Origin of the sequence: Yoonia vestfoldensis SKA53, from assembly GCF_000152785.1 — a bacterium.
In the GTDB taxonomy this organism is placed as follows: domain Bacteria; phylum Pseudomonadota; class Alphaproteobacteria; order Rhodobacterales; family Rhodobacteraceae; genus Yoonia; species Yoonia vestfoldensis_A.
The window spans coordinates 2,214,443-2,328,677 of record NZ_CH672414.1; the positions used below are offsets into that span (position 1 = coordinate 2,214,443).

General features: G+C 56.1%; 112 protein-coding genes and 1 tRNA gene (1 of these 113 only partly in view). 46 read left to right on the forward strand and 67 right to left on the reverse strand.

What is annotated here, in order from left to right; genetic code table 11:
- The 7 genes from SKA53_RS15270 to SKA53_RS10760 all read left to right on the forward strand — a co-directional run.
- Positions 1-227, forward strand: a 227-nt coding sequence (locus SKA53_RS15270) for a substrate-binding domain-containing protein (protein WP_007206160.1), incomplete at its 5' end; no start/stop codon positions are given.
- Positions 228-347: 120 nt separating this feature from the next.
- Complete coding sequence (locus SKA53_RS10735) at positions 348-1,637, forward strand: ABC transporter substrate-binding protein (protein WP_007206161.1); 1,290 nt, start codon at positions 348-350, stop codon at positions 1,635-1,637.
- 248 nt (positions 1,638-1,885) lie between these two features.
- Positions 1,886-2,743: a carbohydrate ABC transporter permease gene (locus SKA53_RS10740; protein WP_007206163.1), complete on the forward strand. Its 858-nt coding sequence runs from the start codon at positions 1,886-1,888 to the stop codon at positions 2,741-2,743.
- 11 nt (positions 2,744-2,754) lie between these two features.
- On the forward strand, positions 2,755-3,588 hold the full coding sequence (locus tag SKA53_RS10745) for a carbohydrate ABC transporter permease (protein ID WP_007206164.1): 834 nt from the start codon (positions 2,755-2,757) through the stop codon (positions 3,586-3,588).
- A gap of 8 nt (positions 3,589-3,596) precedes the next feature.
- Positions 3,597-4,601, forward strand: a complete 1,005-nt coding sequence (locus SKA53_RS10750) for an ABC transporter ATP-binding protein (protein WP_007206165.1) — start codon at positions 3,597-3,599, stop codon at positions 4,599-4,601.
- Entirely contained in the window at positions 4,598-5,371 is a 774-nt protein-coding gene (locus SKA53_RS10755; protein ID WP_007206166.1) for an L-iditol 2-dehydrogenase, read from the forward strand. Before SKA53_RS10750 ends, SKA53_RS10755 begins: the two co-directional genes overlap by 4 nt.
- Positions 5,371-6,867, forward strand: coding sequence for a mannitol dehydrogenase family protein (locus tag SKA53_RS10760; protein ID WP_007206167.1), 1,497 nt, complete (start codon positions 5,371-5,373; stop codon positions 6,865-6,867). The genes SKA53_RS10755 and SKA53_RS10760 overlap by 1 nt, the downstream gene beginning before the upstream one ends.
- Positions 6,868-7,775: 908 nt before the next feature.
- Here the strand turns inward: SKA53_RS10760 and clpA are convergent.
- Both clpA and gloB read right to left on the reverse strand, forming a co-directional pair.
- The gene (clpA, locus tag SKA53_RS10765) at positions 7,776-10,094 is read right to left on the reverse strand and encodes an ATP-dependent Clp protease ATP-binding subunit ClpA (RefSeq protein ID WP_007206169.1); all 2,319 of its coding nucleotides are present in this window, start codon (positions 10,092-10,094) and stop codon (positions 7,776-7,778) included.
- Between the two features lie 177 nt (positions 10,095-10,271).
- Entirely contained in the window at positions 10,272-11,048 is a 777-nt protein-coding gene (gloB, locus tag SKA53_RS10770; RefSeq protein ID WP_007206170.1) for a hydroxyacylglutathione hydrolase, read from the reverse strand.
- Positions 11,049-11,109: 61 nt separating this feature from the next.
- Here gloB and SKA53_RS10775 point away from each other — a divergent pair, with 61 nt between their 5' ends.
- Genes SKA53_RS10775 through SKA53_RS10785 form a run of 3 tightly spaced genes read left to right on the forward strand, consistent with a single transcriptional unit; the run spans position 11,110 to position 13,919 of the window.
- Complete coding sequence (locus SKA53_RS10775) at positions 11,110-11,874, forward strand: class I SAM-dependent methyltransferase (RefSeq protein WP_007206171.1); 765 nt, start codon at positions 11,110-11,112, stop codon at positions 11,872-11,874.
- 43 nt (positions 11,875-11,917) lie between these two features.
- Positions 11,918-13,018, forward strand: coding sequence for a THUMP domain-containing class I SAM-dependent RNA methyltransferase (locus tag SKA53_RS10780; RefSeq protein WP_007206172.1), 1,101 nt, complete (start codon positions 11,918-11,920; stop codon positions 13,016-13,018).
- 10 nt (positions 13,019-13,028) lie between these two features.
- The gene (locus SKA53_RS10785) at positions 13,029-13,919 is read left to right on the forward strand and encodes a dihydrodipicolinate synthase family protein (protein WP_007206173.1); all 891 of its coding nucleotides are present in this window, start codon (positions 13,029-13,031) and stop codon (positions 13,917-13,919) included.
- A 7-nt stretch (positions 13,920-13,926) separates the two neighbouring features.
- On the opposite strand, the gene SKA53_RS10790 is transcribed toward SKA53_RS10785, so the two are convergent.
- From SKA53_RS10790 to SKA53_RS15750, 3 genes are all read right to left on the reverse strand, one after another.
- Positions 13,927-15,252: a UDP-glucose dehydrogenase family protein gene (locus SKA53_RS10790; protein ID WP_040482934.1), complete on the reverse strand. Its 1,326-nt coding sequence runs from the start codon at positions 15,250-15,252 to the stop codon at positions 13,927-13,929.
- A 282-nt stretch (positions 15,253-15,534) separates the two neighbouring features.
- A complete protein-coding gene (locus SKA53_RS10795; RefSeq protein ID WP_131494594.1) occupies positions 15,535-15,936 on the reverse strand; it encodes a hypothetical protein in 402 nt (133 codons plus the stop codon).
- Between the two features lie 63 nt (positions 15,937-15,999).
- Positions 16,000-17,778 carry a flagellin gene (locus tag SKA53_RS15750; protein ID WP_007206177.1) on the reverse strand — a complete coding sequence of 593 codons (1,779 nt, stop codon included), beginning with the start codon at positions 17,776-17,778 and terminating at the stop codon, positions 16,000-16,002.
- Positions 17,779-18,057: 279 nt separating this feature from the next.
- Here SKA53_RS15750 and SKA53_RS10805 point away from each other — a divergent pair, with 279 nt between their 5' ends.
- Positions 18,058-18,672 (forward strand): SEL1-like repeat protein, encoded by a 615-nt coding sequence (locus tag SKA53_RS10805; RefSeq protein WP_007206178.1) that lies wholly within the window; start codon positions 18,058-18,060, stop codon positions 18,670-18,672.
- Here SKA53_RS10805 and SKA53_RS10810 read toward each other — a convergent pair.
- From SKA53_RS10810 to SKA53_RS10840, 7 genes are all read right to left on the reverse strand, one after another.
- Entirely contained in the window at positions 18,624-18,950 is a 327-nt protein-coding gene (locus SKA53_RS10810) for a hypothetical protein (protein WP_165474496.1), read from the reverse strand. The genes SKA53_RS10805 and SKA53_RS10810 overlap by 49 nt on opposite strands.
- Before the next feature lie 120 nt (positions 18,951-19,070).
- Complete coding sequence (locus SKA53_RS10815; protein WP_007206180.1) at positions 19,071-19,340, reverse strand: hypothetical protein; 270 nt, start codon at positions 19,338-19,340, stop codon at positions 19,071-19,073.
- The gene (locus tag SKA53_RS10820; protein ID WP_007206181.1) at positions 19,340-19,678 is read right to left on the reverse strand and encodes a flagellar biosynthesis anti-sigma factor FlgM; all 339 of its coding nucleotides are present in this window, start codon (positions 19,676-19,678) and stop codon (positions 19,340-19,342) included. Before SKA53_RS10820 ends, SKA53_RS10815 begins: the two co-directional genes overlap by 1 nt.
- Before the next feature lie 35 nt (positions 19,679-19,713).
- Positions 19,714-20,427, reverse strand: a complete 714-nt coding sequence (flgA, locus tag SKA53_RS10825; protein ID WP_007206182.1) for a flagellar basal body P-ring formation chaperone FlgA — start codon at positions 20,425-20,427, stop codon at positions 19,714-19,716.
- Between the two features lies 1 nt (position 20,428).
- On the reverse strand, positions 20,429-20,779 hold the full coding sequence (locus tag SKA53_RS10830) for a type IV pilus assembly protein FimV (protein WP_207327940.1): 351 nt from the start codon (positions 20,777-20,779) through the stop codon (positions 20,429-20,431).
- A complete protein-coding gene (locus SKA53_RS10835) occupies positions 20,776-21,894 on the reverse strand; it encodes a flagellar assembly protein T N-terminal domain-containing protein (RefSeq protein ID WP_007206184.1) in 1,119 nt (372 codons plus the stop codon). Before SKA53_RS10835 ends, SKA53_RS10830 begins: the two co-directional genes overlap by 4 nt.
- Before the next feature lie 50 nt (positions 21,895-21,944).
- The gene (locus tag SKA53_RS10840; RefSeq protein ID WP_081440156.1) at positions 21,945-22,379 is read right to left on the reverse strand and encodes an LPP20 family lipoprotein; all 435 of its coding nucleotides are present in this window, start codon (positions 22,377-22,379) and stop codon (positions 21,945-21,947) included.
- 243 nt (positions 22,380-22,622) lie between these two features.
- Here SKA53_RS10840 and flhA point away from each other — a divergent pair, with 243 nt between their 5' ends.
- The 6 genes from flhA to SKA53_RS10870 all read left to right on the forward strand — a co-directional run bounded on the left by flhA (position 22,623) and on the right by SKA53_RS10870 (position 27,848).
- Positions 22,623-24,728 carry a flagellar biosynthesis protein FlhA gene (gene flhA / locus SKA53_RS10845; RefSeq protein WP_007206186.1) on the forward strand — a complete coding sequence of 702 codons (2,106 nt, stop codon included), beginning with the start codon at positions 22,623-22,625 and terminating at the stop codon, positions 24,726-24,728.
- 41 nt (positions 24,729-24,769) lie between these two features.
- Positions 24,770-26,191, forward strand: a complete 1,422-nt coding sequence (locus tag SKA53_RS10850) for a hypothetical protein (protein ID WP_007206187.1) — start codon at positions 24,770-24,772, stop codon at positions 26,189-26,191.
- A 39-nt stretch (positions 26,192-26,230) separates the two neighbouring features.
- A complete protein-coding gene (fliS, locus tag SKA53_RS10855; protein WP_242601259.1) occupies positions 26,231-26,626 on the forward strand; it encodes a flagellar export chaperone FliS in 396 nt (131 codons plus the stop codon).
- Positions 26,608-26,922 carry a hypothetical protein gene (locus tag SKA53_RS10860; protein ID WP_007206189.1) on the forward strand — a complete coding sequence of 105 codons (315 nt, stop codon included), beginning with the start codon at positions 26,608-26,610 and terminating at the stop codon, positions 26,920-26,922. The genes fliS and SKA53_RS10860 overlap by 19 nt, the downstream gene beginning before the upstream one ends.
- A gap of 20 nt (positions 26,923-26,942) precedes the next feature.
- Positions 26,943-27,224: a hypothetical protein gene (locus SKA53_RS10865; protein ID WP_131494597.1), complete on the forward strand. Its 282-nt coding sequence runs from the start codon at positions 26,943-26,945 to the stop codon at positions 27,222-27,224.
- 141 nt (positions 27,225-27,365) lie between these two features.
- Positions 27,366-27,848 carry a hypothetical protein gene (locus tag SKA53_RS10870; protein ID WP_040482938.1) on the forward strand — a complete coding sequence of 161 codons (483 nt, stop codon included), beginning with the start codon at positions 27,366-27,368 and terminating at the stop codon, positions 27,846-27,848.
- Positions 27,849-27,857: 9 nt separating this feature from the next.
- Here SKA53_RS10870 and SKA53_RS10875 read toward each other — a convergent pair whose 3' ends face one another.
- A complete protein-coding gene (locus SKA53_RS10875; RefSeq protein ID WP_007206192.1) occupies positions 27,858-28,361 on the reverse strand; it encodes a DUF1566 domain-containing protein in 504 nt (167 codons plus the stop codon).
- 75 nt (positions 28,362-28,436) lie between these two features.
- Here SKA53_RS10875 and SKA53_RS10880 point away from each other — a divergent pair, with 75 nt between their 5' ends.
- From SKA53_RS10880 to istB, 4 genes are read left to right on the forward strand one after another with little or no spacing between them, the layout of a single operon-like run.
- On the forward strand, positions 28,437-29,198 hold the full coding sequence (locus tag SKA53_RS10880; protein WP_040482939.1) for a motility protein A: 762 nt from the start codon (positions 28,437-28,439) through the stop codon (positions 29,196-29,198).
- 27 nt (positions 29,199-29,225) lie between these two features.
- Positions 29,226-30,461, forward strand: coding sequence for a flagellar motor protein MotB (locus tag SKA53_RS10885; RefSeq protein ID WP_007206194.1), 1,236 nt, complete (start codon positions 29,226-29,228; stop codon positions 30,459-30,461).
- A gap of 4 nt (positions 30,462-30,465) precedes the next feature.
- Positions 30,466-31,269, forward strand: coding sequence for an Arm DNA-binding domain-containing protein (locus SKA53_RS10890; protein WP_007206195.1), 804 nt, complete (start codon positions 30,466-30,468; stop codon positions 31,267-31,269).
- A gap of 12 nt (positions 31,270-31,281) precedes the next feature.
- Positions 31,282-32,091, forward strand: a complete 810-nt coding sequence (gene istB, locus SKA53_RS10895) for an IS21-like element helper ATPase IstB (RefSeq protein ID WP_007206196.1) — start codon at positions 31,282-31,284, stop codon at positions 32,089-32,091.
- A gap of 72 nt (positions 32,092-32,163) precedes the next feature.
- On the opposite strand, the gene rpoN is transcribed toward istB, so the two are convergent.
- From rpoN to SKA53_RS11000, 21 genes are all read right to left on the reverse strand, one after another.
- Complete coding sequence (gene rpoN / locus SKA53_RS10900; RefSeq protein ID WP_050752684.1) at positions 32,164-33,510, reverse strand: RNA polymerase factor sigma-54; 1,347 nt, start codon at positions 33,508-33,510, stop codon at positions 32,164-32,166.
- Between the two features lie 253 nt (positions 33,511-33,763).
- Complete coding sequence (locus tag SKA53_RS10905) at positions 33,764-34,063, reverse strand: hypothetical protein (RefSeq protein WP_007206198.1); 300 nt, start codon at positions 34,061-34,063, stop codon at positions 33,764-33,766.
- Positions 34,064-34,825, reverse strand: a complete 762-nt coding sequence (locus SKA53_RS10910; RefSeq protein ID WP_110549029.1) for a hypothetical protein — start codon at positions 34,823-34,825, stop codon at positions 34,064-34,066. It abuts the gene before it with no gap.
- A complete protein-coding gene (locus SKA53_RS10915; protein WP_007206200.1) occupies positions 34,822-35,652 on the reverse strand; it encodes a hypothetical protein in 831 nt (276 codons plus the stop codon). Before SKA53_RS10915 ends, SKA53_RS10910 begins: the two co-directional genes overlap by 4 nt.
- Positions 35,653-35,866: 214 nt before the next feature.
- Positions 35,867-36,094: a hypothetical protein gene (locus SKA53_RS10920; RefSeq protein ID WP_007206201.1), complete on the reverse strand. Its 228-nt coding sequence runs from the start codon at positions 36,092-36,094 to the stop codon at positions 35,867-35,869.
- Positions 36,091-37,242, reverse strand: a complete 1,152-nt coding sequence (locus tag SKA53_RS10925; RefSeq protein WP_007206202.1) for an EscU/YscU/HrcU family type III secretion system export apparatus switch protein — start codon at positions 37,240-37,242, stop codon at positions 36,091-36,093. Before SKA53_RS10925 ends, SKA53_RS10920 begins: the two co-directional genes overlap by 4 nt.
- Positions 37,235-38,062, reverse strand: a complete 828-nt coding sequence (gene fliR / locus SKA53_RS10930; RefSeq protein ID WP_007206203.1) for a flagellar biosynthetic protein FliR — start codon at positions 38,060-38,062, stop codon at positions 37,235-37,237. The genes SKA53_RS10925 and fliR overlap by 8 nt, the downstream gene beginning before the upstream one ends.
- The gene (fliQ, locus tag SKA53_RS10935; protein WP_007206204.1) at positions 38,059-38,325 is read right to left on the reverse strand and encodes a flagellar biosynthesis protein FliQ; all 267 of its coding nucleotides are present in this window, start codon (positions 38,323-38,325) and stop codon (positions 38,059-38,061) included. The genes fliR and fliQ overlap by 4 nt, the downstream gene beginning before the upstream one ends.
- A 3-nt stretch (positions 38,326-38,328) precedes the next feature.
- Positions 38,329-39,087: a flagellar type III secretion system pore protein FliP gene (fliP, locus tag SKA53_RS10940; RefSeq protein ID WP_007206205.1), complete on the reverse strand. Its 759-nt coding sequence runs from the start codon at positions 39,085-39,087 to the stop codon at positions 38,329-38,331.
- Between the two features lie 16 nt (positions 39,088-39,103).
- Entirely contained in the window at positions 39,104-39,385 is a 282-nt protein-coding gene (locus tag SKA53_RS10945) for a hypothetical protein (protein WP_007206206.1), read from the reverse strand.
- 29 nt (positions 39,386-39,414) lie between these two features.
- Positions 39,415-39,723 (reverse strand): flagellar motor switch protein FliN, encoded by a 309-nt coding sequence (fliN, locus tag SKA53_RS10950; RefSeq protein ID WP_007206207.1) that lies wholly within the window; start codon positions 39,721-39,723, stop codon positions 39,415-39,417.
- Between the two features lie 15 nt (positions 39,724-39,738).
- On the reverse strand, positions 39,739-40,701 hold the full coding sequence (fliM, locus tag SKA53_RS10955) for a flagellar motor switch protein FliM (protein WP_007206208.1): 963 nt from the start codon (positions 40,699-40,701) through the stop codon (positions 39,739-39,741).
- Between the two features lie 14 nt (positions 40,702-40,715).
- Positions 40,716-41,303 (reverse strand): flagellar basal body-associated FliL family protein, encoded by a 588-nt coding sequence (locus SKA53_RS10960; protein ID WP_007206209.1) that lies wholly within the window; start codon positions 41,301-41,303, stop codon positions 40,716-40,718.
- A 22-nt stretch (positions 41,304-41,325) separates the two neighbouring features.
- Positions 41,326-43,317: a flagellar hook-length control protein FliK gene (locus SKA53_RS10965; RefSeq protein WP_165474498.1), complete on the reverse strand. Its 1,992-nt coding sequence runs from the start codon at positions 43,315-43,317 to the stop codon at positions 41,326-41,328.
- A 101-nt stretch (positions 43,318-43,418) separates the two neighbouring features.
- Positions 43,419-43,838 carry a hypothetical protein gene (locus SKA53_RS10970; RefSeq protein ID WP_007206211.1) on the reverse strand — a complete coding sequence of 140 codons (420 nt, stop codon included), beginning with the start codon at positions 43,836-43,838 and terminating at the stop codon, positions 43,419-43,421.
- Positions 43,839-43,840: 2 nt separating this feature from the next.
- Positions 43,841-45,175 carry a FliI/YscN family ATPase gene (locus SKA53_RS10975; protein ID WP_007206212.1) on the reverse strand — a complete coding sequence of 445 codons (1,335 nt, stop codon included), beginning with the start codon at positions 45,173-45,175 and terminating at the stop codon, positions 43,841-43,843.
- Positions 45,175-46,038, reverse strand: a complete 864-nt coding sequence (locus SKA53_RS10980) for a FliH/SctL family protein (protein WP_242601261.1) — start codon at positions 46,036-46,038, stop codon at positions 45,175-45,177. Before SKA53_RS10980 ends, SKA53_RS10975 begins: the two co-directional genes overlap by 1 nt.
- Before the next feature lie 20 nt (positions 46,039-46,058).
- On the reverse strand, positions 46,059-47,099 hold the full coding sequence (gene fliG / locus SKA53_RS10985; protein WP_007206214.1) for a flagellar motor switch protein FliG: 1,041 nt from the start codon (positions 47,097-47,099) through the stop codon (positions 46,059-46,061).
- Between the two features lie 15 nt (positions 47,100-47,114).
- A complete protein-coding gene (gene fliF / locus SKA53_RS10990; protein WP_007206215.1) occupies positions 47,115-48,965 on the reverse strand; it encodes a flagellar basal-body MS-ring/collar protein FliF in 1,851 nt (616 codons plus the stop codon).
- Positions 48,966-49,010: 45 nt separating this feature from the next.
- Positions 49,011-49,352, reverse strand: coding sequence for a flagellar hook-basal body complex protein FliE (fliE, locus tag SKA53_RS10995; RefSeq protein ID WP_007206216.1), 342 nt, complete (start codon positions 49,350-49,352; stop codon positions 49,011-49,013).
- 22 nt (positions 49,353-49,374) lie between these two features.
- On the reverse strand, positions 49,375-50,535 hold the full coding sequence (locus SKA53_RS11000) for a sigma 54-interacting transcriptional regulator (RefSeq protein WP_040482941.1): 1,161 nt from the start codon (positions 50,533-50,535) through the stop codon (positions 49,375-49,377).
- A 387-nt stretch (positions 50,536-50,922) separates the two neighbouring features.
- Between SKA53_RS11000 and SKA53_RS11005 the strand changes: the two genes are divergently transcribed.
- Positions 50,923-52,011, forward strand: a complete 1,089-nt coding sequence (locus SKA53_RS11005) for a sigma 54-interacting transcriptional regulator (RefSeq protein ID WP_040482942.1) — start codon at positions 50,923-50,925, stop codon at positions 52,009-52,011.
- 84 nt (positions 52,012-52,095) lie between these two features.
- Here SKA53_RS11005 and SKA53_RS11010 read toward each other — a convergent pair whose 3' ends face one another.
- The 16 genes from SKA53_RS11010 to flgB all read right to left on the reverse strand — a co-directional run bounded on the left by SKA53_RS11010 (position 52,096) and on the right by flgB (position 72,023).
- The gene (locus tag SKA53_RS11010) at positions 52,096-52,497 is read right to left on the reverse strand and encodes a hypothetical protein (RefSeq protein ID WP_007206220.1); all 402 of its coding nucleotides are present in this window, start codon (positions 52,495-52,497) and stop codon (positions 52,096-52,098) included.
- Positions 52,498-52,521: 24 nt separating this feature from the next.
- Complete coding sequence (locus tag SKA53_RS11015) at positions 52,522-53,241, reverse strand: sigma-70 family RNA polymerase sigma factor (protein WP_007206221.1); 720 nt, start codon at positions 53,239-53,241, stop codon at positions 52,522-52,524.
- Positions 53,242-53,254: 13 nt separating this feature from the next.
- Positions 53,255-54,043, reverse strand: a complete 789-nt coding sequence (locus SKA53_RS11020; RefSeq protein ID WP_040482943.1) for an AAA family ATPase — start codon at positions 54,041-54,043, stop codon at positions 53,255-53,257.
- Positions 54,044-54,137: 94 nt separating this feature from the next.
- On the reverse strand, positions 54,138-54,833 hold the full coding sequence (locus SKA53_RS15280) for a YcbK family protein (protein ID WP_081440136.1): 696 nt from the start codon (positions 54,831-54,833) through the stop codon (positions 54,138-54,140).
- 33 nt (positions 54,834-54,866) lie between these two features.
- On the reverse strand, positions 54,867-55,688 hold the full coding sequence (locus SKA53_RS11025) for a flagellar hook-basal body protein (RefSeq protein ID WP_007206224.1): 822 nt from the start codon (positions 55,686-55,688) through the stop codon (positions 54,867-54,869).
- Between the two features lie 56 nt (positions 55,689-55,744).
- Positions 55,745-57,007: a flagellar hook-associated protein FlgL gene (gene flgL / locus SKA53_RS11030; protein WP_081440137.1), complete on the reverse strand. Its 1,263-nt coding sequence runs from the start codon at positions 57,005-57,007 to the stop codon at positions 55,745-55,747.
- A gap of 8 nt (positions 57,008-57,015) precedes the next feature.
- Positions 57,016-61,281, reverse strand: coding sequence for a flagellar hook-associated protein FlgK (gene flgK, locus SKA53_RS11035; RefSeq protein ID WP_007206226.1), 4,266 nt, complete (start codon positions 61,279-61,281; stop codon positions 57,016-57,018).
- On the reverse strand, positions 61,282-61,620 hold the full coding sequence (locus SKA53_RS11040) for a rod-binding protein (RefSeq protein WP_007206227.1): 339 nt from the start codon (positions 61,618-61,620) through the stop codon (positions 61,282-61,284).
- Positions 61,621-61,656: 36 nt separating this feature from the next.
- A complete protein-coding gene (locus SKA53_RS11045; RefSeq protein WP_007206228.1) occupies positions 61,657-62,739 on the reverse strand; it encodes a flagellar basal body P-ring protein FlgI in 1,083 nt (360 codons plus the stop codon).
- 60 nt (positions 62,740-62,799) lie between these two features.
- The gene (locus SKA53_RS11050) at positions 62,800-63,447 is read right to left on the reverse strand and encodes a flagellar basal body L-ring protein FlgH (protein WP_007206229.1); all 648 of its coding nucleotides are present in this window, start codon (positions 63,445-63,447) and stop codon (positions 62,800-62,802) included.
- A gap of 10 nt (positions 63,448-63,457) precedes the next feature.
- Entirely contained in the window at positions 63,458-64,243 is a 786-nt protein-coding gene (flgG, locus tag SKA53_RS11055; protein WP_007206230.1) for a flagellar basal-body rod protein FlgG, read from the reverse strand.
- 69 nt (positions 64,244-64,312) lie between these two features.
- The gene (locus SKA53_RS11060; RefSeq protein WP_007206231.1) at positions 64,313-65,074 is read right to left on the reverse strand and encodes a flagellar hook-basal body complex protein; all 762 of its coding nucleotides are present in this window, start codon (positions 65,072-65,074) and stop codon (positions 64,313-64,315) included.
- Positions 65,075-65,131: 57 nt separating this feature from the next.
- Positions 65,132-70,468 (reverse strand): flagellar hook-basal body complex protein, encoded by a 5,337-nt coding sequence (locus tag SKA53_RS11065; RefSeq protein ID WP_007206232.1) that lies wholly within the window; start codon positions 70,466-70,468, stop codon positions 65,132-65,134.
- Positions 70,469-70,502: 34 nt separating this feature from the next.
- Entirely contained in the window at positions 70,503-71,183 is a 681-nt protein-coding gene (locus tag SKA53_RS11070) for a flagellar hook assembly protein FlgD (protein ID WP_242601262.1), read from the reverse strand.
- Between the two features lie 34 nt (positions 71,184-71,217).
- Entirely contained in the window at positions 71,218-71,637 is a 420-nt protein-coding gene (gene flgC, locus SKA53_RS11075) for a flagellar basal body rod protein FlgC (RefSeq protein WP_007206234.1), read from the reverse strand.
- On the reverse strand, positions 71,637-72,023 hold the full coding sequence (gene flgB, locus SKA53_RS11080; protein WP_040482945.1) for a flagellar basal body rod protein FlgB: 387 nt from the start codon (positions 72,021-72,023) through the stop codon (positions 71,637-71,639). The genes flgC and flgB overlap by 1 nt, the downstream gene beginning before the upstream one ends.
- Here flgB and SKA53_RS11090 point away from each other — a divergent pair.
- The 3 genes from SKA53_RS11090 to fliD all read left to right on the forward strand — a co-directional run bounded on the left by SKA53_RS11090 (position 71,987) and on the right by fliD (position 74,913).
- On the forward strand, positions 71,987-72,796 hold the full coding sequence (locus SKA53_RS11090; protein WP_207327979.1) for a hypothetical protein: 810 nt from the start codon (positions 71,987-71,989) through the stop codon (positions 72,794-72,796). The genes flgB and SKA53_RS11090 overlap by 37 nt on opposite strands.
- 57 nt (positions 72,797-72,853) lie before the next feature.
- Complete coding sequence (locus SKA53_RS11095; protein WP_007206237.1) at positions 72,854-73,198, forward strand: hypothetical protein; 345 nt, start codon at positions 72,854-72,856, stop codon at positions 73,196-73,198.
- A 65-nt stretch (positions 73,199-73,263) separates the two neighbouring features.
- Positions 73,264-74,913, forward strand: a complete 1,650-nt coding sequence (gene fliD, locus SKA53_RS11100; RefSeq protein ID WP_007206238.1) for a flagellar filament capping protein FliD — start codon at positions 73,264-73,266, stop codon at positions 74,911-74,913.
- Positions 74,914-75,008: 95 nt separating this feature from the next.
- Here the strand turns inward: fliD and SKA53_RS11105 are convergent.
- From SKA53_RS11105 to SKA53_RS11120, 4 genes are all read right to left on the reverse strand, one after another.
- A tRNA-Thr gene (locus tag SKA53_RS11105) sits at positions 75,009-75,084 on the reverse strand.
- A 44-nt stretch (positions 75,085-75,128) separates the two neighbouring features.
- Entirely contained in the window at positions 75,129-76,568 is a 1,440-nt protein-coding gene (locus SKA53_RS11110; protein WP_007206239.1) for a heme biosynthesis protein HemY, read from the reverse strand.
- 11 nt (positions 76,569-76,579) lie between these two features.
- Positions 76,580-77,755, reverse strand: a complete 1,176-nt coding sequence (locus SKA53_RS11115; RefSeq protein WP_040482949.1) for a COG4223 family protein — start codon at positions 77,753-77,755, stop codon at positions 76,580-76,582.
- An 85-nt stretch (positions 77,756-77,840) separates the two neighbouring features.
- Positions 77,841-78,557, reverse strand: a complete 717-nt coding sequence (locus SKA53_RS11120) for a uroporphyrinogen-III synthase (protein WP_007206241.1) — start codon at positions 78,555-78,557, stop codon at positions 77,841-77,843.
- A gap of 69 nt (positions 78,558-78,626) precedes the next feature.
- On the opposite strand from SKA53_RS11120, the gene tsaD reads away from it, so the two are divergent.
- Genes tsaD through SKA53_RS11140 form a run of 4 tightly spaced genes read left to right on the forward strand, consistent with a single transcriptional unit; the run spans position 78,627 to position 81,360 of the window.
- Positions 78,627-79,709 (forward strand): tRNA (adenosine(37)-N6)-threonylcarbamoyltransferase complex transferase subunit TsaD, encoded by a 1,083-nt coding sequence (gene tsaD, locus SKA53_RS11125; protein WP_007206242.1) that lies wholly within the window; start codon positions 78,627-78,629, stop codon positions 79,707-79,709.
- Positions 79,706-80,668 carry an NAD(P)H-dependent glycerol-3-phosphate dehydrogenase gene (locus SKA53_RS11130; protein WP_007206243.1) on the forward strand — a complete coding sequence of 321 codons (963 nt, stop codon included), beginning with the start codon at positions 79,706-79,708 and terminating at the stop codon, positions 80,666-80,668. The genes tsaD and SKA53_RS11130 overlap by 4 nt, the downstream gene beginning before the upstream one ends.
- Positions 80,669-80,941 carry a YciI family protein gene (locus SKA53_RS11135; protein WP_007206244.1) on the forward strand — a complete coding sequence of 91 codons (273 nt, stop codon included), beginning with the start codon at positions 80,669-80,671 and terminating at the stop codon, positions 80,939-80,941.
- Positions 80,941-81,360 (forward strand): EVE domain-containing protein, encoded by a 420-nt coding sequence (locus SKA53_RS11140; protein ID WP_007206245.1) that lies wholly within the window; start codon positions 80,941-80,943, stop codon positions 81,358-81,360. Before SKA53_RS11135 ends, SKA53_RS11140 begins: the two co-directional genes overlap by 1 nt.
- A gap of 365 nt (positions 81,361-81,725) precedes the next feature.
- Here the strand turns inward: SKA53_RS11140 and ahcY are convergent, their stop codons facing one another.
- Positions 81,726-83,114, reverse strand: coding sequence for an adenosylhomocysteinase (gene ahcY / locus SKA53_RS11145; protein WP_007206246.1), 1,389 nt, complete (start codon positions 83,112-83,114; stop codon positions 81,726-81,728).
- Between the two features lie 110 nt (positions 83,115-83,224).
- On the opposite strand from ahcY, the gene SKA53_RS11150 reads away from it, so the two are divergent.
- From SKA53_RS11150 to SKA53_RS11190, 9 genes are all read left to right on the forward strand, one after another.
- Positions 83,225-83,821 (forward strand): HD family hydrolase, encoded by a 597-nt coding sequence (locus SKA53_RS11150; protein WP_040482950.1) that lies wholly within the window; start codon positions 83,225-83,227, stop codon positions 83,819-83,821.
- 81 nt (positions 83,822-83,902) lie between these two features.
- Positions 83,903-85,591 carry a putative bifunctional diguanylate cyclase/phosphodiesterase gene (locus tag SKA53_RS11155; protein WP_007206248.1) on the forward strand — a complete coding sequence of 563 codons (1,689 nt, stop codon included), beginning with the start codon at positions 83,903-83,905 and terminating at the stop codon, positions 85,589-85,591.
- A 55-nt stretch (positions 85,592-85,646) separates the two neighbouring features.
- Entirely contained in the window at positions 85,647-86,258 is a 612-nt protein-coding gene (locus SKA53_RS11160; protein ID WP_007206249.1) for a ribonuclease D, read from the forward strand.
- Positions 86,258-87,226: a KpsF/GutQ family sugar-phosphate isomerase gene (locus SKA53_RS11165; RefSeq protein WP_007206250.1), complete on the forward strand. Its 969-nt coding sequence runs from the start codon at positions 86,258-86,260 to the stop codon at positions 87,224-87,226. Before SKA53_RS11160 ends, SKA53_RS11165 begins: the two co-directional genes overlap by 1 nt.
- 2 nt (positions 87,227-87,228) lie before the next feature.
- Entirely contained in the window at positions 87,229-87,828 is a 600-nt protein-coding gene (locus SKA53_RS11170) for a hypothetical protein (RefSeq protein ID WP_007206251.1), read from the forward strand.
- Positions 87,829-87,856: 28 nt separating this feature from the next.
- Entirely contained in the window at positions 87,857-88,345 is a 489-nt protein-coding gene (lptA, locus tag SKA53_RS11175; RefSeq protein ID WP_242601263.1) for a lipopolysaccharide transport periplasmic protein LptA, read from the forward strand.
- Positions 88,342-89,103 (forward strand): LPS export ABC transporter ATP-binding protein, encoded by a 762-nt coding sequence (gene lptB / locus SKA53_RS11180; protein WP_040482951.1) that lies wholly within the window; start codon positions 88,342-88,344, stop codon positions 89,101-89,103. The genes lptA and lptB overlap by 4 nt, the downstream gene beginning before the upstream one ends.
- Before the next feature lie 238 nt (positions 89,104-89,341).
- Positions 89,342-89,917 (forward strand): ribosome hibernation-promoting factor, HPF/YfiA family, encoded by a 576-nt coding sequence (hpf, locus tag SKA53_RS11185; protein WP_007206254.1) that lies wholly within the window; start codon positions 89,342-89,344, stop codon positions 89,915-89,917.
- 27 nt (positions 89,918-89,944) lie between these two features.
- The gene (locus tag SKA53_RS11190; protein ID WP_007206255.1) at positions 89,945-90,409 is read left to right on the forward strand and encodes a PTS sugar transporter subunit IIA; all 465 of its coding nucleotides are present in this window, start codon (positions 89,945-89,947) and stop codon (positions 90,407-90,409) included.
- Here SKA53_RS11190 and SKA53_RS11195 read toward each other — a convergent pair.
- From SKA53_RS11195 to cysQ, 7 genes are all read right to left on the reverse strand, one after another.
- A complete protein-coding gene (locus SKA53_RS11195) occupies positions 90,406-91,830 on the reverse strand; it encodes a hypothetical protein (RefSeq protein WP_007206256.1) in 1,425 nt (474 codons plus the stop codon). The two genes, SKA53_RS11190 and SKA53_RS11195, sit on opposite strands and share 4 nt — an antisense overlap.
- The gene (locus tag SKA53_RS11200; protein WP_007206257.1) at positions 91,827-93,521 is read right to left on the reverse strand and encodes a beta-1,6-N-acetylglucosaminyltransferase; all 1,695 of its coding nucleotides are present in this window, start codon (positions 93,519-93,521) and stop codon (positions 91,827-91,829) included. Before SKA53_RS11200 ends, SKA53_RS11195 begins: the two co-directional genes overlap by 4 nt.
- Positions 93,518-94,468, reverse strand: a complete 951-nt coding sequence (locus tag SKA53_RS11205; RefSeq protein ID WP_007206258.1) for a glycosyltransferase family 2 protein — start codon at positions 94,466-94,468, stop codon at positions 93,518-93,520. Before SKA53_RS11205 ends, SKA53_RS11200 begins: the two co-directional genes overlap by 4 nt.
- A gap of 84 nt (positions 94,469-94,552) precedes the next feature.
- On the reverse strand, positions 94,553-95,587 hold the full coding sequence (locus tag SKA53_RS11210; RefSeq protein WP_007206259.1) for a glycosyltransferase family 2 protein: 1,035 nt from the start codon (positions 95,585-95,587) through the stop codon (positions 94,553-94,555).
- 17 nt (positions 95,588-95,604) lie between these two features.
- Positions 95,605-96,498 (reverse strand): UTP--glucose-1-phosphate uridylyltransferase GalU, encoded by an 894-nt coding sequence (galU, locus tag SKA53_RS11215; protein WP_040482952.1) that lies wholly within the window; start codon positions 96,496-96,498, stop codon positions 95,605-95,607.
- Positions 96,499-96,588: 90 nt separating this feature from the next.
- Positions 96,589-97,389, reverse strand: a complete 801-nt coding sequence (locus SKA53_RS11220) for a 3-deoxy-manno-octulosonate cytidylyltransferase (protein WP_040483274.1) — start codon at positions 97,387-97,389, stop codon at positions 96,589-96,591.
- Complete coding sequence (gene cysQ, locus SKA53_RS11225) at positions 97,389-98,186, reverse strand: 3'(2'),5'-bisphosphate nucleotidase CysQ (RefSeq protein WP_007206262.1); 798 nt, start codon at positions 98,184-98,186, stop codon at positions 97,389-97,391. Before cysQ ends, SKA53_RS11220 begins: the two co-directional genes overlap by 1 nt.
- Before the next feature lie 157 nt (positions 98,187-98,343).
- Between cysQ and SKA53_RS11230 the strand changes: the two genes are divergently transcribed.
- A complete protein-coding gene (locus tag SKA53_RS11230; RefSeq protein ID WP_007206263.1) occupies positions 98,344-99,117 on the forward strand; it encodes an ABC transporter permease in 774 nt (257 codons plus the stop codon).
- A 47-nt stretch (positions 99,118-99,164) separates the two neighbouring features.
- Here SKA53_RS11230 and SKA53_RS11235 read toward each other — a convergent pair whose 3' ends face one another.
- Positions 99,165-100,211, reverse strand: coding sequence for a hypothetical protein (locus SKA53_RS11235; protein ID WP_007206264.1), 1,047 nt, complete (start codon positions 100,209-100,211; stop codon positions 99,165-99,167).
- Positions 100,212-100,242: 31 nt separating this feature from the next.
- On the reverse strand, positions 100,243-101,838 hold the full coding sequence (locus tag SKA53_RS11240; RefSeq protein WP_007206265.1) for a phosphate ABC transporter substrate-binding/OmpA family protein: 1,596 nt from the start codon (positions 101,836-101,838) through the stop codon (positions 100,243-100,245).
- A gap of 16 nt (positions 101,839-101,854) precedes the next feature.
- On the opposite strand from SKA53_RS11240, the gene SKA53_RS15595 reads away from it, so the two are divergent.
- From SKA53_RS15595 to radC, 4 genes are all read left to right on the forward strand, one after another.
- Entirely contained in the window at positions 101,855-102,067 is a 213-nt protein-coding gene (locus SKA53_RS15595) for a hypothetical protein (RefSeq protein WP_007206266.1), read from the forward strand.
- A 121-nt stretch (positions 102,068-102,188) separates the two neighbouring features.
- Entirely contained in the window at positions 102,189-104,093 is a 1,905-nt protein-coding gene (gene dnaK, locus SKA53_RS11245) for a molecular chaperone DnaK (RefSeq protein ID WP_007206267.1), read from the forward strand.
- A gap of 72 nt (positions 104,094-104,165) precedes the next feature.
- The gene (gene dnaJ, locus SKA53_RS11250) at positions 104,166-105,317 is read left to right on the forward strand and encodes a molecular chaperone DnaJ (RefSeq protein ID WP_007206269.1); all 1,152 of its coding nucleotides are present in this window, start codon (positions 104,166-104,168) and stop codon (positions 105,315-105,317) included.
- A 34-nt stretch (positions 105,318-105,351) separates the two neighbouring features.
- Entirely contained in the window at positions 105,352-106,089 is a 738-nt protein-coding gene (gene radC, locus SKA53_RS11255; protein WP_040482954.1) for a RadC family protein, read from the forward strand.
- Between the two features lie 36 nt (positions 106,090-106,125).
- Here the strand turns inward: radC and secA are convergent, their stop codons facing one another.
- A complete protein-coding gene (gene secA, locus SKA53_RS11260) occupies positions 106,126-108,816 on the reverse strand; it encodes a preprotein translocase subunit SecA (protein ID WP_007206271.1) in 2,691 nt (896 codons plus the stop codon).
- A 195-nt stretch (positions 108,817-109,011) separates the two neighbouring features.
- On the opposite strand from secA, the gene SKA53_RS11265 reads away from it, so the two are divergent.
- The 3 genes from SKA53_RS11265 to mutT are packed head-to-tail and all read left to right on the forward strand — an operon-like array spanning position 109,012 to position 111,470.
- Entirely contained in the window at positions 109,012-109,854 is an 843-nt protein-coding gene (locus tag SKA53_RS11265; protein WP_040482955.1) for a peptidylprolyl isomerase, read from the forward strand.
- Positions 109,855-109,860: 6 nt separating this feature from the next.
- Entirely contained in the window at positions 109,861-111,075 is a 1,215-nt protein-coding gene (gene argJ / locus SKA53_RS11270; protein ID WP_007206273.1) for a bifunctional glutamate N-acetyltransferase/amino-acid acetyltransferase ArgJ, read from the forward strand.
- Positions 111,072-111,470: an 8-oxo-dGTP diphosphatase MutT gene (mutT, locus tag SKA53_RS11275; protein ID WP_007206274.1), complete on the forward strand. Its 399-nt coding sequence runs from the start codon at positions 111,072-111,074 to the stop codon at positions 111,468-111,470. Before argJ ends, mutT begins: the two co-directional genes overlap by 4 nt.
- A 76-nt stretch (positions 111,471-111,546) precedes the next feature.
- Here mutT and infB read toward each other — a convergent pair whose 3' ends face one another.
- Positions 111,547-114,039, reverse strand: a complete 2,493-nt coding sequence (infB, locus tag SKA53_RS11280) for a translation initiation factor IF-2 (protein WP_040482956.1) — start codon at positions 114,037-114,039, stop codon at positions 111,547-111,549.
- Positions 114,036-114,235, reverse strand: the final stretch of a protein-coding gene (locus SKA53_RS11285; protein ID WP_007206276.1) for an RNA-binding protein. The gene runs 433 nt beyond the window's last position; only the last 200 of its 633 coding nucleotides appear in the window; its start codon lies off the right edge, out of view; it ends in the stop codon at positions 114,036-114,038. Before SKA53_RS11285 ends, infB begins: the two co-directional genes overlap by 4 nt.

Sequence of the window (114,235 nt, forward strand, 5' to 3'; positions counted from 1 at the left end):
TGCGGGTTGGCCGAGGCGCCGGCAGCGCATTGCGCATTGCCGGTCATGACGATCACCCGTTTTCGAAATTCACCTGCCCAAGCCTCACCACGATTTCCCAAGACTACGATTCGATATCGACACGCAGTGTCGAGACGGTTTTGGCCTTGATCGAACGGGGCGAGCGCGCGCAAAGCCGTGAGGCTGCGCTATTTTCTGGTACGCTTGTCTTGCGAGGCTCCGCTTAAGTTATTGTCGTGATTGTATTAATATAATATTTTACGCGCGTAAAATCTTTATTGACGGCGCGTATGTTTCTCGACTAGCTTCTCTCCATCATCCAACCTTGGGAGGACTTCGGGATGTCTATGAAGAACGCGTTTTACGGCGCGACAGCGCTAACACTTGTGACAGCGGGCGGCGCGTTTGCCGATGCGCATGCAACAGAGCTGACAATCGCAATTGTGAACAACGGCCACATGATCAACATGCAAACCGTTGCAGAAGCTTACACAGAAGCCACCGGCGTCACCCTGAATTGGGTTTCACTGGAAGAAGGCGTTCTGCGCGAGCAGGTCACCTCTGACACAGCAACCGGTGGTGGTCAGTACGACATCATCAACATCGGCATGCAAGAGGCCCCCATCTGGGGCGCAGCAGGCTGGATCGAGCCACTTGAGTTTGGCGCAGATTATGACGTTGACGACATGCTGCCAGCAATGCGCAACGGTCTGTCCGCGGACGGCGTTCTGTATGCTGCACCATTCTATGGTGAATCTTCCATGGTGATGTATCGCAAAGACCTGGCCGATGCCGCTGGCGTTTCCATCGTTGACAATGACAGCTGGGACAACGTGAAAGCAGCAGCCGCTGCAATGCACGACCCAGACAACGGCGTTTACGGTGCATGTCTTCGTGGCAAGCCGGGTTGGGGCGACAACATGGCGTTCGTCACGACTGTTGTGAACTCGTTTGGCGGTGCATGGTTTGATGCAGACATGAAGCCAACCTTGGATACCGACGAGTGGAAAGCTGCGATCGAATTTTACGTTGATATGCTGGGTTCATACGGGCCTCCGGGTTCCGAAGGCAACTCGTTCAACGAGATCCTCGCTTTGTATAACGAAGGCAAATGTGGCATGTGGATTGATGCTACAATCGCGGCTTCTTTCCTCGAAGTCGACGGTGTCGCATATGCACAATCGCCAAACGCTGGGAACCCAGTTGGCGCGAACTGGTTGTGGGCTTGGGCGATGGCTGTGCCAACAGGCACGGACAAGACAGATGAAGCAAAAGCATTCATCGAATGGGCCACATCCAAAGCCTATATAGAAGCTGTCGGCAACCACCCAGACTTTGGTTGGGGTTCCGTTCCAACAGGGACACGTACATCCACATATGCGATCCCCGAGTTCCAAGCTGCGGCAGCATTTGCAGACGCCGAATTGGCAGCGATCAACTCCGCGGCACCAGAAGCAACAGACATCAAGCCATATGTTGGCGTGCAGTTTGCCGCGATCCCTGAGTTTCCCGAAGTGGGTTCAGCAGTTGCACAAGAAATCGCAGCCGCCCTGTCAGGTGCAAAAACTGTAGACGAGGCACTTGCAGCGTCCCAATCTGCGGCTGACGCCATCATGCAAGAAGCTGGGTATTACTAAGCCCTTCCTCCGGTTCAGGCCCGCGTCATTTCGCGGGCCTGATACCCTCGACTTTATCGAGGTAAAATCGCATTGCCTGTGCAATGCTACCCCCGATCACAATCCGTCCAGTCATGCCAAACGATACATAATTTCGCAGCTTCGCGTCATCTAGAGAGAATTGAGCCGTGGCCAACCGCACCATTCCCCGCCTGCTCCAGACCCCAGCCATCGTGTTATTGTTGTTCTGGATGCTTGTTCCGTTGAGCATGACCCTGTTCTTTTCGTTTATCCGCTATGTGCTCGCGAGCACCAATCGTCCTGAGTGGACCTCGCCGTCGATCAGTAACTGGCGTGGATTTGGCAATTACCAATATGTCTGGAACCAAGATTCGTTTTGGCTGGCAATCCAGAATTCCCTACTGATCGTTTGCTCGATCCTGTTTTTGACTGTGATCCTTGGGGTGGCGATTGCAATCTTGATCAACCGCACATTTCCGGGGCGTGGGATTGTCCGTGTCCTGTTGATATCGCCCTTCTTTGTGATGCCTGCGGTAAATGCCGTTTTATGGATCAATATGTTGCTCGACCCTGTTTTGGGGTTGCAGGGGGCTGCCGTTGCGGGTGCAAACGATCTTGTCGCACTCCTGCGCGATGCGCCTGTCGTCGGCAGTTTCTTTTCGCTCTGGCCGCAATTCGAGCCTATTTCATTCCGTGCGACGCAAACCTCTGCCTATGCGGTGATCATGATGGTCACATGGCAATGGACGCCGTTTGCGGTGCTGATTTTGATGACATCCCTACAATCCGAGGACCAGCAACAAAAAGAGGCTGCCATTTTAGATGGGGCCAGCCGTTGGTCACAATTCCGGTTTCTGACCCTGCCGCATTTAGCTCGCCCGATTGCGATTGTGGTGATGATCCAGGCGATTTTCCATCTGTCGCTTTATGCAGAAATCGAGATCGTCAGCCGCGGCAACGGGAACAAAAACCTGCCCTATTACATTGGTGAGTTGGTCAACAACAACATTGGTGCCGCCTCTGCAACGGGCATCTTTGCCGTCATTCTTGCGAATATTGTTGCCATCTTCCTGCTTCGGATGCTTGGCAAGACCTTGATGGAATAAGGACAAAACCAATGGCCATCGTCGCACAACATACAAAGTTTTCCAAAGTCGCCTGGCCTGTTTTGGCTTGGGCTGTGGGGTTGCTGTTTTTCTTCCCGATTTTCTTTATGGTGATGACCAGCTTCAAGACGGATGCGGATGCGGTCAAACCCGAATTCCTGTTCCGCTTTACGCCGACCTTGGAAAACTACACCAATATGACGAATAATTATGACTATTGGCGCTTTGCGACCAATTCAGTCATCACCTCGGTTACGGCGACCTTGTTCACGCTGTTCGTGGCCGTGCCTTGCGCCTATGCAATGGCCTTTAACCCGTCACGCGGCACCAAGGATATCTTGATGTGGATGCTGTCTACCAAGATGCTTCCTGCGGCTGCGGTCCTTTACCCGATGATCTTTATGGCCAAATCGCTGGGCATCTATGACACAAAATTTCTGATCGTCATGGTGCTCAGTCTGATTAACCTGCCCATCGCGGTCTGGATGCTGTTCACATACTTCAAGGACATCCCCAAGGATATCATCGAAGCAGGCCAGATGGACGGGCTGAACACCTGGGGTGAGGTGCGCGAAATACTGATCCCGCTGGCGTGGGGCGGCATCGCATCAACCGCTTTGCTGGTGTTTATCTTTTGCTGGAACGAGGCCTACTGGACCGTGCGCCTGACCACGATTGACGCGGCCACATTGTCTAAGCTCATTGAAGGCAACCGCGCGCCAGAGGGGCTATTTTTCGGCCGCCTGTCCGCTGTCTCCACCGCCGCTGTCGGCCCGATCGTGGTGCTGGGCTGGTTCTGCCAAAAACAACTTGTCCAAGGCTTGACCTTTGGCGCTGTGAAATAGGAAATCCGATGGGACGTATTGTACTTCAAAAAGTCAGCAAGAAATTTGGCGAAATAGAAGTCATTCCGCCGCTAGACCTGACGATTGAAGATGGCGAATTTGCTGTCTTCGTTGGCCCTTCGGGCTGTGGGAAATCCACATTGCTACGCTTGATTGCAGGGCTCGAGGATAACACATCGGGCGACATCATCATTGATGGCAACACCGTCACCCAAGTACCCCCGTCCAAACGGGGGCTGGCGATGGTGTTTCAGTCCTATGCGCTTTACCCGCATATGACCGTACGCAAAAATATCGGCTTTCCGCTGCGGATGGAAAAGATGGATCAGGCCGAAATTGACGCCAAGGTGAATACTGCGGCGACATCGCTGAACCTCACAGATTATCTGGACCGCAAACCCGGGCAGCTTTCGGGGGGACAACGACAGCGTGTCGCGATTGGCCGTGCGATTGTGCGCGAACCTTTGGCATTCCTGTTCGATGAACCGCTGTCGAACCTTGATGCGGCCTTACGTGTGGGCATGCGGATGGAAATCCTTGAACTGCACAACAAACTCAAGACCACCATGATCTATGTGACCCACGATCAGGTTGAAGCCATGACCATGGCCGATAAAATCGTCGTGCTGCAGGCCGGTGTGATCGAACAGGTCGGCTCTCCTCTCGAACTGTACCGCGCGCCGCGTAACCTGTTTGTCGCCGGTTTTATCGGATCGCCCAAAATGAACCTGATCACCGGACCACTCGCCGCCAAATATGGCGCCACGACAATCGGGATCCGTCCCGAACATATCGATGTCGTGGCATCAGGCGGAACATGGGAGGGCACAGTCAGCGTTTCTGAGCATCTGGGGTCTGACACGTTTTTGCACGTGAAGGTCGCAGGGTTTGAACAGGTGCTGACTGTGCGCTCTATCGGGGACATTGCCGTCAAACATGGGGACAAAGTATCGCTGTCACCGCGCCTGGGTGAATTGCACAAATTTGGCGCAGACGGATTGCGGATAGGATGACACGTCTACTGGGAAAAACAGCCCTGATCACAGGGGGCGCACGCGGGATTGGCCGCGCATTTGCACAAGCCTATCTGCAAAACGGTGCTCGTGTCGCAATTGCCGATATTGACCGAGACCTTTGCCAAGCAACGGCGACAGCATTAGGTGATCAGGTCCTCGCTGTGCATATGGACGTGTCCGATCCAGCCAGCATCACACAGGCTGTCGATCAAACCATCGCGGCCTTTGGGCAGATCGATATTTTGATCAACAATGCAGCTGTGTTTTCTGCCGCCCCTATCGTCGAGATCTCTCCCGAGGATTATGCCCGTGTGTTCGACATCAATGTCAAAGGCACGCTGTTCACCCTTCAGGCGGTCGCGCGGCATATGATCGACGCAGGGATCAAGGGCAAAATCATCAATATGGCCTCTCAAGCGGGCCGTCGCGGCGAACCCTTGGTCGCGGTTTATTGTGCATCCAAGGCCGCGGTGATCAGCCTGACGCAAAGTGCCGGATTGAACCTGATCAGACATGGAATAAACGTGAATGCCATCGCACCCGGGGTCGTGGACGGCGCACATTGGGACGGTGTGGATGCGTTTTTCGCAAAATACGAAAACAAACCTGCTGGGCAGAAAAAGGCCGAGGTCGGTGCCGCCGTCCCTTATGGCCGCATGGCGACCCCCACTGATTTGACAGGCATGGCGTTGTTTTTGGCAACCAGTGATGCCGATTACATTGTGGCCCAAACCTATAACGTCGACGGTGGGAATTGGATGAGCTGATGAAAGATCACATGCACAAAAACAGCCCGATGAAACTTAACGCTGCCAATCTCGACGCATTTCCCGAAACGATTTTGCGCCCGCGCTATGACAGGGCCGCCCTGCGTGCGGGGATGGTACATATCGGGGTGGGTAATTTTCATCGCGGGCATCAGGCATGGTATCTGCACCGCCTGATGCAACAAGGGCTGGCGCATGACTGGGCCATTATTGGTGCAGGCGTGCGCGCCACAGATGCGACCATGCGGGATAAATTATTGGCGCAGGATTGCTTGACCACTTTGATCGAACTGTCGACCAATAGTTCAGGCGCAGAGATCATCGGATCGATGATCGATTTCTTGCCCGTCGAAGATGGCAATGCCGCGCTGATCGCGCAATTGGCGCAAGCTGATATCCGGATCGTGTCATTGACCGTGACCGAAGGGGGGTATTTCATCCATCCTGCGACCAAAGGATTTGACGCGGCCCACCCTGATATCGTGCATGATGCCGCCAACCCAACCACGCCGCGCACTGCATTTGGCGCCATTGTCGCGGCCTTGAAGCTGCGCAAAGAAATGGGCCTTGGCGCCTTTACCGCGCTGAGTTGCGACAACCTTGTGAGCAATGGCGATATCCTGCGCCAGACGGTCGTCTCATTGGCCCACCTGTCCGATCCGGCATTGGCAGATTGGATCGACAACACCTGCAGCTTCCCGAATTCGATGGTCGATTGCATCGTGCCTGCTACGGGCCAGAATGAACTGGCCTTGGCCAAAGGTTTTGGTGTTGATGACGCAGCCCCCGTCACCCACGAGGATTTTCGCCAATGGGTGATCGAGGATCATTTTTGCGCAGGCCGCCCCGATTGGGACAAGGTCGGCGCACAATTCACCAATGATGTGCATGCCTTTGAGGCGATGAAAATTCGCATTCTCAACGGTGGCCATCAGGTTATTTCGGTGCCCGCCCAGGTGCTTGGCATCGACACGATTTCGGGCTGCATGGAACACGATCTGCTCGGTCCGCTGTTTTTGAAAATCGCCCACGAGGAAATAGCGCCTCATGTGGATGCGGTGCCCGATATGACACCTTCGGCCTATGTGAAGCTGATCCAGCGCCGCTGTGCGAACCCAATGATTGTAGACACCACGCGGCGTGTCGCCTTTGATGGATCATCACGTCATCCGGGGTTTGTTCTGCCCTCTATCCGTGATGGTTTGGCGGCTGGTACGTCAATTGATGGGCTTGCCTTGATCGAAGCCGCTTGGGCGCGGATGTGCGCCGGAACACGCGGAGATGGAGCTGTTATTGCGCCAAATGATCCTTTCTGGGCTGATCTCAATGTGATCGCTTTGCGCGCAAAAGATGACCCTGCTGCATGGCTGTCGATGACACATATTTATGGTGATTTGGCGGAAAACGCGCGCTTTGTGGCAGCCTTCAAGACCGCATTACGTAGGATTTGGGCCGAGGGCATGTCCGCTGCGATCCAAAACTATTTGAGCCGGTAAATCTGTACCACAGCGGAAAATCCGACCAAGACATTGCAAAATCACCCTCGGCATCTTGGGGTTTCGCGTTGCTTTGCGCAGGCGCAGCGAAAGTCTCCTTCACCCTTTACAGTCATCTGTGCTGTTTGCAGCATCGGTCACCCTGAGTTCATCCGGGTCTCCCGCTGCGCTGTCCGCCAAGGTCTGCTTCGGCTCAAAACTCATGACGTCTGAGTTCGAAAATCGGGACCGCTTTCTGGACCACTTCCGGTCCGAAGGTAGTCGCTAAGCCTCTATAACTGCATGACAATTAGAGATGGACCACATCCTCTCCTGGGCACCAAAAATACCAAACACTATCTGTACAAATTGAACACTTACTCGCGGGGTGGGTCAGGTGTTGTGCATCGGCTTTCACAATTCGGATCGCGATAGAGTTTGTGTTTTCTCGCATTGCCAGCTTTGAAGGTCAGACCTGAACTAACAACTCAGAACGTGGCCCGCAGCCGCCAACTGCCGCATCGTGGCTGTGGTTGTGGCGCACTGGTATCGATCCGGGACATCTGCAGGATTTTCAAGTCTCGAAGGGCGTATGAAGCTGGGCGTAGATCATGGTCTGCCGCGACCCGCGGTCAGGATCGTCAGCCGAGATCGCAGTCATATTCTGAAGACTGGAAACGACAGCCACCGTGCCAAGGCCAGCCTAGAAACAGCAAAACAGAAGCAGAAGGACACGCGGAACATCGCAATCGGGTGAGCAAATTCTGACTGTCAATCAACACGGGGTGTTTTGAACGCAGCAGGATGCTGCTGCGGCGTTTGAGATACGCATATCTGCATGTGTCGCGCTGTAATTGCGTTTGTGCCCACGACGCATGAACATCAAAACCATCTGGCCCCGCAATGATCTGCGGGGCCAGATAGATTTGTCATTCCGCCGTCAGCAGCGGTGGCTTGTTGCTGCCGGTGATGCGGCCTTGCTGTGGGGCCTCAAACGTCAGGTCCAGTTCGCCATTTTTGACTCCAACCTTGACGATGCCGCCTTTGACCAGGGTACCGAACAGCAATTCCTCGGCCAGAGGTTTCTTGATGTGTTCCTGGATCACACGACCCAGCGGTCGCGCGCCCATATTCGCATCATAACCCTTGTCGGCCAGCCATTCGGCGGCGGCTTGCGTCAGTTCGATATGCACGTTGCGGTCGATCAGCTGCGCTTCGAGCTGCAGCACGAATTTTTCCACGACCTGCATGATCACCTCTTTCGGCAAAGCGCCAAAGCTGATGATCGCATCCAGGCGGTTGCGGAATTCCGGCGTGAAAATCCGTTCGATAGCGGCAGTGTCTTCGCCTGTCCGGGCCTCGCGGCCGAAACCAAGCGCGTTCTTGGACATTTCAGCAGCACCGGCATTCGATGTCATGATCAGGATCACATTGCGGAAATCCGTGGTGCGACCGTTATGGTCGGTCAGCTTGCCATGGTCCATCACCTGCAACAGGATGTTATAGACATCCGGATGCGCCTTTTCCATTTCGTCCAACAACAGCACGCAATGCGGGTTCTGGTCGACACCATCGGTCAGCATGCCACCCTGATCAAACCCGACATAGCCCGGAGGCGCACCGATCAGCCGCGAGACCGCATGCTTTTCCATGTACTCGGACATGTCAAAGCGCAGCAATTCTACACCCAGCGTATCGGCCAGTTGCTTTGCCACCTCGGTCTTGCCGACGCCAGTCGGACCCGCGAACAGGTAGTTGCCAATCGGCTTTTCGGGCTCACGCAGACCGGCACGGGCCAGCTTGATCGCCGATGACAAGGCTTCGATCGCCCTGTCCTGCCCAAACACAACCCGTTTGAGGCTTTTTTCTAGGTCTTTCAGCACTTCGGCATCATCTTTGGACACGTTTTTGGCCGGGATTCGGGCGATTTTCGCCACGACAGCCTCGATCTCTTTGGTGCCGATGGTCTTGCGCCGTTTGCTTTCGGCAACCAGATGCTGGGCTGCGCCTGCCTCGTCGATGACGTCAATCGCCTTGTCGGGCAATTTGCGGTCGTTGATATAGCGCGCGGACAGTTCTACGGCGGTCTTGATCGCCTCGGCTGTATATTTGATGTGGTGATGTTCTTCGAAATAGGGTTTCAGCCCCATCAATATCTTGATCGAATCCGGCACCGAAGGTTCGTTCACGTCGATTTTCTGGAACCGACGCGCCAAGGCGCGGTCTTTTTCGAAATGCTGGCGGAATTCCTTATAGGTCGTCGACCCCATGCAGCGCAGTTTACCACCCTGCAAGGCGGGTTTCAGCAGGTTGGAAGCGTCCATCGCACCACCCGATGTGGCACCAGCCCCGATCACAGTGTGGATTTCGTCGATGAACAGGACCGCATCCTTGTGATTTTCCATTTCGGTCATCACAGCCTTGAGCCGTTCTTCGAAATCACCGCGATAGCGCGTACCGGCTAGCAATGCCCCCATATCCAGCGAATATATCGTCGCACCGGCCAGAACATCCGGCACGTCTTTGTTGACGATCTTGTATGCCAGACCTTCGGCAATCGCCGTTTTGCCCACGCCCGGATCACCCACCAGCAGCGGGTTGTTCTTGCGGCGGCGGCAAAGGACCTGAATGCAGCGTTCAACCTCATGCGCACGGCCGATCAGGGGATCAACATCGCCCTTTTTCGACTTGGCGTTCAGATCGACGCAATATTTCGCCAGCGCGCTTTCTTTTTCGGGGTCTGCACCGGTGGTTTGTTCAGTCTCATCGGCAGCACCTGTCACAGGACGGGTTTCGCCAAAAGCGGGGTCTTTGGCGACGCCATGCGCAATGAAATTCACCGCGTCATAGCGGGTCATGTCCTGTTCCTGCAAAAAGTAAGCAGCATTGCTTTCGCGTTCGGCAAAGATCGCGACCAGCACATTGGCGCCTGTCACCTCTGACCGGCCCGACGATTGCACATGGATCGCCGCACGCTGGATCACGCGCTGGAACGCAGCCGTTGGCACGGCTTCGGACCCTTCGACATCGGTGACCAGCGTGGACAGGTCATCGTCGATGAAATCTTCCAGATCCTTGCGCAGGTCGTCGAGATCGACCGAACAAGCGCGCATGACGCGCGCAGCGTCCGGTTCGTCGATCAGGGCCAGCAGCAAATGTTCCAGCGTGGCCAATTCGTGCTTGCGTTCGTTGGCCAGCGCCAGCGCACCGTGGATCGACTGCTCGAGTGTCGTTGAAAATGATGGCACGTCTGTGCTCCTTCACATCGGGGTCGGCCAGCATGCGCTGGTCCCACCTTGGCCTCTACCTCTTAAAGTTTGGTTTTATTTCCCAACCTTCAAGGACTTTTTTTTATTCTGCGCTTCACAAATAATGTGAAGATCGAAACAACGCCCGGTTTTCGTCACGCACCGGTCTGTTCGTGGTTAAAATCTGTCCTTGCTTGCGCGGATCTGCGCAAACACATCTACGTCCGGCTGGTTCTGCATGCCCAGATGCGCCTTGAGACCCGCATCATCGGCGCGCAGAAACGGGTTGGTGCGCCGCTCTTCGTCAAGCCCGGATGGCACTGTCGGCCTGCCTGCCGCACGCGCCGTTTCAATTGTCTTGATACGTAACCTAAGGTCTGCATTGTCGGGGTCAAGGGACACAGCAAAGCGTGCGTTCGATTCTGTGTATTCATGCCCTGAACAGACCATGGTTTGCTGGGGCAGCGCCCGCAATTTCAGCAGGCTTTCCCACATCTGCGCAGGCGTACCTTCGAACAGCCGCCCGCAGCCCAGCGCCATCAGGCTGTCGCCGGTAAAGACCAACCCGGCATCCGGCATGTGAAAGGCGATATGCCCGATTGTATGTCCCGGCACGTCGATCACATGGGTGGCCTGCCCGCAGATATGCAGCAGATCACCTTCTGCAACCGCCAGATCCAGCGGCGGCAGACGGTGCGCATCTGCCCGCGCACCGATCACCCTTGCGTCGCCACGCAGGCTTTGCAGCCCGCCGACATGGTCGTCGTGGTGATGCGTCAGTAGGATATCAGTCAGCTGCCAGCCCCGCTGCGCAAGCACAGCCTTGATCGGCGATGCCTCTGGCGCGTCGATCAGGACGGTTTGCTCGGTCACGGCATTGTGCAGCACAAAGGCATAATTGTCGCGCAGACAGGGCACGGTGACCAGTTCGACAGGGGATGCTGTGTTTGTCATGGCAAACCGTCCTTTCCTTGGTATTGTTTGCAAAGTGTCGTCCAAGGAGGTCTGAACCGCAATGCACCTTGATGTGCTGGACCTGCGAAACTTCTATTATCGCAGCGCGCTGGGACGCGCGGCGCAACAGGTGATCCGTAACGAGCTTGTCACGCTCTGGCCCGAGGCAAAGGGACAGGTCGTGGCGGGGTTCGGTTTTGCCGTGCCGTTGCTTCGCCCCTATCTCAAAGACGCGCGCCGCGTGATCGGGCTGATGCCGGGTCCACAGGGCGTGATGCCTTGGCCGCCCGAAGGCCGCAATGTCAGTATCTTATGCGAAGACACGCTCTGGCCAATCGAGACGGGGCATATCGACAAGCTGGTCGTGATGCATGGCCTGGAAACATCCGAACACCCCACTGCCCTGCTGGATGAAATGTGGCGCGTGCTGGGACCGGGCGGGCGCGCCGTGGTCGTGGTGCCAAACCGCGCGGGCCTATGGTCGCGGACGGACAAGACCCCCTTTGGCTATGGCCGCCCCTATTCGCTGACCCAGCTTGATGCGCAATTGCGCAAGCACCGGTTTGTCACCGAACGGACCCTATCTACCCTGTTTCAGCCACCGTCGCGTAGCCGGTTCTGGCGCAGGTCGGCAGCCATGTTCGAACGGGTTGGTCCCAAAATACCGGTGATCGCGGCAGGGGGTGTGCTGATGGTCGAGGTCACCAAACAATCCGCCGCCCCGACGCGGCCCGGGTTGAAAGAGGCAGTGCGCCGCCCCCTTAAGGCGCTGGAAGGGATCACCGCACCGCAGCCCAAACCGGAATCTGCGCGCACGTCAGACTAGTTTGATATTTGCCTGTCCGCGCCAAAGGCCCTAAGCGGACAGCATGACACAAACATTCGAGATTTTTCTGACCGCAACACCCGGATTCGAACCCGCTCTGCTGGCCGAGGCGCAGGCAGCGGGCTTTGTCGGTGAGCGGACCCAAGGCGGCGTCACCATGACCGGCGGCTGGCCCGATGTCTGGCGCGCCAATCTAGTCCTGCGGGGGGCGACCCGCGTGCTGGTGCGGATCGGCAGTTTCATGGCGTTCCATCTGGCACAGCTGGACAAACGCGCGCATAAATTCCCGTGGGTGGATGTGCTGCGCACCGATATCCCTCTGCGGGTCGAGGTCACGACCAACCGCAAGTCCAAGATCTATCACGCCGGTGCCGCCACCCAGCGGATCGAGACCGCGCTGAAAGCCAATGGCTATCAGATCAGCGCCGAGGCGGAACTGGTCCTGAAACTGCGGATCGATGATAACCGCGTGACGATCAGCGTCGATACATCCGGCGAAAGCCTGCATAAACGCGGCCACAAGCAAGGCGTGGGCAAAGCGCCCATGCGCGAAACACTGGCGTCGCTGTTTCTGCGCGACTGTGGTTATCACGGGACCGAACCAGTGCTGGACCCAATGTGCGGGTCTGGCACTTTCGTGATCGAGGCCGCGGAGATCGCAGCAGGGCTATACCCAGGGCGCAGCCGCAGCTTTACGTTTGAACAGCTTGCCAGTTTCGATCCCGTCGCATGGGACGCGATGCGCCAGCACAGCCCGACACCGACCGACCTGCGCTTTTACGGTAGCGACCGTGACGCGGGAGCGATCCGCATGAGCCGTGAGAACGCCGACCGCGCGGGTGTGATGGGCCTGACCACATTCGACACGCTGCCCGTCGATGCGCTGACGCGGCCTGACGGGCCACCCGGTCTGGTGATCTGCAACCCGCCTTATGGCGACAGGATTGGTAATCCAAAACTGCTGTTTGGGCTTTATGCATCGCTTGGGCAGACGCTCAAGGCGCAGTTTTCAGGTTGGCGCGTGGGCATCGTGACCAGTGATGCAGCCCTCGCCAATGCGACCGGCCTGCCGTTCAAACCCAAAGGCGCGCCCGTGCCGCATGGCGGGCTGAAGGTATGGCTGTTCCAGACCGGGAAACTGTGAGGATCGCACCATGACCCTGTTCGCTGGCCTGTCCGCCTTTCCGATCACACCCGCGACGCCGGACGGGCAGATCATCGCAGATGACCTTGCGCGCATGTTGCTGCGGCTGAAGGCCGCGCGCGTGGATTCCGTGGGTCTATTGGGCAGCACCGGCACCTACGCCTATCTGGACCGCGCAGCGCGGCAAGAGGCGGTCAGCATTGCTGCTGAAACACTCGCGGGCGATGTGCCGCTGATCGTCAGTGTGGGTGCCTTGCGCACCGATGCCGCCGTGGCACTTGCGCAGGATGCGGCCAAGGGTGGCGCGGATGGCCTGCTGATGGCGCCTGTGTCCTACACGGCGCTGACGCAGGAAGAAGCCTATCAGCATTACCTTGCTGTCGCGGGAGCGACTGGCCTGCCGCTGAGCATCTACAACAACCCCGGCACGACACATTTCACATTCAGCATCGACCTGCTGGTCCGGCTTGCCGCGATCCCGACGATCACGGCGGTCAAGATGCCTCTGCCTGCGCAAGGTACGCTGGCGGATGATCTTGCCGCGCTGAGGAACTATCTGCCTGCGGATTTCGTCATCGGCTACAGCGGTGACTGGGGCTGCGCCGAGGCGCTGCTATCCGGCGCGCAGACGTGGTACAGCGTGGTGGCGGGCATCCTGCCGGAACCGGCCTTGCGGTTGACGCAAGCGGCACTGGCGGGGGACGCAGCGCGCACGGCAGAGCTGAACGCCACATTCACCCCGCTTTGGGCGCTGTTTCGGGCGCATGGCGGGCTGCGCGTGGCCTATGGCATCGCGCATCTGCTGGGGCTGACGAAAGCCCTGCCGCCACGGCCGATCCTGCCGATGCCAGACAGCGCGATGCCGGACCTGCGCGCCGCGCTGGACATCGCGCTGGCCTGACCGTGGATCAGACCGGCGGCATGACGCTTTTGCGGCCGATGCCGGTGTAATAGCTGAACCCTGCGGCCACGGCATCATCGCAATGATAGACATTGCGCAGATCGGCCATGCGCGGTTCGGCCATACTGCCTGCCAGGCGGGCAAGGTCGAGCGTGCGAAAGTCGTCCCACTCGGTCAGGATCACCACCAGATCAGCGCCTTGCACGGCGGTATAGGCATCGTCATGCCAAGTGACACCGGGCAATAAGTCTTCGGCCTCGCGGAACGCCTGCGGGTCTACGACGCGCACATCGGCCCCCTGCCCGACAAGCGCTGGCACGATTGTCAGCGAAGGTGCATCGCGCATGTCATCGGTGCCGGGCTTGAAGGTCAGACCCAGCACCGCAATCGACTTTTTGCGAACATGGCCGTCGCAAAGGTCGATGATCTTGTCGATCATGACGCGCTTGACCTCTTCATTAACCTTGATGACGGTTTCGACAATTTGCAGCGGGGCTGCATGGTCCTGCCCGATCCGCGCCAAGGCGCGGGTATCCTTGGGAAAACACGACCCGCCATAGCCGGGGCCGGCCTGCAGGAATTTGGGGCCGATCCGCTGGTCAAACCCCATGCCATTGGCGACCGCTTTGACATCGGCGCCGGTTCTTTCGCACAAAAGCGCCATTTCGTTGATGAAGGTCACCTTGGTCGCCAGAAACGCATTGGCCGCGTATTTGACCATTTCGGCGGTTTCCAGATCGGCGACCAGCATCGGAAAGCCACGGTCGGTCAGTGGACGATAGATCGCCTGCATGACAGCGGCGGCGCGGTCGGTCTGCACCCCGACGACAACACGGTCTGGATGCATGAAATCATCAATCGCCGCACCTTCGCGCAGGAATTCGGGGTTCGATACCACGTCGAAATCCTGCGCGGGATTGGTAGCGCGCATGAGCTCTGCCACCTTGCGGCTGGTGCCGACCGGCACGGTCGATTTGGTCACGATTACCACATGGTCGGTCAGCACCTCCGCCAGTTCCTGCACGGCAGAAAACACATAGCTGAGATCGGCATGACCATCACCGCGCCGGCTGGGCGTGCCTACGGCGATGAACACCACCTGCACCCCGTCGATCGCAGCGCGCAGGTCGCTGGTAAATGACAGCCGTCCTGCGGCCATGTTACGGGCAAGCAGGGCGTCCAGACCCGGCTCAAAGATCGGGGTCTTGCCGTCGCGCAGCAAGGCAAGCTTGGCCTCGTCCTTGTCGATGCAGACGATCTCGTGGCCGAAATCCGCAAGGCAGACCCCAGACACCAGCCCGACATATCCGGTACCGATCATGGCTATCTTCATCGCAATCGCGCCTTTCGTGACGATGTCGCAGCAGTATCTGATCTTTTCTTATTGCGGTGTGGGGCGCAGGTCCAGTGACCAATACCCGCAATAGTTGTTTTCTGCAGCCGCAGAAATTGGCCTTGCAAGCGCCCTGCGCTGGCTGGCCCGTGCCAATGTATGAAAAGCTGCCAAAAAGTGTCCCAGCGGGACCACCGCGATATCCAGATGGACCTGGTGGTGGGTCAGCCAGCAGATGCCGACAGCGGCGTTAGGTCGACAAGATGCGCAGATGACAACGGCTCAATTACCGAATTTATCGCCGATCCCGTCCATCACGCCGCGCATCCGCTCGCCACTGGTGCAATCGGCTGTCATGGTCATTTGCGGTTTGATGCGTTGTTTTTCGCCGCTGAAGGTCACGTCGTCAAAACGACTGGCCAGCACGATCTGCAGGTAGGTGCCTTGTGCACCCTCGATCTGTGCCCTGCCGTTGGAAAATGGAATGCTGCGGCCCGTATCCGTATTGCGCACAGCAAAGCTGCTGTTGGCAAGCGGGCATTGGTTGATCAATCGCACCTCGGCGCGGATCACAGCGCCATCGCCGGTGTGCAGCGCATCTTGGACGATGGGAAGCACAAGCTTGACCAGCCCAAGGGCCACCACGGCGGCAAGGATCATCAAGACAATGGAACGTCGGGTCATGGCTGTGGTCCAATCACAACAGGCCCGGAGTAACCCGGGCCTGTGTTTCGCATTGTGGTGCGCTTAGCCTTGCAGCAGGCTCAGCACGCTTTGCTTGGAGGCATTGGCCTGCGCCAGCATCGCGGTAGAGGCTTGCTGCAGGATCTGCGACTTCGCAAGGCTGGTCGATTCTGCCGCAAAGTCAGCGTCTTCGATACGGCCACGGCCACCTTCGAGGTTGATCACAACGTTGGTCAGGTTGCTGACGGTGTTATCAAGGCGATTGGAGACTGCACCAAGGTTTGCACGTTGTGTGTTAACTCTTGTCAACGCTGTATCGATATTCGCAATAGCTGTCGCGGCATCGCTTGCTGATGCGATTGAAACTGAGCCGTCCCGCGAAAGCGTGAACTTGTCAGCATTCACTCCGGTCCCGACAGACACTGTAAGCCCCTTAATTCCTTGATCTTTTATCGCTTGGGCAATTTGTGCTGCGACGCCAATGTTTGTATCACCGAACCCGTCACCAGATGCAACAGTTCCGGTAACAGTTGTGCCATCAATATCAATCGAAAACGTTGAACCGACACCAGCACCAGCAACTGTGAACGTACCTGCGTTTTCGGTAATGCTTGCCGCGCCTATTGTTGAAGCAGCGGCAACCCCAGTGAACGCAGCGGCCGCACGTGTAATTGTTACGACACCTGCAGCGGAGGTAGCTGTCAGCCCGGGTACGCCGTCTGCGTTAATTTGCGCGACTAGATTGGAAGCAAAGCCATCATCGTCGAGTGTGAACCCGGCAGCATCAGTAACAGTGTAGGTCTTTCCATCAACATCAACTGTAAAACTATCCCCAGTAGCAACCAAACCACTAAACGTAAGCTCACCAGCGCCAGTTTTTGTTAAAGTGCCAGTAGATCCACCAGCTTTAGTATCGAGGACGTTCGATACCGAAGGACCCGCTTGAGCAATTGTCAAAGTGCCGCTGCCATTATCAGCTACCGTTATACCATAGAGAGCACGTTGCGCTGCCGTTGCACCAGTTGTCACTGTCGTAAGCGCAGCTTCGATCTCGTCTTTCAGTTGTGTAGCGATACCGTTTTTATCGTCTGCATATTGGTCTGTCGAGTCAGCATCAACGGACAGCGCGACACCGTTGATTGTCACAGAATAAGTATCAGTAGCCTGAAATCCACCGCCAACAACCAAGGTCCCGCCAGTGCCACTTGCAGTGGGGGTCAGGGTACCTGCAGCAGTTGAACCAGTCAATGTTGCACTGACGGTTGGGGTGGATGAAGTGCCTCCCACTCCAAGTGCTGCCGCTGAAATTGCTTTGATATTTACCGCGATTGTATCACCAGCCCCAGTACCACTTCCGATGTGCAAGCTAAGCACCTTTGCATCAGTGTGAGTGGTAGATAGGCTAGCAGGATTGGGTGTTGCACCATCCAACAAGTTTTGACCAGCCCAAGCAGTGGCGCCGGCAATTCGATTGATTTCCGATGTCAGCGCAGTCATTTCAGCTTGTAGGTTTGTACGATCGGTTGCGTCATTGGTGTCGTTTGACGACTGAACAGCTAGTTCGCGCATACGCTGCAGGATGTTTACAACTTCTTTGTGCGCACCTTCGGCCGTATTGATCAGTGCCTGACCGTCCTGAGCGTTGCGGATCGCCTGGTTGGTGCCGCGGATTTCCGATGTCAGCCGCGATGCAATGGCCACGCCAGCTGCGTCATCTTTGGCAGAGTTGATGCGCTTGCCGGTCGACAAACGCTCCATCGAGGTTTCCATGTCCTTGTTGACGCTGGTCGCGGAAGCCGCGGCCATCAAGGCGCCGGTATTTGTTGCAATTGCGAGTGCCATCACATCTCTCCTATTATGTCATTAAGAGAACACAGTCTAAATCCGCGTTCTCAACCAACTGAAGCATGCTGTCGCTATCAACCGGCCTATGAGTGGTAACGGCTTGGATGCCGCAAGCTTTAGCCCCGCAAGGCAACATTCTTTGCCAAGGCCGATTGCTGTAAAGCGGTGAGCCTATTAGGGTTGGACGTGAACCGCTGAAAGGTGCGCATTGCCATGACATTCCTATCCCGACTGCCTATTTGCTTTTGTCGGATCGCGACTGCCAGCTTTTGCGCGATGCTATTGGTCGCCGGAACGGGCCTGGCCGCCCAAGGGTCAGATGCCAGCCCCGATCCTTTTGACGCTGCCGTTGACGCCGTGAAAGCCGAAGATTTCGGTCTTGCAAATGATCTGTTCCTTGCCTTGGCCGAACAGGACGATCACGACGCGCAATTCAATCTGGCGATTTTGCTGGAGGCCGGAAAAGGCACGCCGCAGAATTACACCCTTGCGCTGGAATGGGCATGGCTGGCCCAGCTTGGCGGTGTCGAGCGCGCAAAGGAATTGGCTGACCGGCTGGCTGAAAAACTGCTGCCCGCCACGAAAGATGCAATCGCGGAACGCATCAAAAGCCACCTGCAAGACCGACTGTCGCGGGGTAATTCCGCAGCCATCATGCAATTTGTCGCGTTCAACCAAACGATATTGACGCGACCCGATCTGGAAACCGCCTATATCTGGACGCTGATCGGTGCGGCGTTGAATATCGAGCAAGCCGTCCAAACCCGCAATGATATCGAGGCCACGTTAGAGACGCGCGTTGTACTGGCGGCTCAGGAAACGGCACGCGGGATGTTTGTGGATCAGGACATGGCGTCGTTGTTCGCCGGTGACGGCGTTGCATCACGATAGCTGACCGATATGGCGAATGCCTCGTCCTCGGTCAGGTCATATTGCTGCGCGGCCTCTTCGAGACTGCGGCCCGCTTGGCGCGCTGCGATGAACGCCACGATATTGGATGCCGATTTTGCCTGCGGTCCGTGGTTTGCTGCCACCCGCTGCGTCAGTTGCGCAACATCAGGTGTATCGACCTGCGTTACGGTGACTTCTGGGCTATTTGTAGGCGGCACCGACTGAACGATCTGTTTCAGCGATGATTTGATATCCGACAAATCGCGTTGATCCCGCATCACACGGATCAAAAGCCAACCGACCAAAAGTAAATTCAGGGCCAGCAACCAGTTTGTAATGCTTTGGCCAGAGACCAAGCTTGCGTAATCCTGAAGTGTCAAAAAAGTTTTCCTGAATAGTCAATATTTTGACGTTTGCGAACCCGTATTGCCAGCATGGCCCAGTCCGCGCAATTCAGCACATTTTTCGGCGTAAAGAAACTCTTGAGTCAATTTCTGATACAAGTTTGCCAAATCATCGGATGTATTCGGCCCAAGGGGTCCCAATTTCGACATTTCGGCCAGCACATTTTCAGATGCTGCAATATAGTCTTTGTCCGACGCGCGGCACGCTTTCAGTCGGTCAAGCGCCGCATCCAGCTGTTGTGTCGCGACGCCGGTCTCTGACATTAGGTCATGGATTCGAATGAATCAGCCAGACCCTGCGCGATCTTGTCGTAATCGACAGGATATTCATTCGCTTGGATCGACGCCCGGATACGTTCCACAGCTTCGATATCAACCGGTACCGGCATGCTCTGCATCGACGCCAAAACCTCTGCAGCGGCGGAATTGATCTCGACCGCGGGTCGGGACGACGCCGATACCGGATTAACCGGCGCAGCGACACCAAGTCCTGCCGTATCGCCACTGCTTGCGGGCGAAATGTTGACTCTTGGAACCGCGTTCACCTCTGGCATTTTCGCGGAAGTGACCGTGCCAGTCAGATTTTGTGTTGCATCAACCATTTTGCATTCTCCTGTCGAAGATAGGTAACGACTGTTCAGGGCGCCATTTTAGAGATGACCTGAACTTTTCTTTCCTGAGAGATCCGTCCGATCACTTCGCTGCCGCTGCTCAGGTTTCTTAGTCGTATGTTATCTCCAATTTGGCCCGGTTCCAAGGCGATGCCGGGACTTTCTATTTCTATACCGCCGTTCACGATCTGCAAAGTGACAATATCGTCAGCATTTATAGCCCAATCGCGCTGCAGATGGCGCGGACTGACCGGCACGCGAGGCGTCAAAGATTGCGACAAAACCCTGCCGACAACATCCTCGATCGTAATGTAGACATTATTGACTGACAACGGATCGATTGGTCGGATTTCCAGATCGTCCAATTGTATCCGGTCACCGCTGCGCAGCGGCCGGCGCAGAAAAACTGCTTGTGTCACCTGTCCCTCGGTGACTTTCGGGACTTGAGGAAGTGCGCCTTGGACCTGCGCACGCAATGCAATGCTCCATTCCACTGGCGACGGGCAGCGCACAGTCACACTGCGCCAGCCATTGAAGGCTTGCTCCACCTCCAACGGCGCATCACAGGCATAGAATTGTTTTTCGGCCATGACATTCGGTGCTGCGATTTCGCCAACGCTGGCCAGCCGTTCAATGATTGCCTGCTGGACTTCTTGACCCGTGACAATCCGTGTTGCCGCCTGATCCTGCGCGAAAAGCGCGAAAGGCCAGAACAGCATGATGGAAAGCCAGCGCATCATACTAGAATACATAAATATCGTCGGGGACAGTTGGGAAGCCAGAGGCCTCAGGCAAGATCAGGGTTTGTCCCGCCACCATCCTGTCGGGATCGCCCCGCAGAAAAGCGCGCGGATTATCCTGAACGATTTTCTCAATCACCGTTTGCAGACCCGTCGACCCATAGCGATACTGGCGCAGGATCCCCAATAGATTTTCACCCGGCGCAATGATATGGCGTTGGCCTGACGCAGCGGTGTCAGAGCAGTCAGCCATGCACAGCAAAACCCAAGGCTCTTGCGCTTTTGCAACGTGCGGCAGCATGAATACGGCAAGAAGTGGTAAGATCACTTGGCCCAATCGCATGACGTTCAACCTCCTATTTCAAAGCGCACTTTGGCGCCGGCCAAATGCGCGCCGGCACGCCTTGCGTTCATCGGGCTCAGGATAGCTTGGCTTGGGCTTAGCTCCACGATGCGGAACACTGTCCAAGGCTGGCCATGGCCCTCGGCAAAGGCAAGGCTTTGACGGGTCAGGCCGTCACGGCTGCCCAGGTCAATCCGAAAACGTCCGGTGCCAGCGTCCGTAAGAAAGCCCTGCAATGGCGCGCAGGCATAAGACCCCAGCCAAGTCGCAAGCTCTGCTGACACGCTGTCGGCGAGGCTTTTTGCGACCTCATGCGCATCCTTTCGCGCCAACACATTGACCGTGCGCCAAGGCGTATTGGCCGAGACAGCGACCACATGACTGGTGGTCATCTGCTGTGCCCGTCCAGGCGCAGCAGGATCAAGTACCTGCGCCTGCAAGGTGACCGTTAATGTCGTCGCTTGAAGCCCGGGGGCCGTTGCGTGCCATGACAAATGCAGGCCCCGCGCAGTATCAGGTATCAGGTTTGACCGCGATGCCTCTACTCTGGGCTGGCCGCCCATAAGAGTGTCGTAATCAAAACCAGCAGGAACTTTGCTCCCGCCCTGTCCCACCGTCGCAAGCGAGATATCGCGCGCTGAAACATTGATCTGAGGCGTCGCCCCAAGACCCATGATAGTCGCGTCATGCGCCAGCTCCAAAGCCTCTGTCGCCCAAAGAGGTGCGGTATACCCAACATTTATCTGTGGATTCCCCGATATCAGATTGATCGCTGGCCGCACGGCGCAGCCAAGCGCAGGTGCAGTGCCGACATAGGCATCAATGACAACTTCATAATGATGGCCAGACGGCCCTTGGCTGACGACAGAATAATCCAGAATGCGGGAATTGGGCCGCAGCAGAATGCTTTCGCCTGTCAGCGCACCGTTATCCGCCATGGAAAAGCCTGACACGTCAGCCCCCCCCTCTAACGCGGCAAGGTATAGCGCATCTTCCAAAGCAAAACGTTGCGCACGGTCGGTGTCGTTATTGGTCACGGCCGCCCGGCCCGTGACGCGCACGATATCCGCAAAACCCGGCCCACAAGTCAGAACAAGCAACAGCACAGGCGCAAGCAGCCTCATCTGACGACGAAATATTCCTGTCAGCATCCCTGGCCTTACCTCCCGGCGGCTTATCGCACTGCCATCATGATGCGTGCGATCATGTCGCGGTCCAGTTCCAGCACGACCTCATAGGTGTCGCGGCCAACCGGATTGATACGCACCGTGCGCGCACCCCGGATTGTACCATCGACCGATGCGCGTGTTGTGTCGTTTTGCAAAACGGCATCGACCACGGTTGTCTGCGCACTTAGCCGCAAGCCATGCACCTGCTCGGTGAGGTCGCGCATGGCGTCCAGACGGGCGACACGGATCGCCATCAAGCGCTTTTGATTGATGTTATGCGCCGGCTGCGCGGAAATCGTCGCATATCCTGTCCCGATAATCGGTGGGACAGTTTGCTGTATAACAGCGGCATCAGTGCCCCTTAGCGCGGTCTCGATTTCAAGCACTTCTTTTGCGGCGGGTGATATGCCCGCAGCGTTGTATGGTGCGTGGGCATTCATGTTGCAGGCGCCCAGCGCCAGAGCAATCGTGAAAGCCGCACAAGTCTTGATCAAATCGGTTAAGGCAAAGTTACGCACAAAAATATCCTCCGCAAGTCGCGTTTTGCCTCTGGTCTTGCATATGTCGTGCCAGTGCTAAGAACAGCGCAAATACGGCGTATTTTTTTACTGGCACAGGAATTGCTTCTTACTTGCCGAAGTGGCGTCTTCCGAGATGCGCCGCCAGATGGAGCAGCAGGTGACATGAGCGCGTCCGAAACAGCAATACCACGGCACCTGCTGGGGCGGAGCCTGACCAGCATCACGCTGCCGCTTGGCATTTTGATGCTGGTGGCGATGATGGTATTGCCGCTGCCAGCCTTCTTGCTGGACATCTTTTTCACGCTCAACATCTTCATGTCGCTGTTGATATTGATGGTGGCACTGCACACTTACCGACCGCTGGATTTTTCATCTTTTCCCAGCCTCATTCTGGTTGCAACGGTGTTGCGACTGGCGCTGAACGTGGCCTCAACAAGGATCATCCTGAGCGAAGGACATTTGGGAACCAGCGCCGCCGGTGCCGTGATCGAAGCATTCGGTGCCTTCGTCATTGCAGGCAATTATGTCGTCGGGATTTTTGTCTTTGTCATTTTGGTGATCATCAACCTTGTCGTGATCACCAAAGGTGCAGGCCGTGTCTCAGAAGTTTCTGCCCGCTTTACCCTTGATGCCATGCCCGGCAAACAGATGGCCATTGACGCGGACCTGAATGCGGGAGTGCTCACCGCCGAAGAAGCGACCGTGCGCCGCGAGGACGTATCGCGCGAGGCAGATTTTCATGGCGCAATGGATGGTGCATCCAAGTTTGTCAAAGGCGACGCCGTTGCCGGTATTCTGATTCTGGCCATCAACGTCATCGGCGGGTTGACGATCGGGATGCTGCAGCATGGGCTGTCGATCGGCGAAGCCTCCGAACTTTATATTCTGCTGTCGATCGGTGATGGTCTTGTCGCGCAAATCCCGTCTTTGCTGTTGTCGATTGCGACGGCCATCATCGTGACGCGTGTATCGTCGAGCCAGGATATGGCCGAGCATATCAAAGGCGAAGTCAGCATGTCGCGTGCGTGGTTTCCCGTAGCAGGGGTGCTGCTTTTGATCGGCCTTGTGCCGGGCATGCCCACCATCTTGTTTGGCGGCATGGGGCTAGCTGCCGGTGTCGCTGCGTATTTCTTTCGCAAGCAAGAACAGACCGACGCCACGCAAGACAAGAGTGACGCAAAGACGCCTGTCGAAGACAGCAATCCCAATAGCTTGAACATCACCGACGTCGCTGATCTGTCTGCGGTGACGCTGCTACTGAGCTATCCGCTTTTGTCCATGGTGGACAAAGACGACGGCGGACCTTTGGCGCGACGCATTGTCACCGTGCGCAAAGAAGTGTCGCAAGCTTTGGGTTTTGTCTTGCCCAGTGTCCGCATCCGTGACGATCTTGGGCTGACAGCAAACGAATACAGGATCAAGATCGGCCAAACGGTCGTTGCCGAAGACAAGATCTATCCTGATCAGAAACTTGCCCTGCCCAGCGGCACATCGCGCGTCAAGATTGAGGGCATAGATGTGAAAGAGCCGTCTTTCCGCATCGACGCGACCTGGATCCAGTCGGACCGCGAATTCGAAGCAGAAGCAAATGGCTATATCATCATCGAGCCTGAAACGGTGCTGGCGACACATCTGAGCCAGATCTTGTACAAATATGCGTCAGAACTGATCGGACAGGATGATGTTCAGGAACTGCTCGACAATCTGTCGAAAGTTGTGCCGCAACTGGTCCAGTCCGTTGTCCCCAAACTGATGCCATTGCATAATCTGACGGCGGTGCTGCGGCAGATTTTGCGTGAACGGATACCGATCAGCGACCTGCGACGCATCTTGGAATTGATCTCCGAGATGGCAAGCAAGAACATGAGCGTGACAGAGACCGCAGAGGCGCTGCGGCCCCAACTTGTTGGCCTGCTTATTCAACAGACAACGCCGCTGAACACCCCGCTTCCGGTTGTGACACTGGACAGCGCATTCGAGCATCTGTTGATCAATTCCGCCAAGCGGTCAGAGGGCGATCAGTTGCTGCTGGATGGATCACTGGCAGAGCAGATGGTCAAATCGCTTGTGCGTGTCAACGAGGAACAAACTGAAGCCGGCAAGAAACCATTCTTGGTCGTTTCTCCGCAAATCCGGCGCAAATTATCCAGCTTTCTGCGTCAACATATCGCTGACTTTCCCGTCCTTTCATTCACGGAATTGCCTGACGGGCGACGGGTGGAGGTTGTGGCGACGGTGTCTGGCGACGAGCAAATGGCCACAGAATGAAACATGGTCAATTTTTTGATCCCCGATGAGGCGCCCTGGTCATGACTGAATATATCTTCAGAGCATCCGATCCCGATACCGCAATGGAAAAGGCGGTACGCGAACTTGGCGACGATGCCATGATCCTATCCGTCAGAAAGATGGGAGATGTCACAGAGGTCCGCGCGACACGCGAATCTGACATGGCCGATCAGCTGCAATGGGACGATCGCAAGCCGCAATCCTGGCCAAGCGACGCCATGGATCTGGGGGCGGCGATGCGGACTGCCCGCGCGCGGCGCAACGGGTCTGATCCAGCCCCGACCCCGCGACGGGCTGCCGATACCAATGCTGCGCCTACCCGTGAAAAAAGCACAGATATGGGCGTAACTGCAGCACCGGTGGCGCGGCCGGCTGAAGAACCAGAGACGATATTGGATGCAACACAATTCGAAGAATTGTTCCGCCAGCGCCTTGCACAAGCTCCTGACGACCAGCCTGAAATCGTGTCAAATGCGGCAGAACCCGTCAGTCGTCAGCAAGATCCGGTCGAGCGAGAGACTGCAACCGCACCCAACAGCTCTGCAGCACAGACCGTGCCATGGACTCCTGACCAACCGGACAGCGCGGACACGTGGAACGAGGATCGCGCACCTGCTGCACAAGTTCCGGCAGCCGAACGACCTTCTGCTACAATCCTGAACGAAGGCGCAGTCGCCCAGCACCGCATATCTATTTTTGACTACGGCTTCCCCGAGGATATTGCCCAGTCCTGCGCGGTTGCACCGGATCTGCATACTCTGCAAGCACAGCAAGACCATGCCTGTCACTTGCTGGCAGCACGGATCACCGACGATGCCGAAATCTCTTTGGTTCATGAGAATAAAGCGCTGTTTCTTTTCGGCCCGCCCGGTGCGGGAAAGACAACCGTCGCGGCCCAGCTTGCCTTTGAACGCTTGCGCACCACGGCGTTCCAGCCCCGTCTGGTTCAGGTGCCGCAGAAAGGTTTTGTCAGCTGCGGCCGTTTGCAACAATATGCAACGCTGCTGAACTCCGAGTTTCGCACATTGTCTTTCGAAGATAACGAAGACATCGCGCGCAATGATATCATTGATTGTGATCTGACAGAGCCTGATGCCATTGCGGAAGCATTGGAATGGGTCACCGAACGAAGCAGTGGTAGTGACGTTAGCCCATTGCTGATCATCCCCAGCACATGGTCGATCGCAGCAATCAAGCAATATACCATGATGTTCGAGGCGATCTGTCCAGCGACTGTTCTGACACATATGGATATCGGGGGGATAGATATCGCAGGTCTGTCGGCAATGGCCGATGCAAATATAAAGCTGATCGCTGCCAATGAGACGAGAAAGATCACCGAGGGCCTGACGCTGGTGGATCGCGACTCAGTGGAACGCTTCTTGCAGGTGACACTTGCGACTTCGGTGGCAGATGACCAGCAATCTTCGACGCGCCACTAAACAAGTCGTGCAGTCAGTCGTTTCTATAAGGAACTTATAATGCCGACGGAGTCCTATTCGATGTCAATGTTAAGCCCGGCCGCCGTGTACAAGCGTCAACAACAAAACCCGGGCTTCAATCCCGAAGACAGCCATCAATTGATCAAGGCAACGCTGGAGTATCTTGTACGCAGCCTTGGTATCCTGATGCAGGAACCAGCGCGCGACAGCGAGATATTCCAGACCCATATCGCCCGCGTCTTGACGTCGATCTATGTTTTGCAATCAAGTCTCGACTTTGAACGCGGCGGAGACATATCGGTCAATCTGTTCCAATTGTACGAATATTCACGTCAACAGACCCTGAAGCTGATGCGGAATGACGATACGGCGCAGATCGACAGAGCCTATTATTCAATTTCCGAAATCTTTGATGCATGGCAGAAAATCAAGTGAATCCGCGTCTGCACGACGCGCATCTTATCGCTTTGGAAAAGGCGCAGGATGCGTTGGAGGACGCTTTGAGAGACACAGATTTTGATGCAGCAGAGCGCATCAATATGGAAATGCGCGAACGCTTTGCAGGGCTGGCGCATGTTCATGCTGATCAAATACGCCAAGATCTCCCACGTTTGTCGGCGATTATCGGGCGGCATACGCAAGCGCGCAATGACCTTGTAGAACAGGTTGCTTGCTTACAGCGCAATCAAAGGCGGACCCAGGCAGTAATTGCTGCCTATGCTAAACACTAGCGGCATCAGGGATGGCAGCCATGGTCGCAGATGTCTTTGTCGAAAAAGCAGATGCTGACTGCAAGACCGCTTTTACCAGAATGATCAAGCATGGCTTTCTCAATATTCGGGTTGTCTCTGGTGAGAGAAACTCTATTGCATGTTCTGAAATTATGAAAACCACCGATGCGTTGCTTGCGAAGATGACTGAATTACAACGCAGGCTGACGCGCCCTGCGTCGAATATGACGAAGGATGAAAATCAGGTGGGCGCTACTGATACGGCCGATACCATTTGCCGCTTTTTTAGTACAAGCCAATAGAAAACGGTCATAGTAAGAGATGGTGGCAAGCACATCAGTTACAACATGACAGAAGAATTGCAGAGGGCGCGATATCGCACAAAGGACGCGGCGACCCTTTTTAAATTATGGTAACATGACCAACAGAATAAAGGTTCTCAAATGTCTTACGCCCCAGATTGGATCTTGAACGTTGTATGTGCCAAAGTAGCTGAACGCTATGTTCTTGGAGCATTGCCGATAGAAGCTTATGCAAACCGCATGTCGCGAGATCTGTTGCTGACCTATGCGGATTGCACACCCGAAAAACTGTACAGCGTTGCAGAGAATATGCTCTTTTTCCTGGCCGAAATCGAGGACGATAATGCCCTCGAACATTGTCACTCTTTCTCCTATCGCTCGGTTCATTTCGACAAGGCTGATCGCCCACGGCGATTGAAGGGTCTGTTTCTAGATCCTTTGGCAGCCGTGAAACAGCAAACCAGCAGCGACACCGTGTTCAAAAGCTTTCGTGCTTTTGTTTTCAGATCCCGGGTCGAAGGCAACTTGGTCGCGCCCATCGAATGGAAAGTGCGCAATCACAAAGAACTCATTTCATTGGCCGACATTCTGGACGTGGAAGTGTCTTTTTCAGACGCGATGTAGGCGGGGAGATCAGCGCGGCCTTACAAGCCGCACAGCCACGGTCCGGGTCTTATCCGCACGGCCATAGGCATAGCTGGTAAAGAAATTTATGCTCCAAGGCGCATTCGACATCAACCAATTGGTGTCACCGGTCCAGTAAAGACCAGGATAGGTGTTTGGAAAAACATTCTGGTCAATCATCGGTGGTTCTGGGTTGATGACAATCAATCGTTCCAATTCTTCGCGGCTGGGCAGACGCCAACCGGGGCCGATGTTACGCTCGGCGCGCTCTATCAGAGAAGCAACCGAGGCAAAGGGGACAAGCAGGGCTGAACCCACACAGGTATCATTTTCCCATACCTGCCCGATGCTGCAACGCATCCAGTCCAGACCGCCCAGGACATCAATCACGATTGGCCCTTTTGCAACAAAGGTTGTTTCTTGGGCATGGACGGGTCGCGGATCGACGGTCAAAATACCGACGCTCACAAAGAAACACAAAAATGCGTTCTTGATATTTGCGGCATCCAGCATCTCGTTCCTTTCAAATTCCTACTTGGCATCTTCTTTGCATTAAATGTGCCGAACCGCTTTATTGGGAGACATACTATGGATATCGCATCCCTACTTGGACTAATTGGTTGCTTTGCAATGATCATCGGAGCGATGATCGTCGGTGGCGGCGTTGCCCCGTTCGTCGATGTCCCCTCTATCCTGATCGTGATTGGTGGAACGTTCTTTGCCGCTATGTATACGACGCCACTTGCGACCTTTCTAGGCAGCTTTGGCGCGATGTCCAAGGCATTCCTGCCTCCCGTAAAAAAGCAAAATGTCTTGGTCGAGCGTATGGTCGAACTTGCCGGGATCGCGCGGAAAGATGGCATGATGGCGCTTGAGGGGCAGGCTGTACCAGACAAATTCTTTGAAAAAGGAATGCAGCTTTTGGTTGACGGCGCGGATGAGACCAAATTGGTCAAGCAATTAACTGCAGAGATCAAATCCATGAAAAGCCGGCATGAAGCAAATCAACTTGTCGTAAAGGCATGGATCGATCTAGCCCCCGCGATGGGCATGATCGGAACGTTGATCGGTCTGGTCTTGATGCTCGGCAACATGTCCGACCCAAAGGCGATTGGTCCCGCCATGGCGGTTGCATTGCTCACAACCATGTACGGGGCAATCGTTGCCAACGTGCTGTTCGGTCCGCTTCTGACGAAATTGGAAGGCTACACCGCCTATGAAGTCATTTACCGAGAGATGGTCGTTCTAGGATTACGCAATATCGCAAGAGGCGAGTCCCCGCGCAACATTCAGGATCAAATGGCCTCGAACCTTCCTCCGAAGATGCAGGCAAAGATCGACGCGGCATAATTTAGCCCCTACAGGAAAGTTTGCCGGATGTCTGAAGCAGTCGAAGCAGAAGAAGAACAGGACGAAGAATGTCCAAAGTGCCCTCCGGTTGGTGCGCCAGCATGGATGGCAACTTTTGCCGATCTCGCCACATTGCTCATGGCATTTTTTGTGCTGCTTTTGTCATTCGCTGAAATGAACGTCCCGAAATTCAAGCAGATTTCCGGGTCGCTCAAGGATTCTTTCGGCGTGCAGAAAATCATTCCAGTTGTTGAGCAACCTAAGGGAACGACCGTTCTTGAATTGAACTTTAGCCCTTCGCCATCACCTTCTGTGACGGAAGAAGCGACCCAGGAGACGACCGAGATCAAGGAACCAGAGCTGAAAATTCCCACCGACAACCGTGATATGGACGGCGAGGACAAGCAGCTCGAGGGTGAGACGGATGCCGATGGGCTTGGCGGGGAAACAGCGGAGAATATCGCCGATAACGAAAATATGTCGGACGCGGAAAAACTGGCCGCAGCGTTGGAGCAGATCGGTACTGCGGTCAACATCGAAGCCGAAATCGTTGATGGCAAGGTTGCCATCGACATGAATGCCGAGGATGCCTCGCCGCAGGAACTGATCGAGAAATTCCAACGCGTGGGGCAGGCGATAGAAATTGCAGGTCTTGCGACAGGAAAGGCTGAACAAGAGATTCTATTCGGCGGGCTGGACGAGACGCTGAATGATCTGATCTCGATGGTTTCAGAAATCCAGCGCCAGCAACAAGAATCCGGTGGTGCCACATTGGACGAAGCGTTGAGCCAGATGGCGCGCGCGACTGAAAAGGCGCTGGAGGCCGAAGCCCAATTGCGCGCCAATTTGCAGGATGAAATCGACCAAGGGCTGGTGACAGTCGAACAGCGTGACGGCAAGGTTTTTGTCAACCTTGGCGCAGGTGGCGCATTTCCATCAGGTTCGGCCGATCTGACGCTGCAAGCACGCGGCATTATTGACGAGCTTGCAGCGGTCACAGTGGACCCCACGAGCAAGGTCGTTGTCTCTGGTCACACGGATAATGTGCCTATTTCGTTTGGTGCCCTGTATCGGGATAATTGGGACTTGGCGGCAGCACGCGCAGCAAGCGTCGTGCAAGAAATCGAAGCAAGTATTCCAGCACCGGGACGTGAAATGTCTGCGATTAGCTTTGGCGAAACGAAACCTGTCGCAGATAATGCTACAGCCGAAGGCCGCGAACGCAATCGTCGAATAGAACTTGAAATCGAATTTGAACAATAGTGCTATGGGGCAGAGCGAAACAGCGCCATTTATCGAGGGTAGACAAAGCGCCATGTTGAACAAGCTGAAACTTGCCGGGCTTGGTGGCGTCCCATCTGCGCAGCATGCGCGATTCACAAAACGAAAGTCGGACCAGCAAGGCTGGACCGCTGGCGTATTCTTGAAGTCTCGTGCCAACGGTGACAGGGTCTGGCTGCAGCGGATCATGATCGACGGGAAACGGCGCGAGATCGAACTGGGCTCTTTTCTGACGCTGTCACTGGCTGAGGCCCGCGAAGCGGCGCAAGAAAACAGAAAGACCATTGCAGAAGGCGGTGACATCTTTGCAGAACTACGGAAACAACACAGGCAGGATATCCGGGACCGGATCCGGAGACTATCAGCCAAGCTGAGTGAACCAGCGTCGTTGCGGACACCACAACCGGTTTTGCAAGACGAGGTGCTCACGCCACTGCCGCTTGACGTTGAACCGCCGACTGCACCCATCACACAAACCGCATCAGAGGAATCGGATGTGGCAAAGGTGCGCGCGCTAGGGCCGCATATCGACGCGGCACTCTCGGTCATATTAGACGCTGTGCCGGCGGATATCGACTCTGGGTATGTGTCACAGGATATGCTCGCACTCTCAACGGCTTGTGGTGTAGAGATGCTAGAGCGCGCTTGCAGGATCACGCTTGAAATGGGGGACTGCACGCTTTTGTCGATCGTCGCAATTCTGGACCAAGACGCAGCAACCACAGACGAAGCAGATAACGCCAATATCATTGCTCACAGCAATATACGCGGCGCTGAACACTTTCACTAAAAGGATATCCAGATGTCGACAAACGCAACCTATGAGGCGCTACGCGCGCTGAAACTTGACGGCATGGCCGATGTTTTTGCCGAATTGGCAGCACAGACCGCCAGGTCACCACAGGACCCGGCGCAATGGGTTGCCCATATGGTGGCGCGGGAAAAATCAATCCGTGATGCAAAGCGTCTGCAAAGTCGTTTGCGGGCCGCCAGGTTGCGCGAACCCGAAGCCACCATGGACAAAGTCGATTTTACGGCTGAGCGAACCCTTGACCGCGGAGCCTTCGAGGCTTTGCGTGGTACAGATTGGATAGAGACACACCGCACTGTTCTGATGTCCGGCCCCTGCGGCGTTGGAAAGTCCTTTCTGGCATGTGCTTTGGGACATGAGGCGTGCAAGCTGGACAAAAGCGTCATGTATTTCCGTATGCCGCAGCTGTTTGCAGAACTCGCAAGTGCGAAACAGGGCGGCACCTACGATCGGCTTTTCAGCAAGATCAAGCGTACGGACGTGCTGATCTTGGACGACTGGGGCCCAGACCTGATGACACCCGCACAACGACGCGATCTGATGGAAATCGTTGACGCGCGGTACGAGCGTAAGTCAACCGTGATCACCAGTCAGCTTCCCATCGAAAAATGGTATGACATCATCGCTGACCCCACCTTGGCCGATGCTATTCTGGACCGGCTTGTTCACCAAGCCTATCGTTTCGACCTTGCCGGTGTATCAATGCGCAAAGCACCAGCCGAAGTGAAGAATGATGCGCCCAGCGCAAAGCCAAGCTTTGGTCGCCTGCTTAGCAGGCCTGCACATCCGGCAAATAGATAACGCATTTAAGTCAATCGCCATAAAGGCAGGCGGCTGCTCGCTACGACGCAATGGGCAGCCGCATCTTTTTGGTCAGACCGCAGGTCGAAGACGATAGGCGCGGCGCCGCTGTGACGAAGACGGAATCTTGTCGAGCTTGCGGTACTTGGCGATCGTCCGCCGTGCGATACTCAGACCTTCACATTGCAAACTCTGTGCGATAAATTCATCGCTCAACGGCCCTGAGGGATTTTCAGCGCCAATCAGGTTACGGATCTTTTCACGCACCATCCGAGCCGATACGCCCTCATCCGTGCCATCAAGATCAATGGCCGTGCTGAAAAACGTCTTGAGAGGAAACGACCCTTGCGGCGTCTGCATCATCAACGACGACGTGACCCTGCTGATGGTGCTTTCGTGCAGTCCAACGGCATCTGCGACGGTCTTGAGTTTCAGCGGCCGCATATGTTGCATACCATGTTCAAGGAACGCTTTTTGAAAGCGTACGATCTCTGCCGCAACCTTGATGCTTGTCTCATTTCTTTGTGCAATTGCCCGCTTTAACCACCGCGCATTCCCTAAAGTGTCGCGCACATAAGCCTGATCGCTGTCATGCTTGACAAGCTTGCGAACGCGCCGGCCTTCCACCTCGTCCACTTTCAAAATGGGCAAGGTCGCACCGTTCAGTTCCACATACCATTCGCCATCTTGGCCGCGCGCAGCAAGAATGTCCGGAGCACGTGCCGACATCATCACATCGTCCGACAGCGCAAGGCCTGGCTTTGGATTGAACTCTCGCAAGCGGCGCAAAAGCCGCTTTACCTCTTCGGCCGAGCATCCGGTTTTCCGGCGCAATTCAGGTATGGCACCGCGTTCAACCAGCACGAGATTTTGCATGATAATCAACAAAGCCGAACGATCGGGGTCGTCAGCCACGATCTGCAAGACCAGACATTCTGCCAAGTTCCTTGCAAACAAACCGGCTGGCTCTGCCGATTGAAGCTTGCGCAGAACAGTGCAAACGCACGCATCGTCCACACCAAGATTGTCGGCGAGCAAAGGTGTTGGGATCGACAACCAGCCGGAAGGGTCCACATGGCTAGCGATCGCATAGCCGATGGCGCGTTCCGATTGTTCCGTCAGGATATCATCGACCTGCGCAAAAAGTTGCGCCGCAAAGCCTTGAGTTGACCTATCGGCCAAAAGGCTGATCGGGTCAAAAGAGGGGTCCCTTTGCGACGAAGCCATTACGCGCGGCGCTGGAACGCGCATTTCCGGCAGCTCGACCTCCACAAAGGGGTTCTCTTCTGCAATTTTCTCTACGTAGTTCGACAGCTCCAAATTATTGAAAAGCAGCAGTTTGATCGCTTGCTGAAGCTGCGGCGTAAAAACCAGAGACTGCTTTTGCGCAAGATGCGCATTAGGAGTCATGTGTAGCATGAGGATAATCCTCTCGTTTCGTTAATACTTTATTAACGAAAAACGGTTAAGGACGGTCGCTATCTTTCAGAACGAATCAACCTCTTTAGGTCAGTTCTATTCAGTTGGCGCAGAATTTGCTTTTAATCATCGTACGTTATGACTGCGCTCAGCGGCTGGCTTGGGGCCAATGGTATTTTCCGAAGCCCGAAAGATAGCGCAAAGATATTTGCACAACCCGAAAGGGCAGTCAAAAATATGATCTCGTATTTTATCATTGGCTTTCAGAATCATCAGGCCGAGTGGCCAAATGTTCTGCAACGCTTTTTACGACAGCAATGATACCGAAACCCCCTACAAACAGAATTGACAGGGTAAGCGGGCCTAACCCCTGCAATATCGCAAACGTACTGGGCGCAATGATCTGCAGGATTCCGATACATGCAGCAGAAATAAGAAACAAACGGATGACCATGCAGCGCTGACAGCTTTTCTTGGCTGACCGCCGACGCACTTTTGGCGCCACCTGTGACTGGTCCGCATTATCCAAAGAATCCATCGGTGTGATCGTCATTCACACAATCTCCACATCAATCGCCAGGCCATTCGCTTTCTCTTGGCTTGTGAATTTAAACTTAAATTTCTCGTTGAACCGCAAGGCGATCAACTGCGCCTCTTGTTCGTCACGGGCGGCAACGACCATACGCCGCCTCATGCCTTCCCTTTGCATGGACAAAAGCCCAAGCGGTACCTGTCGCATTCCAACGTAGACACACATGAAAAAATAGATCAGCAGTCCCAATGACTGATGGATAACAAACGCCGTCATAATCGCACATGTGAAAGCCGCCAATGGCTCCCACAGCCGGCGACCAATGAGCCATAACGGCGGAAATATCATAGCAAGAAGCGATTTGCGCATTTCAAAAACATCAGCGGCATTCTGACCGTCGGCCACAATTGCATAATTGCTGAGTGTTCTTATACGCTCGATGGACATCGACGGCTTGAATTCATTGAAATCTTGCGCCTCATCACCATCCAGCACAGGTGAACCTTTGGGAAAAGGTTTGGACAAAAAGACGGAAAACATTTTCTTCTCTCGGACCACAGTCGCAAGTATCGGTCGTCCGGTCATCTCTATCGCAGTCCTGACCGTACCTTCGATAGACCCGATTTGAGACCAATGTTTCCCATTCACAGCGACGATCACATCGTCCGCCTGAAGAAAAAATTCCCGCTGCAAGGCAGACCCTTTTATCTTGACGAGCTTGAGCGGACCGGGCGGCGTGACTTCTACAACACTCTCTTCCGGCACGTTACCATTAACCATCATGGAAACTTTATGATATCGGGGTCTTGTCTAGATTGAGCCTGACTGCCGGGCGCTGCAGAGGATCCCGCCTGTAGCCTGTTAATCCTCTGCGCGATCTCTTGCAGCCGCGTTTCCATCTGTTCTTTGATTTTGACAAATTCCTCTGCGTTGTCACCGTTGCCGGTCGCATCGGCAGCCTGCGACATACTTGTGATCATTTCCGCAAAAGCATCTGATTGTGCCGCAAATGTATCCCGCATGACGGTGGACACATTCATAGCCAACTCTCCGTTCAGAGTAGCGATCCTGTCACCAATCTCCTGCTGTATCGCATCAGACCGCATTTGCGCATTTTCCAATGTATCGAGCGCCGAGAGCTTTTCCGTCATGGCGGTCAAATCCGCCTTAAATGCCGATGTGTCGTCCAAGGCCTGCGCCACGACAGACATTCTTTCGTTCAACGATGTAAGCTCGCCACGCAGCTGCGCCATTTGCGAATCTATTGCACCAATAGGAGCTAATTTCTCATCCATCGTAGAAACATTCTCTGCCAGGATGCTCAGCAGCTCGGTATTCGTTGCACTCAGTCTTTCCAAACCATAAGACGATCGTTGCCAGATCATTGCCATAAGCAATACTGCGAACACCGCGACACCGCCGCCAACCATCAGCGCAATGCGGGCCATTTTTTCCAAACGCTGGGCCGCACTCACAGTCTGCTCAAACTGCGCAGAAATGCGTTCGAATTCGGCAGTCACATCCATAGAGGCTTCGGCAGCATCAAGAGCGATCTGAATGCTTTGATCCAGATCCGGGCTATCTGCAAACTTTGGTGAACGAGCGACCATACTTTGGTATCCTGCTAATTGGACTTGCGCACAATTGGTGCTTTAGGGGTGTAGAATGCACATTCTGTGCCAGTTGTTTGAAGAACGACGCGCGCAGGTAATTCTCTGGACTTGAACCCAAAGCGGTCACATTTCCAAGGATTATGCCGCTGATACGTGACGCCCAAATGCTTGCAATCACCACAGATCATGCGAGGCGCCTTTTTCTCTGCAATCATTTTCGAAACTGCCCAAACCAGCGCCACAGATTATGCAGGTGAAATCGCAGAGCACCCGCAAGTGACAAGATGCCACACAAACCAAGAATAAGTGCATGACCTGTCGCGCCTTCGTCTTGATAGAGGCGCGCCTCACCAACAAAAAACATCCCCGAAACCGCGAGCGCGAAAGTGCTGATCATCTCACCGCGCGTCTCATGCTTTCGACGTTTTATTTTCGTCATGATAGCGACTTTCCATTTGCGTCAAAGAGCATGTCATCGGGTAGGTCGACATCTGGCTCGTCGACCTGCTCGCCCTTGTTGAGCTGGTAAATAAAGGCGAGCACGGCCGCAACGGCCGTATAAAGTGGGGGCGGAATCTCGTCTCCGATCCTGCCGGCAAAGAACAAGGCACGCGCCAGCAATTCGTTCGAGAAGACGGTTACGCCCGCTTCCTTTCCAAGCCGGATAATCTCTTGCGCTTGATGGCCGCGTCCCATTGCCAATATTGTCGGCGCACCTCTCGTCCCGATTTCGTATTTCAGGGCGACGGCAAAGTGTATGGGGTTGGTAATAATCGCGGTTGCGCTTGGCACCTGCTCCATAGCTTCGCGTCGCTGTTTCGCACGCGAACCGGCTGTCATCTGCAGCCGGCGAATCTTCGCTTTGACCTCAGGCGAACCTTCTGTTTGCTTGCTTTCATCTTTTAGTTCTTGAAGCGTCATCTTGAGTTTCTTGTTGTTGTCATATTGTTGATAAACAACGTCGAACATCGCGATGACGGCCAGCACAAGAAGAAACACAATCATCAAAAAAATAAAGACATCGCCCAAGCGCGAGAGTCCGCCGAAAAGATGCGTCGCCTGAGACGTCAGCAATTTGTCAACTTCGCTGCTGAACACAAAGATCGCAGCACCTATAAGAGACGCGACCTTTCCGACGGCTTTCAGCATTTCAACCAGTGCTTTGACGGAAAACATCCTTTTAAGCCCATTAACGGGGTTTATACGACTGCCTTTGAAGGCAAGTGCAGAAGCCGACCAGTTAATGCTGCCAGACATCGCCATTTGCGTCAGCACGATAATGACCAGCAATGGCAATGCGAAAATGACTGATTTCCAGAATATGAATGCAAAAGAAGTACTACTATTGCGGATAATTTCGTCGTGCAGGCCCGCTTCACCGGAGAAACGCAGCAGCGCCGACCACTCCAACAAAAGCCCCGACAAGAACGGCAATAATCCAAAATACAGCAAGAAGCCGACCGAAAGCGTACTGAGAACAAACAGCTCTTTCGAGCTAGCAACTTGCCCATCTTCCTTGGCTTTCTCGAGCCGTTTCTGGGTTGGTTCCTCGGTCTTTTCCTGACCGTCGCTTGCCTCATCAGCCAACGCCTGCCTCCCCGATGGTATCCTCTATGAATTCGAGAATAAATTCGATCATCTCTGCTATTCCGCTCGCGAACGGGGCGGTCGAAACGTAGAGCGCGACGAAACATGTCAGGATTGTCAGCGGGAAACCAAAAGAAAACAGATTCAGCTGCGGGGCAGAACGGGTCACAACACCCACAGTGATGTTTGCTAAAAGCAAAATTGACACGACAGGAAGCATCAGTTGCGAGGCAATCGTAAACATATGTCCAGCTGCAGCCAGTCCACCTGTGATAAAGGCGCTAAATTTAAAAGGCTGGCCAAGCGGGAGCACTTCGTAACTCATCCTGATCAATCCAATCATATGCAGATGCCCATCCAACGAAAGAAAAGCAGCAATAGCAAAAAGATTGAGAAATTGACTGATCACCGGCGTTTGACCGCCAGAGTTGGGATCCATCTGCGCGGCAAACCCAAGTCCAGCAGACGCTGCGATTTTCTCGCCAGTCAAGGCGACGGCCGAAAATGCAATTGTGAATGCCAAACCTAACGAAAGTCCAATCACTACCTCGATCAAGGCAACTTCGATCATGCTCAGAAACGGCAGATTTTGCGGATCGGGCACGTCGATCAATCCATAAAATCCGAACGCGATCGCAACACTGACAATCACCCTGACTTGGACAGGAATCGCCGCGGCACCAAAAAACGGCGCAGACAGGAAAAAAGCGCTCAGGCGCAGTGTATGCAGAAAGAACACCAGCATGAAGTCGATCAATGACTGGAGCTCAAGCCCGCCCAGACCCAGAACATCGTCAAGAGTCGGGACCTGCGAAATCATTTCAGCAGGCGGATCTGTTCGAAAATAGACGCAAAGTAATCCGTCATTTCTTGCATCATGAACGATGACAAAGCCGCCATAGCCGCGAGGACAATGACAAGTTTCGGTACAAAGCTGAGAGTCATTTCATTGATACTGGTAGCCGCTTGCAGAATGCCGATGATAAGCCCGACAGTCAGGGCAACACCAAGAATAGGGCCAGACGCGATAATGATCTGCCAGAAAGCCGCCCTCAAACTTTCGATGTTGCTATCAAATTCCATGTCTCAATTCACATATGTTGATGCTATCGAACCGATTGTCATGGCCCAGCCATCAACCAGCACAAAAAGCAACAATTTGAACGGAAGCGCCACCAACATTGGGCTGAGCATCATCATCCCCAACGACATGAGGATCGACGCGATGACGAGGTCTATCACAAGGAAGGGTAGAAAAAGCAAAAAACCGATCTGGAAGGCCGTCTTGAGTTCAGAAGTAATAAACGCCGGTAAAAGAACAGCATAAGGCACATCTTCGTTCGATGCGTATGGTGCATCCCCCGCCATTTCGGCAAACATGGCCAATTCTGCCTCTCTTGTATTGAGTATCAGAAAACCTCGCATGATATTTGCCGAGCCCTCGATTGCAGCAACCGCTGATAACTCTCCGGCCAAGTAGGGGGAAATAGTTGTCGAATATATTTCTTCGAAAGTTGGTGCCATGACATAAAATGTCAGGAATAATGCAATCGAGATCAGGACCTGGTTGGGGGGCGTCTGCTGGGTGCCCATTGCTTGGCGCAGAATCGACAGAATGATGATGATCCGCGTAAATGCAGTTATACCCAACAGAAAGGATGGTAGGATCGTCAACACTGTCATCAGCGCGAGGATTTGCAATGACAGTGAATAGGTTGTCCCACCGTCGTTGCCAACCAAGACATTCAAAGCGGGAAGACCACCACCAACTTGTGCAAAAGCACCTCCCAAGGGGATGCTACAAAGGAAGATAATTCCAAAGAGGCGCACGATGACCGAGGTCATAGGTATTTTTTGCACCCTATTCACCTGAGGGCCCATTAGGTTGCAGCAATACCATGGTGGCTGCCTTTCCCGGCCCGTGAACAATGGCGACAGATTGCCCATCGAGTTGAAATAGGGACAGTTGCGTCGTGCGGTCAATCCGCTGTGTTTCGCGCAGCTTGATAGAGGAATCTGCAGGCAATATCCGTTGACGCAAATCGCCAGCCTTGGACACAATAATCTGGCGTGCAATCAGCAAGACAGCCAGAAACACGATAACAATCACTATGCTTGAAGTGTCAAATATTGCGTTGTCCATTACACATTTGCTCCACGCAGATAGACAGATCAGATACTGCCAACGCGGTTCTCTGGGTCAACGATATCCGAGAACCGGATGCCGAAACGCTCTCCGACCATCACGATTTCGCCCTTTGCGATCAATGTGCCGTTCACAAGAATATCGAGCGGTTCACCAGCCAAACGGTCTAATTCCACAACAGACCCTTCGTTGAGGCGCAGCAACTCACTGATCGAAATCTCTGTCCGCCCAACTTCGACGGACATTTCGACTTCGATATTCTCAAGCGCGCGCAATTTATCGGTCTCGGGGCCTTTGGGGTCTTTGTCCTGATTTTCCATCTTCTGTTCTTTCATCTTGTTAAGCCGCGCTTAGTCCAGCTTTTGTGTGATCGTAATTGCGCTTGTCCCGGCAACTTCACCGATGTCGGCAAAGAACATTTTCTGGCCCTGAACCATGACGCTCAGCCCTTCTCGTAGTTGGATCGGATAGACATCGCCTTTGGTGATACTGATCAATTGCCGCAACGAGACGCGTGGCTTGCTCAGTTGCACATTGATCGGCAGGCGAACTTCCGATACCGCGCGTTCCAGGCGTTCGCGCCAGGTCATGTCGTCGTCAATTACCTCGGATTGCATCCGAGAGCGGAGTTGCGCCGCAATTGGTTTCAGCGTCTGCAGCGGATAAAGTATGTCAATCCGTGCGTCATCGGCCTTTGGCAATTGCACCGAGAAACTACAAATAATCACCGTTTCGCTGCCTTCGACAAAGGACGCGAATTGTAGATTTTCCTCGCGCGATTCATCGCTGAAGGTCAATTGCATCAAGTCTTGCCAGGCCGCAAGCAGAGTCCTGTTCAGCCCCTCGGTGATGATTTCGATGACACGCGTTTCGGTCGCAGTGAATTCCGCCCTTGGCTGATATCGCAGGCCAAGATCCCCGCCATAATAGGCATTGGTCAATGCAGAAATGAAACCAGGCTGGATCACCATCATCTTGCTACCGCGCAGTTCGTCGATGCGCGACGTTGTCAGGCTCATCAGAACGGGAGCATTCTCACAATACTGGTCGAAAGTCTTTACCTCTGGCATGAGCGCCGTGATCCGTGGCTGCACGCGCAACATCGGTTGGAATACGGTGCGTGCCAATCGCGCAAAGCGTTCATTTATCACGCGCAGGGCATAGTAATCCCCAAGCAGAGACAAATCGTCTGACCCAAATACGAAATCACGAATACCCTTCGAGTCTGAAACATCGGCTTTCGCCTTGGCACTGGTGTCGACGCTGCTCATCAGCGCATCGACCTCATCCTGTGTGAGTTTCTTGGAGGACATCTATGTTTCCGCGCCTATTGCATCACGAAAGAGGTCAGCAAAACGCCTTCTACACCACCGAAACCCTCTAGCTCTTCCAGAGTCGCGTTGATGGTCGCTTTCAGGTCGTCCGACAATGCGGTGCGTGCCTCACGCCCAACAACATCCTCCTCGCCATAATCACTTAGCGTGGCAAGAATAGCCGCTCTGATCGCAGGCAGGTTCGATTCAACATTCTCAAGAATAGCCTCGTCGTATTGCGTCGATAGCCCTACACCGATTTGCAAAAACCGGCGCGAATCTTTCAAGTTTGTCGTCAGGGACCCAGGCAGTTCGTAGTAGAGCGTTTCGAATACTTCGCTCTTTAGGCTGTCTTTCGAAACTTTCTCCGGCGGGCCGCCATCGGCTGCCTCCTCGGTTTCCACCTCGGCGACTTCAGGAACAGCCCCCCTGTTCTTTTCGATAATCTGTGCGGCAATTTGTTCAGGCGTGTTTGTTGCTGTGCCGAACAGGAAATAGCCCACACCCAGACCGGCACCCATCATCACCAAGCCAACCACAGCAAAAATTAGTATCTTACCAACGCCAGATTTTTTCTTCTTTGGCTCTTCTTCTTCAGACATCTGTGCGTCTCCGTCCGGTCAGTTATAATAAGATGTTGATGCGAGACAGATTGTCTGCGCCCGCCACGTCATCAGCGCTTTGCGCTGTATCATTCGTCAATTCCGACGGCGTCACCTCGTCAGTGTAACCGTCTTTCTGGGAACCTTCTCCGCCGTTATTTCCGGTACTTGCGGAATATGTGCCCAAAGTCAGGCCAGCATTTTCAAAGGCAGAGGACAATTGATCCTGCACGTCCCTTAGCATTGAGGCCGTTGCAGGTACATCTGCAATTATGCGCAAATCTGTGCCACGTTTACCCTCGCTCAATTTAAGCGTGATTTGCCCAAGATGCGCTGGAAGAATCTTGATGGTCAGCGATCCACCCGCCTGCGCAGCATTGATCGCGCGATTGACCAGAGTTTTGGTCCAGCCTTGCTGGCGGACATCTAACGCCGCCTCGAGCTGACCTTGCAGCGAAGCGGCGCCCTGCCCTGCGACGCCAGAACCAGTCTGCCCGCTTCCACCTTGCGACGCGGAACCGGACCCACCACTGGCGAAATCAATCTGAGTCGCGGCCGCGAGCACCGGATCTGGGCCAAGCGTCGGCGGCAATGGCTGACGCGGCACTGTCACTTGCTGTACGGCATCTGTTGCTGCGCCGAGCGCCAGTTGAGCTGTCTTTGACATTTGAATGGCTGATGTCACTTGATCAGGCGCGATCACAGGCGCCCTGTCTGTCTGCGCAACGCCAGGTCCGTCGTTTTTGCCGGTTGCATGCATGGATGCAGCGCCATTTGCAGGGGTCGCTGGCACTGCGCGCGCAGCCTGCTGTTGCGGGATCGCGTTGTCATGCAAATCGCCGGCGGCATCCCCCGCGGGTGCAGTTTGCGACGGCATGCCATTGGTGTCCACAGGCGGCTTGGTTGCCGAAACCTGAGCCTGTACAGGTGCCGGTGCAGGCACAACCTGCGGATCAGCATCAGTCACGACAGCTGTCAGCACAGTGGCAACGCCAGTGGGTCCTGAAGCCACTTTCACCACCGGGTTCAGTACATCGCCCTGCACCACCAAAGGACGCAGCGGCGTAACATTTGTGCCTTCGTCAGCAGTCACGACAGGATATGACAGCGTATCCCGCCCCATGCCCGCACCCACGCCGACAACCTGATACGTTACATCGTGGGGCATCTGTTCACCTGTCAGATTCCCGGCATCAGGTGTCACTATTTTGACGATTTCAAAGATAGACCTGTCCGTCATACTGGTGAATGGCACATCGACAGTCCCATCAAGAACCGAGAGCTTGCCATTCACAACAGGCACGACGTTGGCACCAAGGCCGCCATCGACGGCCGCCAGCAATGCTAAATCGCTCTCTGGCAACATGGCAGTCAAAGCAGTGACCGGCAAAGCAAGCGCGCCCAGCGGCAGGGCAACCGCGCCCAGCGGCAGGGCAACCGCGCCCAGCGGCAGGGCAAGTTGCTGCGAGTCTAGGTTTGGCCCAACCGTGACAACAGGTAGAAATGTAATCTCTTGATTATTTGTCAGGCTTGGATCAACGGGTTCCACTTGGACTTGGTCGATCTGCGCAACGCCCCACAAATCACTGGGCGGGGCCACAAGGGCCAAAGCTGCATCCAAATCTAAAGCCAGCGTAACAGGCAGTTCATCGACAGCGACATCGCCATTTGTCGCCAATACGGTGGTTATTCCGGCTGCCGGCTCGACAATCGGAGGACCAAGCACCGCCTTGCCGGACCCAAGAGAGGCGACCATCGCCAACAGAAACTGCGCACTATCCTCGTCAGTAACAGCCAAATCCAAAGCACCAATGTCCTGAGGCGTTGGTTGCTGTTCCAACCCCTGGCTGGCCATATCCATTTGGAGAGGAATGGGCGCAGTGCCATTCTCCAAGCTCGTCATGATTTGCACGAACGAAGGCTCAACCGTGCTCACGCCAGTCTTGTTTGAATCAAGGCCTGTTTTGGCCAGCCAATCTGTTGCACCAGCAACACCAATGTCGTTGGTGATCAACGAAGCTATCATCTAACCAACCCATCCCAGAACCTGCAGACCCTCTTTGCAAGAGCGATGCCAAGCCGGTTAAAGCTTGACGCAAAACGATGATTTCGCTTTTAGACCTGTCTTGTCGTGCGGGTAAAATCGTGGGCGGCATCTTGTTGCGCTTCACGATCTTCGCTGACCTGCCGCTCTACCTCATCTGCCTTGTTGGAAACGACCCGCTTCTTATGGCTCATCCGATTGATTGCCATGGTCAGATCACGCAGTTCGACTTGCAGAAACTCCAGCTTGTTCTGCAAAAGCTCTCTTTCATCAACCAGTTGCAGTTCATACCAATGATCACTTTGCAGCTGACGCGGATCAAGGTCGCCTTGTCGCCGGCCTTGCGTCTGCAGATCGGCTATCCGCGCAACAAGATCAGTAAGTTGGCTGATTTCATCTTGTAGGACATGCTGTCGTTTGATCAGAACAGGCATGCGCGCATGTTCCTTGAGCGCGATATTGCGAAGCATCTTCGCCTTGCGTTCAACCATGCCTATTGACCAACGATCGAGATCAGCTGGCTGGAACTTTTGCTCAACTCGGCTTGGTCATCAGGGCTCTGGCTGATGTAATCCACAAGCTTCGGCCAAAGAGCCACCGCTTGATCCAGATCCGCGTCCTGGCCTGATACATAGCCGCCCATCAGCATCAGATCCCTGTTTTCATTGTACAAAGACACCAGTCTCTTGAATTTCCGCGCCGCTTTTTGTTGCGATAGTGGGACAATGTCGTTCATCACCCGGCTGATCGAGGCGGGGATATCGATGGCCGGGTAGACGCCCATCTGCGCGATCGACCGGCTGAGGACGATGTGCCCGTCGAGGATGGCGCGGGCCGTATCGACCACAGGGTCATTGCTGTCATCACCATCAGCCAAAACGGTGTAAATTCCAGTGATGGACCCCGCATTCGGGCCAACGCCCATTCCCGCGCGTTCAATCAAATTCGGGATCATCGAGATAACCGAGGCGGGATAGCCTTTCGATGTCGGCGCCTCGCCCAGCGCAAGACCGATTTCGCGCTGCGCATGGGCAACACGGGTCAGCGAATCCATGATCAGCAGGACATTTTTTCCTTGGTCTCTGAAATGCTCGGCCAAGGCAGTCGCACGCCGCGCACCCCTGATCCGCAACAACGGGGACCGGTCGGCAGGCACCGCGATAATGCTGACCTTGCCGCGGGTGGCGGGCTGCATGATGGCGCGCACCATCTCGCCGACTTCGCGGGCGCGTTCGCCAATCAGGCCAATGACCACCACATCGGCAGATGTATACCGTGCCATCATCCCCAAAAGCACCGATTTGCCAACCCCAGACCCTGCGATGATGCCAATCCGCTGCCCACAGCCAATCGTCAAAAGCCCGTTCACAGCGCGCACACCCACGTCAAGCGGACCGGGAATTTGGCGCCGCGCCAGCGGATTGACCAGCGTGCCGTTCAGCGGAGCTTGTGCAGAAACTTGTGGTGCGGGCGCGTCATCCAAAGGCCAGCCAAGTCCATCCACGGTGCGCCCAAGATAGCTGTCACCAACATCAACCATCGTGCCTTCGTCAATCAAGGCAACGCGCGCGCCTGCCTGGACGGCAGCACCGGACTGGTAAAGAACCAGCTTGTTGCGCCCTTCATTAAATCCGATCACCTCGCCCAGTACCGCATGGCCGTCTGTTGTCTGCACAGAGCAAACCGAACCGACACAGACAGGAAAGCCGTCGCATTCAAGCAGCAGCCCATCGTACCGAGACACGCGTCCGCTGAGGATCGGCCCCTGCGTCGCGGCCCTGCGATCCTGCCTGAGTGGCCCTGTGATCTGGTCCGTAAAGTTCAGCATCACACCAGGTCTGCCCCAGTTTTGCGCAATAGCGATGTTGCCCGGTCGCGCAACAGGTCCGACACCTCGGCACCGCCAACACGCAGCCTTGCATCACCGCGCTGCATTGTCGGGTCGCCACGCAGGTAAATCAGTGGCGGGTTCGGATGGGTATCGAGGCATTTTTGCAAAAGCGGGACATCTTCGGGACAGACAAACACCTCGCGCGTGCCCAAAAGATGCGCCAGATTGTCCAATAACGTATCCAAGCGCAACAAGAGCGGCTCTGGCATATCCGTCAGCGCCACACCGATCCGTTCGGATGCCAAGGTCAAAACAGCGTCCTCGATACTGCGCGCCACGACATCCATATCAAAAACCTGCTCAGACCCCAAAGACACCGTCAATTCCTGCAGCTGGGTGAATTGCGCCGCCAACTCGGCCTCGCGTTCGCTTTGTGTAATTGCTTTGCCGGTGGACAAACCTTCAGCATAGGCATCGTCTCGAATGCGCTGAAGCATCTTTTCATCCACAGGAGGCGCTGCCGGATGGCGAGGCTCTGGCGCCTGCTCTATTGGATGCGCAGGCGCTTCGGCCTGCGGGGGCGGCGCCTCTTCAGGCAGATCATCACCAGACAAAAGCGGTTCTTCGGGCAGGTCTGTACCCATGGCCGAAGCTGCGATCGGCGCTAGGCTGTCTTCGTCAGCTAACGCCGTTTCCACCGGGATCTTGATCGCAATCTGTGCCCAAGACAGCGGCCTGAACGTCTGATCAGATTGCCGCGAGGCGCTCGCTACCAAAGCAAAAGCAGGATCCTTGTGCTTTGACAAAAGCTCCGCGAGGTTCAGCTGATCTGGATCGCGCGCTGGATCGGTCGCTTTCATGGGTAAAAACCGGTCTTTCATCAGACCATTTCATCCCCGCCACGACCAGCCAGAACGATGGTGCCTTCATCGGACATTTTGCGTGCCACTTCGATGATCTGCTTCTGTGCGGTTTGCACCTCGGTCAAGCGAACGGGGCCAAGTACTTCCATTTCATCTTTGATATTAGAGGCAGCGCGCGTGGACATGCAGCCAAACAGTTTCTCTTGCAATTCCACGGTGGCACCTTTGAGGGCCATGATCAAATCTTCGGGTTCAACCATCCGCAACAAGGTCTGCAAAGAACGATCATCGGACATGCCAAGGTTATCGAAGGTGAACATATTGTCCTGAATGGCCTGCATGAGATCCTTGTCATTGCGCCGGATGGCACCAAGGATGCGCTTCTCCATATTCGCTTTGGTGAAGTTCATGATCTTGGCTGCCGCTTTCACGCCGCCCACTTTGGTGGACCGTAGGCTGGTGTTGGCCTTGAACTTCATTTGCATCACCAGCTCCAGTTCGCGCAGGGCCTCTGGATCAACCGTTTCAAGAGTAGCGATGCGCTGGACGATTTCTGGCTGAAGATCCTCTGGCAGCAGGTTCAACACGTCTGACGCCTGGCTGTAGTCAAGATAAGATATAATCAGCGCGATGATCTGCGGATGTTCATCTTGCAACAATTCCGCAATCGACCGGCCATCCATCCAGTCAAGGATTTCGATCGGTCGTTCGCTGCTTGCAGGGGTAATACGGCTCAGGACAGATTGTGCCTTGTCTTCACCCAAAGCACGGTTGAGCACATTGCGGATGTAGTTGCCCGCGCCCAACCCTAGGCTCGTCTGCTTTTTGATAATTGCAAGAAATTCGTCAAGCACGGCATTGACAGTTTCTTGGTCGGTATTGCGCACAGAATACATCGCGCCACCAAGGTGCTGGACTTCTTTTGGCGACAGGTTCTTGAGGATTTCAGCCGCCTCCTCCTCGCCCAAAAGCATCATGAGGATCGCCGACTTTTGCGTTCCGGACAGGCGCTCTGTGATTTCTGTCGCGGTCAATTCCACTGACTTGGCTCCATCCATAATACGTCCTCCGGGTTATCCCACTTGATCCAAGTCGTCTTCCATCAAGGCCTTGAACACGTTGGAAACGCGTCCGGCCTCGTCAGCCACAATCATGCGGATCAGGGCAACTTTGTCGTCATAGCTGTTCGCAGTATCAAGCATCTCAGCCGAAATCGTGCTCTTCTTGGGCTTCAGCTTGGCCTTGATCTCTTCAAGCGTCTGTCCCTCTTCCATCTCGATCACATCCATATCGATGATTTCGCCGTCTTCGGTGGTGATCACATTTCCATAGCCGCCGGATTCACCGCTCGAAGCAAGAAACTGGGTCAGCAAAGGCTTGATCAACCCCAAAGTCACCACAGCCAAGACGATAACCATCAAGGCATTTCGCATCATTTCGCGGATCCATGGGTCTTCATGCCACACCAATTCGGTGCTGCCGCTCAGAGACGAGATAACCGCCTCGGGTGAAATGAAAGGCAGACTTGACACGATCAGCGTGTCACCTCTGCTTTCGTCGATCCCAACAGTGCGGGACACGAGGGATTTGACTTCGTCGAGCCTGCTTGGGTCAAGCCCGATGGCGGGTGCCGCCACGGCGTCGCCATCTTCCGTTGGTGCCACAGGCAGTGTTTCGCGCAGCAATACGGCAACATGAACACCGTTTATGCGTGTCATCGGGCTGTTTTCCGACGTCACTGTCCGGCTCACCTCGTAATTGCGCATGGTGCTGTCTGATGATCGCAGGCGCGGCTGCCCCGGCCCAGTGTTCCTGTCGACTGGTGCGTATATTTCGGCAACGGTGTTCGCGCCAGCTTCGGCGGTTGCGCCCGCTTCGGCAGGCGCCTGCCCGTCTGCTGCGCCTGCTGGCTGTTCCAGTTCCGGTCGTGGTGGAGGAGTATTGCCAACAGTGCCCGGAATACCCTGCGACGCTTCTGCGACCTCCTCTTCCACCGCTACCTGCTCACTCAAAAGGGCCGATTGATCGGGGATCACCATGTCTTCGGTGCGCTCGGTGCGGGTAAAGTCGATATCAAGCGAAACCTGTGCGGAAACATTCCCCGGCCCCACAATTGGTGTCAGCAAGCTTTCGATACGCGTGCGGTAAATGTTTTCCAGACGCAGCTGATATTCAAGCTGCCGATCAGCCAGATCGGTCGCGGGGTCATTGACGGTGTCAGACAAAAGCTGCCCGTTTTGGTTAACGACTGTCACGCTGGTCTTTGGCAGGTTTGCAACAGAGGACGACACAAGATTCACGATCGCCATCACTTGCTGCTCGCTCAAGCTGCGACCGGGCATGACCTGCACGAAAACCGAGGCTGTCGGATTTTGGGCATTCCGCGCAAAGGCGGAACGCTCTGGTATTGCCAGATGCACGCGAGACGCTGACACAACATCAATCTCGTTGATGGACCGTGCGAGTTCGACCTCCTGGCTTTGCTTCAGGCGCATACTCTCGACTGAACGGCTGGTTCCCATCGGCATATCGGTCAATACGCTGTAGCCATCTGGCATTGATTGGGGCAAACCCTGCGCGGCCAATGACATGCGCGAGTTATAGAATTCGCCGGTCGGCACAGTGATATCGCCTGTGACCGGATCAATTTGCACATCGGTGCCGTTATTGCGCAGCGCGTCCATCACTGCTGCTTTCTCAGCCTCGGGGAGCGCCGCGAAAAGCGTCGTGCGCTGCGGTGCCTGCAAGATGAGATATAAAATGAGGCCAAGAACAACAAGCAAAGCCGCAGCAATAACAGGAAAAGCGCGCTGCACGGCCGGCTGCATGTAAAACGTCCGCAGCTCCCCCATAGCATAGGAGGTCCGTTGCATCACCCCGGTACGCGAGGATGCCGTGCTCAAATTGGTCGAGCTATCGGTCATGTCGTGATCTCATTAAGCACTGAATTTCCTATACCAGACAACACCTTATACAGGCATGTTCATAATGTCCTTGTAGGCGCTAAGCGCTTTGTTTCTGACGTTCAACGCCATCTGGAAGCTAAGAGAAGACACCTGTTGGGCCACCATCACCTTGGTCAGATCGGTTTCCTTGCCGGTTTCGTAATCTTTGACCAGCTGAGCAGCGTCGTTTTGCGATCGCGCCACGTTATCAAGGCTGTCACTCATAAGATCAGCAAAGCTCGAGCCATCATTCGACCGGCCCACCATGCCACCGCCGGCAGCCCTTTCTGCCATATCTGCGGCCCGACTTAGGGCTGCATTGACGGTTGTCGATGAAACATTACTGATCTGTTCCAAGGCTTTCATTTCACACTCCTTTGGCGCGCGGTCAATTTACTGCCTGCGCCGTTGCTGTCTGAGATTGAATATCCATGATCGAAGACTGGTCGATCATGATGGCATCGGCCGTGATCACTGGACCGTCTTTTAGAACCAACGCGCGCTGGATCACATTTTCCAGCTCGCGGACATTGCCGGGCCAATGATGCGCAGTGAGCAGATCAAGCGCATCGGGTGACAGCAATGGTGCTTGTGTCACATCTTTGACATGTCGCATGACCAATTCATACGCTATCGCGCCAATATCTTCGGGTCGCTCGCGCAAGGATTGCGTCTGGATGGGGAACACATTGAGGCGGTAGAATAGATCCTCGCGGAACCGGCCCATACGACATTCATCGCTCATGTTCCTGTTTGTCGTCGCAAAGATCCGCACGTCAACTTTGATCGCCTTCGTGCCGCCAACCGGCGTGACGGTCAGTTCCTGGATCGCCCGCAAAAGCTTGGCCTGAAGCTGCAGCGACATTTCCGAAATCTCGTCCAGCAAAAGCGTGCCGCCATCCGCCGCCCTGATCACACCGACATTCGATGTCGAAGCGCCGGTGAAAGCACCCTTTTCATGACCAAACATCATCGCTTCCAGCATGTTATCAGGGATTGCTGCACAGTTGATCGCGATAAATTCTTTATCTTTACGCGCAGATTGGAGGTGCATGAAGCGTGCCATCACCTCTTTGCCGCTGCCACTGGGGCCATTGATAAAGACGCTGACATCAGATTTTGCAACGCGTCTGGCCAGGTCATACAGCCGCCGAGACCCATCAGACCGCACCAAGGCGCGCCCCGTGCCATGCAGCAGCGTGACAATGAACTGCCTCGCATCATCCCGCGCCATATCTTTTGGCAGTGACAGGTTCACGATCCGACCACCCAAGGATGTCGTAATACCATAGGCCGCGGCGCGGGTGTCTGCGATCAGGACAGACTTGGCGCCGACAGATTTTGCAAGCTCGATAACCCCCGACTGGCCACCCAGTTCGGCGGCTCTTTGCGCCGACAAGATCAAAAAGTCGGTGCTGCATTTACCTTCATGATCACAGCCCATGACCGACACAGCATCAATCTCATGCAAAATGAGATACTCCAATATCTCGGAGCCCAGGTCGAAAGCGACCTGATCAATAACTACCCTGTGTACGATCTTCATCATGAAATGAGAAAGGCAAGCGCCATGCCAATCCTGGCCCGCCGCTGAAATTCGACATGATATTATTTATAATTTACCGCCAGCTGTTGCGCGGCCATCATTATCTCATGTTTGCGCTTACAGTTTAGCCGCCACATGCCCGTGCAGATCACCCCACAACCGGAGTTCAGGCGGCAAAACCTGTAAATCGTCTGATAAGACCCAATTTGCAAAGCCGTCGAAAGTGACAAAACTTAGGCACCGAATATTTCGGTTGCTGGATTAAAGCTTGAGGCAGCGTCAACATGGTTGTGCATGCACTCGGTTTCTTGCTAGTACAGAAGTCAACAAATATTACCAGTAAAAGAACGTGACAAGAAACGTATCGGCATAAACAGGCGGTAACAGGACATGATGATATCTGGATCATCTGAACCGATTAAAACACTCTTGGCTGATATAAAAAATGCTGCGCCGTACAATGTAAATGTGCTTGTGGTTGGCCCAACCGGTTGCGGTAAAGAGCTTGTCGTACAAACGCTTCACAAATTGTCAGGCCGCAAGGGAAAACTTGTCAGTGTAAACTGCGCCGCCATTCCCCGCGACTTGTTAGAAGCCGAGCTGTTCGGTCATGAAAAAGGTTCATTCACCGGTGCAGCAACGCGAAGGGTCGGAAGATTCGAGGAAGCCGCTGGTGGCACGCTATTTCTGGACGAGATCGGTGACCTGCCGCTTGAGCTTCAGGGCAAGCTTTTGCGGGCAATCGAAGCCCGTGCCGTGAGCCGCATCGGTTCGAATACCGAACAGCCCATCGACTTCCGTTTGGTATGCGCCACGCATCAGAACATCGGAGATAAGGTCGACAAAGGTGAGTTTCGCCAGGACTTGATGTATCGGATCTCGGTGGTCATGCTGCAAGTCCCCTCATTGCAAGACCGCATAAGTGACCTTCCTGAATTGGTGCGCTCAATTTCGGACGGGCTTGAAACTGACGGCTCTGGACTCGTCCCGCCCAAAGTCAGCAGTGATGGTCTGGAAGAGATGATGGCCTATGCTTGGCCCGGCAATATTCGTGAATTGCGAAATTTTTTTCAACGCGCTGCGGTTTTATCAACAGGTGTTCCTATTGATAGAAACGTAGTGCGGAAACTTCTGCACCTTCCTCTGGATCGATTAGCAGAACAAAAAGCTCTTTGGACGGCAATCGACCAAATGCCAGATGATGATGAATTAATAATTGCAGATCCTGTCGCGGCTCCTTTGGAAAGTGCAGATCAGTCGATGATCAGCATGCTAAACGGTGATGATCAATTCAATCTGCAGGGTCACCTAAGTGCACAGGAAGCAAAGTTCATCGAATTAGCGATGGAGCTTTGTAACTATAATACAGCAAAAGCCGCTAAACGACTTTCGCTCAAACGTACGACGCTTATTGCGAAAATGCGGAAATATGGAATTTCATCTGACCTGCCCTCGGAAAATTCCTATAACCTGAACTAAGATATGCAGCATTCGTGCAGCCGCTGCCGAGATTGGCAAAAATCGGTTTGTCATTTTTCTGACAACGACACGCGCCTTGCAGCTTCATAGGATCGGAATGCTCCATGAAAGATCGGATATGAATTTGCGATCTTGCCCGTTAGCATCCAGATAACCATCAGAGGTCAGAGTCAGGCTGTCCTGCAAAGCTAGGATAAGCGTCACCGGTCGCGGCGGGATGTGTTGCAAGCAATTCAATACCAGATTGAATTGTGCAACAGATACAGAAGCCCGTGCCAGCATCACAGGTCGGTTCTTTTCGATCTCGACAACGCCGATGGCGCCAACCTTGTCTACGTCGGTGGGCTTCAATGTCAGGACCATATTGCCCCGCGCGATGTTCATAAGACTGCAGTTGGCTACAAGAGCAGGAATAGCGTCATGCCCGACCAGAGTAACCTCGGCGGATTGAACGGAAACCTGGATGACGTTGATCGTCTCTTTCATGCAATGATAACCGTTCCACGCATATCACGCGCCCCCCATCCCTTCGGCAAAGTCCCGAAGCAGGGGTTGCATTTTCTTGAATGCCATTGATTTAAGTTGCGAAACGCGGCCTGGCGTTACTTCAAGTATGGCCGCTATTTCGTAGATATTCAGCTCTTCTACATAATAGAGCTGGAGGACCAAAGCTTCTCGTTGAGGCAAAGATTTAAGTGCAATCAACAACGCATCTTTCAACCTGCCACGGTCCAAAAGCTGTTCTGCTGGCGGCTCCTCTGCGGAAAACCACATCGAATATTCGTCATATTCATCCTGAAGCGAGTTCTGGTAACTGCTGTTCAGGCTTTGCTCCCAGGCATTTAACTCGCCGATAGTCATTGATACGGCCTCGGCCAATTCCACACGCGTCGGTGCCCGACCGAGTTTCTGAGACAGCTCGGCTTGTGCAAATTTGACGACCTTGGTTGTCGCAATTGTTTTGCGCCCAAGATTGGAATTCTTTCGAAGATAATCGTATATCGCGCCTCGCACGCGCAACACAGCATAGTTTTCGAAAGACACGCCCTCGCGCCGAGTATAGCGCTGCGCTGCTTCAATTAAGCCAATCAAACCAACCTGCAAAAGGTCGTCGAACTCGACAATAGAACGTACCCGGGAATGAATATGGTGCGACACGCGTCGGACCAAAGCCTCATGCTCTCTGACAAGTTTCTCGACATTCAACTTGGCCGATGGGTACTCCTGCATGCGCCACTGTTACCTACGGAACGGGGCTATGAAACGTAACAGCATCCGGTCCGGTATAGCCTGCGCCCCCTGCGAACAGCGCGGCCAGAATAGAGTCAATCTTTGGATAAATACGTGCCTTCATCACATCGCGGTCAATCGACCTGCCATGGACCGAGCTTGCATTGATTTCGCTCATCTTTGGCATGTAGCCAGCATAGACCAATTTTACGGGCAAAAAGCTCGATACAGTCCGCTCAAAGTTATCGAAGATCATTTTTGCTTGTTCGGCTGATTTAGCCATGTTCACGACAGCCGAAAAGGACGTTACATTCTTTTCGAAATATGCGTTCTTGATCAAAGCATATGCATCAACAAAACTTGTCGCTTGGCCTAACAGGACCACCATGGTGTGGTCGGCAACTGACACAGTGTTCATGACACCTGTTCCCGACCCAGCCGGTACATCGACGATTATATATGCAAAATCATGCGCGGTGGTTTTGAGCGTGTTCAGCAAATCTTTCAGCCGCTCGGCATCGCTTTCTACTAAGACGTTCGCCGCGGTACGACCTGGCAGCAATGACAAGCCATTTGGCAATTTTTGGACAGCATCGCGCCAATCGCACCGACCCTCGAGGACATCAATCAAATCGACCGTCGGCCGTGTGTTCAGCAAAACATGAGAGTTAGCCATCAACAGATCAGAATCGACAAGAAGCGTAGGCCCGTAACCATCCTGCAGCCGCGTAGACATATTAACGGCCAACGATGATTTACCGACGCCGCCTTTTCCACTCGCAACAGAAATGATCGTAGGCATTACACCAGACTCCCTTTGGAACACATATGCACAAATAAGGCCAAGTTAACAATCTGTCATTAAACACACAGAAGCAATAAAAAGCGGCTAGGGATCAGGCGCTCCAATGTCGATTTCTACCGCTATCGATGTGGATAAAAGTACTATAAGTACCAACGCCTCCACGACATATAGCATTTGCGGTGGCCCCAAGTTGCCGCTGTGAAACTTTTGGCAAGGCAAAATCAATAGCCCTGCCTTCCATGTGAAGCGAGTTGATGGCAACATTTCGACTTCTTTGCCGCAGCAACTCGTTTGTCCTTTGGGACCGGTATCCTGAATTCACTTTTACATCGGTCGGATTGCCGGGTGTCGCAAAGGCCCTGCATATTTCCAGAAAATCCTGAACAACCGAAGGATCCATCACTTTGACCTGGTCTTGACGCCAATCACGCATGAAATGGTTCAATCGGCGGCGCTGAATCCACCCCAAATCTAATGAAGCGGGAACATCCAGAAAAAGCCGTTCACCAGTATTTGCATTGTGCAGACGCGCCACGAAAGGCAAGGACGGGCGGCCAGTAACGATACGCGGGCCTGGTTTTTCACTCTCGACCAGACCAGCCGACGCTTGTTGCGTATAAAGCTGCATCATCGAGCTCTCGGAACCCAGTTCAGCAGATACCGGATTGTGAGAAAATAAACCGCCGCCTTTCTCAAGATCGACGAGCGGTGCAGCGCTTGCACCGACGGGTATACATAGAAGACCGGAAACAACACTTCTACGAGAAAGCGTAACCGCGCTGTGCATCAAAGAAGCCCCACGAGTGACATGAAATATTGCCTAGCGGGTGAGTTTCTCGATCATGTCGGAATAGGTTTGCAGAATACGCGACGATCCCGAAAACTGCTGCTGCGCGCGGATCATATCCGTCAGTTCAATTGTCAGATCGACGTTCGACGTCTCTAGGGTTCCTGATTGGATCATGCCAAATCCATCTTGGCCACCGACACCAATCTTCGGCGTCCCAGCACCATCCGTTGCTAGAAAGCGATTCATCCCAATCTGTCGAAGTGCTATTTCATTTGGAAAAGAGGCAATCGCGATCGTCCCTAACAGTTCTGCGGGTGCGGAACCATATGTGGCCATAAGCTTGCCGTCGGTACCGATCTCTAGAGCTGTAAGCTGGGCACCACCATCACCGTCCTTTTTTACGGGGACCTTTAAATTCACAAGTGGGGTGGCTTCGGCGGGCGTAACACCAGGACCGTACCCCATCACAAAGTCATTAGTAGACGTCCGCAACTGGCCGTCTTTGTCTAGGGAAAACTCCCCATCACGAGTGTAACTTATCGTTCCTATCGCCCCCGCAGTCGCACTCGGGGCAGCAGACACGAACATGCCTTTTCCGATCAAAGCCAGATTCAGAACACCGTCACGGGTCAACAAGCCGCCCTGCTCTGTGCTTTGCTTTGTCCCATCGACGATGCTGCCGACGCCTTTGGACAGGCGGGCAACCGAGTCAGCCGATCCGCCGCTGTACAGATCCGAAAAGCTTGTGTTGCTCTTTCGAAAAGCTGTGGTGCCGGAGTTTGCAACATTGTTTGAAACCACAGCGATTTCAAACATTGAAGTGGCCATGCCAGATTTGATCGTACCGAACATTCACATCTCCTTAGCGTTCACTAGTGTACCTTTGCAGAAAGCGTGCCAAGATAGTGCTACTTGAGAAAGTCGAACAAGCTGCTTTGGCCGATACGCGAATAGGCCTGCATAGCCGCATCGCGCGATACCAGCAGTGCCTGAAGCTCGGTCACGACCTTGCCCAGATCAGCAGAGCCAAGCTCGTTCACGTCAGTTTCCAAGGCCAAGGCGCGCGATTGCAACGCAGCCTCTTGATCCTCGGCACGCTTTAACCGCGCGCCAATCTTGGTGCGCGAAACGGCGATGTCCTGTCCTGCCTGCACAAGCTTCTCCAACTGCGCATCAAGCGTTTGCGCCGTCGGCACCATCGTTTGTGGTGGCTCACCATCAGCCATGATCGTAAAGCGCGGTTCGCGCGACGCAAGTTCAACGCCTTCGATCTTGAGCGCAGACAAAGCGATCGTCCCGGTAGCGGCCGACAGCACCAGGTGGCCACCAACGACCGTCGCTATGACGCCGGTCTCATCCGATTTCTTGTTGATCGCGCTTTTCAGCTGATCATGCGACCCGCCGACAACATCGGTTGCCGTGATCGACGTGCTCCCTGATGGACCTTGTAGATCGAACGACACATCACGCGGGACACGATCCCCGTTAAAGCTTAGCGAAAGTTCATCACCTGCATCGGCCGAAAGCGTGCTGGCATAGCTGCCATCGGTCAACAAAGCTGCCTCGAAACTATCAACAATATCAAAAATGCTTGCGACACCATCGGACGTGTCAACCTGCATGAAAACCTCGGCCCCATTCACCGATGTGGGCAGTCGCGTCGTTTCAGAAGCCGCCAAGGTATGCTGACCGCCATCACCGCGATACTGGATGCGGCCATTCGTATCTGGCGTGAATGGTTGAATATCAGTGGCATATCCGCCGAACAGTGCCTGATCGTCCGACGTGCGGCTGTTTGCAAGATCAATCAATGCCTCACGGCTTTGTGCGACATCAACCCGAATTGCCGCCAGGTCCGATGCACTGACAGTGTCTGTATTTGCAGAAATCGCCCGCTCGCGCAGCTGCGCCATGATACCGTCAACGCTTGCCAGTACCGTATCACCCAATGACAGACGCTGCTGCGCGGTCGTTGTGTTTCGTTGAAACCCCTTCAACTGTGTCAAGCTTTGTTCCAAAGCGGACAACTTGACAGCCTCGATAGGCTTTTCAGAGGCTTCAGTGATTTCACGCCCAGTCGAGATTTTTGTCTGGCGCAGTTCGATTTCTTTGTTGACCTGCGAGAACCGCGTCAACATCTGATCAGAAAATAGCTTGGTTGATATAGACATATTTTACCTCATGCGATCCGGATCAGTGTGTCGAACAATTCTCGTGCGGTTTGCAGGATGCGTGCCGCCGCTTGGTAGGCTTGTTGCTGAGCCATCAACTTTGCTGCTTCTTCATCAAGGTTCACCCCACTCAATTCACTTTCTGACGCAACCGCAGCATCGCGGACCGCCTCATTTGATGCGCGCGTCAGCCGCCCAGCTTCGAGGCTGGAACCCACGCCTGCGGCGATGGAGCGAAAGTTATCTTGAAAGGTTCGCCGACCGCTGCCTTGCTCACCAAGCTTGATCAGCTCGTCCAGGTTGCGTGAATCGCCCGAAGATCGTTGCCCCGTAGCAAATTGAAAGCTGTCACCTGTATCGGCAAAGCCCGCTAGTTCCAGTGTTTGACCCGTCACATTGAACCGGGCCAATCCGCTCGACATGCGGGTTGCGATCGATGCCCCCGATACCATATCAAAAAGTTCGACCCGGCCTGATGCGTCATCCATCATCTCGATCCGAAACTGCTCTGGTCCACGGGTTTTGGCCGTCAGCGGCTCGCCAATTTTGAATTCCGCGCTCAGGCGTCTTGCGCCATCTGAACCCATCACGACGATCAGCTCTTCGTCGGGAAGATCGTCCAAATGCAGGTAAATCCCGGCGGCACTGGTGCCACGAGCCTTGATGTCGACCACAGTTTCGTCGGTGCTGCGCGCCAAAAGCCTGCCGTTTTCGACACTCAGTTCGGCATTGGCAAGCTTGAAGCCAAGAGCGGCTGCGTCAACGGATGGCGTGACAGCCAAACCCAGCGCAGACGTCAGCGTGATGCTGGTCGGTTCATCATCGCCCCCGGTGATGTCAACCGACAGCTCATCGGGCTTGGGGTCGGATTGGGTTAGTTTACCGTCTTTAGCTTGAAGTATCACCGTTTTCGCGACGCCGCCGACGGTGACATTAATCTGATAGGTGCCATCGGTCGCATCAAAGCTGCGGCCTTGCAGGCTTTGCGTCAACTGAGTGTCCGACAACCCAAAAGCCTCTGCGCCTGAATCGGTCACTGGTCGTGGTCCCGCACCAGCAAGTTGGCCGTCCGCCACAATCAGAGAGAGTGAAAAACCTTCGTTGGTTTTAATAACTCGAGGCAGAATGCGCCCGGCTTCCGGCCCGGTCATTTCAAAATCCAAGGCCGTCAGTCGGTTGTCTACGCGAGTCAAAGTATATTCAGCACCCGCCAGCACGAATCTTGCAGAGGCACCAATCGGAGGATTCGATGTCGATATTAACGCATCGCCTTCCAGCGACGGAATTGGGGCTTGGGCGCGCAGCTTTTGTGCGGTCAGCTGGGCCACACTCTCACCCGTCATGATACCAGCGCTTAGTTCGTTCGCTGACACATCCGCCGTGAACTCCATGAGCAGCGTGCCGTATGCCGCTGTCAAAACAGTTTCAAATCGCGCCGAAGGCGCATGAATGCGCGTGCCATCGACATTTTGCGACAGCCCGTCGATACGGCTGTCCACAGCATAGCTGAGTGCAGCAAGCGTGCCGCCATTTGAATGCTCTTGCGAGGCCAAACCACCCTTCATGGGATCAGCGACAGACACCAACGGCTTCCCGCCACTTGTTTTCAGTGCAAAGCCTGACCCGCTTGTGAACGCGATAGTTCCGCTAAACCGCAGATCAGCTGTGAAGTCCTCGGACGCGAGTGGATTGTACATTTGGTCAAGCGAGCTGGCGCGCAAAGCCACACCAGACGAGATGTTCGTCGTAACAACGTCAAAGCCATCCCGCTGTACCAAGGTGACGGCATTGCCCGACACAGAAAGCTCGGCTGTGACGCCGGTTTCATCGGATCTACGATTAACCGCCTGCACCAGCTCTGATAAATCGCCATCGTTGATCTGTGCCGTAATCTTCAATGCGGTGTCGTTTACACCTTTCAGGTCGAATTGTGTTGTCCCGCTTCCCACACCATCCAGCGACAAACGTATCGCCGTACGCGCCACCGCACTCACCCCGACCGGGGCGAATGCCTTGTTTGCCTCTTGCGCAACATAAGCAGCATCAACGCCTGCGGGAATGCTGAGCGTGCCAGTTGTCCCCGTGTACATCTCAAGGGTGATGGTTTGGGCTGTCGTGCTATTCGCCGCGGGGTTGGATGAAATAGTACCACCCGCAGGGCCGCTGAGACCCGTCAAGGAAACCATCTTGGATTGCAGACCGCTTGCCAGTGGGTCGGCTCCGGAACTGCGCTGCACCACCGACATTCCACGATAACTTGATGAACCACTGACCGCATTATAATCGGACCGGTATTCAGCAGATGCATTAAATCCGTTCTCAGTCGTCAGCAGCTGCGCCACTTCAGCCGCAGCAAGCGGCGTCCCAGAAACCTGCCGCCCCTCGCGGGTAAAAATCCGGATATCACTGGCTGGTTTGCCGCTTGTGATACCGGTCAGCAACGCGTTGCCCCCAGCGGAAACGGCGCTGATTGCTTCCAGCTCACGCGCACCATCCGAGGCAAAGGTAAACCCTGTTGCCGATCCTGTCACAGAAAGGCCAAGTTCTGAAATCGTCACTTTGGCCGAATTCTCGGAGGAAACTCCTCGGAGAACACCCGCAGACAAATACTTGGCGAATTCTTCGCCCGACGCCCACGCACCACTTGGATCTGTATCGGAGTCCGGCGAAAAACTGTATTCTATGACGCTACCGCTATCGCGATCCCGCAAGGTGAGTATCAGACCCCCGATATCCGCATCATTCTGCGCTGAAACTGTCGCCGTTGTTTGTGTAGCCAGGCTTGCCAGCGTGATCGACTCGGTACCTCGCGGGATACTTCCGACGACACCGCCGCGCAGAAAATCTTTTGCCGCGACAGGCGAAAGGTTGTTTGTCAGAACCGACGACAGCGCTGGCACACCCGACCCAGGCAAGGCTTCCTGTGTCGAGGTCAGGACCGCCGAACCCTTGTTTGTTGTGGTAGGATAGATCGCAATCGTCGAAGCTGCGGCAATTTCCTCGCCCCGCGTCAACAAAAACGAGATTCGCGACGCCTCGCCCGACATCGGTGTAATGCTAAATGTATCGCCGTCTTTGGGCGTTCCCTCAACAAGAATGACCGCGCCGTCTATTTCGAGGCTCGCGCGCCCAGCACCCAGCCTTGCACCAGTATCATCTGTCAGTTGCCATTGCCCACGACGCCCATCAAACGTCATTTGCAACGCACCCAGCCGGTCTGCCAGGCCAGGAACCAGACGGATCGTTGCTTGCGCATCCCCTTGGTTGGACGCACCGGCGGTAACGGAAAAATCGACCACGGCAAAAAGCTCTCGTCCAAGCTGCCCGTCCAGATCGATCCCCTGCGCATGCTGGTCGTTCAGTTTTTGACTAAAGTCGCGCGCCAGCGCGTCAAGCTCACTCAACGCGCGCCGATTCGTACCATGCGCATCAACCAACCCGCGCAATCCGCCCGTTTCCAGCTGAGATACGATCTGACCAGAGCCGACACGGAACATGATGCTTCCGGACTCGCCCTCGACCACAGACAGCTTTTTGGCATCTTCACCCGTCAGAATAAGCGGTCCCGAGTCGGATGCCCCTAATCGCAACTCGGCGTCCAGCCGCTCTCCAATTTTGATGTTTACGGGAATTTTCTCGGCAAGCGAATCCAGCAGGCGATCGCGTTCATCCAAAAGATTGTGTGGCGGCGCACTTCCGATGTTCGACGATCGCAACTGCCCATTGATGATGCCAAGTGATTGAAGCGTACGGTTCACGTCAACCAATTCGACACCAATCTCTTCGGCAGTACCATTCATCAAACTCGTCAGCATGCCCGCTGTCGTATTAAAGGCATTTGCGACGGTTTCCCCCATTTCCAATGCGGCTTCGCGGGGCGCAGGATCGCCGGGGCTGGCAGCAACCTGGGTCAGGTTGTCGAAAAACGCGGTCATCACGACACCCAGATCGCCATCATTGGGCAGGATCAGGTTTTCCAGCTGTTCCAGCTTGCCAACGAAGGCATCAGAGGCTTCGAACCGCGCTGTGGCGCTGCGTTTGCTTTCAGTCAGGAATCCATCATAAGCCCTGCGGATCTCGCCCAGCTTAACACCCAGCCCCGTTTGCGATGACAGGCCAGTGAGCTCACTTTGAATACCGTATACTTCGGTGAGCGTCGCGTCTCTGCGACGATAGCCCTCGGTATTGGCATTGACGATATTCTGGCCGGTGACATTCAGTGCCTCGCGTTGCGCCTGGACCGCACTGCGGCCGATGTCTAGCAAACTGGCCATTTAAACTGCATCTCCATTCCGGACTCTGTTTTGAAACTGCCGCACGATGGCATCTGCTATGCCTAGAGATTCTCGCTGCGCCAGTGCGCCGGCGTATTCAGCATCTAACATTTGAGTAAACGTCTTTTGTCCTTCACTATTTAGCAAAGGATCAGACAATTCCGCCGACCGCGCAGAAGATAAAATAGCTTTGACGAATATTGCCTCAAACTGTTCGGCAACCGCCGCAAGCTGTTCAGGCGTCTCCAACCTTGAATCACGATTCAAGGACATGGACTGCTCGCTTTGAAACGCAGCATCCGTAGCCAGATTGAACGCAGAAGGACTGATGGGATTCATAGCATAGCCTCGTTTTCCTGCGCCAAAGATCTTGGATCAGATGATGATAAGCTGCGCGCGCAAAGCGCCTGACACCCGCAGCGCCTCTAGGATCGCCACCAGATCGGACGGCGTGGCACCGATCGCGTTAATAGAGTCAACGACGTCGCTGAGGCTGACACCCGGGTCAAAAAGGAAAGCGCGCGCGCCCTGTTCGTCTACGGTAATCGCGCTGTCTGGGGTTACAACGGGCGCTGCCGGTGTATTGATCACAACACCATCGGCGACGATTGTTTCGCTTTGCGGCACGGCCTGCGGGTCTTCGCGGATGCGGACGGTCAGGCTACCATGGGTGATGACGGCAGGCGTGACATTGACATTGCCCCCGATCACAACAGTGCCCGTGCGTGAATTGACGATGACTTGCGCGGGCGGTGCTCCTGGCTGGACCTCGACCTGTTCGATCAGGCTGGCAAAGGACACCTTTTGCTCGGGGTCAGAGGGCGCTTGCACACGGATCGAAGACGCATCAATCGGCACGGCGGTGCCACCGCCAAAGACCACGTTGATGGCCTCGGCAACATTGCTTGCTGTTGAAAAATCGGGGCGGTGCAGGTTGAGAACCATATATTCATTTGTGATGAACTCATTCTCGACCAAACGTTCGACCGTCGCACCCTGCGGCACACGCCCGACGGTTGGAACATTCACTGTCAGGGAGGAACCGTCTTCGCCTGAGACGCCCAAGCCGCCCACGACCAGATTTCCCTGGGCAAGCGCGTAAGTCTCGCCATCAACGCCCAGCAAGGGCGTCAGCAAAAGAGTACCGCCACGCAACGATTCCGAAGGGCCCAAGGTCGATACGGTCACATCCAGCGTCTGTCCGGGCTTGATAAAGGCTGGTAGGTCCGCCGTGACGATCACCGCGGCTGCGTTGGTTCCGTCAAGACCTTCCAGCTCTGTCACCATACCGAACCGCGACACCATTGATTGCAAGGACTGCAGCGTAATCCCTAGGTCACCGTCACCGGTACCGGACAAACCGACAACCAAACCGTAGCCAACCAACTGGTTCGAGCGTACGCCCGCCAGGGCTGCGATATCCTTGACCCTGTCCGCCTGCGCGATGCTGGACAACATGCTGATCGTGACAGCCAAAAGACCGATCCAGAGTAATCGTATGCAACGCATCACGGCCCCCTAGATCAAGTTCAAACTGGACACAGCCCGCGAAAACAACCCGCGTTTGGCCGTGTCGGCGATATCACCCGCGCCGGTGTACGTGATCTCTGCATTGGCAAGTCGATTAGAGCTAACAATATTCGCAGGGCTGATGTCACTGCGCCGGACGATCCCACTAACGCGCACGTATTCATCCCCACTGTTCAACGTCAGCTTTTTCTGTCCGAGAATCTGAAGATTGCCATTGGGAAAAACCCGCACCACGCTCACCGTGACCAGGCCGGTGAAAGTGTTCGATTGTTCGGCAGCACCAGACCCTGCAAAAGACTGGGTCATACCAAATTCCGGATCATTGGGGCTAATAAACCTAGGAAGATTCGCAGTGGTCGTATCCGATTTATCAGCAGTGGCAGTTTGCGACTTTGTCGCCTGAAACGACTCGTTCAATGCGACTGTTAGAACATCTCCAACTTTTGATGCGCGTTGCTCAACGGCAAAAAGCCCAGACACGCCGGGGTGATAAATACTGCCGTTGGACGGGCCGCTATTATAAGTACTATCCGGCAGTACAGGCTGAAACTGCGCACTCGCCTCATCTTCCACATAGGTTGAACAGCCTGCAAGGATCGACAGCGCAAAAGGGGTCAAGACGCGGAATATGAACATTATCTTATCTCTACAGATTATTGGAAATGTAGCGCATCATTTCATCCGAAGAGCTGATCGCCTTTGAACTGACTTCATAAGCTCTTTGCGTCTCGATCATTTCGACAAGCTGCTGGACGACGTTTACGTTTGAACCTTCCAGCGCACCCTGCATAAGCTTTCCCAGTCCCTGCGCCTGTGGCGCCGCGACAGTCGGGGCACCGCTGGCCAGCGTTTGCGTCACAAAGCTCTCTCCAATGGGCTGCAATCCACGCGGGTTGGCAAAGGACGCGATGGTCAGCTGACCAACCTCTTGCGCTTCCTCCTCACCGGCTTGACGCACAGACACCAAACCATCTTGCGAGATATTGACCTCGGTTGCATCGGCGGGAATCCGAATTTCCGGCTGGACCACATAGCCACTTGCCGTGGTCATCGTACCATCAGCGCTCCGCGAGAAAGACCCGTTGCGGGTATAGCCGACGCGGCCATCAGGCATCAGAACCTGGAAAAACCCTTGTCCTTCGATCGCCAGATCAAAGGAATTGTCCGTGTTCACCATACCGCCCTGCGTATAGAGCTTTTGGGTGTTTACCGCTCGTACCCCGGTACCCAATGCGAGCGCAGACGTCAGTGCTGTGCCTTCGGATGTTTGGTCGCCACCAGAACGTTTGACCTGATAGAGCAGGCTTTCGAAATTCACCCGGTCGCTTTTGAAACCAACTGTGTTCAAGTTTGCCAAGTTGTTGGCAATGACCTGCATGCGCGTTTGCTGCGCGTTTAACCCGGTCTTTGCGACATGCATTGCGTTGGTCATGGTCGGCTCCTGAATAATCGTTATCAGGATGTTTGCAATCAATGTGCCAACCCAGAAACCTGGGCCGAATTAGCCAGGCAGGCGCATGATCCGCGTGCCGCCTTCGTCGATTTCTTGTGCAAGCGCGATGAACTTGACGCTCATTTCAAACTGCCGCTGGCTCTCGATGTTCTGGATCAAAGATCCGATGGTATCCACATTGCTGTTTTCCAAGAAACCTTGGGTCAACCGCGCCCGTTGATCAGGTTCAGGCAGGTCGGCTTGGCCAACCGGACGGATATGCCCATCGGGTGACTTTGAAAGAACAACGTCGTCAGCCTGCGATGTTGCGATGATCGGACCGGCAACAAACGTGCCCTCTGGTGCGTCGAGAAGCTCCATCTGGATCTGGCCGGTCTCTTCCACCACGATCCGCCGCGTCGGAGGAAGCTGGATCGGGTTCAATGCGACATCAAGCAGTTTGTTACCCGCACCATCGACCACAAATCGGTCGAGGTCGAACGACAGGTCGCCGCGCCGCGACAAGGCTGTGTCGCCTCCGCTGCTGGGGGCTATATAGAAATATCCCTGACCCTGAATGGCAAGATCCATTTCCGCTTCGGTGTTCTGCAGCCCGCCCTCATCGGTAGAGAACAGCGACTGAGAGGCTTCCTGACTGTAGACGCGCGAACGGAACTGATCGAACGGCGTTAGAAAACTTGCCTCGCGCGTGACACTCAGATCAGCGCGAAAGCCGGGCACATTCGCATTTGCCATATTCTGTGCATTCACACGCAACTCGGACGAGATGTTGCGCAGGTTATTCAGTGCAATATGAATGTTGCGATCCATGCAGATTTCCTTGAATGCGAGGGTCAGTCTATGGAAATAGACCGACCCTCAGGGCCCTTAGGTACGGATGTTGATGATCGTCTGTGTCAGCTGGGTCGATGTTTCGATAGCCTTCGACGCCGCTTGGAAGTTACGCTGCGCGGTGATCAGGTTCACCAACTCTTCGGTGATATCCACGTTCGACCGTTCCAGCGCACCGGATTGGATCGACCCGAAACCTTCGGTCCCGGCTTCCCCAATGATAGGATCCCCAGACTCCGCCGTCTGCACAAATGTTGCATTGCCAACCTGTTTCAAGCCGTTCTGGTTGTTGAAGTTTGCCATCACGATCTTGCCCAAAGGCTTGTTCTGACCGTTGGTGTAGTTGGCACGCAGTAGGCCCGTGGCATCAATGCTCAACCCATCCAGACGACCGGATGTAAAGCCGTTTTGTTCAAGGTTGTTGACCACGAATGGCGTCGCCAGCTGCGACGAAGCACTGTAGTCGATATCGAGCGAGATCGAGAATGTCTCGGTCTGGGCCTCGTAGCGGGTCAAGCCCTGCGGACTGATCAACCGGCCCGTCTTGTCAAACGTCAGTTCACCTTCATTCAGATACAGCGGGTAATATCCCTCGACCAGGTTGTTTGGTTCTGAGTCTACGATCTCTCCGTTTTCATTGACGAACAGCGGCACGCCATTTTCATTGGTGGCCTGAACGAGGTTGGCGATCGTCGGCACCGAGCCGATACCAAGCGGAACATCATCAAGCCCCAGCTTCGCCGGCCCACGCACCCTGATGGTCGACTCAGTCCCCGTTGTCCCCGTTGTAAATACAAAGTTGTTGTCGTCAGGCTGATACCGCACGGTGACACCGCCGATGGTCCTGCCGGTGACGGGATCTTGCATCTGGTTGATCCGTTCCTGAAGCCGCTCGGCCAAGGTCGAACCGATGTAATTGCCGCCCGGAATGTCGATCACCGCGTTGATGCCATTGACCGATATGTTGAATGTCGTCTCTCTGTTCGCTGGGTTTAGGAAAACAGGGTTAGAATTCAATGGGTCGGTCGCCGCCCCACCTATCGCACGAGCCGGCAACGATTTCAGTCCTTTCCCTTCCTCAAAAACGACGGCGCTTTTAGCGCCAACACCCATCAGGTCGTTTGTCCCCAGCGCCAGCCCACGCGACGCAAGATTGATAGCCCCTGGCTGGATGCGAGCGGACTTCGTCACCTTATCGATTTCATACCGACCAACCTGGATATTCGAGGCTGACTGCTTAGTCGGAACACCCAGTGCCTTGTCCTCGTCAATTGCCTCGCCCGTCGTCCCACTTTTGAATGAGAAGGCACGGGACTCACGGTCATAACTGACCTTGGCTCCGAACCGGGCCGGGCCGACCCCGTCATCTGCTCCGTCAAAGACAAACGACTGGCCGTTGACGCTGGTTGCGCTGGTAATCTCGATCCGTGGAGAAGAACTACCAGCCAAACCAAAAGAGTTCACACCAGCGTTGCCGGACGTGATCTGTATCTCGGACAAATTGCTGATTGCGCCGCCGGGGCCCAATGCCGTGTGATCCACCTTGAAGACAATGCTTTGGGTCGCAGAATCATACGCGACCTTAATGGGCGCATTCAACTCATCCACCCAAGCCATGGCCGTATTGGTCAAAATTGGCAAATCTAAACCTAGTTTCTCAGCTGTTGCATTCGAACCTATCACGTTCCCGGTAAAGTCACCAAAAATGCCGACATCAAAGGCTGCATTAATTTGATCATTGGTATAACCGTGGCGAGCACTATCCGTTTCGCGCATAAGTATTTTCTGGTTGTTGAAACTCTTAGCTGATCCCTCTACCTCAAGGGCTGCACCCTCGAAATAGGCCTCAACATCAGTGGATCGCTCTGCCAATATATAGTATGGAGAAGGGTTTTCTTCCACTCCAGGAATCTCGATAGGATTTTCAGATAATCCTAAACCAGCTGTCACAATTTCAATCACATCCCCTTCGATTGCAGCAATACGAAAGCTGCGGCCGTTCAGCGCCTCCGCATCAGAATTGGCGCCCATGAGCAAGATTGTCTCCTCCTCTTTGAATCGCAGCCCATCACCTTCACCCAACTTGATCTTCAAGCTATTGTTTTGCGGGTCCAATTTTATACTGCCAGGGGATGTTGATACGGCAATCTTCTCATCATATACATTCACAGATGGTCTGTTTTCGACGTTCGAATAAGCCAAGTGTCGTTCTTTTATGACCGCAAAGTCTCTGAAGACAGTGTTCAATTGTGCAACCAAACCATCAAAGTCTGAAGCGACATCTTCAGCGGTGGTCAACGTTGCTACCAAAGCAGCGAAGTCTGATGCAGCACTTTCAGCAGCGGTCAATGCTGTCCCAAGATCAACGAAGGTTGATAAGTCGGCTTCAGCAGCGGCCAATGTTGATTCCAAAGCAAGGAAGCTGGATAAGTCGGCTTCAGCATCGGACCATGTTGTTGCCAAATCAGTGAAATCTGCTAGCAGAATTTGACTATTAGACAATGTTGTTACTAAATTAGCGAAGTTATCTTGCGCAACTTCGGATTGTGACAAATCTTCATTTAGTTGTGCAAACTCATCTGCAGCAAGACTAGCATTCTTGAATGCAGTCACCGCAAGGTTGAAACTATCTGTGGGATCTCCGGCTTCAGTTTTAGCATTCAACTCAGCGGTGATCTGGTCATTTGTCGGTTCACCTGAAGGCGTTTCTGTATAATTGAACAGACCTTTAAGATCCGATGCGGCTTCAGCTCTTGCTGTGGTCAAAGCAGCAGCCTTAGCGACAACCTCCTCGGGGGTTGGAGAAGTTGGATCTGCAGCTTCAGTACTACTAAATTCAGCGTTTCTAGCTAATAGAGCAACACTCACTGCTTCTGCCAAAGCAGCAGCCTTAGCGACAACCTCGTCGGGGGTTGGAGAAGTTGGATCTTCAGCGTCAGTACTACTAAATTCAGCGTTTCTAGCTAATAGAGCAACACTCACTGCTTCTGTCAAAGCAGCAGTCTCATCGTCAACGTCTCTCGGAGTCGGATCAGGAATAGTACTCCTAGTACCATCCGCATTAATGATCTCAGTAATAGTGTACTCAGTAATACTAAAAGAATTTGCAAGCGCATTTTTACGACCACTAAGTAGATTGGTCAAAGCTTCAGTCTTAGCGACAACCTCCTCGGGGGTTGGAGAAGTTGGATCTGCAGCTTCAGTACTACTAAATTCAGCGTTTCTGGCTAATAGAGCATCATTAATTGCGTCTGCCAAAGCAGCAGCCTTAGCGACAACCTCGTCGGGGGTTGGAGAAGTGGGATTAACAGCGTCAGTACTACTAAATTCAGCGTTTCTAGCTAATAGAGCATCATTAATTGCTAGGGTCAAAGCATCAGTCTGCAATGCAGTTTGTTCAGTTGTCGGAACACCGTCAACTAGCGCTCCGACTACGCTAGTTATCATCCTCTCACCAACGGCAACTGCAGCGTCTCTGACGTTACCTGCAAACACGCTTTGCTGATTGTCAATCTGCTGAGTTGTTGGAGCGTCGCTTGCTTCAGGTAGATTCATGGCGGAAAGAACAGCGGCGAGAGTTGTTTCACTAGTATATGTACGGTTCACTTTAAGTTTATCTGAGAAATAAGACGCACCGCCAAGTTTCAGTTCAATTGCATCCAGTACCGCAGTTTGAGAAGTAAACCCATCAATAGTAACCGTTAAAGGGTTTAGTGACGCATCACTAAAAGTAATGGTAACTGTGCCAGCCTCTTTAGCCGCATCAACACTCTCATTTTTATCCGAAACCTCAAACTTCCCACTGTTGTACAGGACTTCCCATTTGGCGGACAAACTCGTCACTGTGGCGATACCAAGATCACGCGTGGTGTAGTCAAAACTAAAAGCTTCTGGATCCGTTGGTGGCACAGCTATCGTACTACCCGTAAACTGTGCGAATTGTTTTTCTGACGCTCCAGGCACAAATTCTGGAGAACCATTCAAGGTTTCGTTCAGGCGGACTTGGGCATGCGCAAGAAAGACATCAAGACTAAAATTCGGCGACGTACTCACCGTCAAATCCATTTTGTTTTGAAGGGATATATAGGAGGGCTCCAGCAGGTTAATATCAAGCGGCAAAGCCCGAACAGGGACTGCACCAGATGCACCAGGTTGGAAAAGCTGGATAGAAATCTTGTCGTCTGCACCTTTCTGAATCTCAATCTTGCGGCCGTCGTCATGAGCTTGGTTGATTGCGCGCTCGACCTCTGCAGCCAATTGCTCTGCATTATATCGACCGGCACGGACATCAATGCTCACAGGACGTGTGCCATCATCGATATTGACCAACAGAAAATCACGGCCCCAATATACACCCTGATTGGAATTTGGGTTTGCTTCGTAGGTGGCACCGAACTGCAGTGGATCGGTGACAATCTCGATTTCGCCGGTTCCCTCATCCCCAAAGTTAAAGCCGCTTGCTTGCCCCGTCAGGATTGCGGGCTGCGAAGGGGCGCGATCATTTTGCTCGTCGAGCTTGTAAAGCGGCGAACTTTTTTGCTCCAACGTGTAGCTCGCGTCCGGCACGGATGTCGTCTGATTACCAAATCGGTCGATGAAGATTTGTTCGTTTGATCTCGTGACAGCTGGAACTAGGTCAGGCGGGACGACCTGGTTATTGATGACAAGGCGGGTTTCAAACTTGTTGGTCGGATCTTCGGCCGTCGCGCGCTGGGTCTTGATGAAATAGACGGTCGCGATCGTCGGGTTGCCCAGATCGTCGAAGATCGTGAAGGATGTCGAGTTGGTGAAACTTTCCGAATCATTGGGATCAAAGGTATAGCCGTCTGTAAACTTCTCTTTTTCCGTCACCACATCGGCGCTGGCCGGCACGTTGACCGCAAGATCAACCAAGGACGTCGCCTTTGGATCGCCCGATGTCACCGGCAACCGCAGCGGCGCAGCGCTGTCGATATCCTTGGCGGTGACCGATCCGTCTTCGTTTACCGGATAGGCCAGCAGGAACTGCCCCGAGCTGTCTACGACGTTTCGGTTATTGTCGACGTTAAACGACCCATTGCGCGTATAGACGACTTGGGTCGATGTCTGGCTGGGCTTCAGCGCGAAAAATCCCTGCCCCGAAATCGCCATATCGAGCGCGTTCAACGACGAGGCAATGTTACCCTGTGTGAACTGCTGCTTCACGCCCTTCAGAATTGCGCCGGAGCCGATAGATGACGAGGAGTTCTGCAACGGTGAAGTTGCGAAAATATCGCCGAATTCCGCGCGCGACCGTTTGAAACCGGTCGTACCCACGTTGGCGATGTTGTTCGATGTTGCCGAAATATCGGATTGTGCGCCGTTAAGTCCGGTCAAGGCTGTATAAAAAGACATGCGTAGTTTCCTTGATTGAGGTTAGCGACCCGCCTTAAAGGCGGAACCGCAGGACTTCTGCGGCGCTGACATCGCCGTAGTCTTCGGTTTCAAGCATGCCGTCACCATTGGTGGCAGCGTTGGCCGTGCCTATGACCTGTGCATAGACGTTGGGCGTCAGGCTTTGAACGCCTTCGCCATCACCGTAATTGACAAGAACATCCAAGCGAACGCGACGCGACCCGTCGCGATATTGTTCTGGTACATCGGTCCAGGCAAATCCGGACAAGCCACTTGCCTGCCCGCCCATGTCCATAGTGTGCAGGCTCTCGCCAGTCATGGCATCGAGAAATTCAATCCGCGTATCAACGGATGCACGTTCCAATTCGATCGCGCCGTGGATTTCACCGTTGTCATCTGCTCTGGCCAGGTTTCCAGGGATCATCACCGAATGGCCAAGATAATTGACCGATGACGCAACCCGAAACTGCCCCATCTGGTCGGCAATACCCGACATTGTCTCGGACATCTTACTGATCCCAGCAACCGACGAAAACTGCGCCATCTGAGCAATGAAATCCCCGTTGTCCATCGGCGCAAACGGGTCCTGGTTTTGCAACTGGGCCGTCATAAGCTTCAGGAAATCGGTCTGCCCCAATTCCTCTTTTGGTACGGCATTCTTGTCCTGGGTCGTGCTTATTCCAAGTTTGGACAGCAACGCGTTCTGCGCGGCCAAACTTTTGTTATCAACATCCATCTATTCCGCTCCCTTAAGACTTGCCCATGTCCACTGTGCGCAGCATCAGCGTACGCATCGTGGTCAGCACTTCGAGATTGTTTTGATACTGGCGGCTCGCCTCCAGCATATCGACCAGCTCTTCGTTCATGTCGACGGGGGGCATGTAAACGAAGCCCTCCTCATCGGCGAGCGGGTGGCCCGGCTCGTGCACGCGCTGTGCTTCCCGGTCCAGCGCGACAATCTCTTTGACATCCACTGTCGCGCGCTCGGCGTTCCTGATACCGCCCTCAAACGCCGTCTGGAAAACAGGTCGCAAAGGGCGGAACGTTTGCTCTGCGCTACCCGACCGCGTGTTGGCGTTTGCGATATTCGACGCCACTGTGTTCAGCCGCACCATCTGCGCGGCCATCGAACGGCCGGCAATGTCAAAGACGTTCTTGATATCAGCCATTATTCACCTTTAATCGCGGTCATCAGGCCGGAAATCCGGCGGTTGAGAAACGACAGCGTCGTCATGTAGCGCAGCGAATTCTCTGAGAACTCCATTTGCTCGACTGACAGCTCGACAGTATTTCCATCCAAGGATGGGTTCAGCGGCACGCGATACTGCACGTCAACGCCCGATGTGCCGGCAAGATTATCTATATGGCGGCCATCATTTTTGCGAATGGGGCTATCCCCGGCCTGGCGCGCAAGCTCTCGGTCAAAATCGATGTCTCGCGCCTTGTAGCCCGGCGTGCCGGCATTCGCGATGTTGGAGGCAAGCATATCGTTCCGCTTCTCTCGAAGCGAAAGCGCCGATGCCTGAAAAGCAATATGGTCTTTTATTGCGTTCACCTTATTCGTCCTCGCAGTCTGTGTTCTGGTCCAAGATTTGCAAGTTAAGTGCCAAACCAATGGCGGAGACGAAAATGGTTGAAAAATCTTCAAAGCCCCGGCGTGCGGCACCTAAACCTGGCAGCGCAAGCGTATCGGAGGAATCGGGCAAACCGCTTTCAGCGAAAGCCCCAACAGCGCGCAAACCGGAAAACCGGCGCAAGCGTCTCACGATACAAGAACGCATCATGGAACACCTTGCAGAGGTTCCTGCGCTTCTGGCTGTATCTACCCTGTCCCAGATGCTGCGTGACACGGCGCATCTCCCGACACGGTTGGCGATCCAAAGAGCCCGGATCGATGTGCTGCGCGCGCGGACAATCGCCTGCCGCCTTGGCAAGCCGGCAGACAGCGCGATTACGCTCGCCGCCTTGCTGAACCGTAACGCCAAGGTCGAGGTTGCCCCCGTGGAAGCGCCGGTTCCACCCAAGGAAGAAGAGCAGGCGGCACAAACCGCAGCACCAGAGCCAATTTTGTCGCCAGATGCGCAACAGGACATGCGTATCGAACTGACAGAAGCGCATATTCACCAAGGTATTCAATTGCCCAAGGGCGCCATACTTGTGGTGAATGGCGCTATCGGCTTAAGCCTGATCGAGATGGAAGTGGCCAAGCCAGCCATCGAAGACGCGCCCGAAGAAGACGTTTCTGGAGTGGTCGCAGATGGTGCTGAAACCGACCAGAACGAAGACAAAACCGAAGACCTAGATGAACAAAACAAGGCGGAGTCCTAACCGGCCGCCTGAACCCGCGCCCGCAGCTTTCACTTTCCACTTGTTCGGAGTTTCAAAATGCCGCTGTCCATGACGTTTCCCCTAACGGCCTCATTACTGCTTTTTGCGGGGTTGGCTGATTGTCAGGCGCTCACCAGGTTCACGCAGGAAAGCTATGACTGCACAATGACCGCTGCGCCGCTGGGCCGGATCGTCTTTACCAAGATGTCAAAGGGCGCAGCCGGCGTGATCGAGGGCGCAAGCCCAGACAAAATCATAATTACTGCGATATCGGATACCCAGATCGACGGTGAATGGGGCGGCGAACTGGTCCAGATTCAACGTGAAAGCGGTCGGGTGCGATTCACGCGCGATGCAATCGTATCATCATATGCCTGCAAAGCGGCTCGGTTTCGCATGTAATCGCGGCGTGGCATTAAACCTTGTGAAGAGATTGTCGTTTCTCTGGTTAATACAGGAGCATAGCTATGGCTGAAATCAAGCCCGACATTCTTTCAGCCGTCAGCCGTGGCGGCAGCGGGATTGAGATCAAGCAACTTGTCACCAGCCTTGTCGCAGCTGAAACAAGCGGCGAACGGTCGCTGAACCAGCGGCGGCTTGACAGCACCAGCACCACTATTTCCGCGATGGGCCAGCTGTCGCAGCAAGTCGGCACATTCAAGGATGGGATGGCCGCCGTTGCACAGGCAGCGTCGCGTCAGGCGTCATCCTCGACCAGTGCGGTGACTTTCGAGGTATCCAATGCGGCATTGGCCAGTGACGTATCCGCATCCGTGAGTGTCCAGCGCCTTGCGACCGAACAGATACTGAGCTTCAGCTTTGATGCGTCAGTGACCCCCACCAGCGCGGTCAACCAAGGCACCGTGTCTTTGAACACAGCGGCAGGGGACAGTGCTAGCAGTTTCACGATCGACTCCAGCAACAATACACTCAGCGATCTGACTGAACAGCTGAACGCGATTGATGGCGTCACTGCGTCGTTGCTGGATACGGGAACAGGCTATGCCTTGATCGTGAAATCAAAGGTGGGCGAAAACAACGCCCTTGATGCTGACTCGATCACTGCGATCAAAACAGCACTGAAGATGACGAGTGATGCGGATGAGGGCGTCACCGATGCCACCAACAACCCGCTTGGTGCGGGCAGCACTCTGGTAGCCGCGCAAGATGCGCTTTTGCTGGTCGATGGTGTCACCGTCACGCGCAGCGAAAATTCCTTTGATGATCTTTTTGTTGGCCACAAGGTCACGTTGAACGCTGTCGGAACATCAACACTTGCCTCGGCTGACTCCAGCACATCCGTGCAAGAGCGGATCAACAGCTTTCTGACCATCGCAAACGAACTTAAATCCTATTTGACACAGGCAACACAGCGCGGGCTTAACGGCGCTGAACCTGGCCCTTTGGCGGGGGATGTCGCCGCGCAATCCGTTCTGTCGCGAATGCGCAATATTGCCACCCAGCCCATCACCGGCTTTGGCGACGAGCCGATCTATCTCGCCCAGATCGGTATCCAGACGGAACGGGACGGAACGCTGACCTTGAACGCCGAACGGTTCGAACGCGCAATCGCGGAAAACCCCGACATCGTGGATGCGCTCTTCTCCACAAAATACAGCAGTGAAGATCCAAATTTGGAAGTCACCGGCCTCAGCTTTGCGCCTCCAAAGGTTGGGTCCTATGCACTGGTCTATGACCCATCGACATCGCCTGCGACAGCCACGCTCGACGGACAGGCGCTCAGCGTCGGGACCAATGATGACGGAGATGTCGTGTTGCGTGCAACTGACGGCGATGCCTATGGCCTACAGCTGACCCTTGGGTCCAACGAAAGCCTGACGACAACAGTGCGCTATGGCCAAAGCATGGCGGATCAGCTGGAAAGCTATGGCGAAACCCTTCTTGGCGCGACAGGCCTCATCGCGCGGCGCGAAACAGAGCTTTCGGATAATTTGGCAGGCTTTGAAACCAATCTGGAAGATATCGAAACAAAGGCCGCAGCATTGACCGAACGCTACAACATCCGCTTTGGCCGGATGGAGGCCGTGATCACCAGCATGAACAAAACCGGCGAATATATGCAAAGCCTGATGGACGCGTGGAACGCGGATAGATAACCGGGTTGCGGCTACGCATTCGGGTCTATGACCAGACAAACAGGCCCTATCGGAACCTGATCATCATGGCGTTTTCCATGATTATGTTGGAAATCTGGTGCCGCTGAAGGGATTCGAACCCCCGACCCCATCATTACGAATGATGTGCTCTACCAGCTGAGCTACAGCGGCGTACCGGTACGGGTGATAGCACCCTGATCAGATGGCGAAAAGCGCTATTTTGCGTCGTCCTTCGCCACTGTCTCGGCATCATCTGGCAAGGTTTCGTCCGGCACCGGCTGTGACCCGACGATCAGCGGCAGCATCTCTGTGCCGGCGGGCATCGACACTTCGCCAGCGGGTGGCCGTTTCCATGACAGCGTGTCGAACGCGGCACAATTGCCGCAGACAGGCCCCCATTGCGGATGGATATGCTGGCATTTGTCGCAAATCCATTGCGGGCCACGCGGCGCGGTCAGGGCGCGGGTCAACCAGCCGCGCACCACGGCATCATCCGCACCGACACCCCGTTCGACAGCGGCCATCAGCGCAAGGCTGCGCGCAGTCGGATCGGTTTCGACCAGATCGGCGATATCGCGGCGCGCCGCTGGAAAATCCTCGGCAGCGACATGCAGTTCGGCCATCAGCATTTTTGCTTCGGGGTGGTCGGGTGTCGCCTTTGTCAGTGTGGCAAACCGTTTAAGCCGCGCCTGCGGCGTTTCATCCGGTACGATTTCGGCGAAAGCGGTCGCAATATCGGGATGCGGCTGCGCGGTCCAAGTCTTGACCAGCACACGCGACGCATAGCGCGCATTGCCTTGCGCGATATAACCGCGCGCGGCCATGACAGCGGCAGGGATCAGGTCGGGCGACAGGCGGTTCGCCGCGATCGCGGCTTCTCGGGCTTCAATCGGGTTGCCCTCGTCGAGAATGTCGCGCGCCTCTGACAGCGCCAGCACGGCGTCGCGGCGCTTGTGAACATCACGCGGCAGGGTGCCGGATTTCAGTTTCGCACCCAGCGTCTGGCGCGCACCTTTCCAATCGGCCTTGTCCGCCTGCAATTGCAGCAAAACATCCTGCGTTTCGGCATGTTTCGGCTTCAGTGCAAACGCCTTTTGCGCCAGCTTTAGCGCAAGGTCCGTGTCGCCTTCTGCCAGTTTTTGTTTCATGATCCCGCGCACCCCGACAAAACGGGTGCGATCATCGGCCAGCAGTTTCTTATAGGTTTCTTCGGCCTTGCGCCGGTCACCGGTCATTTCGGCGGCCTGCGCGGTCAACAGGTTCGTCAATTGCGGCTGGTGCAGGTACTTTTCCGCGCGGGCGGCCTTGGTCATGGCCAGATGTCCTTCGCCAGAAGCAAGCGCCATCATGCCTTCGGCCAGCGCCTCGTATCCTTTGCGTTCACGGTTGCGGTCGAAATAGCGTGAAATCGCGGTCTCGTCGCCGTTCAGGAAATGATAGCTCGCAGCCAGAAGCGCCAGCAAACGCAGGCCAAGCCAAACCAGCACAACCAGCGCGACAAGCGCGACCACCATGTCCAGCGTGCGAAGCGTGAATTCGATCCCCATGACGGCAATCGTCGCACCACCATCGACATCATAAAGCATCGCAGCGCCATAGGTCAGCGCGGTGACCGTCAGAATGAAAGCGGTGATTTTTATCAATGACCAGATCATCTGTCTCGCTTTCAATTCTCACTTAGGGATTTGGCCAGCATGTCAATCGCCGCGACCGCATCGGCGCGGGCCTCAGCAAGGGCCAGCCAGTCTGACAATTCCGCACGCGCCACTGCGGGCAGTTGCACGATTTCGGCCAGCGTGTCGTGCAACAGGCCACCCCGCAATGCGGCCTGCGCCCGCGACAACATCGCATCGACATCATCGCCATCACGCGGGTTGACCGACCGGACCTGAAACTGGTTGCGCAAGAAGGCCCCAACGCCCGATGTATCCTCGCCTGCGACACCTTCGGCGCGCGCGGTCGTCAGGGCGGCGCGGGCATAATCGGGAAAACTGTCCTGCAAGGCGACAAGGGTCGGCACGCCGTCTTGCACGGCCAGCAAGGCGTCGGGAGCAGAGGCGCCCAGCACGTCCTCCAGATCAGCAAGCGCAACACCGAGGGGCGCGCCGCTTTCGACCCCTACCTGCAACCGTGCAAGCGCAGCACGCCCCGCGGCAGCACGGGCAGCAGCGGCGGCGTTTTGCTCGATTGCGGCGGCCTCGGCACGGGCAGTGTCAAGTTGGGTTCGTGCCATATCGGTCAATTGCGACAGCTCTGCCCGCAGTGCGGCGACATCCGCTTCGAATTCCGAGGTGTCACCAGCGGCGCCGTCGCCGGTGGATTCCCCGGCTGGCCTGTTCTCAAGCGCGGTAATCCGGTCTTTGAGTATGGCGACTGTCGCAGTCAGATCATCTTGCAGGCCCATAATCTGGACGGCCAGTTCGGCCTGACCGTCGACAAGAGGGGCCAGATCAACGCTTTGCTGTCCATTCAGCTGTTGCTGGATCGCCGCGATGTGGGCGTCTTGCGCGGTCAGCTGGGCCTGCAAATCCATCTGCGCCGTAGAGGTTGTCAGGCTGGCCACGGCAAACCCGACAGCACCAGCGATCAGCCCGCCCACAAACATTGCCAGCACACCGCCACGCGCCTTTGGTGCAGGCGGCACGACAGCGGATTCTGGTGCAAGCTGGGGCTGTTCCATTTCTGACGGCGCGTCAGGCGTGATTGAGGCATGATATTCCGGCGGAACCTGATCCGCGCCAGACGACACGGCCTGCGCCGATTCGACCGGTGCAGCTTCGCCAGCAGAGGCTTTTCGCGGTTTGACAGCGGCACGCGGCCTTTTGGCAGGCTGTTTTACCATTTTCGCCTTTTCCCATCCAATCATGTGCCTAACGCAGTTACAGCTACACTAAACAACCTACCACCTCTCCTCAAGCGAGGGCAGGTCAAAGACCCTGTTCGGCCATCACACGCAACCGTTTCAACGTTGCGGCAATCATCGCGCCCGCATCCGGCGTCGCGGCTACGCTGAGACTGCGCAGGTTGATCGCGGCAGCGGCGTTCTGGACGGCCGTGCTCATCACGACCACATGCACCGGTGCCGCGAACGGTGCCTGCCCTGCAAGGATGGTCGCGGTGCGCGGGGAAAACAAGGGCAAGATCACCGGCGCGCCACCCTGCAGCGCCTCGAACGCCGCATCGCTGAGAGGTTGGGCGACCTGATCGTAGCCGATCACGTCGATGCAACCGATGCCCGCAGCGGCGAGCCTTTCAGAAACGCCACCGCGCGTGTGAACACCATGCAGATGCACCAGCGGCCCATCCGGGCGCCGGCTGATGATCTTGTCGGCAAGGCGCGTAGCATCACCCGGCCCGGCGATGACATCAAAACCAGCCTCGCTGGCCAATTGTGCCGTCTTTTCGCCGACGCACCACGCAGGCAGGCCGCGCGGCAAGGTGGCAGCGCGCGATGCCGCAACACCATGAGCCGAGGTCAGGATCACCCCTTTAACCTGCGTCAAATCAACCGTGATCGGCACCGGCACGATCTGCAAAAGCGGTGACAGGATGGTGCGCAATGGCCCGACCCAACGCGCGGTGATCTCTGCGGCAAAGGCCTCGGCCTGTGGGGCCGGGCGGGTCAGGATCAGCGCTGGAGTCATCGGGATCCCATTGTTTGCAGGCTGGTGCAGTGTTACCTGCGATTAACGAACACGCAACAGGATCAATGCATGGCGCGCGCGCTGACTGTCCTTGGCATCGAAAGCAGCTGTGACGATACCGCTTCAGCGGTCGTGCGCGGCCATGACGTGCTCGCTTCGGTTGTTTATGGCCAGACCGCGCTCCACGCCGATTTCGGCGGGGTCGTACCAGAGGTCGCGGCCCGCGCACATGCCGAAAAGCTGGATCATTGCGTCGAAGACGCTTTGAGCGCAGCGGGCTTGCACCTTGCGGATCTGGACGCCATCGCCGTGACGGCAGGCCCCGGCCTGATTGGCGGGGTGCTGTCCGGTGTGATGTGCGCCAAGGGGCTGGCGGCGGCGACGGGGCTGCCGCTGATCGGCGTGAACCATCTGGCGGGGCATGCCCTGACGCCGCGGCTGACAGATCAGGTGGCCTATCCCTATCTGATGTTGCTGGTGTCGGGAGGGCATTGCCAATTTCTGATCGTCGCAGGACCGGATAAGTACCGCCGCCTTGGCGGCACCATCGACGACGCTCCAGGAGAAGCTTTCGACAAGACCGCCCGCATCCTTGGTCTGTCACAGCCCGGGGGGCCTGCGGTTGAAACCTCAGGAATAGGTGGCGATCCGCGGGCGTTCGATCTGCCGCGACCCTTGCTGAACCAGCCCGGCTGCGACATGTCGTTTTCGGGCCTAAAAACTGCGATGCTGCGGGCGCGCGATGCGGTCGTCGCGGCCAAGGGCGGGCTGACGCGGCTGGATCAGGCGGATCTAAGCGCGTCTTTCCAAGCGGCCATCGCCGATGTGCTGGTCGAGAAAACACGCCGTGCGCTGGCGATCTATCTGGCGATAAAACCCGTAACACCCTGCTTTGCCATCGCGGGCGGGGTCGCGGCGAACCAGGTGATCAGAGGCCGCTTGATGCAGCTTTGCGCTAGTTTAGACACTGATTTCGTCGCACCACCCCTGGCGCTTTGCACAGATAACGCGGCGATGATCGCCTATGCGGGAGCAGAACTTCTGGCCTTTGGCCAGCGCGACGATCTGACCTTGTCAGCCCGCCCGCGCTGGCCCTTGGACAAAACCGCCGCCCCGATGCTGGGATCGGGCAAGAAAGGGGCCAAGGCATGACAATCGGGATCGCAGGCGGCGGGGCCTTTGGGACAGCACTTGGCGTCGCACTGGCACGCGATGGGCGCGATGTGCAGGTTTGGGCGCGGGACGTTGCGGCAGTGGCACAGATGCAGGCTAACCGCGCAAACGCCCGCCTGCCGGGCGTGACATTGCCGGATGAAATCACGATTTCTGCCGTATTAGACCCACTTTTCGCCTGCGATACCCTGTTGTTGGCTATCCCTGCACAGGCGCTGGTACCGTTTTTGCAGGACCATAGTGCGCGGTTGGCAGGCAAGGTGCTGGTCGCCTGCTGCAAGGGGATCGACCTGCAGCGCATGACCGGCCCCGCCAGCACGATCCGTGATCTGGTGCCGGATGCACAGGCCGCGGTTCTGACCGGCCCCAGCTTTGCTGCTGATATTGCGCGGGGCTTGCCCACGGCGCTGACCATCGCTTGCGCGGATGACGCGACGGGTATGATGTTGCAACAGATGTTGTCCACGCCGACCCTGCGGTTGTACCGCACGACCGACATCATCGGCGCGGAACTGGGCGGCGCGTTGAAGAATGTCATGGCGATTGCCGCAGGTGTGACGATCGGGGCCGGCCTTGGCGACAGTGCGCGCGCGGCGCTAATCACACGTGGTTTCGCAGAAATGCAGCGGCTGGTCGGGCAGCTTGGCGGGCAGGCCGACACGCTGCGCGGCTTGTCGGGGCTGGGCGATCTGGTGCTAACCTGCACATCCGAGCAATCGCGCAACTATCGTTTCGGGGTCGCGCTGGGGGCGGGACAAGCCTTTGACGCGACGACCACCGTCGAAGGCGCCGCAACCGCCCGCGCCCTGCAGCAACTGGCGCTTGATCTGGGCATCGACCTGCCGATATGCACGGTTGTCGCTGACCTGACCATGGGTCGAACCGATGTGAAAACCGCGCTGCACGCCTTACTGTCGCGCCCTTTGAAAGAAGAATAGATGCGTTTCGCCCTGCTTGCCAAAGACAAACCCGGTGCTCTGCAAACCCGGCTTGATAACCGCGACGCCCATCTGGCCTATGTCGCCGAGACTGGCGTCGTGGAAATCGCAGGGCCGCTTTTGGATGCCGAGGGGCAGATGTGCGGGTCGCTAATCATCCTAGAGGTGGCCGACCTTGCCACGGCAGAGGCTTGGGCCGCCGCAGACCCCTATGCCAAGGCCGGTCTGTTCGGCGATGTCACGTTGACTGGGTGGAAAAAGGTCATCGGCTGATGGCCTATTGGCTGTTCAAATCCGAACCGGATGTCTGGGGCTGGGATCAACAGACAGCCAAGGGTGCCGTAGGCGAAGAATGGGGCGGCGTACGCAACTATCAGGCGCGCAACAACATGCGCGCAATGAAAACTGGCGATCTGGGGTTCTTTTACCATTCCCGCACCGGTCTGGAGATTGTCGGCATCGTCGAGGTCTGCACCGAAAGCCACCCTGACAGCACCACGGATGATCCCCGTTGGGATTGCGTTGATGTCAGGGCGGTACGGCCCTTCGTGAAACCCGTCAGCCTTGCACAGATCAAGGCTGATCTGCGGCTCAAAGACATGGTTTTGGTCAATAATGCACGGCTGTCCGTGCAGCCGGTCACCGATACCGAATGGAAGACCATTTGCGCCTTGGGTGGCATAGAACCCTGACCTTGCAAAAGTCTGACCACGCAAAAGAGGGCCCGGCAGACGCCGAACCCTCTTTCACCCCGCGTGCTCCCAAGCCACCACACGCAATCAGTTATAAGGTCCGGCCATACTGGCCTTAACGAACTCTACCACAGGTGGAACAGCGCACCAAACGCGATAAGCGCATCATTTGATGTGTATTTTAGCCATAGATGGCTGAATGGCCGGAATATTGTGGAAATATGTCAAGGACGCAGGCGGGACACCTTTGCACCTTCACCGGTCACCCCCGACACCACACAGCCAGAACGCGAAACGCCGCCGCCCCGTGTGAACCGGGACGGCGGCGTCGTGAACATGCACAGCCTGACCTCAGGCGTGCCGTATCAATAGCGGTAATGTTCCGGCTTGAACGGGCCATCGACCGTGACGCCGATGTAATCCGCCTGTTCCTTGCGTAGTTCGGTCAGTTTCACGCCGATCCGTTTCAGGTGCAGGCGCGCGACCTTTTCATCCAGCGCCTTGGGCAGGATAAAGACGCCAGGCTGATAGTCTTCGCCCTTGGTCCAGAGTTCAATCTGCGCCAGCACCTGGTTGGTGAACGATGCCGACATCACGAACGACGGGTGGCCGGTCGCGTTGCCAAGGTTCAACAAACGCCCCTCGGACAACAGGATCAGGCGGTTGCCGGACGGCATCTCGATCATGTCGACCTGTTCTTTGATGTTCGTCCACTTGTGATTTTTCAACGCAGCGACCTGAATTTCGTTATCGAAATGGCCGATATTGCCGACAATCGCCATATCCTTCATCTCGCGCATATGCTCGATCCGGATCACGTCGCGGTTGCCTGTGGTGGTGATGAAAATGTCGGCGCTGTCCAGAACATCCTCAAGCAGAACAACCTCAAACCCGTCCATCGCGGCTTGCAGCGCGCAGATCGGATCAACCTCTGTCACCTTAACACGGGCGCCGGCGCCTTGCAGCGACGCGGCAGAGCCTTTGCCCACATCGCCATACCCGCAAACGACAGCAACCTTGCCGGCCATCATTGTGTCGGTGGCGCGGCGGATCCCATCGACCAGCGATTCCTTGCAGCCGTATTTGTTATCAAATTTCGACTTGGTCACAGAATCGTTCACGTTGATCGCAGGGAAGGGCAGCTGGCCTTTCTTGTGCAGGTCATACAGGCGATGCACGCCAGTCGTCGTTTCCTCGGACACGCCTTTGATGGCATCACGGGTTTTAGTGAACCAGCCGGGGCTTTGCGCCATGCGTTTCTTGATCTGCGCCTTGATGACGACTTCTTCTTCAGACTCGGGGACGGGGATGATTTCCTCGCCCGCCTCGGCGCGTGCACCCAGCAGAACGTAAAGCGTCGCATCGCCGCCATCATCAAGGATCATGTTGGCACCTTCGGGAAACTGAAAGGATTTATCCAGATAATCCCAATGCTCTTCCAGCGTCTGGCCCTTGATCGCAAACACCGGCGTGCCACCGGCGGCAATCGCCGCAGCAGCGTGATCCTGCGTGGAAAATATGTTGCAAGACGCCCAGCGCACATCAGCACCCAGCGCGTTCAGCGTTTCGATCAGCACGGCGGTCTGGATTGTCATGTGCAGCGATCCGACGATCCGCGCACCTGCAAGCGGCTTGGCCGCGCCATATTCTTCGCGCAGCGCCATCAGCCCCGGCATTTCGGTTTCTGCGATGTCCAGTTCCTTGCGGCCATAGGCGGCCAGTGCGATATCCTTGACGATGTAATCCTGTGACATGCGGTTTCTCTTTCAGCAAAATTGGGTTGACGGTCCATAGCATCGCGACTGGGTTGCCACAATCCAAAGTCGCGTATTATGCAGAACGCTCAATTTTCAATTAAGGCGCAATGACGATGAAGCAACCAAGAGCTTGGCAAAGGATGCTGTCGGGTCGCAGGCTGGACCTGCTTGACCCAACGCCAATGGATATCGAGATTGGCGACATCGCGCATGGCCTTGCCTTTGTTGCGCGCTGGAACGGGCAGACCAAGGGTGATTTCGCCTATACGGTGGCTGAACATTCGCTGTTGGTGACGGATATATTCATCAACCAAAACCCAAAAGCGCCGGTGCGCTGGCATCTGGCGGCATTGCTGCATGACGCGCCCGAATATGTGATCGGCGACATGATCAGCCCGGTCAAAGCAGCAGTCGGGCCAGGTTACGGCGCGCTGGACGATCGGTTGACCGCCGCAATCCACCAAAGGTTCGGTTTGCCTGCGCAATTGCCAGTGCAGATCAAGCGACAGATCAAGAAGGCCGATAAACTGTCCGCCTGGCTGGAAGCCGTGCAAATTGCCGGTTTCTCGCGCCCCGAGGCGGACAGGTTCTTTGGCAAGCAAGACGCGGCATTGTTGGATCGTTTCGCGATCCGCCTGCGGCCGCCCATGGCTGTGCGCGACGAGTACACCCGCCGCTGCCATGATCTGATAAAGGCGATGTGACCAAAAGAGCAGGCAGGCGCGCAACGCTCCCTTAATCAATCTGGATCAAGGTAATTCGACCAACCCTGCGGGATTCGTCGGATGATCATGATCAAACACCTATCGGACCGTCTGAACGCACAGCTTTTGCGGATCAGCCCCGAACAGCTTTGGGTGCGCTACATCTTTGCCGTGACGATAACGCTTGCCCTGCTGGTGACAATGCACAGCGTCAACCAGCAGATCATTGCGCACAGCGCCCCGATCTATGCGGCGGCCGAACTGGAACAATTGCAAAGAAACCAGCGGACGGTCCTCGGGGCGGCCTTGCTTGTGCTGCTTGCAGAGGCGGTGATCATCTTTTATCCCGCATATCTGGCCGTGCAGACCCAGATCCGCGCGCTGCGCGACCAGTCAATGCGCCTGCTCAGCTCCAAGGTGGCATTACAACAGACAAACGTGCGGCTGCTGTACTTGGCCAATCACGACACGCTGACGGGATTGCCGAACCGCGCCAATCTGATCGCCATACTGACAGAACGCATGACCCGCGGCGAAGCGGAAGAGCAGACATTCCTGTTTGTTGGACTGGACGGATTCAAATCCATCAACGATTCCGCTGGCCACGAAAGCGGCGATGACCTGCTGATCGCGGTCGGCCAGGCGCTGCGCACCTGCGTTGACGGCGACCAGATCGTTGCCCGCATCGGTGGCGACGAATTCGCAATAATGACCGATGAAGCCGCCGGACCAATGTTGCGCCGCGTTATGGCGGCGCTCTCTGATCCGTTCGATGTGAAGGGGCGGCGGTTGAAGGTCCAGGCAAGCATCGGTTTTTTAGTTCTTGACCATCACCGGACAGACCCGATGGCTGTACTTGCCGATGCAACCATGGCGCTTCAGGTCGCCAAGAACGAAGGTGGAAATCGGGCACAAGAATTCACCCCTGCGCTGCGCGAGGCCGCAAGACATGCGCAGCAGCTCCAGATGGAAATACCTGACGCGATCCGCAACGGTGAACTCGAACCCTGGTTTCAGCCACAGATCAGGCTGACTGACGGCGCGTTGCACGGTGTCGAAGTACTTGCCAGATGGCGACATCCAATACGTGGCTTGATTACGCCGGACAGGTTTCTGCCGGCAGTTGAACGGGCTGGCATGACCGTCGAAATGGATCTTGCCATCTGGCAGGCCGCAATGGTGCAGGCGATGAAATGGCAGACGATGAATATCTGGGATCCAGTGCTATCGTTGAATGCCGCACCTGCAACCATCGCTGACCCCTACCTGATCGAACGCTTTCTTCTTGTTTTGCGCAATTCAGGACTGCGCCCCGAACAAGTGATCGTCGAGGTGCTGGAAACCACGCTGATCGACGGCACAAGCGGCATGGCAGCAATGAACATCGACAGCCTGTCGGAATGCGGCATTGCGCTTGAACTGGACGATTTCGGCACCGGCTATGCGTCGCTTTGCCGTCTGACGCAATTGCCGCTTTCGGGGATCAAGCTGGACAAATCACTTGTCGCCCCGCTGCCGGATCACGGGGCAGACAGCGTCGTGCGCGCCATTCTTGCGCTGTCGGCGGAACTCGGCCTGCATGTCGTGGCCGAAGGGATTGAGGAAATTCACCAGGCACAGCACCTGCAGGATCGGGGATGCACAATTGGCCAAGGCTATGGTTTCGCCCGCCCTATGCCTGCGCTGGACTTTGAAATGTGGCTGACCCTGCATGCAAGTCAGCCTGTCACGATCTCTGACGACCGGTTGGTTCTGATCAACGAAGCTTGAGCATTCCAGACTTCCTGCGTATCTGGGACGGCGAAACCAGCGGATTGGAACGAAGATGGCGAATTTTCTTTATCACAACGATCTGCCTGATGGGCTGAACCTTGGGCCGGTTGTCGCGATCGATTGCGAAACGATGGGACTGAACCCGCACCGTGACCGGCTGTGCCTGATCCAGATGTCGGGCGGTGACGGCGATTGCCACCTTGTGCAGGTCAGCAAGGGCCAGGCCGGCGCGCCGAACCTTTGCGCGATGCTGACCGACCCCGCCGTGCTGAAGCTGTTTCATTTCGGCCGGTTCGACATTGCCGCGCTGCTGAATGCCTTTGGCGTCGTGACCGCCCCCGTCTATTGCACCAAGATCGCGTCCAAGCTGGTGCGCACCTATACCGATCGGCACGGGCTGAAGGTTCTGTTGCAGGATATGCTGGGGATCGACATTTCTAAGCACCAACAGCAAAGCGATTGGGGCGCACCCAAGCTGACACCCGCGCAACTGGATTACGCCGCGTCCGATGTGTTGTATCTGCACCAGCTAAAGGCGGCTTTCGATGTTCTGCTGCAACGCGAGGATCGGACCGCGGTCGCAAAGGCCTGTTTCGATTTCCTGCCAACACGCGCGGCGCTGGACCTGCACGGCTGGCCCGAAACCGATATATTCACGCATTGATGACCGATCCTGTCCCCTTTCTGGCGACCGCCCGCCGCGTGATCCTGCAAGAGGCGGATGCGCTAACGGCCCTGTCCGCCACCCTTGATGCAAACTTTGCGGATGCCGTCACGCTTTTGCTGAACGCCAAAGGCAGGGTCATCGTGTCTGGCATGGGCAAATCCGGCCATATCGCGCGCAAGATCGCCGCAACCTTTGCCAGCACCGGCACGCCCGCGCATTTCGTCCACCCCGCCGAAGCGAGCCATGGCGATCTGGGCATGATGACGCGGGGCGATGTCGTGTTGGTGCTGTCAAATTCGGGTGAAACACCCGAGCTGGCCGATCTGGTCGCCTATACCCGCCGCTTTGGCATTCCAATGATCGGCGTAGCCAGCCGCGCCGAAAGCACACTGATCCAGCAGGCCGATGTTGGGATCACCCTGCCGCAACTGGGCGAGGCGTGTGGCCGCGGGATCGTGCCAACGATATCCACCACGATGACGCTGGCACTGGGCGATGCGCTGGCCATCGCGCTGATGGAACACCGCGCCTTCACCCCCGAAAACTTCCGCGACTTTCACCCCGGCGGCAAGCTGGGCGCGCAATTGTCCAAGGTCGCCGACCTGATGCACCGCGATGACGCAATCCCGCTGGTGCGCGTGGACACGCCAATGTCAGATGTCCTACTGGTGATCACCCAGAAAGGATTCGGCGTCGCGGCCGTGCTGGGCGAAGATGACAGGCTGGTCGGTATCGTTACCGACGGCGACCTGCGGCGTCACATGCAGGGCCTGCTGGATCACACCGCGGGCGAGGTGATGACCGCAAACCCCACCACCGTTTCGCCCCATGCCCTTGCCGAAGAGGCCGTCAACATCATGAACAGCCGCAAGATCACCTGCCTGTTTGCGCTGGATCCCGCCAACCCCGGCAAGGTCACAGGCATTTTGCATATCCATGACTGCCTGCGGGCTGGTATTGTCTGACCATGGTTGGCGGCGACAATCTGTATTCGCAATGGGTCGGCTGGGCCAAGATCCTGCTACCGCTTTGCGGGCTGGCTTTGCTGTCGATGCTGTTTTTGTTTGCACGCGGGCCGAACGACGGCACCAAGATCCCGCTGGCGCAGGTCATCGACCTCGCTCGTGACGAAAAATTGTCCGCACCCGAATTTTCCGGCCTCACAGATACCGGCGCGGTCGTGGTGATTTCTGCACGCAGTGCACGGCCGCTGCCGGACCGACCTGACACCGCCACGATCGATACTCTGAGGATGCAGATGGACAACCCCGGGGGCAGCACGCTGTATGTGACAGGTGTGACCGGTGAAATTGACGGGCGCGCGCGCATAGCGCGGTTTTCGGGTCTTGTGCGGCTGCAAACCTCGACCGGCTATACGATGGAAACCGGTGGCCTGACTGTAACGCTGGACACAGGGACAGCCATATCGGACGGATCACTGGAAATCCGCGCACCAATGGGAAATCTGACCGCAGGGCAGGTGACATTCCAGTTCGATACCAGCAATACTGGTCACCAGATGCTATTCACCGACGGGGTCCGGCTGATATACACCCCGCAGGGATAGGCTGCCCGCAGCAAAGGATATTTGTATCGTGTTTCGATTTCTCGCCTTTTGCTTGATGCTGCTGGCGTTGGCATTCAGCACTGCCAGCGCACAAACGCAGATCAATCTGGGCGCTTTGGTTGTGGACCCCAGCGCCGCGATCGAGGTGACATCAGACGCTTTGTCAGTTGATCAAGACACAGGTATTGCCGTGTTCGAAGGTGACGTCTTGGTCATCCAGGGCGACCTGCGCCTGTCGGCACAAAGAGTTGAAGTCGTCTATGGGAACGACACCGCTGAAATCGCGCGCCTGATCGCATCTGGCGGCGCACTGCTGGCAAACACGCAGGACGCTGCCGAGGCTGACACTGCGGATTACGACATCACGACCGGCCTGCTGACGCTGACGGGTGATGTGTTGGTGACCCAAGGCGGCAACGTCATCTCTGCGCAAAGTATGATTGTGAACGTGACTGATGGCACCGCGACAATGCAGGGCCGCGTGCGCACCATGCTGCAACAGAGCACGAACGAATGACTCCACCCCCCAACTTGACCGTTAAGACAGGCGATGTCGGCTTGCAGGTGATCAGCCTGCGCAAAAGCTATCGTAAACGCCCAGTGATCCGCGACGTATCTATCACGCTGGGCCGGGGCGAGGTTGTGGCGCTGCTGGGGCCAAACGGGTCGGGCAAAACTACCTGTTTTTACGCCATCGCAGGGCTAGTCGCACCCGAAGGCGGGAAGGTCATCATCGACGGGCGCGATGTAACGACCTTGCCGATGTACCGGCGCGCGCAGCTTGGCATCGGTTATCTACCACAGGAAATGTCTATTTTTCGCGGGATGTCGGTCGAAGACAATATCATGTCCATCCTCGAAATTGCGGTCAAGGACAGGCACCAGCGGCGTGAACGGCTTGAGACGCTGCTGTCGGAATTTTCGATCGAACATCTGCGTCGCGCATCCGCCATGGCGCTGTCGGGGGGTGAACGGCGGCGTGTGGAAATTGCGCGTTGCCTGGCGGCAGGCCCGAAATATGTGCTGCTTGACGAACCTTTTGCAGGGGTCGATCCGATCGCCGTGGCCGAGATCCGGCATCTTGTCGCTGATCTGAAAAACAGAGGGATCGGCGTGCTGATCACCGATCACAATGTGCAAGAAACACTGCAGATCGTGGACCGCGCCTATATCTTGCATGATGGCAAGGTGTTGATGAGCGGGACAACCCAAGACGTGGTGCAAGATGAAAACGTGCGCCGCGTCTATCTGGGCAACAACTTTCGGGTGAACTGATTCTTTTGGTCACCCGGCGACAGGATCATTGACAAGACGTTCGGTTTTGCCGCCAAATATAGGGGATGACAGGCCATTGTTCATGCCCCGCAGACATGCTGACACAGCGGTCAGCCTGCTGGAAACAATTGTTTTTACACAATAGCTTAACATCAATCACTGACATTGCGCGAAGCGGTCAATGCACCCGTGGCAACACCACGGGCCGGCACCTGACCCCCAGACCCTAGGAGAAAAGATGCGGTATCAAATCAGCGGAAAACAAATCGATATTGGTGAAGCCCTGCAAACGCATGTCCGCACGGAAATGGACGCCATCCTGAGCAAATACGCCGGACGGCCCACCGAAGCCTATGTCGTCTTTTCCAAGTCTGGCCATGAATATGTCTGCGAAGCGGTCGTGCATCTGTCAACCGGACTGACCGCGCAAGCAACCGGAAAGGCGAATGAAATCTACGCCGCCTTCGACAGTAACGCCGAGAAAATGGACAAGCAATTGCGCCGCTACAAGCGCCGCCTGAAGGACCACCATGCCGGCCGTTCAACGCCGGTTGAACTTTCCGATGCCGGGTCCTATATCCTCGCTCCAAGTGACGAGTCCGAAGAAGCCGGCAACGATACCGTCAACGCGATGATCATCGCCGAAATGGAAACCAAGATTCCGTCGCTGTCCGTGGGCGAGGCCGTGATGCAGATGGAAATCGCGAATGCGCCAGTCCTGGTTTTCAGGAACGAAAAACATAGCGGCGTGAATGTCGTTTATCGAAGAGACGATGGCAACATCGGATGGATCGACCCGCGCGCTGCCGGTTGATCCAAGGCAGAACAAGAAAGACGCATCATGCAACTGAGCAAGATATTGCTATCGAACGCCGTCAAATCGATTGCATCCTGCACCAGCAAGAAGCGGCTTTTTCACGATATCGGCGAGATGGCGGAAACCTGTTACGGGTTGAAACCATCCGCCGTGATCGATGCATTGATCGAACGTGAAAACCTTGGTCCTACGGGTGTCGGCCATGGCGTGGCCCTGCCGCATGCGCGGCTTGCAGGCGTGGACGATGTCAAAGGTATTTTTCTGCGCCTTGAAAAGCCTCTGTACTTTGACGCTGTAGATCGCCAGCCTGTCGATCTGGTCTTTGCGCTGATCGCACCGGAAAATGCGGGCGTTGACCATCTCAAGGCGCTAGCGCTGGTGTCGCGCACCTTTCGCGACGCATCAATCTGCGCCAAGCTGCGCGCCAACAGTGATCCGGTGACTTTGTTCACTATCCTGACATCGGTCGGGTCCAGCCAGGCCGCCTAGCGCCAATTGGTAAACCCGAAAGTTTCGTAATCGCGCGCATAGGCGGTGCGGGCGGTTGCCTCGATGACCGGATCATAGACTGCCTCCAGCCAATGCACATGCCGGTGCGCCACCAGCCGTGGCAAAGGCGCGTCCAGCCTACCGACCTGCGCTGCCAGCAGCGGCAGGGCGCGTGGTATATCATCCTCGTGCAAGATCACATCTGGCAGCGCGACCTGCGCCATCCCCTGCAATAGGGTCAACTGGCTGGCCCAAGCCGCATCGACCCTGACGCTGGTCTGACCCGCGAGATTGCTGCACAGGAATTCCAGAAACGCCAGAAAACCGGCCCGGTGCGCCGCCGGATCATAATCACTCGGATGGTCAAGATCGGGCCCACCTTCGGGAATCGGCAGCTTGTGGACCTTGCGCAAGGTGGCGCGCAGATGTGGATAATGCCCGTCACCGGTGGTCAGGATATGATCGCAGAACGCTACATGGGCGCGTGCAACCGGATGGCGCAGCACGGTGAATCGCCGAAACAGGGCATGTTCATTCTGCCATTGGCGCAGTGATTTTTGCGAAAAATCCGTGATAGGCGGCGCATCGTCCAGCGCAACAAACCAGTCGGCAACCGTATCCTGCGGCCCTGATCGCAACGGCATATAGATCAGACCGGTCCGCGCCGCCGCCATATAGGTCGGGATCGCAGGCCCCTTGCGCGGTTCAAAATTCGGCGTCCGGCTCAGGTCAAACGGGTCGATGGCGCGCAGCGCGCTTTCCATTTCGGCCAAGTTGCTGACCTTATCGGCAAAGGGCGCTGGGTTTTGTTTCTTGAGCTTGCGATCAAGGTTGGTCAAACGCGCGGGCAGGCCCAAAAATGCGGCAAGCCCGTTCAAAACTGCGATATCCTGCAAATCATCGTAACCGATAAAAAACGCGGTCTGCCCCGTAGTCTGAAGCCGGTGCAGCAGGATCGTCTGGAAATCCTGTATCGCGCGCAGATGGCCCGTGAATTCATCAGCGTCAAATCTGATCCGCTGGGTTTTTGCGTGGGTCGCATTGGTCAGTTTCCACTGGCCCGTCGCCTGCGCGATCTTGAGGCTGACATAGGTATCCAGCGGATTGCGCGTCAGAACAATCTTGGCGCAGCGCGGATCGGCAAGGCAAATGTCCAGCACGCGGGGGTCGTGGTTGTGAAAGAACCGAAAACCGCACAGCCCATCCGCTGCCTTGATCGCATCCAGCAACCCCTGCGGATCGGCTTCGCGCTGGTCCAGCGAGATGCCGAACAACGCCTCTTGCATCGGATAACCGATGAAACTGGGATTAAACGCCTCGCCCAGACAGGACAGGCCATCAACGGCGTTAAGGTTCGATTCAAGGAAATTCGACCCGGTTCGCATATCCGCCAGAATGATAAAATAATCGAAATGTGTCATTTCTTGCCCATCACATAGGCTTTGCGCGGCTGTGATTGCAGGGATTTCACCTTGCCAACAGGGGCGAAATCGCCGGCAAGATATGGATGCATCCCCTGGTTCTTGAGGTCCTGCAGAAACACGGCGAAACCATCCAGATTGACCATCACCGGCGCTTGCGCAAGCGCCGTGGCGCGGTGTCCCGCCATGTCGTCGACGATGGCCTGCAGCACATCGACAGGCGATCCAAGGAATTCCGCCAGCGTCATGATATGCCGCCGCGACCGCGCATCGGGCGACTGCAGGGCGCTGATAAAGCGGCTTTCGACCTGTTGCAGGCGCGCGGCCTCTGACCGCACGGCGCTTGCGGGCTTGCCTGAACAGAACAGCGACACCGCCCAACCACCGGTGACGACCCAGACGCTGGCGTGGGCATCCCGCGCCAGCATCCATTTGATCGCTTGGTTATCGGCAGGTCCAAACTGAAAGCATTGATGCCGGTCGCGGCCATTCCAGACCAGGTTCGTCAGAAACATCTTTGGGTTATAATCGCGCAGATGGGCATTGTCAGACAGACCACCGCGATAGACCGCAGCGCCACCCGCGAAATGCGCCTTGTCGGTGGCGAACAGATGGCCATGTGCGACAACCCCCGTTTGCGCCGTCACCCAACTGGTCAGGTCGGGAATAATGGCATCAAAGCCCTGCAAGACCGTGTACGGCGCAGCAGTGAACCCGTTTTCACGCTCCATGAATGGAAACCGGCTTTGCATGTAAAGCCCGCGCCGCCCGCTGGTGCGCCGGTCAACGGCCTGCGCGAAAATGCGGTCGATCGTCCCCGTGTGCGGTTCAAGATCAGCCTGCGACCCTGACGGAAACCTGTGAAACAGCGCGTCGGCCTGCGGCCAGATCTTGCGCGCGACAAAACAACCCGACCGCGCCAAAAGTTCGGCATGATCGTCGTAAAATATATGCGGCTTGCCCTGAAAATCGAACTTGGCCAAGGTCAGCGACCGGCTTTCGAGGCGGCGCGTATGCAGGCGGGCAAGAGTTTGGTAATAGCATTCGTCCGGAATCCAGACCTGCCGAAAATAGGTATCAAATGCGGCGCGGCGCGGATCATTCAGGATCGCGGTCAGCGTCTGGCGCGTCAGGCACCACCATTGCGACCCCAGATGCGGCGTGATCCCAGGCGGAATCCGTCGCCGCACACGCAGCAGCCGCTGCAATCGCACATAGCCGTCGAACAGGCGGCGCTGACGTTTCCATGAAAACGGAAACCGCAGGGTGAACCTTTCACGGTCCAACCCCCCCACTGTCCATTGTACATCACCGGTCGTGACGCTTTCGATAAAATCGGTGTCCGGCCTTGCAGCAAGATATGTTTTCAATTCGTTCACCGGACGCAGCGGCAGGCAGGCCCCCGAGGCCAGATAGACATGCTGGATCTGCGGATATCGGTCCAGCAACTGCCGCGATGCGGCCTGCGATGCGGCGATCAGCCCCCACATCCCCCATTCGCCGCGGTACCGGCGGCTAAAGCTGACATCGGCCAGATCGGCGACAGCAGTGACAAAGGCATCATGGGTTTCCTGCGCCACGTGCCTGTCCACATGCACCACCACCGGACAGCCGGCATCCGCCCAATGCCGGATCATCTGTTCGGCGCGGTCAAAGGCGGTGTGCACCAGCATGACAATACCCAGCGTCATGCCCAGTTCCCCTTGGACATCAGCCCCAGACCTTCCAGCTGGCGCCAGTTGATGTAACGCTCGCTCCATTCGCACCAGAAATCGGGGTCGGCACCCTGACGCGAGTCATAGGATTTGTATTCGCGCCCGCTGGCATAATGTTCGGCGCGCACGGCCTCTTCGACGGCGCGAGTGCTGAATGTGTCGATGAATTTCGCATGCAGCAGGACACCCGACGTCTTTTCACCGCCATGCTGGTCATAGACAAGGTTCAGCCCGCGCGGCAGCATCATATGGGTCGAGCTGACATAGGCATAGGGGCGCTGCCATTTTACAAAGGGGATCTTGTTCAGCGCAGGGGCCTGTCGCGGTTTATCCGCGAAAAACATGCGTGCGCGCGGGCCACCCTGTATCCACAGGTTGCGCAGCATGGTGTTGCGGGACATGACGTAATTGCCGGCATCGAACCAACAGGCAATCTTGAACGGGTCGTCGCCGCGCCGGTAAGGTTCGGCGCTGACCGGACCCTTGGGGTACATATCCAGCAACAGCGCCCCGAATGACCGGACCTCTGACGCATCGAGCCAGTCGGCCAGCGCGCGGATCGGGCGGCTGTCGCAGAACGGATAGACGAAAAATTCGTCCACATCGACCGTCAGCGCCCAATGATCAGACGCATATTTCCCCTGCAGATAGGTGAGCCAGTCGATCCCGTGGCGCGACGCGCCATAGCCCGCCTTGGCCTGCCACAGTGAAACATCAGGCTGGTCGGCCAAAAAATCGCGGCCACCATCATCACTGTCATTATCAACCATCAGGAAATGGTCGATGCCCAGATCGCGGTAATATTGCACGAAATAGGGCAGCCGCTGGTCTTCGTTACGGAAGGTGCAGAACAGCAGCACGTCGTCGGGCCTGATCGTGCCGGTACGATCCTGCACGGCCGTCAGGTCGCGCGCCTTGAGCATGGCCCGCAGCCTCCAGTGCTGGCGGTACCAGCGCAGCCGGTATGATGTCAGAAACCCCAAGCGGATACGGCCTTTGTTTGCTGTTCAAATGGCGTCATCTTGGTCCCAGTCACCTTGCGACATCAGGCCCAGCGCCGCCAGCTGCGCCCATCCGGTATAGCGCTGCGATTGCAGGCACCACAGGTCGGGTCCCTGGGCAAGCTGCTGATGATAGTCAGCATAAAGGCTGCTATTCTCAAAATGCTGACGGCGGGTCAGTTCCTCTTGCGATTTGGACATGATGTCGGGCAGGAACTTGGTGTGCAGCAAGACGCCCGTGACCCGTCGGTCATCCGCGCGGTCGAACACATGGTTCAACCGGCGCGGCAGCATCTGATGGGTCGAACTGACATAGACATGCCGCCAATGCCACCGCACCAGCGGCACCTTGCTCAGCGTGGGGGCGCGTTCCGGCCTTGCCGTGAAAAACACGCGGTCACGCACGCCGCCCTGTATCCACAGGTTCTGATAAACGGGGTGAATTTTTTCGCGGTAGTTGGCGGCATCAAACCATGCCAGCGCGTCCAAAGGGTCCTTCGTCGGGTCATGCCGCACCTCGGCGATGGGGCCTTTGGGATACATGTCCAACATGATCGCACCAAAGGACATGATCCCGCGCGCATCCAGATGGCGGGTCAGATCGCCCAGATCGCGGCTGTCTGCGTAAGGAAAGGTTAGCAATTCATCGGCATCAACCGTCAGGCACCAATGCCGGTGGCCGTGTTGCCATTGCAGCCAGCCCAGCCAGTCCATCCCGAACCGCGCAAGCCGGTAACTGTGCTGCGTCGACCAGAGCGATACATCTTTTTGTGCCGCAAGATAGGCGGCAGTGCCATCATCGCTGCCGTTATCGACGATCAGGAAATGACTGATACCCAGCTTTCGGTAGTGTTGCAGAAAGTGCGGCAAACGCGCCATTTCATTGCGCAGGGTCACAAAACACAAGATCATATCCGGCTTGATCAGAACCGTTCGGTCTTGCACCGGCGTGATCTGGCGCCGCTTACGCCAGATACGAAACAGAAAGCGGCGCCGTTTCCAGCGCATCCGATAGGCCATCCACAGGTCGCCAGCCGGCATTCAGGAAAACCTGCGGCCTATTGCGCAGCGTTGCGGGTGAACGGTATCTCTGCCAAAAAGGCAGCCAGCTCATCCCGAAGGTCATCGCGCGCCAGCGCAAACGCGACCGTGGCCTGCAAGAAACCTGCCTTGGACCCGCAATCAAAGCGTTGCCCGTCAAACCGATAACCAAACACATCGCGACCCGCGCTGATTTCCTGCGCGATCGCATCTGTCAGCTGGATTTCTCCACCAGCGCCGCGATCCACCTGTTCGAGGCTTTGCATCACCTCGGGGGCCAGAATATAGCGCCCGATCACCGCAAGGTTGGACGGCGCATCCCCCGCCGCGGGCTTTTCTACCAGACCCTTGACCTGCACGATCTGGCCGGACTGACCGGCGATATCGAGCATACCGTAAGATGATGTTTTTGCCGCCGATACCTCCATCGTGGCGACCATCGACCCGCCTGTTTCCTGATAAGCCTCGACCATCTGTTGCAGGCAGGGCTTTTCGGCGGCGATCACGTCATCGGGCAAGATCACGGCGAAAGGTTCATTCCCGATCAGCTTGCTGGCGCAAGACACGGCATGGCCCAGCCCCAGCGGTTTGTGCTGGCGGATGTAAGCGATAGCGCCACTGTCCATGTAGGTGTTGCGCAAGATCCGCAAAAGCTCGGTCTTGCCACCATCACGCAAGGAGTTTTCAAGATCAGGGGCGTGATCGAAATAATCCTCTAGCGCGGATTTCCCGCGTGACGTGACAAAAATGAAATCCTCGATCCCCGCAGCGCGCGCTTCGTCAATGGCATATTGGATCAGGGGTCGATCCACCAAAGTCATGATTTCCTTGGGAACAGATTTAGTAGCAGGCAAGAAACGTGTACCTAGCCCCGCAACAGGGAAAATGGCCTTGGTGATCTTACGTTTCATCTGAATGCCTTTGCTGATCCAATAGCGGACCCTGTCGCCCGATATCAGGGCTATAATATGTCAGAAATGCAACAATAGCGTGCCTGACGGCTAGGGCTGGCCCATTTGCTGCAACATTGTTTCTATTTTCAGAACATCCTCAGGGTTATTAAGTTCCCAGAATTCGCGCCCTTTGGCCGCGACTTCAACACAAAGCATCGGCACCCCGCGTTCCAGAAAACGCAGTTGTTCCAGCCCTTCGAGCTGTTCCAGCGGCCCTTGTTGCCAGCGGGCATAGGCGCGCAGTGCCGCCGGGCGATAGGCATAGACGCCTACATGGTGAAACACCGGCGTCGGGTCAGCTGGCCCATAGCTGCGACCGGTAAACGGGATCACCTCTTTCGAGAAATAAAGCGCGTTATGATCGGCCCCAAACACGGCTGTCGTGCCGCCTACCCGCCCTTCGCGGCGGTCCTGCAACAGCGCGTTCAGCATTTGCCCTTCGGTGCGCAGAACGGGTGTGGCCACATCAGCCTGCGGATGCGCGCGCAGCCCGGCGACCAGATCGCTGATGAACCATGCGGGTGTCAGCGGCGCGTCGCCTTGCAGATTGACGACGATGTCATAATCACCGCCAAGGGAATCCACCGCCTCGGCACAACGTTCGGTGCCATTGGCGCAGGTGGTGGAGGTCATCACGACCTTTGCCCCGAACCCGCGCGCGGCATCGGCGATCCGCCCGTCATCGGTGGCTACAACAACGTCATCCACGCCATCGACGGCCATAGCAGCATCCCATGACCGACGGATCAAGCTTTTTGCGACACCCGTGGCACCCGTCAACGAAACCAGCGGTTTGCCCGGATAACGGGTCGACGCATAGCGCGCGGGAATGACGATCAGGACAGGCATCATGCGGATTCCAAAACCACGCCAGGGGCAGCGGCGATAAAGAAGGGATTATCAAACCCTGGTTTCCCATAGGTTAACGGCTGATGGTCGTCAAAGCGCACCACCAGACCGCCCGCCCCTGCCAACACCGCATGGCCTGCGGCGGTGTCCCATTCCATCGTCCGGCCAAGGCGGGGGTACAGATCAGCCTCGCCAGTCGCAACAAGGCAGAATTTCAAAGACGATCCCGCGCTGGTCATGTCGCGGACCCGATATTTCGCGATATAATCATCCGTCGCCTGGTCGCGGTGCGATTTCGACGCGACGACCATCAGCGCCGCATTATCCGGTTCAGACACCAATATGGCGCGCAGGTTCCCCACCGCGTCTTTTGCAAAGGGTGCTGTTTCCTCGACCGACTGGCCGGTGGCATCGGTATAGAACAACCGGTCGCGCGCCGGAGCATAGACGATGCCGCGCATGGGCATGCCATCCACGACATACGCAATGTTGACGGTGAAATCGCCACGGCGCTGCACGAATTCCTTGGTGCCGTCCAACGGGTCCACGATAAAGAATGTGGTCGCCTGCACCATGTGGGATGCGGCCTGTTCCTCGGTTACCAAGGCGACATCGGGAAAGGCCGCGCGCAAGGCAGCGCTGATCACCGCATCGGCGGCCAGATCGGCGGCGGTGACGGGGCTGTCATCGCTTTTGGCGCGCACGTCAAAATCGGCGGCGGCATAGACCTGCATGATCGCATCGCCCGCTTCGAGCGCCGCGCGGCGCATCACGCTGGTCAGGAGTTCATAATCCATGGCTTGGCCTTGTGTTGAAGTGGCATTATCACTGTCTTATGGTTTGCGCTTAAGCAATCAGCAAGCTTGTCATGGGACAAGCATTCGATGGTTTCGGTAAAGGTTTCGCATGTTTCGCGCCCCCACGATAAAAACGCGTACCCGCACTATTTTTTCTATGGCAGTGGTGACGTATCATTCGACCGTCCGCAACCTGCGGTCCGGTCACCGCAGCGCTGTGATTGGTCTGGCGCTAACCACGCTGCAAAGCCTTGTGATGGTAGGGGTCTTCTTGCTGATGTTCACGCTTCTGGGGGTGCGCACCGCACAGATCCGGGGCGATTTCTTGTTGTTCCTCATGTCCGGAATTTTTCTTTACATGACACATACCAAGACCGTGGCGGCCGTTGCAGGCGGGGGCAATCCGCTGGGTGCGATGATGCTGCACGCCCCGATGAACACTGTGATTTCGATTGTCGCAGCGGCGGTATCTACCCTGTATCAGCAGGTTTTTGCGATCACGGTCATTTTGTCATTCTATCATATCGTAATTACGCCGATCACGATCCATGATCCGGTCGGTGCGTTGGGCATGCTGCTACTGGCGTGGTTTTTCGGGATCGCAGTTGGCATGGTGTTTCTGGCGCTCAATCCGTGGATTCCCGATTTTGCGGGACTGGTGCGTGCGCTTTACATCCGGATGAACATGATCGCCTCTGGCAAGATGTTCGTGGTCAACACGCTGCCGGCAATGACGGTGGCGCTGTTCGACTGGAACCCGCTGTTTCATATCATCGACCAGTCGCGCGGCCATGTTTTCCTGCATTATACGCCGCGTGTCACATCAGTCAGCTATCCGATCTATGTGTCATTGGCGCTGATCATGATCGGGTTGATGGGTGAATTCTACACACGCAGGAACGTGTCGGTCAGCTGGTACGCCGCACGCTAGAATGTGGACCGACATGCGCCGACACCGGCGTATGTCGTTTACCATGCTTACTGATCAGCCACGATCAACGATTGCAGGCAGCTTGACCGCACCCGTGTCAGATCGGCGGGGGCGCGCCCACGGACCAGATTGGTCAATGATGTCACGGCGCGATCCGACGCAAGATAAACGTCCGCAGGCACGGCAGCTTCGGCCGGGCTTCTGACAGCCAACAGCGTTTCATAACCGCCGATAATCTCGAAGGTTTCGATCCGACATTGGTAATCGGCGACCGTATCGGGACAGATATCGCACAGCCGGTTGACGACACCGACACGCGGATCGACCTCACCCAGCCGTGTCAGGCTTGCCTCCAGCGTTACAAGGTCGGCAGTCACGGGCAATCTGTTGCCGCGCCCGCGGATCACCTCGATCAATTCGTTCAAACCGACGGAAAAGTTGCCGCTCAGCCCCAGCACGCGTTCCAGCCGTTTCAGCGCCAAAAGCCCCGGCACCTTTGCTGGCCTTTCGTCGTCAAGAAAGCGGTTCATACTGATCGTGCGGTTTTCGCTGGCAAAGTAGTCGGTCAGCCATGTCATGAAACCGACCTGCGCCAGTTCCGGATTTTCCGCCGGAAGCGACTGGATCCGGTCGAAATAGCCGTTGTTCAAGGTCCGCCACAGGACCCATTCCGCCGTGGACTTTTCATCCACCGCCTGCAAATTGGCAGCGGAATCGATCGGGTCAAGGTTCGCTTCGTACCAGAACAACGCATCGCCCAAAGCTGCGTTGTCGGTGCCTTGCAGCGTCAACAGCCAGTTTACAGTCGCGCCATCATCGTCGGCAAACCGCAACAGCGCGGCCCTTTCTTCACGGGTCAGACCAAGCAGAAAATCGGAATATCCAGCGGGGATCGTGTCACGGTCCACCTGGCCAAGAATCAACTGGGCCGTTGTGTCACCGTTGCGGGCATCAACGGCAAGAGCAGGCAAACCATTCGTGTCGTCACCGGACAGCCACACATTCACAGCATCCGAAAAGGCGGTTTGTTGTGCGGCCACAGGATGCATCGTTGCAACCAAGATGGCGCCAGCCGCGATCAAGTTCTTTGTCATCCTCAAGCTCCTGAAATATGTCTGACCGGGTTCAGCGGGATTCGGTGACAACATCGCGCAACCAGACTTCGACGCGGCGATTGATGCGGCGACCATTGGCTGTTTCATTGCAGCTAAGCGGAGAGATTTCCCCAAAGCCCAGCGCACGCACAGGCAAATCATCCGACGCAAGCGACGGGGCGACGGCGAACAGCGCCTGACGGACTTCTTCGGCACGCTGCTGGCTAAGCGCAAGGTTGGATGCGCCATCACCGATGGCATCGGTGTAACCGATCAACAACAATTCCTTGTTGCTGATGTCGCTGGTCGCAATCAGGTTCGCAAGACGCAGGATGTCATCCTGCGCGCGTGCATCAAGCCGCGACGACCCCAACGCAAAGCGGAAGGTGATCGACGACCGGTCAGCGGCGGTCAGCAACTGGGTCATGTCACGCAGCTGTCGCAGGGTGACCTCGACGTCGTCTGTGAGGATCGAGGCAAGATACCGTAACCCCTGTTCGGTGTTGGACTGGAAAGAGATGCCCAGATCGACATAGCCCGCATCGCGGACCACGGCCTGTGCCGCAGGCGTTTCAAGAAACTGCATCAAACGGGTCAATTGCGCAGGGGCCGTTTCATCGCCGGCATAGGCATAAAGACGGCGGCTTAGCGGGTATTCTTCGGTCTTGATCGTGAAGGGGGTCGCCTGCACCTGAATACCGCAGACACCGCGCACCGCCAGTATCTTGGTATCGCCCGCATCGGCAAGGCTAGTCACGCCGATCCCCAACGGGTCGGATGCAACAGCCTCGGCCAGCGCCGCATCGGTTTCAGTGCGCAGGATGGTGTCAGCCATGCGCAGACCAGCGGGTTCCATCACCAGTTCGTTGAACACGACCGCCGTGCCGCTGTCATTGCTGCGGCCATAGACGTTGATCTGGGCGGATGGCCCACCCACATCGGCCCAATTGGTGACTTCGCCGGCAAATATGCGGGCAAGGTCGGATTCAGAAATGGCGCGGACAGGGTTCGACAGCGACGTGATCGCCACCAGCGCATCCAGCGCGAAAATGGTCTGCTGCGCGTCTGATGTCGGGTCGCCCTTTCGGGCGTCAGCAAAGGCATTCACCTCGTTGTTGGAAACGGCACGAGTCGATACGGCCAAAGCGGCGGTGTCGGCGATCACATCAGCGATCGCCTGCGTCGATCCGACAGAGGCCAGCGTGATGGTCGCGGTTTCCCTGTCGGCTTCGTCCAGCAGGCTGATCACCGTGGTGTCGCCGGATTGGTCGGTCACAGTCGCAGCACCACCCACTTCGGCACTAAATGCGGTGATCACATCGCCAAAGACCCCGTCGATCAGCCCCGCCGCACCCGCAATCGTAAAGCTTTCGGCAGTCGTGTCGATGTCGGGGCAGGCGTCACCTACGCAGCTGACCAAAAATGCGTCCACTTCCAACGCGCCAAACACCGTCCCCAGGACGTAGACCGAACCATCATAAGACAACAACTCGCCGCGCAATGTCAGTTCACCGTCAAGGCTGCTCAGCGTGACATCCTGCGCAGCGAGCATTGTCGCCAGCGAAAGACTGACCCCGGCACCAAGCGCAAGCGTCGCAGGCCAGCGCAGAACAGATTGCTTGATCATGTGGTCGTACTCCTTGATGAACCCTGGCAAAGATTGGAACGTAGAAAACGCCTCAATTGAGCCTGAATTCGGTCGTTTCTGCGGCGACAAACTGTTTGTTTCCAAACAATGCATGATGGCCAGTGGCACGAAGACCTGTGTCAGGCATTGCCTGCATGCCTTGCTGACGGCCCAAAACTGCGGTTTTTACGCTTTTGCCGCGTCCACGGCTGTTGCAGGCCCCATATGACACACCTATATACACGCCAACGTTGGATCAGCGCGTGACGCTGTAAGACGCCTGAAACTGGCGCGGGTGCCGAAATGGGTTCGCGCTGCTCAAACCGCCTAAACGTAAAGGGATTTGAAAAATGGCCAAAGTAATTGGTATCGACCTTGGGACGACCAACTCCTGTATCGCGATCATGGACGGGTCAAAGCCCCGTGTGATCGAAAACGCCGAAGGCGCGCGCACGACGCCGTCAATCGTTGCATTTACTGACGACGAACGCCTTGTCGGTCAGCCTGCAAAACGCCAGGCCGTGACCAACCCCGAAAACACGATTTTCGCCGTCAAGCGCCTGATCGGGCGTCGCTTTGACGATGCGGACCTTGCCAAAGACAAAAAGAACATGCCGTTCACCGTTGTTGATGGTGGCAATGGCGACGCTTGGGTGCAGGCGCGTGGCGACAAATATTCGCCCAGCCAGATTTCCGCGTTCATTCTGGGCAAGATGAAAGAGACCGCCGAAAGCTATTTGGGCGAAGAAGTGACGCAAGCCGTCATCACCGTGCCTGCCTATTTCAACGACGCCCAGCGTCAGGCCACCAAGGACGCCGGTAAAATTGCCGGGCTGGAAGTGCTGCGCATCATCAACGAACCGACAGCCGCGGCGCTGGCTTACGGTCTGGACAAGAAAGAAAGCAAAACCATCGCGGTCTATGACCTTGGCGGCGGTACTTTCGACGTGACCATTCTGGAAATCGACGACGGTCTGTTCGAAGTCAAATCCACAAACGGTGATACGTTCCTTGGTGGTGAAGATTTCGACATGCGGATCGTCAACTACCTTGCCGACGAGTTCAAAAAAGAGAACGCCGTCGATCTGACCAAGGACAAGATGGCCCTGCAGCGTCTGAAGGAAGCTGCCGAAAAGGCCAAGATCGAATTGTCTTCGTCCTCCAGTACCGAAATCAACCAGCCATTCATCTCGATGGGGTCGAACGGCCAGCCGCTGCACATGGTCATGAAACTGACCCGTGCCAAGCTGGAAAGCCTTGTTGGCGATCTGATCAAGGCATCGCTGAAACCTTGTCAGGCCGCGATCAAGGATGCGGGCCTGTCCACATCCGACATCGACGAGGTCGTTCTGGTCGGCGGCATGACCCGCATGCCGAAGGTCAAGGAAGAAGTGTCCAAATTCTTTGGCAAAGAACCGCATCAGGGTGTCAACCCTGACGAGGTTGTCGCCATGGGTGCCGCCATTCAGGCCGGTGTTCTGCAAGGCGACGTCAAGGATGTGGTCCTGCTGGACGTCACACCATTGTCGCTGGGGATCGAAACGCTGGGTGGCGTATTCACCCGCCTGATCGACCGCAACACGACGATCCCGACGAAAAAATCGCAGGTCTTCTCGACCGCCGAAGACAACCAGAATGCCGTGACCTTGCGGGTGTTCCAGGGCGAACGTGAGATGGCCGCTGACAACAAGATGTTGGGCCAGTTCAACCTTGAAAACATCCCACCAGCCCCCCGCGGCATGCCCCAGATCGAGGTGACATTCGACATCGACGCCAACGGCATTGTCGAGGTTGGTGCCAAGGACAAAGGCACTGGCAAAGAACAGAAAATCACCATCCAAGCGTCGGGCGGTCTGTCGGATGACGACATCGAAGCAATGGTCAAAGACGCCGAGGCGAATGCCGAGGCCGACAAGGCTCGCCGCGAACTGGTCGAGGCAAAAAATCAGGCCGAAAGCCTGATCCACTCGACCGAAAAATCGATGGAAGAACATGCCGACAAGGTCGATCCAACCACGATCGAAGCGATCGAACTGGCGATTGCAGCACTCAAGGACGATCTGGAAGGCGACAACGCAGGCAAGATCAAATCCGGCGTTCAGAACGTGACCGAAGCCGCGATGAAACTGGGCGAAGCGATCTACAAGGCCAGCCAAGAAGAATCAGGTGACGCCGAGCCTGACCGCCCGGGTGCCGATGATGATATCCTCGACGCGGATTTCGAAGATCTGGATGACGACAAGCGCCGCAATTAATAAGGCGGCGCAGGAAATGGACCGGCCCCACACCGGGCCGGTCTTTTTCTGTTCCCAAAGGGGAAACTGATCATGTCAAAACGCGACTATTACGATGTGCTGGGTATCGCCAAGGGCGCGGATGCCGATGCAATCAAAAAGGCCTATCGACAAAAGGCCAAGGAATTGCACCCCGACCGCAACGCCGACAATCCCAAGGCCGAAGCGCAGTTCAAAGAAGCAAACGAAGCTTACGAAGTCCTCAAAGACGCCAACAAAAAGGCCGCCTATGACCGCTATGGCCATGCCGCGTTTGAAAACGGCATGGGGTCCAGCGCGGGCGGGCCGCGCGGCGGCGGGCAGGGTGACTTTGCCAGCGCATTTTCGGACGTCTTCGACGACCTGTTCGGTGATTTCATGGGCGGGCGTGGCGGTGCTGGCGGCCGGCGCAGCGGCGCACAGCGGGGCAGCGACCTGCGGTATAACCTGCGCATCAACCTCGAAGATGCCTTTGCCGGTCTGCAAAAAACGATCACCGTCACGACAGCCGTGTCCTGCGGGTCATGTACCGGCACCGGTGCCGAAGGCGGGTCAGAACCGCAAGTCTGCCCCACCTGTAACGGCATGGGCAAGGTCAGGGCGCAACAGGGCTTTTTCACCGTCGAACGCACCTGTCCGACCTGCAGTGGCATGGGCCAGATCATCAAGGACAAGTGTAAGGTCTGCCACGGTGCCGGCCGCGTCGAAAAAGAAAAATCGCTGTCCGTCAACATTCCCGCAGGCGTCGAAACCGGCACCCGCATCCGCCTGAGCGGCGAAGGCGAGGCTGGCGTGCGCGGCGGCCCGGCCGGCGATCTTTACATCTTTATCGAGGTCAACAGCCACCCGCTGTTCGAACGCGAGGGGTTGAACCTGTATTGCCGCGTGCCGGTGTCGATTGCGACAGCAGCCCTTGGCGGCGAAATCGAGGTGCCAACGATCGACGGTGGCCGCAGCCGCGTGAAAGTTCCCGAAGGGTCGCAATCCGGCCGCCAAATGCGACTGCGCGGCAAGGGAATGCCCGCCCTGCGCGGTGGCCCGAGTGGCGACATGATGATCGAACTGACCGTCGAGACGCCTGTGAAGCTGACGGCGCGGCAGCGTGAAATCCTGCGTGAATTCGACAAGCTCAGCGAAGAGAACAACCCCCAGGGGTCCAGCTTCTTTGCCAGTGTCAAATCCTTCTGGGATTCAATGAAAAGTTAACCATGCGGTAACAAGCGATCCGGCAAGATGGAGTATGACCCATCTTGCCGAATCCCAGAGCCTTTTTCCTGAAACTGATATCTTGCCAGTGGGAAAGCTGCCGTCCTACATGCGCGACCACCGCAAACGGCTGCGCGACAGGTTCTTGGCGGGCGGTCCGGCGGCGGTGCCAGATTATGAATTGCTGGAACTCGTTCTATTCCGCGCCATCCCGCGGCAGGATGTCAAACCCCTGGCGCGGGCGCTCATCGACCATTTTGGCGATTTCAACAGGGTGCTGTCGGCAAGTGTGACACAGATCGGCCAAGTGCCAGGTGCCGGACCAGCCGTTGCGCTGGAACTGAAAATTGTCGAAGCGGCAGCGCACAGACTAGCGCGCGCCCGCGTGATGCAACGCCATGTCGTGTCAAGCTGGGACGCCCTGCTGACCTATTGCCACACGGTGATGGCGCATCGCGATACTGAACAATTCCGTATCTTGTTTCTGGACACGAAAAACGTCCTGATCGCGGATGAAGAGCAGGCCAAGGGCACGCTGGACCATGTACCTGTCTATCCGCGCGAGGTTGTGAAACGGGCGCTGGAACTGAACGCGGCATCGATGATCCTTGTCCACAACCACCCGTCGGGCGACCCTACACCGTCGCAGGCCGATATCACGATGACCCGCCAGATCAGTGATGCAGCAGGCACCATGGGCATCACGGTGCATGACCATCTGATCATCGGAAAGTCTTGCGAGATCAGCCTTCGCGCGCAGGGCCTCTTCTGACATTGGCGCCTGTGAATCCCGCGTTAATAATACGCCTTAGGCAAGGCGCCCGTGGCAATGCTTGAATTTCTTACCCGATCCGCAGGGGCATAGATCGTTGCGGCCCAGATTGCCCCAGGTTGCGGGGTCGTTTTCATCGAATCCCGCACGCGCACCTTCTGCCGCTATTGCAGGCGCTACCATGGCTGCCGCAGCCGCCGCCTGTTGCTGGCGGAACTGGGCGATCATGCGCTCCTGTTCTTCTTTCGACATGGGCCGGATCTGCGACAATTTCTTGGTCACATCCGTGCGCAGACTGTCCAGCAGTTTTTCGAATAGCTGGAATCCTTCGGTCTTGTATTCGTTGAGCGGGTCACGCTGGGCATAGCCACGCATCCCCACGACAGACCGCAGATGTTCCAGCGTGAGCAGATGTTCGCGCCATTTTTCATCGATGGTTTTCAACAGGATCTGCTTTTCGACATTGCGCATCGTCTCGGCACCAAAGGCATCGGCCTTTTCGCCCATGTATTTGTCTGCCGCTTCTTCCAGCCGTTCACGCATGACATCGTCGTCCACACCTTCTTCGGCGGCCCAACCGACGACCGGCAGGTCAAGCCCAAGGTGGGCCACGACATCAGCCTGTAACCCTTCGGCATCCCATTGATCGGCATAGGATTTCGGCGGCATATGGATCGTGACCAGATCGTCGATCACCTGATCGCGCATATCCTTGACGACATCGGCCAGATCAGCAGATTCCATAATCTCGCGGCGCTGGTGAAACACGACCTTGCGCTGTTCGTTCATCACGTCGTCGAATTTCAGCAATTGTTTTCGGATGTCGAAATTGCGCGCCTCGACCTTGGCCTGCGCGCGTTCCAACGATTTGTTGACCCAAGGGTGAACGATAGCCTCGCCTTCTTTCATGCCCAGACCGGACAGCACCTTTTCAAGCCGTTCCGACCCAAAAATCCGCATCAGGTCGTCCTCGAGCGACAAAAAGAACGTGGACCGCCCCGGGTCGCCCTGACGGCCCGACCGGCCGCGCAGCTGGTTGTCGATCCGGCGGCTTTCGTGGCGTTCGGTGGCCAGCACGAACAATCCACCCGCTGCTTTGACCTTTTCTTTTTCGTCGGCGACTTCGGCCTCGATCCGGGCGCGCAATGCCTCTGGGTCAGCTTGCGGGTCGGTGGCCAAGGCTTGCAGGACGCGCATTTCCACGTTGCCGCCCAGCTGGATGTCAGTGCCGCGACCAGCCATGTTGGTTGCGATCGTCACAGCGTTCAGCTTACCAGCATCGGCGACGATCTGCGCCTCTTGTTCATGCTGGCGGGCGTTCAGCACATTGAAGGTGATCCCTTCAGCGCGCAACAGCCCGGCCAGAAACTCGGACTTTTCAATGGATGTGGTCCCAACAAGGATCGGCTGGCCCTTGGCATGGGCTTGCTTGATTTCCGCGACGACGCCGTCGAATTTTTCCTTGGCGGTGCGGTAAACCTGATCATGTTCATCGGCCCGCGCGACAGGGCGGTTGGTCGGCACCTCGACCACCCCAAGATTATAGATTTCGCGGAATTCGTCAGCTTCGGTCGCGGCGGTGCCGGTCATGCCACCCAGCTTGTCATACAGGCGGAAATAATTCTGAAACGTGACAGAGGCGAGTGTCACGTTTTCGGGCTTGATCCCCACACCTTCCTTGGCCTCGATCGCCTGATGCAAACCATCGGACAGCCGACGGCCATTCATCATGCGGCCGGTGAATTCGTCGATCAGCACGACCTGATCGTCGCGCACGATATAATCTTTCTCGCGGGTGAACAGGACATGCGCGCGCAGGGCTTGGCTGACATGGTGGACCAGCGTAGCGCTTTCGGGGTCATAAAGCGTCTGACCGTCGGGAAGCAGGCCAAGAGCTGTCAGCCTTTCTTCAAGGAAATCGTTGCCTTCCTCAGTGAATGTCGCCTGACGGGCCTTTTCATCCAGGGTGTAATGTTCGGGCAGGATGTCGGGGATCACCTTGTTGATTGCGGCATACATTTCGCTGCGGTCCTGCGCCGGGCCGGAAATGATCAGCGGTGTGCGCGCCTCGTCGATCAGGATGCTGTCCACCTCGTCCACGATCGCGAAATTGTGGTAACGCTGGTACATCTGGTCCAGTTCGGATTTCATGTTGTCGCGCAGGTAATCGAACCCCAATTCGTTGTTCGTGGCATAGGTGACGTCACAGGCATAGGCAGCCTTTTTGTCAGCCTCGCCCTGTTCGGGTACCACGACGCCAGTTGTCATGCCCAAGGCGCCGTAGACCTTGCTCATCCATTCGGCGTCGCGACGGGCAAGGTAGTCGTTCACCGTCACGATATGCACACCCTTGCCGGTGAGCGCGTTCAGATAGGCAGGAAAGGTCGCGACAAGGGTCTTGCCTTCACCAGTCTTCATTTCCGCGATATTGCCCTGATGCAGAAAGATACCACCCAGCAATTGGGTGTCAAAAGCCCACAAACCAAGGGCACGGCGCGCGGCCTCGCGGCAATTGGCAAATGCTTCGGGCAGCAGCGCGTCAAGGCTTTCGCCTTTCAGGGCACGGTCGCGGAATTCATTGGTCTTGGCCTTCAGATCATCATCACTCAGCGCCTGAAACTGTGGTTCCAGCGCGTTGATCTGCGCCACCAAAGGCCGGGCGGATTTGACTTTGCGGTCATTGGCAGAACCAAACACTTTTTTGGCAATTGATCCGATACCCAGCATATTTACTCCACCGACGCTGTCGCGCCTGTCTAACATCTATTTGAGAGGAGGTTGCTTGTAGGCAGGTCACCAGCCACATACAAAGGGGCCAAATCTGGTCTACTTCCGGCCTCCTAAAGGCACTCATGGGATGTAAGGGGCCGGATATGGAGTGTCAACGCCGGGCGGCTGCGCGGCCTATCAAGGGATCGTTTAATGATGAAACATGTAACATTTTTGGGGGCTATGGCCGTTTCGCTGTCGATCACCACAGGTGCTGTCGCGCAGGACGTGACGGCTGACACAGTGGTCGCCAAAGTGGGCGATACAGAAATTACCGTGGGTGAACTGATCATCGCCCGGTCCATGCTGCCCGCCCAATATGCGCAATTCCCTGACGAGGTTCTGTTCACCGGACTGGTGGATCAGCTGGTGCAGCAACAGCTTTTGGCGGATGCGCTGGAAACCACGCCACCCAGTGTGATCTATACGATCCAGAACGAACAACGTTCCCTGATGGCTGCACAGGTGATCGACGACATCACCCAAACATCAATCAACCAAGAACTTTTGCAAGAGGCCTATCAGGACCGCTTTGCCGATGCGCCCGAAACTCCTGAATTCCGCGCAGCACACCTGCTGGTCGCAACCGAGGACGAGGCGAACGCCGCCAAGGCGCAGCTTGACGCAGGCGAAGCCTTTGCAGATGTTGCAGCCGCAGTCTCGACCGACGTCACCAGCGCCAATGGTGGTGACCTGGGCTGGTTCGGCGCGGGCGCAATGGTCGAAGAATTTGAAACAGCCGTCATGGCGCTGGAAATTGACGAAATTTCCGACCCGTTTGAAACCCAATTCGGCTGGCATATCGTTACGCTGACAGATCAGCGCGCCCGTCCAGCCCCGACTTTTGAACAGGTCGTCCAGCAGTTGAGCGCCGAATTGCAAGAGGCTGCCGTCATCGCATATCTGGATGAGCTTTCCGCCGCTACGACAGTCGAACGCCCCGAAGAAGGCGCATTCGACCCGAGCGTGATCAATCAAGTCGAATTGCTGGATTGATCTGACATGAAAACGTCACCACTTGCGCCTGCGCAATTTCCCGACTTGCCCGTGATCGCGGGCGTGACTTTTGCCAGCGCTGCGGCGGGGGTCAAATATCAGAACCGCACCGATGTGATGCTTGCCATCGCAACCCCCGGATCATCGGTCGCCGGGGTGTTCACACGGTCTGCCACGCGGTCCGCGCCCGTGCTGGATTGTCAGGCAAAGCTGGGCGGCGATCCCGCCGGTGCAGCCGGGATCCTGGTCAATTCAGGCAATTCCAACGCCTTTACCGGCAAGAATGGTGTGGCCAGCGTCGTCGCCCTGACGCAGGCCGTGGCTGACCTGACCGATGTGCCGGTCGGACGGGTCTTTACCGCCTCGACTGGGGTTATCGGTGAACCGCTCCCGCATGACCGCATCATCGCCAAATTGGCAGAGCTGCACAACGGCCAGACAGAAGCCGCGATCAAGGACGCCGCCCGCGCGATCATGACCACCGACACGTTCCCCAAAGGGGCCAGTGCCAGCGTCACAGTCGGTGACAAGACCGTGCAGATCGCAGGCATCGCCAAGGGGTCGGGCATGATCGCGCCGGACATGGCGACGATGCTGGTCTATATCTTCACTGATGCGCTGATCGGGCAAGATGCGTTGCAGGCGCTGGTCTCGCTGCACAATGACCAGACGTTCAACTGCATCACCGTAGACAGCGACACATCGACATCCGACAGCCTGATCGCGGTGGCGACGGGGGCGTCCGGTGTGGATGTCACCGGCAATACCGAATTTGCGGCGGCCCTTCATGGCGTGATGCTGGACCTGGCGCATCAGGTCGTGCGCGACGGCGAAGGGGCGACCAAGTTCGTCACCGTCACCGTGACGGGTGCCGTCGATGATACCGATGCACGCAAGGTAGCAATGGCGATTGCCAACAGCCCCTTGGTCAAAACCGCAATCGCGGGCGAAGATGCCAACTGGGGTCGGATCGTCATGGCCGTCGGTAAATCCGGCGCGCAGGCAGACAGGGACAAGCTGTCGATCCGGTTTGGAGATATCACCGTAGCTGAAAACGGATGGCGCGCACCCGATTATTCCGAAGATGCCGCCAGTGCCTATATGAAAAACGCCGAACTGGTGATCGGCGTCGATCTTGGGCTTGGGTCAGGGCAAAGCACGGTCTGGACTTGCGATCTGACGCATGGCTATATCGACATCAACGCCGATTACCGGTCGTGAAGCTGGTTCTGGTCTCGGCCGTTGCGCTGATTGACGCGGATGGGCGGGTGCTGCTGGCGCAGCGCCCCGAAGGCAAATCGATGGCGGGCCTGTGGGAATTTCCGGGCGGCAAGGTCGAACAGGGCGAAACCCCCGAGGCGGCTCTGATCCGCGAATTGCACGAGGAATTGGGGATCGGCACATGGGCGTCCTGCCTTGCGCCGCTGACCTTTGCCAGCCATGCCTATCCCGATTTTCATCTGCTGATGCCGCTGTTTGCGTGCCGCAAATGGGAAGGCACGCCACAATCGCGCGAGGGGCAGGCGCTAAAATGGGTGCGGCCAAATGATCTGCGCGATTATCCGATGCCAGCGGCAGATATACCGCTGATCCCGATCCTGCGTGATTGGTTGTAGGGTAGGGTGGATCATGATCCACCCTACGCAAAAGGGCGGCCCAATGGGCCGCCCTTTGTCATTGAACAGGACCTGATTACAGGTTCCGTTCGACCGATTCACGTTCGAAAATCTCGATCACGTCGCCGGGGCGGACATCGTCATAGGCTTCAAAAGCCATGCCACATTCTTGACCGGACTGGACCTCTGCCACTTCGTCCTTGAAGCGTTTGAGGGTCTTCAGCGTGCCTTCGTGGATTACGACATTGTCGCGCAGCAGTCGCACACCGGCAGAGCGGCGCGCCACACCTTCCGTGACCAGACAACCCGCAACCTTGCCCACATTGGACACCTTGAACACGTCCTTGATCGTCGCATAACCAATGAACTTTTCGCGGATTTCGGCAGACAACAGGCCGGATGCGGCCTTTTTCACGTCATCCACAAGGTCATAGATCACCGAATAATACCGGATCTCCACGCCCTTCTGGTTGGCCGATGCCCGCGCCGTTGCATTGGCACGCACATTAAAGCCGAAAACAGGTGCGCCCGAAGCCTCGGCCAGACCAATGTCGGATTCGGTGATAGCACCGACACCCGAATGCAGCACGCGCACGCGGACTTCGTCATTGCCGATCTTTTCCATCGCCTGCACGATTGCTTCGGCAGAACCCTGCACGTCGGCTTTGACCACGATGGGCAATTCGCTGACGTTCTGGTTGGCCTTGGCGTTCGCCATCAGCTGTTCCAGCGTTGTCGCAGCACCAGCAACGGCACGTTTTTCCTTGGACGCTTTTTCACGGTATTCCGCGATTTCACGCGCCTGCGCCTCTGTCGCGACAACGTTCAGCACATCACCAGCCTCTGGCGTCCCGTTAAGACCAAGCACCTCGACAGGAACAGCAGGGCCAGCTTCGGCCACGCGTTCGCCCTTGTCGTTGATCAGCGCACGGACCTTGCCGTATTGTTCACCGACAACAAAGATATCGCCCTGCCGCAAGGTACCATTCTGGATCAGAACGGTCGCCACAGGGCCACGGCCTACGTCAAGCTGCGCCTCGATCACGGCACCGACGGCGGGGCGATCAGGGTTAGCTTTCAGTTCAAGGATCTCTGCCTGCAGCGCGATAGCTTCGAGCAGGTTATCCAAACCCTTGCCTGTCAATGCCGACACTTCGACATCCTGCACATCGCCAGACATCTTTTCGACGACAACTTCATGCATCAACAGGTCTGTGCGGACCTTGTCGGGGTTGGCAGATGGTTTATCGATCTTGTTGATCGCCACGATCATCGGCACTTTGGCCGCTTTCGCGTGGTTGATCGCCTCGATCGTCTGCGGCATCACGGCATCATCGGCGGCAACCACCAGCACGACGATATCCGTGACCTGCGCCCCGCGCGACCGCATCGAGGTAAAGGCGGCGTGACCAGGCGTATCAAGGAAGGTCAACAGCGAGCCACCATCGGTTTTCACCTGATAGGCACCGATATGCTGGGTGATCCCGCCCGCCTCTCCGGCGACGACCTTGGCATGGCGGATCGCATCAAGAAGCGATGTCTTGCCGTGGTCGACGTGGCCCATGATCGTGACAATCGGTGGACGCGAAATCAGATCTTTCGGATCATCAAGCACCTGTTTGATCACGTCTTCAACGTCGGCATCCGACACGCGCACGACGGTGTGGCCGAATTCCTCGATGATCAGTTCGGCGGTATCGGCGTCAATCGACTGGTTCTGCGTCGCCATGATCCCGTTGTTCATCAGAGCCTTGACCACATCGGCGACACGTTCCGCCATCCGGTTGGCCAGTTCCGACACAGTGATCGCGGGCGGCAAGGCCACATCCCGGAACACTTTTTCGCGTTCGGCAGACCCACCCATCGCCTTGGCGCGGGCACGGTCCTGTTTGCGTTTCATCGCGGCCATCGACCGCTGGCGGCCACCTTCGCGGCCAGTCAGCGCATCGTTCAGCGTCAGCTTGCCAGCGCGGCGACCATCGTCTTCGCGGCCGGGCTTGGCTTTGGCGGCCTTTTCACGGGCGTCACGTTCGCGGTCAACCTTGCGGGGACCAGCAGCAGACGGGCGATCAACGGCGTTTTCACCAGGCAGGGCGCTGGCATCGGCACCCGCAGGGGCCGTGTCTGCCTTGACCTTGGCGGCGGCGCGTTCTGCCTTGCGCTTTTCTTCGTCAGCCTTGGCCTTGGCGCGTTCTTCGCGTTCGCGGTCCTCGGCCTCTTTGGCTTCCATTTCGGCGCGGCGCGCCTCGCGCTCGGCGGCACGTTCTTTTTCTTCGGCTTCGCGCTTGGCGGCTTCGTCGCTTTCACGCGCACGGGCCATCGCCAGCGCTTTCATCCGGCGTTCAAGTTCGACATCCGAAATGCCAGCAGGCCGCTTGGACGGGTCGCCGCCCATCTGCACGCCAGTCGATCCAGCGGGCTTGGCCGCACCGGGTTTGGGCACCACAACGCGTTTGCGTTTGGTTTCCACCACGACGTTCTTGGTCCGCCCATGGCTGAAACTTTGCTTCACGTTGCTTGGACGTGACCCACCAAGGCCGAGTGGCTTTTTTCCGTCGTTATCGCTCATCTAGCTTCTTTATCCTTCCCGGAGGCCCCATCGCCACCGTTCCCTTCGCGTAAACCGCGTAGCTTTGTGGCTTCCTCTACAACACGATCGCTGAGTCCACCAGTCGCAAGCGCGCCATGTATCACACTTTGACGTCCGAAAGCCAAACCCAATTCAGCTGACGTCAGGCAACCAAAGTATCTGGCGCCTTCTGGCG

Bases quoted from the DNA above. Each gene is read 5' to 3' on its own strand.
- SKA53_RS10735 (WP_007206161.1), top strand. From the start codon at position 348: ATGAAGAACGCGTTTTACGGCGCGACAGCGCTAACACTTGTGACAGCG.
- SKA53_RS10740 (WP_007206163.1), top strand. From the start codon at position 1,886: ATGACCCTGTTCTTTTCGTTTATCCGCTATGTGCTCGCGAGCACCAAT.
- SKA53_RS10745 (WP_007206164.1), top strand. From the start codon at position 2,755: ATGGCCATCGTCGCACAACATACAAAGTTTTCCAAAGTCGCCTGGCCT.
- SKA53_RS10750 (WP_007206165.1), top strand. From the start codon at position 3,597: ATGGGACGTATTGTACTTCAAAAAGTCAGCAAGAAATTTGGCGAAATA.
- SKA53_RS10755 (WP_007206166.1), top strand. From the start codon at position 4,598: ATGACACGTCTACTGGGAAAAACAGCCCTGATCACAGGGGGCGCACGC.
- SKA53_RS10760 (WP_007206167.1), top strand. From the start codon at position 5,371: ATGAAAGATCACATGCACAAAAACAGCCCGATGAAACTTAACGCTGCC.
- gloB (WP_007206170.1), bottom strand. From the start codon at position 11,048: ATGACAAACACAGCATCCCCTGTCGAACTGGTCACCGTGCCCTGTCTG.
- SKA53_RS10775 (WP_007206171.1), top strand. From the start codon at position 11,110: ATGCACCTTGATGTGCTGGACCTGCGAAACTTCTATTATCGCAGCGCG.
- SKA53_RS10780 (WP_007206172.1), top strand. From the start codon at position 11,918: ATGACACAAACATTCGAGATTTTTCTGACCGCAACACCCGGATTCGAA.
- SKA53_RS10785 (WP_007206173.1), top strand. From the start codon at position 13,029: ATGACCCTGTTCGCTGGCCTGTCCGCCTTTCCGATCACACCCGCGACG.
- SKA53_RS10790 (WP_040482934.1), bottom strand. From the start codon at position 15,252: ATGAAGATAGCCATGATCGGTACCGGATATGTCGGGCTGGTGTCTGGG.
- SKA53_RS10795 (WP_131494594.1), bottom strand. From the start codon at position 15,936: ATGACCCGACGTTCCATTGTCTTGATGATCCTTGCCGCCGTGGTGGCC.
- SKA53_RS15750 (WP_007206177.1), bottom strand. From the start codon at position 17,778: ATGGCACTCGCAATTGCAACAAATACCGGCGCCTTGATGGCCGCGGCT.
- SKA53_RS10805 (WP_007206178.1), top strand. From the start codon at position 18,058: ATGCTATTGGTCGCCGGAACGGGCCTGGCCGCCCAAGGGTCAGATGCC.
- SKA53_RS10810 (WP_165474496.1), bottom strand. From the start codon at position 18,950: ATGCGGGATCAACGCGATTTGTCGGATATCAAATCATCGCTGAAACAG.
- SKA53_RS10815 (WP_007206180.1), bottom strand. From the start codon at position 19,340: ATGTCAGAGACCGGCGTCGCGACACAACAGCTGGATGCGGCGCTTGAC.
- SKA53_RS10820 (WP_007206181.1), bottom strand. From the start codon at position 19,678: ATGGTTGATGCAACACAAAATCTGACTGGCACGGTCACTTCCGCGAAA.
- flgA (WP_007206182.1), bottom strand. From the start codon at position 20,427: ATGATGCGCTGGCTTTCCATCATGCTGTTCTGGCCTTTCGCGCTTTTC.
- SKA53_RS10835 (WP_007206184.1), bottom strand. From the start codon at position 21,894: ATGAGGCTGCTTGCGCCTGTGCTGTTGCTTGTTCTGACTTGTGGGCCG.
- SKA53_RS10840 (WP_081440156.1), bottom strand. From the start codon at position 22,379: ATGAATGCCCACGCACCATACAACGCTGCGGGCATATCACCCGCCGCA.
- flhA (WP_007206186.1), top strand. From the start codon at position 22,623: ATGAGCGCGTCCGAAACAGCAATACCACGGCACCTGCTGGGGCGGAGC.
- SKA53_RS10850 (WP_007206187.1), top strand. From the start codon at position 24,770: ATGACTGAATATATCTTCAGAGCATCCGATCCCGATACCGCAATGGAA.
- fliS (WP_242601259.1), top strand. From the start codon at position 26,231: ATGCCGACGGAGTCCTATTCGATGTCAATGTTAAGCCCGGCCGCCGTG.
- SKA53_RS10860 (WP_007206189.1), top strand. From the start codon at position 26,608: ATGGCAGAAAATCAAGTGAATCCGCGTCTGCACGACGCGCATCTTATC.
- SKA53_RS10865 (WP_131494597.1), top strand. From the start codon at position 26,943: ATGGTCGCAGATGTCTTTGTCGAAAAAGCAGATGCTGACTGCAAGACC.
- SKA53_RS10870 (WP_040482938.1), top strand. From the start codon at position 27,366: ATGTCTTACGCCCCAGATTGGATCTTGAACGTTGTATGTGCCAAAGTA.
- SKA53_RS10875 (WP_007206192.1), bottom strand. From the start codon at position 28,361: ATGCTGGATGCCGCAAATATCAAGAACGCATTTTTGTGTTTCTTTGTG.
- SKA53_RS10880 (WP_040482939.1), top strand. From the start codon at position 28,437: ATGGATATCGCATCCCTACTTGGACTAATTGGTTGCTTTGCAATGATC.
- SKA53_RS10885 (WP_007206194.1), top strand. From the start codon at position 29,226: ATGTCTGAAGCAGTCGAAGCAGAAGAAGAACAGGACGAAGAATGTCCA.
- SKA53_RS10890 (WP_007206195.1), top strand. From the start codon at position 30,466: ATGGGGCAGAGCGAAACAGCGCCATTTATCGAGGGTAGACAAAGCGCC.
- istB (WP_007206196.1), top strand. From the start codon at position 31,282: ATGTCGACAAACGCAACCTATGAGGCGCTACGCGCGCTGAAACTTGAC.
- rpoN (WP_050752684.1), bottom strand. From the start codon at position 33,510: ATGCTACACATGACTCCTAATGCGCATCTTGCGCAAAAGCAGTCTCTG.
- SKA53_RS10905 (WP_007206198.1), bottom strand. From the start codon at position 34,063: ATGACGATCACACCGATGGATTCTTTGGATAATGCGGACCAGTCACAG.
- SKA53_RS10910 (WP_110549029.1), bottom strand. From the start codon at position 34,825: ATGATGGTTAATGGTAACGTGCCGGAAGAGAGTGTTGTAGAAGTCACG.
- SKA53_RS10915 (WP_007206200.1), bottom strand. From the start codon at position 35,652: ATGGTCGCTCGTTCACCAAAGTTTGCAGATAGCCCGGATCTGGATCAA.
- SKA53_RS10920 (WP_007206201.1), bottom strand. From the start codon at position 36,094: ATGACGAAAATAAAACGTCGAAAGCATGAGACGCGCGGTGAGATGATC.
- fliR (WP_007206203.1), bottom strand. From the start codon at position 38,062: ATGATTTCGCAGGTCCCGACTCTTGACGATGTTCTGGGTCTGGGCGGG.
- fliQ (WP_007206204.1), bottom strand. From the start codon at position 38,325: ATGGAATTTGATAGCAACATCGAAAGTTTGAGGGCGGCTTTCTGGCAG.
- fliP (WP_007206205.1), bottom strand. From the start codon at position 39,087: ATGACCTCGGTCATCGTGCGCCTCTTTGGAATTATCTTCCTTTGTAGC.
- SKA53_RS10945 (WP_007206206.1), bottom strand. From the start codon at position 39,385: ATGGACAACGCAATATTTGACACTTCAAGCATAGTGATTGTTATCGTG.
- fliN (WP_007206207.1), bottom strand. From the start codon at position 39,723: ATGAAAGAACAGAAGATGGAAAATCAGGACAAAGACCCCAAAGGCCCC.
- fliM (WP_007206208.1), bottom strand. From the start codon at position 40,701: ATGTCCTCCAAGAAACTCACACAGGATGAGGTCGATGCGCTGATGAGC.
- SKA53_RS10960 (WP_007206209.1), bottom strand. From the start codon at position 41,303: ATGTCTGAAGAAGAAGAGCCAAAGAAGAAAAAATCTGGCGTTGGTAAG.
- SKA53_RS10970 (WP_007206211.1), bottom strand. From the start codon at position 43,838: ATGGTTGAACGCAAGGCGAAGATGCTTCGCAATATCGCGCTCAAGGAA.
- SKA53_RS10975 (WP_007206212.1), bottom strand. From the start codon at position 45,175: ATGCTGAACTTTACGGACCAGATCACAGGGCCACTCAGGCAGGATCGC.
- SKA53_RS10980 (WP_242601261.1), bottom strand. From the start codon at position 46,038: ATGAAAGCGACCGATCCAGCGCGCGATCCAGATCAGCTGAACCTCGCG.
- fliG (WP_007206214.1), bottom strand. From the start codon at position 47,099: ATGGATGGAGCCAAGTCAGTGGAATTGACCGCGACAGAAATCACAGAG.
- fliF (WP_007206215.1), bottom strand. From the start codon at position 48,965: ATGACCGATAGCTCGACCAATTTGAGCACGGCATCCTCGCGTACCGGG.
- fliE (WP_007206216.1), bottom strand. From the start codon at position 49,352: ATGAAAGCCTTGGAACAGATCAGTAATGTTTCATCGACAACCGTCAAT.
- SKA53_RS11000 (WP_040482941.1), bottom strand. From the start codon at position 50,535: ATGATGAAGATCGTACACAGGGTAGTTATTGATCAGGTCGCTTTCGAC.
- SKA53_RS11005 (WP_040482942.1), top strand. From the start codon at position 50,923: ATGATGATATCTGGATCATCTGAACCGATTAAAACACTCTTGGCTGAT.
- SKA53_RS11010 (WP_007206220.1), bottom strand. From the start codon at position 52,497: ATGAAAGAGACGATCAACGTCATCCAGGTTTCCGTTCAATCCGCCGAG.
- SKA53_RS11015 (WP_007206221.1), bottom strand. From the start codon at position 53,241: ATGCAGGAGTACCCATCGGCCAAGTTGAATGTCGAGAAACTTGTCAGA.
- SKA53_RS11020 (WP_040482943.1), bottom strand. From the start codon at position 54,043: ATGCCTACGATCATTTCTGTTGCGAGTGGAAAAGGCGGCGTCGGTAAA.
- SKA53_RS15280 (WP_081440136.1), bottom strand. From the start codon at position 54,833: ATGCACAGCGCGGTTACGCTTTCTCGTAGAAGTGTTGTTTCCGGTCTT.
- SKA53_RS11025 (WP_007206224.1), bottom strand. From the start codon at position 55,688: ATGTTCGGTACGATCAAATCTGGCATGGCCACTTCAATGTTTGAAATC.
- flgL (WP_081440137.1), bottom strand. From the start codon at position 57,007: ATGTCTATATCAACCAAGCTATTTTCTGATCAGATGTTGACGCGGTTC.
- flgK (WP_007206226.1), bottom strand. From the start codon at position 61,281: ATGGCCAGTTTGCTAGACATCGGCCGCAGTGCGGTCCAGGCGCAACGC.
- SKA53_RS11040 (WP_007206227.1), bottom strand. From the start codon at position 61,620: ATGAATCCCATCAGTCCTTCTGCGTTCAATCTGGCTACGGATGCTGCG.
- SKA53_RS11045 (WP_007206228.1), bottom strand. From the start codon at position 62,739: ATGTTGTCCAGCATCGCGCAGGCGGACAGGGTCAAGGATATCGCAGCC.
- SKA53_RS11050 (WP_007206229.1), bottom strand. From the start codon at position 63,447: ATGTTCATATTCCGCGTCTTGACCCCTTTTGCGCTGTCGATCCTTGCA.
- flgG (WP_007206230.1), bottom strand. From the start codon at position 64,243: ATGACCAACGCAATGCATGTCGCAAAGACCGGGTTAAACGCGCAGCAA.
- SKA53_RS11060 (WP_007206231.1), bottom strand. From the start codon at position 65,074: ATGGATCGCAACATTCATATTGCACTGAATAACCTGCGCAACATCTCG.
- SKA53_RS11065 (WP_007206232.1), bottom strand. From the start codon at position 70,468: ATGTCTTTTTATACAGCCTTGACCGGACTTAACGGCGCACAATCCGAT.
- flgC (WP_007206234.1), bottom strand. From the start codon at position 71,637: ATGGCTGATATCAAGAACGTCTTTGACATTGCCGGCCGTTCGATGGCC.
- SKA53_RS11090 (WP_207327979.1), top strand. From the start codon at position 71,987: ATGCCTGAAAAGCAATATGGTCTTTTATTGCGTTCACCTTATTCGTCC.
- SKA53_RS11095 (WP_007206237.1), top strand. From the start codon at position 72,854: ATGCCGCTGTCCATGACGTTTCCCCTAACGGCCTCATTACTGCTTTTT.
- fliD (WP_007206238.1), top strand. From the start codon at position 73,264: ATGGCTGAAATCAAGCCCGACATTCTTTCAGCCGTCAGCCGTGGCGGC.
- SKA53_RS11110 (WP_007206239.1), bottom strand. From the start codon at position 76,568: ATGATCTGGTCATTGATAAAAATCACCGCTTTCATTCTGACGGTCACC.
- SKA53_RS11115 (WP_040482949.1), bottom strand. From the start codon at position 77,755: ATGGTAAAACAGCCTGCCAAAAGGCCGCGTGCCGCTGTCAAACCGCGA.
- SKA53_RS11120 (WP_007206241.1), bottom strand. From the start codon at position 78,557: ATGACTCCAGCGCTGATCCTGACCCGCCCGGCCCCACAGGCCGAGGCC.
- tsaD (WP_007206242.1), top strand. From the start codon at position 78,627: ATGGCGCGCGCGCTGACTGTCCTTGGCATCGAAAGCAGCTGTGACGAT.
- SKA53_RS11130 (WP_007206243.1), top strand. From the start codon at position 79,706: ATGACAATCGGGATCGCAGGCGGCGGGGCCTTTGGGACAGCACTTGGC.
- SKA53_RS11135 (WP_007206244.1), top strand. From the start codon at position 80,669: ATGCGTTTCGCCCTGCTTGCCAAAGACAAACCCGGTGCTCTGCAAACC.
- SKA53_RS11140 (WP_007206245.1), top strand. From the start codon at position 80,941: ATGGCCTATTGGCTGTTCAAATCCGAACCGGATGTCTGGGGCTGGGAT.
- ahcY (WP_007206246.1), bottom strand. From the start codon at position 83,114: ATGTCACAGGATTACATCGTCAAGGATATCGCACTGGCCGCCTATGGC.
- SKA53_RS11150 (WP_040482950.1), top strand. From the start codon at position 83,225: ATGACGATGAAGCAACCAAGAGCTTGGCAAAGGATGCTGTCGGGTCGC.
- SKA53_RS11155 (WP_007206248.1), top strand. From the start codon at position 83,903: ATGATCATGATCAAACACCTATCGGACCGTCTGAACGCACAGCTTTTG.
- SKA53_RS11160 (WP_007206249.1), top strand. From the start codon at position 85,647: ATGGCGAATTTTCTTTATCACAACGATCTGCCTGATGGGCTGAACCTT.
- SKA53_RS11165 (WP_007206250.1), top strand. From the start codon at position 86,258: ATGACCGATCCTGTCCCCTTTCTGGCGACCGCCCGCCGCGTGATCCTG.
- SKA53_RS11170 (WP_007206251.1), top strand. From the start codon at position 87,229: ATGGTTGGCGGCGACAATCTGTATTCGCAATGGGTCGGCTGGGCCAAG.
- lptB (WP_040482951.1), top strand. From the start codon at position 88,342: ATGACTCCACCCCCCAACTTGACCGTTAAGACAGGCGATGTCGGCTTG.
- hpf (WP_007206254.1), top strand. From the start codon at position 89,342: ATGCGGTATCAAATCAGCGGAAAACAAATCGATATTGGTGAAGCCCTG.
- SKA53_RS11190 (WP_007206255.1), top strand. From the start codon at position 89,945: ATGCAACTGAGCAAGATATTGCTATCGAACGCCGTCAAATCGATTGCA.
- SKA53_RS11195 (WP_007206256.1), bottom strand. From the start codon at position 91,830: ATGACACATTTCGATTATTTTATCATTCTGGCGGATATGCGAACCGGG.
- SKA53_RS11200 (WP_007206257.1), bottom strand. From the start codon at position 93,521: ATGACGCTGGGTATTGTCATGCTGGTGCACACCGCCTTTGACCGCGCC.
- SKA53_RS11205 (WP_007206258.1), bottom strand. From the start codon at position 94,468: ATGCTCAAGGCGCGCGACCTGACGGCCGTGCAGGATCGTACCGGCACG.
- SKA53_RS11210 (WP_007206259.1), bottom strand. From the start codon at position 95,587: ATGCCGGCTGGCGACCTGTGGATGGCCTATCGGATGCGCTGGAAACGG.
- galU (WP_040482952.1), bottom strand. From the start codon at position 96,498: ATGAAACGTAAGATCACCAAGGCCATTTTCCCTGTTGCGGGGCTAGGT.
- SKA53_RS11220 (WP_040483274.1), bottom strand. From the start codon at position 97,389: ATGCCTGTCCTGATCGTCATTCCCGCGCGCTATGCGTCGACCCGTTAT.
- cysQ (WP_007206262.1), bottom strand. From the start codon at position 98,186: ATGGATTATGAACTCCTGACCAGCGTGATGCGCCGCGCGGCGCTCGAA.
- SKA53_RS11230 (WP_007206263.1), top strand. From the start codon at position 98,344: ATGGCAGTGGTGACGTATCATTCGACCGTCCGCAACCTGCGGTCCGGT.
- SKA53_RS11235 (WP_007206264.1), bottom strand. From the start codon at position 100,211: ATGACAAAGAACTTGATCGCGGCTGGCGCCATCTTGGTTGCAACGATG.
- SKA53_RS11240 (WP_007206265.1), bottom strand. From the start codon at position 101,838: ATGATCAAGCAATCTGTTCTGCGCTGGCCTGCGACGCTTGCGCTTGGT.
- SKA53_RS15595 (WP_007206266.1), top strand. From the start codon at position 101,855: ATGAACCCTGGCAAAGATTGGAACGTAGAAAACGCCTCAATTGAGCCT.
- dnaK (WP_007206267.1), top strand. From the start codon at position 102,189: ATGGCCAAAGTAATTGGTATCGACCTTGGGACGACCAACTCCTGTATC.
- dnaJ (WP_007206269.1), top strand. From the start codon at position 104,166: ATGTCAAAACGCGACTATTACGATGTGCTGGGTATCGCCAAGGGCGCG.
- radC (WP_040482954.1), top strand. From the start codon at position 105,352: ATGACCCATCTTGCCGAATCCCAGAGCCTTTTTCCTGAAACTGATATC.
- secA (WP_007206271.1), bottom strand. From the start codon at position 108,816: ATGCTGGGTATCGGATCAATTGCCAAAAAAGTGTTTGGTTCTGCCAAT.
- SKA53_RS11265 (WP_040482955.1), top strand. From the start codon at position 109,012: ATGATGAAACATGTAACATTTTTGGGGGCTATGGCCGTTTCGCTGTCG.
- argJ (WP_007206273.1), top strand. From the start codon at position 109,861: ATGAAAACGTCACCACTTGCGCCTGCGCAATTTCCCGACTTGCCCGTG.
- infB (WP_040482956.1), bottom strand. From the start codon at position 114,039: ATGAGCGATAACGACGGAAAAAAGCCACTCGGCCTTGGTGGGTCACGT.